Origin of the sequence: Pseudomonas sp. G2-4 (assembly GCF_030064125.1) — a bacterium.
GTDB lineage: Bacteria > Pseudomonadota > Gammaproteobacteria > Pseudomonadales > Pseudomonadaceae > Aquipseudomonas.
Map to the genome: position 1 here is coordinate 512940 of NZ_CP125957.1, position 115343 is coordinate 628282.

Here is a 115343-nt window from a genome sequence, read left to right on the forward strand (position 1 = left end):
GCGGGCAGCGAAGTGCAGTGCTTTTACCATCTGTACAAAATCGACGAGATCCACAACCCACGCTCGGGTGAGCAAGGTGAGCTGGACGCGGATAACTATGCACCGTTCACCACCATGACCGGTCGGCTCGATCCTACCGATGGGGTTCTGGAGCGTTGGGACTTCGAGCGGGTCAAGGCCTTGGGCGATACCTGGGCGGACGAACACGCTTCGCTCAGAAATCTGATTTACCAGCTCAACTCACTGCACATCGTGACGGCCATGATGGAACCGTTTGATCCGGACTTCGTCCTGTTTGTGCGTCCCGACAATTTCTACCATACAGCGCTTCCCGCTTACGTGTTTGCTCACTCCGATGCTCGCCGGTTGAATGCCTACATTCCGGATTGGCAATGGTGGGGTGGCTTGAACGACCGTTTTGCGATCTGCGGACGTGACGCCTACAGGGCCTACGGCAAGCGCATCGAACGCATTTTCGATTTTTGCGCGGCGACGGGCAGGAAGCTGCATTCCGAGCGACTGCTCAAATACGCCTTGCAGCAGGCGCGGGTCAGGGTTTGCACCCTGCCGACCACCGCGTCACGCGTACGGATCAATGGCACGTTCGCCGAAGAGTCGTTCTCGCCCAAACGCGGTATGGGTAAGCGCGAGAACCGTTATTTTCATCTGTTCGCGCGGTGGTGCACCTACATGGATAAACGACGTTCCAGCTGACGCTATTTGTGCAGCGTTCCGCGAACCATACGCATCAGGCCCATGGCCTTCTTATGCAAGGTGGTCAGACCCTGGCGACGGGGCGGGAGCCTCTCCAGGCCCTGTTTCACGAGCCAATCCTTCCAGCGGATGCGCTCGTCGCGAACCACCCAGCCTTCCTGGCTGGCGAAGCTTTCAGCCAGGTGCAGGCCTCGGGTACTGGCCGGAACCAGTTGATCGCGCTTGAGCGTATACAGCTCACCTACCGGTTTGCCGTCTTCAAGCGGCATCAGGTACAAATCCGGTCGTTTACGGTCCAGGCGCGCCACCAACTGATCACCCTCAAGTCGCTCATCGACATGAAACAGGCTCAGGGACTTGGCTTCCTTGGGCACATCCAGACGCAAATCATAAATCAGCTGCAACGATGCCGTTGGCAGATGCACGTAGGCCCGTGGCCGCTCGATCAACTGCAGGTTGGCGCTACGCACCGGGCGGGCCGAGCCGGACAACGGTGTCAGGCGAAACGGCAAGGCTTCTCGGTAGTGCAGGGCCGTGGCGTAGGGGGCGGGCAGCCAAGTGTCGTTGAAACGCCCGCCGAGCCAGCCTTCCGGGGTTTCCAGCAGGCACTCCTCGGCAATTTCATTGATGGCGGTGAGCAGCGGCAGGTTCAGTTCATGGGCCGGGACGTAACCGGAAATCAACTTGAGCACCACGTCGCCGCGATCCTGCCGCCGCTGGCGCACCAGCACCCAATAGTCGCGGTTCTGCCAATGCAGGGTCAGGCGCACCGAGACGCCCAGGTTCGCCAACTCCAGGGAAAAACGCTCGGCATCGTCCACCGCCACCGGACGGCGACGTTGCAAGGTCTGGGAAAAATTCAAAGGCATCCCGACACTTTGGTAAGTCAGGCCTTCGGGTGTCGCTTCGACGAGCAGGGGCAGGGTCTTGAAGTTGCTTGGGTTCTTTCTGATGAGCGTACGCGGCATGTCGGCTCCTTCCTTAATGCCGCGCTAGGCGGCGTCAGTTCTTACGTAGGACCTTGGCGACGGTCGAGACGTTATGGGCGAGGTGCAGCGGATTGATGGTGCCGACAATAGCACTGGCGACCCCAGGATGCTCAAACAACAGTTCGAAGCTGGCACGAACCGGGTCCACACCCGGGCTCAGGCACACGTGACCGCTGGCCAGGGCTTTCTTCACCAGGATTGCTTTGCCGTGCTCGGCTGCGTAGTCAATGACAGCCTTCTCGTTTCGTTCGTTCAGATTGTAGGTGACCATTGCGCAATCGCCTTGCTCCAGGGCTTTCAAGCCGCCCTCGACGGTCTTGCCGGAAAAACCGAAGCCGCCGATCTTGCCCTCGCGTTTGAGCGCCGCCAGGGTTGGATAGACCTCGCTGTCGTTGAGGATTGCCAGGTCATTGCCGTCGGAGTGCACCAGCACCAGATCGATGCAGTCCGTTTCCAGGCGCTTGAGGCTGCGCTCCACCGAGAGTCGGGTATGGGCGGCACTGAAGTCATGGCGCGACTGGCCGTCGCTGAATTCTTCCCCGACCTTGCTGACAATCACCCAGTCGTGTCGCTGACCGCGCAACAGCGGGCCCAGGCGTTCTTCGCTGCGGCCATAGGCGGGCGCGGTGTCGATCAGGTTGATGCCCAGGTCGCGTGCCAGCTTGAGCAGCCTGCGCGCGTCGTCGTCGTCGGGAATCTGGAAGCCGCTGGGGTACTTGACGCCTTGGTCGCGACCGAGCTTGACCGTGCCCAGGCCCAGGGGGGAAACCATCGGGCCGGTCTGGCCCAGTGGACGATAGAAATCGTGCAGGGTCGGTTGGCTCATGGCAGCAGTTGCTCCCAGGCAGGCACGCCCATGGGCGGTTTCGGCAACTCCGGCAGTGGGGCCGGGTGGCTTGGCTGGAGGCCATCGCGTTGCAGCGCGCTGATCACCCGATCGGCGAAGTCCGGGGCCAGGGCCAGTTTGGTTGGCCAACCCACCAGCAGGCGATCCTGCTCGGCAAGGAAAGCGTTGTCCGGGCGGGTCAGGCCCGATTGCAGCGGTTCGGCGCGATCAACCCGCAATGTGGCCCATTGCGCGGTGCTGAGATCGACCCATGGCAGCAACTGGCCGAGTTCTTTCTGGGCCGCGGCGATCTGCGCGGCGGGCTCGCGGGCCACGGCGTCGCCTTCAGCGAGATCGCCGCCCAGGTACCAGACCCATTGACCGTCGGCGGCCGGATGGGTGGTCACGGTGACCCGTGGTTTGGGGCCGCCGCCCAGGCAGTGGGCGTAGAGTGGTTTGAGGCTCGGGCCCTTGACCAACACCATGTGCAGCGGCCGGCGCTGCATGGCTGGTTGGTCCAGGCCCAGGGCCTTGAGCACGTCGGCGGTGCCGCCCCCGGCGCTGAGGACAATGCGCTGCGCGCGGATCTCGCGGCCATCCACCTTCAGGCCTACCAGCTCGTCACCTTCGCGCAGCGGTTCGATGTGTTGCCCGGCCAGCAAACTGTCGCCGGCCAGCTCCGCCAGGCGGGCGATCAGGCTGGGCACGTCCACCACCAGTTCGGCCAGGCGATAGACCTTGCCCTTGAAGCGCTTGTCTTGCAGGGCCGGCGGCAGTTGCTCACCCTTGACCTGATCGACCCGCCCACGCACGGCCTTGCTGGCGAAGAAACTGGTGAGGTTGCCGGCCAGGGTGCCGGGGGACCAGAGGTAGTGGGCCTCGGACAGCAGGCGCACGCCGGACAGGTCCAACTCACCCGCGCCGCTCAAGGCTTCGCGCCAGCGCCGCGGCATGTCGGCGATGGCTTCCGAGGCGCCGGTCAGGGCCCCGTGCAAGGCGTACTTGGCGCCGCCGTGAATGATGCCCTGGGATTTGACGCTCTGCCCGCCGCCGAGGCTGGCGCTTTCCACCAACACGGTCGAAAAGCCCTGGCGGCGCAGGCGCGCATTCAGCCAGAGGCCGGCGACTCCGGCGCCGACAATCAGAACGTCGGTGGAAATAACGGATGGCATGCAGCGACCTCAGAGTTCAAGACGAGGGCGCAGTATACAGGCTCGGTGCAGAGGGCATTTGTTGATGATCAACATCGGCAGCTTGCAAGGAAAGCTTTTGTGGCGAGGGAGCTTGCTCCCGCTGGGTTGCGCAGCAACCCCATTTTTATGGGCGCTTCGCACCCAAGCGGGAGCAAGCTCCCTCGCCACAGAAGTATTCCAGCTCAAAGGATCGGTGTGTTTTCAGTGCCCGGCGGTCTTGGAGAACAGCTGAATCACCACGACCCCCAACACAATCAACGCCATCCCGAGCATCGCCGGCACGTCCAGCTTCTGCCCGTAGATGAACAATGCCGCCACACTGACCATGACGATCCCCATCCCGGCCCAGACCGCATACGCCACGCCCACCGGGACGGTGCGAACGACCAGGGTGAGCATCCAGAATGCAATCCCGTAGCCGGCGATGACCAGCAACAAAGGCACGGGTGTGCTCAAGCCTTTGATCGCTTTCATCGAAACGGTGGCAATCACTTCGGCGCAGATGGCGATGGCCAGGTAGTAGTAAGCGTTCATGGGCGATTCCTCTTTGAAGGTTGCGTCTTTCGATGTCGCCATTTTAGAGAGGCGGCAGATGGGGTAAAGTCATTACCTATCTGTTTAGAGGATAGGTTGAGCCATGAATGTTCAGTGGAATCTGGAGCAACTGCGGGTCTTTGTCGGTGTCGCCGACAAGCGTTCGTTTTCCGCCGTGGCCCGGGACCAGCGCAAGGCGCAGTCGGCCATCAGCAACGCGATTGCCCTGTTGGAAGCCGACCTGGGCGTTTGCCTGTTCGAGCGCAGCAGCGGCCGTCAGCCAATGCTCACGCAAGCCGGTGAGGCATTGCTGGAGGAGGCGCGCGAAGTGCTGCGTCAGTGCGAACGCCTCAATGGCCGGGCTCAGGCCCTGATGCGAGGGCAGGAGGCGCGCCTGCGCCTGGCTCAGGACGAGGCCATGCCCTATCAACCGGTCATCAACAGCCTGGTGGCCCTGGCCGAGCAATTCCCCACCCTTGAAGTTCAACTGGCCAGCGCCGCCCAGGGCGATGTCGCGCGCAAACTGGTGGAGCGTCACGCCGATCTGGGCCTGTTGTTCTACCACGACCGGATCCCCGAGGCGTTGGAACGCCGGGTGCTGGGCAGCGTCGAGATGGTGACGGTGTGCGGCCGAGAGCATCCCCTGGCCAATCACGCGTACGTAACCTGCCTGGAGATGGCACGGCATCGTCAATTGCTGATGGCGACCCAGTCCAGCGTCTACCCCGGCAGCGAGCAGGCCAGCCCGCAAGTCTGGCGGGCCGACAGTTTCTACGTCTTGGCCGAATGGCTGAGGTGCGGCCTGGGCTGGGCCTGGCTGCCACGGCATGTGGTGCAATACCCGGCTTATCTGGATGATATGGTCGAACTCAACAGCGAATGGATTCCACCGGCGCTGGTGGTGGAATTGGTCTGGCGCCGTGACGAGCCCCTGGGGCCGGCCGCCCGTTGGCTGGCGGAACGTTTTGCCGTGCAGTTGCAGGCGATCGGCTGAAAAACCGATAAACTCCGCCGCCATGAACAGAACTCTCTATAGCGCGTTGTTTTATCTGGGGCTGCCACTGGTAGCGATTCGGTTGTGGCTGCGGGCACGCAAGGCACCGGCGTATGCCCGGCGCATCGGCGAGCGCTTTTCCTGGGGCCTGCCGGCCATGGTGCCGGGCGGCATCTGGGTCCATGCGGTGTCGGTGGGCGAAAGCATCGCCGCCGCACCGATGATTCGTGGCTTGTTGCAACGTTATCCACAGTTGCCGATCACGGTCACCTGCATGACGCCCACCGGGTCCGAGCGGATCCAGGCGCTGTTCGCCAACGAGCCGCGCATCCAGCATTGCTATTTGCCCTACGACTTGCCCTGCGCCGCCAAGCGTTTTCTCGACCGGGTTCGGCCGTCTCTGGCGGTGATCATGGAAACCGAGCTGTGGCCCAACCACATTCACCAATGTGCCAAGCGTGGCATTCCGGTGGCCCTGGCCAATGCGCGGTTGTCGGATCGCTCGGCGCGTGGCTATGGGCGTTTTCCCCAACTCACCCGGCCGATGCTCGCCGAAATGAGCCTGTTCGCCGTCCAGACTGAAGTCGAAGCCGAGCGATTCCGTCAGTTAGGCGCCCGGGCAGAAACCGTCGAGGTCACCGGCTCGATCAAGTTCGACCTGACTATCGACCCGCAACTGCTGGAAAGTGCCAGCGCCTTGCGCCGCCAGTGGCAAGCCATGGAGCGTCCGGTGTGGATCGCCGCCAGCACCCATGAAGGCGAGGACGAAGTGGTGCTGGCCGCCCACCGTCGGCTGCTCGACAGCTATCCCGATGCGTTGCTGATCCTGGTGCCGCGTCATCCCGAGCGTTTTGACGCCGTGCACCAGTTGTGCGAAAGCCAAGGCTTCGCCACGGTCCGGCGCTCCAGCGCACAGCCCGTCACCGCCCAGACCTCGGTGCTACTGGGCGACACCATGGGTGAGTTGCTGTTTCTCTACGCGTTGGCCGACAGTGCGTTCGTCGGTGGCAGCCTGGTACCGAACGGCGGGCACAACTTGCTGGAACCGGCGGCACTGGAGAAACCGGTACTCAGTGGTCCGCATGTGTTCAACTTCCTCGAAATCGCCGGACAACTGCGCGCGGCCGGGGCGTTGCAGGAAGTCGACGATGCCCAAAGCCTGGCCCTGGCGGTACAGCGCCTGTTCGAGCTGCCCCGTGATGCCCAGCGCATGGCTGAGGCCGGATTGAAGGTGATGCGCACCAATCAGGGCGCGTTGCAGCGGTTGCTGGAGGGGTTGGGGCGGTTGATCGATTGAGCTTTTGTGGCGAGGGAGCTTGCTCCCGCTCGGCTGCGAAGCAGCCGTAAAACCGGCACCACGGTTCTGGCTGGCAGAACGCGGTGACTGGTTTTGGGCCTGCTTCGCAGGCCAGCGGGAGCAAGCTCCCTCGCCACAAGGGTGTCGTCGTTACTGCGCCGGCCGCGAGCGCAACTGCTGCGCCGCTGCTTGCGCAAGGTCCGGTGGCAGGAAGTCCCGGTCCGGGTTGTAGTCGGGCTTGAGATAACGTGACAGATCCTGCAGATCCGCCGGGCTCAACGTACCGGCGGCCTGCTTCAGACGCAGGTTGTCGAGGATGTAGTCGTAGCGGGCGTTGTTGTAATTGCGCACAGAGGTGTACAGCTGACGCTGGGCATCGAGCACATCGACGATGTTGCGAGTGCCCACCTGGTAACCGATTTCGGTGGCCTCCACCGCGCTCTGGTTGGAGATGATCGACTGGCGCCGGGCCTGGACCTGCTCCACATCGGTGTTCACCGCGCGGTGCAGGTTGCGAGTGTTTTCCACCACCTGTCGGCGCAGGCCTTCGCGTTGCTGTTCGGTCTGGGTGAGCTGCGAGTAGGACTCGCGCACCTGGGAGCTGGTCAGCCCGCCGCTGTAGATCGGAATACTCAGTTGCAAACCGATGGTGCGTTGCTCGGCATCGCCGCCGTAGCGCTGTCCGGTCGGGTTCGGGTTGGTGAAGCCGAGGCCGTCGTTGTCGCCTTTTTTGTACTGGGCTATCGCATCGAGGGTCGGCGCATGACCGGCCTTGCGTTGGCGCAGGGTGTCTTCGGCGGCGTCGACGGCGTAGTTGCTGGCCAGCAGGTTCAGGTTCTGCTTGGCCGCCGTGTCGACCCAGGCCTTGGCGTCGTTCGGTGTCGGCGGCAGGATCGGCAGGGTATGGACGATACCCTGGAGCGAGTTGTACTGGCGGTTGGTCAGGGTGATCAAGGCTTCGAAGGCGTCGTCGACCTGGCGCTGGGCGAGGATCCGGTTGGCCCGCGCCGTATCGTAGCTGGCCTGGGATTGCAGCACGTCGGTCTTGTCCGACAGGCCCACGTCGAAGCGCTCGTTGGACTGGTCGAGCTGGCGCTTGAACGCCGCTTCCTCAGCCTTGGTCGAGGCCAGGTTGTCCTGGCTGCGCAGCACATTGAAATAGCTCTCGGCGCTTTGCAGGATCATGTTCTGTTCGGTGGCCGACAGTTGTAGCGAGGCTTGTTCGTTGACGGACTTTGCCGCCTGGAGTTGGAACCAGCGGTCGGCACGGAAAATCGGTTGGGACAGCGTGGCCTGGTAAACCGTGGCGCTGCGAGTGGCGGTCATCGCCGGCTGGTCGAGCTCGGTACGGGTATTGTTCAGGTCGGCACCGGCCGAGAGGTTTGGTAACAACCCGGCGCGCGCCTGGGGCACCACTTCCTTCTGTGCGCCATATTGGGCGCGGGCGGCGGCCAGGTCGGCGTTGTTGTCCACCGCCTCCTGGTACACGCTCACCAGATCGGTTTTGGTGGTCAAGGGCGCTTCGGCAGCCCAGGCCATTCCATTGGACGCACAAGACACGGCAAGGGCCAGTGAGAGTTTGCGCAGCATGAGGCGATCCCTACTTCTCGAATGTTTGCGCACAAGCGGCGCGGCGTAGCGAGTGTAGTTGCGCACACGCGCGGCAACAATCCTGTATATGCGCCATTCATCACGCCTTTTGCCCTGGCGATGGCGTTCTCTCGTGGTTGTGTCTAGACTGGCCGGGTTCTTGTCGGGGTGCCTTGCTATGAGGCTGAGATCGAATAATTTCGGATCCCGTTGAACCTGATCAGGTTAGCGCCTGCGTAGGGAACAAGATTTCTCGTCACCCGGCGAGTCCTCTTGTGCTTCGTCCGGGATGTTGTTCTACAGTCGAACACACTCGAGCAGCAAGCACAGCGTCCGCACTTTCGTGCAGGGATGCGTCCATTCGTTACAGGTTCGCTCCGACAAAAATCCACTGCCTGGATGTGTGTCTGGAGAGCCCGTGATGACGACAAAATCAAAAAACGCGACCAACCTCAGCGATTCGGCCAAGGTCGATGAGCAATCGGTCCAGCCCTTTACCCGCTCGCAAAAAATCTATGTCCAGGGCAGCCGCCCGGACATCCGCGTGCCCATGCGCGAAATCAGCCTCGACGTGACGCCCACCGACTTCGGCGGCGAAATCAACGCGCCAGTGGTGGTGTACGACACCTCGGGTCCCTACACCGACCCGAACGTGATCATCGACGTGCGCAAAGGCCTGGCCGATGTACGTTCTTCGTGGATCGAAGCCCGTGGCGACACTGAGCGCCTGGCGGGCCTGAGCTCCAACTTCGGCCAGGAGCGCCTGGCCGATCCCGAACTGACCAAGCTGCGCTTCGCCCATGTGAACAACCCGCGTCGTGCCAAGCCGGGCGCCAACGTCAGCCAGATGCACTACGCGCGCAAAGGCATCATCACCGCCGAGATGGAATACGTCGCCATCCGCGAAAACATGAAGCTGGAAGTGGCCCGCGCCGCCGGCCTGCTGGACCAGCAACACGCCGGCCACAGCTTCGGCGCCAGCGTGCCGAAGGTCATTACCCCGGAATTCGTGCGTGACGAAATCGCCCGTGGCCGCGCGATCATCCCGGCCAACATCAACCACACCGAATTGGAACCGATGATCATCGGCCGTAACTTCCTAGTGAAGATCAACGGCAACATTGGCAACAGTGCGCTGGGTTCGTCCATCGAAGAAGAAGTGGCGAAACTGACCTGGGGCATCCGCTGGGGTTCGGACACGGTCATGGACCTGTCCACCGGCAAGCACATCCATGAAACCCGCGAGTGGATCATCCGAAATTCGCCGGTGCCGATTGGTACCGTGCCGATCTACCAGGCCCTGGAGAAAGTCGGCGGCGCGGCCGAAGACCTGACCTGGGAGCTGTTCCGCGACACGTTGATCGAACAGGCCGAGCAGGGCGTCGACTACTTCACCATCCACGCCGGCGTGCTGCTGCGCTATGTGCCGCTGACCGCCAAGCGCGTCACCGGTATCGTCAGCCGGGGTGGTTCGATCATGGCCAAGTGGTGCCTGGCGCACCATAAAGAGAACTTCCTCTACACCCACTTCGAAGACATCTGCGAAATCATGAAGGCCTACGACGTCAGCTTCTCGCTGGGCGATGGCCTGCGTCCGGGCTCGATTGCCGACGCCAACGACGAAGCGCAGTTCGGTGAGCTGGAAACCCTCGGCGAGTTGACCAAGATCGCTTGGAAGCACGACGTGCAATGCATGATCGAAGGCCCGGGCCACGTGCCGATGCAGTTGATCAAAGAGAACATGGACAAGCAGCTCGAGTGCTGCGACGAGGCGCCGTTCTACACCCTCGGCCCACTGACCACCGACATCGCGCCGGGCTACGACCACATTACCTCCGGTATCGGTGCGGCGATGATCGGCTGGTTTGGTTGCGCCATGCTCTGCTACGTGACCCCGAAAGAGCATTTGGGATTGCCGAACAAGGATGACGTCAAGACCGGGATCATCACCTACAAGATCGCCGCGCACGCAGCCGACCTGGCCAAGGGTCACCCTGGCGCGCAGATCCGCGACAACGCCTTGAGCAAGGCACGCTTCGAGTTCCGCTGGGAAGACCAGTTCAACCTCGGTCTGGACCCGGACACCGCCCGCTCGTACCACGACGAAACCCTGCCGAAGGACTCGGCCAAGGTCGCGCATTTCTGCTCGATGTGCGGGCCGAAATTCTGCTCGATGAAAATCACCCAGGAAGTGCGCGAGTACGCGGCTAACCAGCGCATTGAAGCGGTGGACGTGGACGTCGCCCAGGGCTTGGCGGAGCAGGCTGAGCGGTTCAAGAAGGAAGGTAGTCAGCTGTACAAGAAAGTGTGATTCGAGCTGATGGGGGCGGTGTTTTCACCGCCCCCATCGCGAGCAAGCTCGCTCCCACAGGGGATCTGCTGTGAACACAAAATCCGTGTACGCCGGTGATCCTCTGTGGGAGCGAGCTTGCTCGCGATAGCGGCCAGAAAAACAACAAATATCCCTCTGAGATGACAACCCTTGAACATCCAACCCAGCACCTACTCCCCCGACACCGCCGTCCCCCTGGACAAACGCGTCTTCGGCGCCCGCGATCTGTTTTCCCTGTGGTTCTCCCTCGGCATTGGCCTGATGGTCTTGCAGGTCGGCGCCTTGCTGGCACCGGGCTTGGGCCTGAGCGGTTCGTTGCTGGCGATTTTCCTCGGCACGCTGGTGGGCGTCCTGCTGCTGGCGGCCGTCGGCGTGATCGGCAGCGACACCGGCCTGTCGGCCATGGCCGCCCTCAAGCTCAGCCTCGGCGGCAAGGGCGCGAGCGTGCCGGCGGTGTTGAACCTGCTGCAACTGATCGGCTGGGGCTCGTTCGAAATCATCGTCATGCGCGATGCGGCCAGCCTGCTCGGCGCCCGCGCTTTCAGTGAAGGCAGCCTGGGCTCGAATCCGCTGCTATGGACCCTGTTCTTCGGTGCCTTGGCGACCTTGCTCGCAGTGAGCGGGCCGTTGACGTTCGTGCGTAAAGTCCTGCGCAAGTGGGGCATCTGGCTGCTGCTGGCGGCGTGCATCTGGCTGACCTGGAACCTGTTCGCCAAGGCCGATCTGGCGGCGCTGTGGACTCAGGCGGGCGACGGCTCGATGCCGCTGGCGGTGGGGTTTGATATCGCGATCGCCATGCCGCTGTCCTGGCTGCCGCTGATCGCCGACTACTCACGCTTCGGCAAACGCGCCAAAAACGTCTTTGGTGGCACTGCCGTGGGTTTCTTCATTGGCAACTTCTGGTTGATGAGCCTGGGCGTGGCCTACACCCTGGCGTTCGCGCCGAGCGGTGAAGTCAATGCGTTGCTGCTGGCCCTGGCGGGCGCCGGGCTGGGAATCCCACTGCTGCTGATTCTGCTGGACGAGTCGGAAAATGCCTTTGCCGATATTCATTCGGCGGCGGTGTCCAGCGGCATGTTGTCGGGGTTGAAGGTCGAGCACCTGGCCTTGGCGATCGGCGTCATCTGCACGTTGATCGCCTGCTTCGCACCGTTGGCGCAGTACCAGAACTTCCTGTTGCTGATCGGCTCGGTGTTCGCGCCGCTGTTCGGCGTGGTGCTGGTGGACCACTTCATCCTGCGCAAACGCAGCAGCCAGGTGTTGTCGTCCGCGTTGCGCTGGCCGGCACTGCTGGCCTGGTTGGGCGGGGTGAGCACGTATCACCTGCTGGCCAATTTCTACCCGGACATTGGCGCAACCCTGCCGTCGCTGATCCTGGCAGGGTTGCTGCAACTGTTGCTGGGCCGAGCCTTCAGCTACGGCCGGGGAACAGCTCGGGCTTGAGAATGCCGTTGAGGCGTGGGTAAGTGATCTTCAGTTCGATGTGGCCCAAGGCGTACGGCGCGATGGTGCTCACTTCGTACTTGAGGATCACCCCGCCGTAGGTCAGCGCCACGTTCGGGGTTTTCTGGAACGACCACTGTTTCAGAAACTCGGGTTCCTGATCCAGTTTGGTGCTGATCAGCCAGCTGTTGTGGGCAACCTGCGCGGCTTTCCAGAAGGCCTCTTCCTGGCCTGGCAGCAGCATGTCCGACAGCGTCAGGACTTTGTGCTGCGGACGCGAATAGTTGATGAAACCGCGTCCCGGCGTGCCGTGGGCACCACCGGTGTCCAGGTAGCTGGACAATTCGATGATCACCAAGCCGTCATGCTGCTCACGTACCTTGGCTTGCAAGTAACTGCTGTTGCCCGGGGCGGCGCTGCGCAAAAACTGCTCGCGATAGGCCGCCAGCGTCGGCGCCGCTGGAGTCCCCGGGGTGGTGCGGGTCAGTTCCAGCAGGCGTTTTTCGACAATGCCGTCCAGGGTCGGCTCGGCGGGAAAACGCAGGGTATCGATGTTCACCAAGGGGCAGTTGGCGCTGGCGCAGCCGGGTTGCAATTGCTCCGAGGCATCGCGGGTGGTTTCCAGCGGTGTGCGGTAGTTGGGTTGGAACAGGCTTTGGCAAGCGCCCAGGGTCAGGGCAATGGCGGCCACGGAGGCAGTTTTGAAAAGCGACATGGGCGTCCTTCATGGAACAGGGAAAGGCGAAAAGTTACCCGCTTCGACTGCCAGCAGGACAATCAGTTCGCCACTAAGCTCATTAGAGTTCTTTCACCTTCTGCCGTCTATCTCGATGAGTGGAAAGGGGCTGCATCAAACGGGACGGGCGCGTTAGGATGGCGCGAAGCCGAGGTTGGAACCTCGTATTGATCGACTGCACACGAGGATTGCCATGACCGACTTCGCCAACGCCACACCGAGTACCGTGGACATCGTCAAGCGCGAGAGCTGCTTCCAGGGTTTCTACAAACTCGACCGCGTCCACTTGCGCCACGAATTGTTCGCCGGTGGCATGAGTCGTGAAATCAGTCGTGAACTGTTCGTGCGCCATGACGCGGTGTGCGTCCTGCCCTACGACCCGCAGCGCGATGAAGTGGTGCTGATCGAGCAGTTTCGCGTCGGCGCCATGGGCAAGGCCGCCAACCCTTGGCTGGTGGAATTGGTGGCCGGCCTGATTGACAAGGACGAGCAGCCGGAAGAAGTTGCTCATCGCGAAGCGCAGGAGGAAGCTGGGCTTGTCTTCGCCGCCCTTTGGCCGATGACCAAGTATTTTCCATCGCCGGGCGGCAGTGATGAATTCGTACATTTATACCTGGGGCGTTGCGACAGCACGGGGGCTGGAGGCCTGCATGGTCTTGTGGAGGAAGCGGAAGACATTCGAGTGAAAGTCTGGGCTTTCGAAGATGCCTTGCAAGCTGTGCGCGACGGACGTATCTGCAACGCGGCCAGCATTATTGCCTTGCAGTGGCTGGCCTTGAACCGCGATGAAGTGAGGGGGCTATGGTCCTGAACAAGCTGCGCGATCGCTATCGTGTCGATCTGGTGGGGTTGCAGGCTGCCTGCGAGGCCAACTATGCCCGCCTGATGCGCTTGTTACCGGACATGCGCAACGACCCGGCACCCCGGCGCATTGCCGTGACCCACGGCGACCAGATGCTCGGCGTGCTGGCCCTCGAAGTGCTGCAAACCTGCCCGTACACCACAACATTGCAAGTGCGCCAGGAACACAGCCTGCCCTGGTTGCCGGTGCCGCAGCTGGAGGTTCAGGTCTATCACGATGCGTGTATGGCCGAAGTTGTCAGCGCCGAACATGCACGACGCTTTCGCGGCATCTATCCTTATCCCAATGCGTCAATGCACCAGCCGGATGAAAAAGCCCAGTTGAATCTGTTTCTGGGTGAATGGCTGAGTCATTGCCTGGCGTTGGGTCACGAGTTCGAAGTCGTTCGGTAGTTGTCGTTCAAATACTGGACACTGGTTGTGAACCGGTTCCGGTTCGCGGGTTTCCCCTTTCGATCTTCCCCAGCATAATTGCGGCTTCATCCAATGGCGTGAGTGCGCCTGGGAGAGAGCGATTTGCCGAACGTATCTATCCTGACCACCGCTGATGCTGCGTTGCTGGTCCAACTGTCCGACAGTCACCTGTTTGCCGAGGCCGACGGTTCGTTGCTGGGCATGAATACCCGTGACAGCTTGCGGGCGGTTGTTGACCTGGTGCTCAAGCAGCAGCCGAACATCGACCTGATGCTTGCCACCGGGGATTTGTCCCAGGACGGAACGTTGGAGTCTTATCAGGCGTTTCGGCAGATGAGTGGGCGAATCGATGCGCCGACGCGTTGGATTCCGGGCAACCATGATGAGCCGCAGGTCATGCTTGAGGCGGCGGTCCAGAGCACGCTGCTCGAGCCGGTGGTGGACATTGGCAACTGGCGTATCACGCTTCTGGACTCTGCCGTGCCGGGCTCGGTGCCGGGGTTTTTGGCTGAGGAACAATTGATTCTGTTGGCCAATGCCTTGAGTGAGGCGCCGGAGCGTCATCATCTTGTTTGTCTGCATCATCATCCGGTGTCGATTGGGTGTGGGTGGATGGAGCCTATTGGGCTGCGTAATCCGGATGCGCTGTTTGCGGTGCTGGATCGGTTTCCCCAGGTGCGCGCTGTTCTGTGGGGGCATGTGCATCAGGAGGTTGATCGGGTCCGTGAGGGGGTTCGGTTGTTGGCTTCGCCTTCGACTTGTATTCAGTTCGAGCCTGGGAGTGAGGATTTTGCGGTGGGCTCACAGGCGCCGGGGTATCGGTGGTTGCGGCTTTGGCCGGATGGGCGGTTGGAGACTGGGGTTGAGCGGGTGGTTGGGTTTGCGTTTACCCCGGACTATGAGTCCGACGGTTACTGAGTCTATTGAGTACATATCCGTTGTTGCGGTAACGGCCGCTTATGGTTTCGCTTTTACAGCGACTCACTTTCGAAGAGCGCGAAAGTAAGCAAAGCGCTTTTGCCCCACCACTCGGCACCTCGCCTAGGCTCGGTGTGCCCTCACTCCGGCATTGCTCCGTGGGCCCGCTGCGAAGGGCCATCCATGGCCCAGCGCAGCTATCCCGGCATCCATGCCGGGATGCCCACTGCGCAATACCTGCGTTCGGCCAGCGTGGTTAATGGGGCGCCCGAGATCAACGTCCACCGCGAGGCGGCCTTATAGCCGACCTGGTTTGGGGTGAACGCATTCCTCCTGTGGGAGCGAGCCTGCTCGCGAAGGCGATGTCATTGTTGATGAAGATATTGAGTTTGCTGGCCTCTTTGCGAGCAAGCTCCTTCCTACCGGGAGCTTTATTGCCCTTCAAGCCCGCGCTGTTCAATCACCCCAAAAACATCCGCCACATCCTGGACCATGATCCGGGCGATGTTGGCGATGGTATTGATGTCGGTCTCGGCTGAATCGCGCAGTGTGGTGCAGGCCATGAGTGTCAGGTAGTCGAGGGTGGCGTGCAGGCGTTCACTGGCGCAGGCGTGGAGTTCGGTCAATGGGGCGGTTTTATCGATGAACAGGACGGGGTGGGTGGTGGCGATTGGGGTTAGCGGGGTGAAGCTGTTGGACGATTGATTCGACGTCATAAGGTTGAAGTCCTCGAAGAAAAAGAAATGCCGTGTATTCCTCGATAGGGCTGCGAAACCCTCCACTGACCAAAGTCAGAAGGTGAACCGAACTATAGAAGGGGATTTTTGACGCAGCAACCGACCTGTAGGACGCCCACAACCCCCGTGGCGAGGGAGCTTGCTCCCGCTCGGTGGCGCAGCCGCCGTAAACCCTGGGCATGGGGTCGGTCTGACGAAAAGAGGGGACTGCTTCGCAGCCCAGCGGGAGCAAGCTCCCTCGCCACGGAGAGCAGATTCCTACGAGATTTTCAGAAGGCCGGGGGGACCATCAAAATCTCCGACCCTCCCACAAATCCTAGTCGGCTGTCAGGCCGCCATCGCGAGCAAGCTCGCTCCCACAATTGGAGCGGAGTACGACAAAGAGACAGGTCGGCTATAAGGCCGCCTCGGGCATGCTTTTGATCTTGGGCGCCCCGTTAAACCACGCTGGCCGAACGCAGGCATTGCGCAGTGGGCACCTCGGCATGGATGCCGAGGTAGCCGCGCTGGGCCATGGATGGCCCTTCGCGGCGGCCCACGGAGCAATGCCGGAGTGAGGGCATGCCGAGCCTAGGCGAGGCACCGAGTGGTGGGGCAAAAGCGCTTTGGTTACTTTCGCGCTTTTCGAAAGTGACCCGCCGTCAGGGCGGAACCCTAAGCAGCCGTTACCGCAGCAACGGATATACACCCGGTATCCCTAGGTAAATTCCCACGAGATTCCCGAATGCACACAGTTAAGTGTTGTGATCGATATCCAACTTACTGAACGTCACTTTCCCACCTTCGCTGGTATAGCCACTGTTGTCCTGCACGTAGACCCCAGCCTTGAAATACAACGGTTTGACCTTCCATTTGGAGCTGACGGTGGTGTACCAGCTACGACCCGCCGCAGTAATGCCCAAGTCGCCGGTACGATCCAGGTGGAGCCGGTAACTGAAGGACTGAGAAAGCTTCACGCCGGTGGCGACGGTAACAACCCGACCCTCATCGTCATCGGGGCGCATGCGGACCTTGGCAACGATGTTGCCGGTCTTGCCGTCGTCCTTGTACTGGTACTCCAGTTTCACCATGGGTTTGCTGCTGTCCTTGGCATGAATCTGACCGATCACGATCTTGCCGCTACTGGGCACTTGGTTGACGACCAGGGTCGCGCTCAATTTATTGTCGGCATCGGGATACAGCCAATTACGCAACGTGCCGTCTTTGTAGGTCTCTCGCAATTCACTGCGCGGGTAGACCGCGTTTTCAGTCTTGGTGCCGGTGACAGGCGACCAGAAATACACCGTACTGCCTTCGGAGTTGAAGTACTTATCCCTGAACCCATCCACCAACCGAGGGGTTTCGATGGTTTTCGGTGGACTGCCCTCGGGGATGCTCAAGTTCCAGGTTGCAAGATCGACCATGCTCGGATCCTTTCTGTACATAAGAAATGATTTACGCCACAGCCGGAGGCTCTAAGACGCGCTTTGGCAGACGCCAGGCGAAAGCAGGATCGAACGTTTTCACGTGATTCCGGCGGAGGGTTGGCGTCAGCAGACCGTCAGAGTTGCGTTTGCCGCTTTGGTGCCCGAGATAAATGACCGTTAGTCGGGCAGTCCGAAAATTTTTTGAACGATGGCGATATGGCACCGCACGCATGTTCCGTTATTGATCGAGCGTGAGAGGCGGATATCGAAGGGTGCGGGCGGGTCAGGCAAGCAGCATTCCTTGCTGCTGTGGCGCCATGAGCCGATTAGAGGTTGTGGTCAATATCCAGCAAGCTGAACGTCACTTTCCCGCCTTCGCTGACGTAGCCGGTGTTGTCCTGCACATATACACCCGCCTTGAAATAGAGCGGCTTGTCGCTCCAGGTGGTGCTGATGGTGGTGCTCCACTGGTAACCGGCACCATTGATGGTCAGCGCACCGGCCGGGCTCAGGTGAATCAGGTACGAGAACGACTGATTCAGCTTTATACCCGTGGCGATGGTAATGACCTGGCCTGCTTCGTCGTCGGGGCGGATGCGCACCTTGGCGACGATGTTGCCTGTGGAGGTTTTGGTCTTGTACTGGTATTCCAGTTTTACCATGGGGCTGGTGCTGTCTTTTGCGTGGATCTGGCCGATCACGATCTTGCCGGTGCTCGGCACCTGGTTGACGGTCAGCGTCGCGCTCAGTTTGTTATCTGCCGCCGAGTACAGCCAGTTACGCTGGGCGCCGTTGCTATAGGTTTCCCGCAGTTCGCTGCGCGGGTAAATCGCATTGGCGGTCGTGGCGCCGGTGACCGGTGCCCAGAAGAACACTGTGCCGGTGTTGGCATGGAAATACTCGTCTTGGAACCCTTGCACCAGTTGGGAAGTTTCGATGGTCGTCGGTGGGCTGCCTTCGGGGATGCTCAAGTTCCAGGTTGCTAGATCAATCATGATCGAATCCTACGTAACGGGGTAAAAATGCTGAATGCCCAGCGAGAGCCTCTAGCTCAGGCTTTTTGGGCGTATCGATCACGCAGGGCGATGATTTTTTGATGACCGTCCGGCGGATGATTGACGTCAATTGTCTGTCGTAGGTGTCGTTGCAGGTTTTGTGCCCGAGGGGGGTGACCGTTAGTCGGCTATTCGGGCTTTGCCTGGATGATGGCGCGATGACACCTACTGCTTTGGTGAATCACGGTCTAGAGTGAGGGGACAGTATTTGTCCGCTTTGCTACGTAAAAAATGGACGTGGCGCCCGATAAGAGAAGCAGCATGGAATGCGCGCAACCACCGCTCGGCGAAGACAGCTCTGTCCTTTTGATTGTTGATGATTACCCCGAAAACCTGCTCAGCATGCGAGCGTTGTTGCAGCGTCAGGATTGGAAGGTGATGACCGCGTCCTCGGGTATCGAGGCCCTTAATCTGCTGCTTGAACACGATATCGACCTGGTGCTGCTGGATGTGCAGATGCCGAACATGGACGGCTTCGAAGTGGCGCGCCTGATGCGCGGCAGCCAGCGCACGCGGCTTACGCCGATCATTTTCCTGACCGCCAACGAACAATCCCAGGATGCGGTGATCAAGGGCTACGCCAGTGGCGCCGTGGATTACCTGTTCAAGCCTTTCGATCCGCAGATCCTCAAGCCCAAGGTCCAGGCGTTGCTGGAGCACCAACGCAATCGCCGGGCCTTACAGCGCCTTAGCCAGGATCTGGAAGCGGCCAGGGCGTTCAACGCCTCGGTGCTGGACAATGCCGCCGAAGGGATCCTCGTGGTGGATGAGAGCGGCTGTATCCGCTTCGCCAATCCGTCTACCTGCCGTCTGCTCAACGCTACCGCCGAGCGATTGCAGGGGATGCCATTCCTGGACTTCCTGCAGAAGCCCCACATCCCCGAATGGGGCGCCTCCGATATCCATAGCGCTTATCGCCGTGGCGAAACCTGGCGTCTGCACGATGCTGTCCTGCGCACCGCACCAGGGCAACAAGTGTCGGTGGCCTTGTCCTGTGCACCACTGCCCTCCGAGCAGAAGGCGATGGTGGTGACACTTCAGGACATGTCGGTCATTCGCCACTTGCACCAGCAGCTTGAGTTCCAGGCCGTCACTGACCCGCTGACCGGTTTGCTCAACCGCAGGGGGTTTTATCAGACGGCGGAAAACCTGTTGATGCGCAGTGAGCGCCTGGAAAGCAACTGGGTGCTGCTGTACCTGGATCTGGACGGCTTCAAGCGAGTCAATGATTCACTGGGCCATGACGCCGGTGACCGGGTGTTGCGCTGGGTGTCGGAACAATTGAAAGCGTGCCTGCGCCCGTTCGACATCCTGGCGCGGCTCGGCGGTGACGAGTTCACGGCCCTGCTGGACCTGGAGCTGCCGGAGCACGCGGCCAAGATCGCGGAAAAGCTCATCGAACGGGTCTCGATATGTCAGCAGATCGAAGGCATGGATGTCGCGCTGGGGGCCAGTATCGGCATCGCCACCTACCCGGATTGCGGTTCAAATCTCGATGGCTTGCTGCGTGCGTCCGACATCGCGATGTACGAAGCCAAGCGGGCTGGCCGCCAGCAATACCGTTTTTATGATCACGAAATGAACGGTCGAGCCCGTTCAAGGCTGATGCTCGAGGAAAGCGTACGCTCGGCCATCGAGAACCGTGACTTCAATATGGTCTATCAGCCTCAGGTGGCCATTGCCGACGGTCGCATCCGAGGGTTCGAGGCGTTGTTGCGCTGGCAGCACCCCAGCGTCGGCGATGTCCCACCGGGGCTGTTCCTGCCACTGCTGGAAGAGGCGCGGTTGATCAGTCGGCTGGGCAGTTGGATCTATCATCGCAGCGCGGCCCAGCGCAAAATCTGGGAGCGGATGTTCGCTGACGATCTGGTGTTGGGGGTGAGCCTGAGCAGCACCCAGTTTGGCATGCCGAACCTGGTGACCGAATTGCGCCAGGTCCTGGAGCGCCACGATTTGAAGCCTTGGCAACTGGAAGTGGAGGTGACCGAGGATGCGCTGGTGCGCAACCCCGACGAAACCCATAAGCAACTGCGGCTGCTGCGTCACCTCGGGGTCCGGGTGGCGCTGGATGACTTCGGTTCCGGGCCATGCTCGCTGACGCATCTGCGTGACCTTGAACTCGATACCCTCAAGCTCGACCGACACTTGATCGCCCGTTTGCCGGACTCGCCCCGGGACGCGGCGCTGGCCGCTTCGGTGATCGACCTGTGTATACAGTTGGGCTTGCGGGTGATCGCCGAGGGGGTCGAGACATCGGAGCAATACCTGTGGCTCAAGGCCCATGGCTGCGAGTATGTGCAAGGGTTCCTCGTGGCGCGACCGCTGATGGCCGAAGACACCGATGCCTTTGCCAAACCATTTGACTGGAGCGCGATGCAGGCCTGAATTCGATACACTGACGGCCTTTTGTGACTGTGTTGCCGCCGATGATTGCGCTCAAATACCTCCAGGCCTATCCCGCCGCCCTGCAAGCACAAGTGCAGCAATTGATTGCCCAGGACCGGCTGGGCGACTATCTGCACCAACGCTATCCCGACCGGCATGCGGTCCAGAGCGACAAGGCCCTGTACGCTTATGCATTGGACCTCAAGCAACAATACCTGCGTAACGCGCCGGCTATCGACAAAGTACTCTTCGACAACCGTCTCGACCTGACCCACCGCGCCCTGGGCTTGCACACCGCCGTCTCACGAGTGCAGGGCGGCAAGCTCAAGGCCAAGAAGGAAATCCGCATCGCAGCGTTGTTCAAGGACGCGGCGCCTGACTTCTTGAAAATGATCGTGGTGCATGAGTTGGCCCACTTCAAGGAGTCGGATCACAACAAGGCGTTCTACCAGCTCTGCGAGCACATGTTGCCGGGGTATCACCAGCTGGAATTCGACTTGCGGGTGTACCTGACCTGGCGTGATCTGCAACAACACAAGGAATGACCGGATGGACGTCAGTAAGACCAAGAGCAGCTTTTATCGTCGTTTGTACGTGGCTTACCTGATCGACAGCGGCCTGGCCAGCAACGTCCCCGCGCTCACCGAAGTCACCGGCATGCCGCGGCGCACCGCCCAGGACACCGTCGCGGCGCTGGCGGACCTGGATATTGTGTGTGAATTCGAGCAGGAAGAAGGCGCCCGCAACCATGCCGGGCGTTATCGGATTCGCGATTGGGGGGCGATTGATCGGCGGTGGATCGAGGCGAACCTGCAGCGGATCAAGGCGGTGCTTGAGTATCCCTGAATGTTCGCGGTGTCTGGACTGGCGCCTTCGCGAGCAGGCTCGCTCCCACATTTGGAATGCGTATCCCTGTGGGAGCGAGCTTGCTCGCGATGGCGCCCTCAGGGGCGATGCATCCCAATGTGTGGAATCCCATCCTCCAGATACTCCACCCCCACCACTTCAAACCCGTACCGCCCGTAATACCCCTGCAAATGCGACTGGGCCGATAATGAGATCGAGGTACCGGGCCAGTGCTTCTCGGCCTGCTTGAGTCCCTGTTCCATTAGTTTATGACCCAGCCCCTGGCCGCGCGCTTGCGGGGCGATGATTACGCGCCCGATCACCACGTCGCTGTTTTGCGAGTGTGGATCGAGCAGGCGAAGGTAGGCCACCAAATGATTGTCCTGCCACGCCATCAAATGGCAGGTGTCGCCCTCCAGATCCAGGCCGTCGACGTCCGGGTAGGCACAGTTCTGCTCGACGACGAATACTTCGGCACGCAACTTGAGGACGGCATATAGCTGTTCCTTGCTCAGGTCACTGTGGTGTTTGCAGACCCAATCGATATCCATTTTTTGAATTTCCTTAAGATCCTGATGCCGATATTAAGCGTGCTGTCTTCGGAAGTCTCTCGGCAGATTTACCAAAAATCTGTGATAAAGACCAAAATGCCATCATTCCTTTGTCACGGCGTGGTCTTCTTTGTGTAATCTTCGATCCAGCGCTGCGCAGCGGTTTCAATGAGCTAACGTTAGGACCGGATATCCGTGGATATCCGTGGAGTTTCGGCTAAAAACAAACCGGGCTTTGAACCCGTCAAGGATGTTTGGCATGCCGCGATTGCATCGAGCTCTTGCTTTGATCGGGTTGCTGTTGCTGAGCCACAACGCCTGCGCGCAGAAGTTGCGGCTGGTCGCCGATGGTTGGCCGCCCTTCACCGATTCGACATTGATCAATGGTGGTCTGGCGACCGATATCGTCAGCACAGCCCTGGCTCGGGCCGGTTATGCCACTGACTTCGAACAGGTGCCCTGGGCCCGGGCGATGCTGGGTATCGGTGAGGGCCGCTATGACGTGCTGATCAACGCCTGGTACAGCGAAGAGCGCACCCATGTCGGCCAGTTCTCGGCTGAGTACCTGCTCAACCGCGTGCGCTTCATCAAGCGCAAGGACGCCCCGATCGACTACGACAATCTGCAACAGCTGTATGCCTATCCCATCGCCGTGGTTCGCGGTTACGCCTACTCCAAGGAATTCGATGAAGATCAGCAGGTGCAGAAAGTCCCGGTGCATAACTTCGCGATGGCCGTGCGCATGCTGGCGGCCGACCGTGTGAAGTTGACCCTGGAAGACGAATACGTCGCCCGCTATTACCTGGCCCGCGAATCCGCCAAGGTGCGTAACGCTGTGGAATTCCTGCCCAAGCCCTTGAGTGAAAACAGCCTGCACATCCTGGTGAGCCTGAAGAATCCGGAGCATGAGCAAATCGTGGCGGGGTTTGATCGGGAGATTGCGGCGATGAAAGCGGATGGGAGTTATGCGCGGCTGTTGAAGCAGCATGGGATGTGAGCCTAGGGAATGAGGTGTCTGGACTGGCCTCATCGCGAGCAAGCTCGCTCCCACATTTGGAATGCGTAACCCTGTGGGAGCGAGCTTGCTCGCGATGAGGCCATTATGAACACCCCAGCCCTCAAGCCTCGCCCGTGTCCTTGATCAAATGCGCCGCCAAGGTCCGCAAGGGCCCCAACTGACGACAGATCAACCCCAATTGCGTCTGGACCAAGCGCTGCCCTTCGTCAATGTCATCGGGCATCTGCTCAAGCTCGTTGGCCAGGGCTTCTTCCTCGTCGCTCTGGATCACAATCGGCGTTTTACTCGCCAGGCCTTGGGCGATTTCGTCGATGCTAGTTGCCAGTTTTACCCCCGCCCCGTCGATCAGCTGCTGGCGCACATCCACCGGCAGTTCGGTACCCCGGTGGGCGCCCAGGCCTGACAGGTAACTGAGCAAGGTGTGGGACAGCACCAGGAAACGGAACCCCACATCGGCTTCCTTACGGAAATGCCCCGGCTCCATCAGCATGTTTGCCAGGGTGGTGGACAGGGCGGCGTCGGCGTTGTGGGCATTGCGGCGGGCCAGGCGATAGGCCAGGTCATCACGTTTGCCTGCGGCGTATTGCTGCATGATCTGGCGCAGGTAGATGCTGTTGCAGGTCAGTGTGTTGGCCAGCACCTTGTTCAGCCGCCGGCCCTGCCAGTCTGGCAGGAACAGGAACACCGCAAGCCCGGCGATCAGGCTGCCGAGCAGGGTATCGAACAGTCGCGGCAGCAGCAGCCCGTAGCCGTCGCCCACCTGGTTGAAGCAGAACAGCACCATGATGGTGATTGCCGCCGTCGCCAGGGTGTAGCGGGTCGTGCGGTTGGTAAAGAACACCACCCCGGCGGCAATGGCGAAGCACGATTGCACCAGCGGGTTGGGAAACAGATCGAACAGCGCCCAGGCCACGGTCAGGCCGATGGCTGTACCGATAATCCGCTGGCCAAGCTTGCGCCGGGTGGCACCGTAGTTGGGTTGGCAGACGAATAGCGTGGTGAGGATGATCCAATAGCCTTGGGATGGGTGGATCAGATGCACCATGGCGTAGCCCACGCTCAGGGCCAGGGGCAGGCGCAGGGCATGACGGAACAGCAGCGAGGTGGGCGTTAGTTGCGTGCGCAGGCGCAGCCAGACGTCTTTGAGACTCCGGGGTGAACGGTCCAACAGGCTGCTGTCGGTGGCGTCGGCCAGGGCGTCGGGGTTGCTCGCATCGCTGAGCAGGCGGTCCATGGTGCCAAGGTTCGCTGCCAGTGCCCGCAACGAACGCAGCAGGCCGCGCCAGGCCGGGTTGCTCTGGATGCGCAGGTGTTCCAGCGATGCATGCAGATCGTTGAGGGCTTCAGCGAAGGTGTGGTCGTAGACGAAGGGTTGGCGCAGCTGGATCGACTCGGCCAACGCCTGGCAGGCCTTGCCTTGCTGGCGCAGCAGGCGCTGGCAGCGGAACAGCACATCGCTGTGGAAGAAGGCCTCGGCCAACGCGTTGTAGGGGTAATGGGAGGAACTGGCGCGTTCGTGGATGTCCTGGGCCAGGAAGTACAGCTTCAGGTAGCGGCTGACTTTAGAACCCGGTCGGCCATTGCCCACGCGGTGCAGGATGACTTCCTTCGCACTGTTGAGGGCCGCAACCACCCGACCGTTCTGCTGGGCCAGTTCCAGGCGGCGGGCTTCGACATCCAGCTGGCGGATCGGCTCCAGGAGCAACGATTTGAGTTTCAGGTAACGTCCCAGCTCGCGAAACAGCCGCGCCAGGCTTTGCTGCACCGGTTGGTTGGAAAACAGCGCGTGCCACAGCACCGAGAGCAGGCCATACCACGCGGCGCCGGCCACCAGCAGCAGGGGCTCGTGCCAGAAATCGGTGACCGCGCCACCGCGTTGGTCCACGCCGATCACGGTATAGACCGACAGAATCAAGGTGGCCGAGGCAATCGCGCCATAGCGTTCACCCAGGGCGCCGAGCATCGTCAGGCCGAAGCTCGCCAGGGCCAGGGCGATAATGAACAGGACGGGGTAGGGGAACAGCAACTCCACCGACAGTGCCGCGACGGTGAAACACACCAGGGTCACGGCCAGCGCATTGAGGCGGCCCTGCCAACTGTCGTCGGTCTCGGCCAGGGCGCTGGCGATGATGCCGAGGAACAGGGGAATCAGCAGCGCCATCTCATCCAGATACCAGCACAGCCCCATGCTGCCGGTCAGGGCGATGAACACCCGCACGCTATAACTGAACTTATCCAACGCCCAAAGGCGACGCAGAGACTGGCTAAACGAGGTCGATGACATGAAGTGCACGGGCCTGACGGGCAATGACGCTAAATTGAGGCAGTAATGACGCCGACGCAATGGCGGTGATCACATCTGGCAGCAAAAAGTGTTCCGGGATGCACCTGACACCACTTTCCTGTGGCGAGGGAGCTTGCTCCCGCTGGGCTGCGAAGCAGCCCCCTTCCTTTATGCACTGAGTTTATTCAGACAGAGCGCGGTGCTTGTTTTGCGACTGCTGCGCAGTCGAGCGGGAGCAAGCTCCCTCGCCACAATGGCAGGCCCGACATAGGTTGGAATCAGACGTACTGCGCCGCCGCATATCCCGACGCCCAGGCCCACTGGAAGTTGAACCCACCCAGGTGACCGGTGACGTCCAGCACTTCGCCAATGAAATACAGCCCGGGGCTTTTCAGGGATTCCATGGTTTTGGACGAAACCTCCCGAGTGTCGACGCCGCCCAAGGTGACTTCGGCGGTGCGGTAGCCCTCGGTGCCCGCCGGGACGACATTCCAGCTCGCCAGTTTTTCGGCAATGTCCGCCAGTTCCGCGTGGGTGTATTGCTTCATGGGTTTGGAGACGAACCAGGTGTCGGCCAGCAAGTTGGCCATTTTCTTGGTGAACAGCTCGCCCAGCAGGGTTTTCAGTTCGCTGTTGGGGCGTTCGGCCTGTTGCTGTTGCAGCCATTGCGGCACGTCGTGGTCTGGCAGCAGGTTGATCTGCACCGTGTCTCCCGGCTCCCAGAACGAGGAAATCTGCAAGATCGCCGGGCCGCTCAGGCCGCGGTGGGTAAACAGGATGTTCTCGCGAAAACTCTGGTCGTTGCAGCTCACCAGGCAATCGACCGAGGTGCCCGAGAGTTCGGTGCACAGCGTCTTGAGCTGATCGGTAATGGTGAATGGCACCAGACCGGCGCGGGTCGGCAGCAATTCATGCCCAAACTGTTTCGCCACCTGATAGCCGAAACCGGTCGCTCCCAGGGTCGGGATCGACAGTCCGCCCGTGGCGATCACCAAGGATTGGCAGGCGATAGTCCCTAGGGTGGTTTGCAACAGGTAGCCGCTGGCGGCTTTTTCGATCTGCGTGATCGAGGTGTCCAGGTGCAGGTTGACGCCGGCCTGTTCGCATTCATCGAGTAGCAGGCCGAGGATGTCGCTGGACTTGTTATCGCAGAACAACTGTCCCAGCTTCTTCTCGTGATAGGGCACCCCGTGCTTGGCCACCAGGGCGATGAAATCCCACTGGGTGTAGCGGGCCAGGGCCGATTTGCAGAAGTGTGAGTTATGCGAGAGGAAATTGCTCGGCTCGGTGTACATGTTGGTGAAATTGCAGCGTCCACCCCCCGACATGAGGATTTTCTTGCCGGCCTTGTTGGCGTGGTCCAGCAACAGCACCTGCCGCCCGCGCGCGGCGGCGGTCAGCGCGCACATCAACCCTGCGGCGCCGGCGCCAATGATCACGACTTCGGTAGAGCGCAAAACGGTGTCCTCTCAGCTTTCCCACATAACTGAATGTGGGAGCGAGCTTGCTCGCGATGGCGGCGTGTCAAGCAGCATCAATGCCGCTGATCCTCCGCTATCGCGAGCAAGCTCGCTCCCACAGTTTGATCTCTGTTGGGTTGAAGATCGCTTTACAGGATCCGCACCCGCAACGACCGGCCCTTGATTTTGCCATCGTTCAGGCGTTGCAGCGCCTGTTTGGCGATGCCGCGTTCCACGGCCACGTAGGCCTGGAAATCGAAAATCGCGATCTTGCCGACCTGGGCACCGGGGATGCCGGCGTCGCCGGTCAGGGCGCCGAGGATGTCACCGGGGCGGACTTTGTCTTTGCGGCCGGCACCGATGCACAGGGTGCTCATGGCCGGCAGCAGCGGGGCGCCGCCCTGGGACTTGAGGTTATCCAGTTGATCCCAGCTCAGCGGTGACTTCTGCAGTTGCTCGATGGCCTGGGCGCGGTGGGCTTCGGACGGCGCCACCAGGCTGATGGCAATCCCTTTTTCCCCGGCGCGGCCAGTGCGACCCACACGGTGGATATGGATTTCCGAATCCCGGGCCAGCTCGACGTTGATCACCATGTCCAGGGCGTCGATGTCCAGGCCACGGGCCGCGACGTCGGTGGCCACCAGCACTGAAGTGCTGCGGTTGGCGAACATGGCCAGCACCTGGTCACGGTCACGCTGTTCCAGGTCGCCATGCAGGCCGACGGCGGAAATGCCTTTGGACGTCAGGTGATCGACGGTTTCCTGGACCTGCTGCTTGGTGAAGCAGAACGCCACGCAGGAGGCCGGACGGAAATGCGCCAGCACCTTGACCACCGCGTCCATGCGCTCCTCGGGGGAGATCTCGTAGAAACGCTGCTCGATCTGCGCATCGGAGTGAAACGCCTCGGCCTTCACTTGCTGCGGGTTACGCATGAACTTGGAGGACAGTTGCTTGATGCCCACCGGGTACGTGGCCGAGAACAGCAGCGTCTGACGGCGTTCCGGGGTCTGCTGGATGATGTCTTCGATGGCGTCGTAGAAGCCCATGTCGAGCATGCGGTCGGCTTCGTCGAGGATCAGCGTGTTGAGGCCGTCGAGCACCAGCGAGCCCTTGCGCAGGTGCTGCTGGATACGCCCGGGCGTGCCGACGATGATGTGGGCACCGTGTTCCAGGGAGGCGATCTGCGGGCCGAACGACACGCCACCGCACAGGGTCAGGACCTTGATGTTGTCTTCGGCGCGGGCCAGGCGACGGATTTCCTTGGCCACCTGGTCGGCCAGCTCGCGGGTCGGGCACATCACCAGCGCCTGGCAGCCGAAGAAGCGCGGGTTGATTGGGTTCAGCAGGCCGATGCCAAAAGCCGCGGTCTTGCCGCTGCCGGTCTTGGCCTGGGCGATCAGGTCCATGCCCTTGAGAATCACCGGCAAGCTCTGCGCCTGGATCGGCGTCATCTGGGCATAACCGAGTGATTCGAGGTTAGCCAGCATGGCGGCGGACAGCGGCAAAGTATTAAAAGCGGTGGCAATGGTGGTCACGGGACTGGCCTGCAAAACAAAATGTCGCGCAGTGTAGCAGCCTCGTGCCACTTTTTTCGAAAGTTCTGGACGAGCTGTGGTGTGATTCGCCAGCACGTAAAACTGGGAAACTCACGGGGCCCCTGCTTGGTCCGGGGGATGGTTAACCCCTGTGGCGAGGGAGCTTGCTCCCGCTGGGGTGCGAAGCGCCCCCAAACCGGCCAACACGGTGTGACTGAAAGATCGCGTCGCCTGGATTACGACTGCTGCGCAGCCGAGCGGGAGCAAGCTCCCTCGCCACGGGGATCCAAGGGGCTCTAATGCTCGATATGCTCATCCGGCCGCTTGGCGCGTCGCCCATCCTGCTTCGACAGCTGGGAAAAGATCGTTGCCGCCAGCATCGCCATGATCCCCACCGTCACGAACGTCAGCTGGAACGCCCCCAGCACCGTGTCCACCCCGTCGTTACCGACCTGGGCGGTAAAGCCGCCGAGCAAGGCACCGGCGCAGGCCACGCCGAGGCTCAGGGACAGCTGCGCCACCACCGACAACAGGCTGTTGCCGCTGCTGGCGCTGGCGTCGTCCAGGTCGATCAGGGTCACGGTATTCATCGCGGTGAATTGCAGCGAGTTGATCGCCCCGAGCACCGCCAGTTGCGCCAGCAATAGCCAGTACGGCGTCTGTTCGCTGACCAGGCCCATGCTCGCCAGCATCAGGCCCAGGGCCAGGGTGTTGCCGGTCAGGACGATGCGATAGCCCAGGCGTTCGATCAGCGGCCGGGCCACGGACTTGGCAACCATGGCCGCCGCCGCCAGGGGCAGCATGCTCATCCCGGCCTGGGACGGCGAGTAACCCAGCGCCACTTGCAGCAGCAACGGCACCAGGAACGGTAGGGCACCGCTGCCCAGGCGGGCAAACAGGTTGCCAAGGATGCCCACGGCGAAGGTCCGAGTCTTGAACAGTGATGGCGGGAACAGCGCGTTCTCGACGTGCCCGGCCCGCAGCCAATAGGCTGCCAGGCACGCCATGCCACCGAACAACAGCAACATCACTCGCAGGTGCGGCAGGTGCAGTTCACCCAGGCCTTCCATGGCGACGGTGATCAGCACCATCGCCGCGCCGAACAGCAGGAAACCCAGGCCATCGAAACGCGTGCGCTCGCTGCCGCGCAGGTCGGGGATGAACTTCCACACCGCATAACAACCGATCACGCCCACCGGAAGGTTGATGATGAAGATCCAGTGCCAGGTCAGGTACTCCACCATCCAACCCCCCATGGTCGGGCCGATCAGCGGGCCGAGCAGGCCGGGAATGGTGATGAAACCCATGATCCGCACCAGCTCCGAGCGCGGGTAGGCCCGCAACACCACCAGCCTGCCCACTGGCAACATCAGCGCGCCGCCCAAGCCCTGGACGACCCGGGCGCCAATCAGCATGCTCAAAGAGTTGGACAGGGCACACAGCAGCGAGCCGAAGCTGAACAGCAGGATCGCGCCGAAGAAAATCTTCTTGGTGCCAAAGCGGTCGGCGATCCAGCCCGAGGCCGGGATCAGCAGCGCCACGGTGAGCATGTAAGCGATGATCACGCCTTGCATGCGCAGCGGGTTTTCCGCCAGGTCACTGGCCATGGCGGGCAAGGCGGTGTTGAGGATGGTCCCGTCCAGGGACTGCATGAAGAAGGCGATCGCCACGACCCACGGAAGCCAGCGGGCGGTGACGGCGTCGAGCGGGGCGCGGTTGGGCATGGGACCTCTTGTATGGCGTGTTGATCAGGAACAGGTGCCGCTGTTGTGGCGAGGGAGCTTGCTCCCGCTGGGTTGCGAAGCAACCCTAAAACCAGGCACCGCGGTGTTTCAGGTGCGTTGGGTCAGCAGGGTTTTGCGACTGCTGCGCAGTCGAGCGGGAGCAAGCTCCCTCGCCACAGGGGTACAAGGTCGAACTCCGGTATTACAACGTCAAGGTCAACCGCTTGACCAGCGCCCCCGGCAACAGCATCGAGGCCGTGGCCCGCTGGCTGTAGGTGCTGGCCGAGAGCAGAAGTTCCCGCTCTCGGGTCAGGCTTTCGAGTTGTGAGCCGAGCAGGCTGTAGACACTGTCATCAAAGCGCATGGTGCTGACCGGCGCCACAATCTGGCCGTTCTCGACCCAGAACGTGGCAAAGCGAGTCATGCCGGTCAGGCGTGCGGCGGGCTGGTCCGAGTAGTTCAGGTACCAGAGATTGCTGATGTACAGCCCGGTGCCGAGGCGTTCGAGGACGTCTTTCTGCTCCAGCAGTCCTTCTTGCATGACCAGCGCCGTGGGGTATTCATAGCTGCTGGCGCCGTTGGCGGTGAGGCCATATTCAGCAGCGCTGCGGGAGTTGACCAGCCGCGCATTGGCCGTGCCCTTGGCAATCAGCGCCAGGTCATCGCGGGGATAACCTTCGTCGGAGAACGCCGGGCTCAAGGAGCCGCTGACCTGTTCGCGCAGCCACACGATGGGGCTGAAGCCGGCTTCGCTGGCGTAGAATTTCTGCAACGGACTCTGCTTGCTGGCAATCGCCCGGGCCGAGAATCCGCCCCAACTGAGCATGCCCATGATCTCCTCCAGCGCGGCCGGCGCCAAGTAGGCGCGGTATTCGCCGGGCGGCAGCGTTCGCAATGGCCGGCCCAGAAACGCCAGTTGCTGACGGGCCTGTTCGAAGCGCTGGGCAAACCCTTCGCTGCTCCATTCGTGCCCGGCGTAACTGGCTTTCACGGCTTGGCCGTTTTCATGGAACAGGCTGAAATCGAAGTTGAAGCTATTGGCCTGATGCCAGCCGAACGCCCCCGAAGAACTGGCAAAACCGCGGCTGATGGGCCCGGCGGCGTAGAATCCCACCAAGTCCAGGCCTTCGGCGGCGCGGGTGATTTCCGCCACGGCCTGCTCGGTGTCCGGCAGCGGGTGGTCTTGTACGTTGTGGCTCTGCCAGTGGTTGTGGTTGAGCAGCAGGTACGGATCGCGGGGCAGCAGCGGCAAGGTTTCGCGCAACTGTTGCAGGCCTTCGGCCAGGCGTTGCAGGTCCGTCTCGGTTTCGCCGGACAAGGTGATCTGCAAGTCGGCATGACGCCCGTCGTCGATCAGTTTGAAGCTGACGTTGGCTTGTTGCACCTGCCCGGCCTGGCGGACCTTGCCGTGATTGAAGCGCACGAAGGCCGAGGACTCGGCGGCGTAGCCGAGGGTGAACTGTTCAGGCTCATGCAGGGCATCGCGCAGCCAGTCGACCAGCGCCTTGAACGCCCCAGCCTGATTATTGACTGTACTCATCAGGCATCTCCCCCAAACACATCAACATTGCTGAACACGCAGGCCGGTGACGCATGGCCGACGCGGATGACCTGGTTTGGTTCGCCCTTGCCACAGTTCGGCGTGCCGAGGACCTGGAAGGTGCTGGTATCGCCCACGGCCCGCAGGCTCTTCCAGAAGTATGCGGAAATGCCCCGGTAGTTGGGGTTTTTCACCACGCCCTTGAGCTCACCGTTTTCGATCAACTGGCCCCATTCGCAGCCGAACTGGAATTTGTTGCGGGCATCATCAATGGACCAGGAACGGTTGGTGCGCATCAGCACGCCGCGCTCGGTGCCTTGGATCAGCTGTTCCAGGGACTGGTCGCCGGGTTCGATGTTCAGGTTCGCCATGCGGTCGATGGGCGGGCGGTTCCAGCCGCAGGCGCGGCTGTTGGCGACACCGTCCAGGCCGGCGCGGAATTGCGACAGCGCTCCGCCCAATGGACGCAGGAGCCGGCCTTCGCGAATCAGGAATTGTTTGCTGGCGGCGGTACCGTCGTCGTCATGGCTGTAGCTCGCCAGTTCCTCGGGAATATTCGGGTCGAACGTCACGTTCAAGAGACTGGAACCGTATTGCAGGTGTCCGAAGTCACTGGCCTTGACGAAGCTGGTGCCAGCGTAATTGCGCTCGTCCCCCAGGATGCGGTCCAGCTCTAGCGGATGGCCGATGGACTCGTGGATCTGCAGCATCATCTGGTCGGGCATCAGCAGCAGGTCACGGGGGCCTTGGGGAGTGTTCGGCGCCATCAGCAATTGCAGGGCCTGGTCGGCGATCTTCGGTGCGGCGCCGATCAGGCCGCAGCGGCTGATCACATCGAAGCCACCTTGCTGGCCGAAGTTTTCCCGGCCCAGGGTGCGGGTCTGGCTGTCGTGACCGTCGAAGGCGGTGACCTCCAGGGATGGATAGATAAAGCGCTGGGCCTGGCGCAGTTCGGCGCCGGCGCTGTTGAGGTAGATCTGCTCGACCTGGGTCAGGCCGATGCTGACTTGCCAGTTCACCAGTCGCTCGTCCTGGGGCACCGCAGCCGATTCGTCGCCGAGCAACTGGTAGCAATCGCTCAGGGATGGGAAGGTCTGGTCGAAATGGGGCGAGCAGTAATCAGCGCAGTCGCTGGACACCGGTTGCTCGCGCAAGTCGAGCAGGGCATGGGGCTTGAGCCGGCGGGCTTGTTGCTCGGCCCGCTCCAGCGCTGCTTGCAGGCCGGCCTGGGACAGATCGTTGGTGGCGGCATACGCCTCGACGCCATTGACCCGTGCGGTGAGCATCGCGCCTTCATCACGGCCCAGGCTGGGCGGTTCGGCGACATTCTTGCGCACCGACAAATGCTGGCCGGACTCGCGCACGTAACGCAGGGAAAAAAATTCAGCGCCCGTGCGCAAGGCAGCAAAACGCTGCTTGAGCTGGGTGTGGAAGTCGAACATGGAACCTCCTTGTCTGGAGCGAGGGTACGGCGCAGTGCGGTGCTTTGACGCGGCGGCTCTAGATTAGGCCTGGGCGGGGGAGGGATCAAGGTAGAAGGGAATTTGGGTGTCAGGTCGGACGCCATCGCGAGCAAGCTCGCTCCCACAGTTGACGGTTGTCAGGCACAAAATCTGTGTCTGCCGCAGATCCAATGTGGGAGCGAGCTTGCTCGCGATGGCGGTGTGGCGCCTTACTGGGCAGTAGGCCCCACTTCACGCATCGGCTTACCACGCACCGGCGCGTCGCCAGCGATGTAGTACGGCGCGGTGCTGCGTGGCAATGGCTTGCGACCACGGATCTTGTCGGCGATTTTCTCGGCGATCATGATCGTCGGCGCGTTCAGGTTGCCGGTGGTGATGATCGGCATGATCGAGGCATCCACCACGCGCAGTCCCTGCATGCCATGCACACGACCTTCACCATCCACCACCGCCATGTCGTCGGTGCCCATCTTGCACGAGCAGGAGGGGTGGAACGCGGTTTCGGCGTGTTCGCGGATGAACTGGTCGAGTTGCTCGTCGGTCTGCACCTCGATGCCCGGGCTGATCTCGCGACCACGGAACGGGTCGAGCGCCGGCTGTTGCATGATCTCGCGGGTCAGGCGGATGCCGTCGCGAAATTCTTGCCAGTCTTGCTCGGTGGCCATGTAGTTGAACAGGATGCTCGGGTACTGGCGTGGGTCCTTGGACTTGACCTGGACCCGGCCACGGCTTGGCGAACGCATGGAACCCATGTGCGCCTGGAAGCCATGTTCCTTCACCCCGTTGCTGCCGTTGTAGTTAATCGCCACCGGCAGGAAGTGATACTGGATGTTCGGCCAATCGAAATCCGGTCGGGTGCGGATGAAACCGCCGGCCTCGAACTGGTTGCTGGCGCCGATGCCGGTGCCGTTGAACAGCCACTCGGCACCAATGGCCGGCTGGTTGTACCAGAGCAGCGACGGGTACAGCGAAACCGGTTGGGTGCAGGCGTATTGCAGGTAAAGCTCAAGGTGATCCTGGAGGTTTTCGCCGACGCCCGGCAGGTCGTGGACCACCGGGATGTCGAGGCTTTCCAGCAATTTGGCCGGACCGACGCCGGAGCGTTGCAGGATCTGGGGCGAGGCGATGGCGCCGGAACACAGCAGCACTTCCTTGCGCGCCCGGGCCTCGACGCGCTCTTCGGCAGCCCCCACCAGGTAACGCACGCCGACGGCACGTTTGCCTTCGAACACGATCTTGTCGGTCAGGGCGTGGGTGACGATGGTCAGCGTCGAGCGCTTCTTGGCGATGTCCAGGTAACCGCGCGCGGTGCTGGCGCGACGGCCGTTGGGCGTGACGGTGCGGTCCATCGGGCCGAAACCTTCTTGCTGGTAGCCGTTGAGGTCGTCGGTACGCGGGTAACCGGCCTGTACGCCGGCTTCGACCATGGCGTGGAACAGTGGGTTGTTACCGGCCTTGGGCGTGGTCACGCTGACCGGGCCGTCACCGCCGTGATAGTCGTTCGGACCGATGTCGCGGGTTTCGGCTTTGCGGAAGTACGGCAGGCAGTCCGGATAGGCCCAGTCTTCCAGGCCAGGCAGTTTGGCCCAGTTGTCGTAATCCAGGGCGTTGCCGCGGATGTAGCACATGCCGTTGATCAGCGAAGAACCGCCCAGGCCCTTGCCTCGACCGCACTCCATCCGGCGACCGTTCATGTGCGGCTCCGGGTCGGTCTCGTAGGCCCAGTTGTAGCGCCGGCCCTGCAGCGGGAACGCCAGGGCGGCGGGCATTTGCGTGCGGAAGTCCAGGCGATAGTCCGGGCCGCCGGCCTCGAGCAGCAGGACGGTGACGCCCTCGTCTTCGGTCAGGCGGGTGGCCAGGGTGTTACCGGCCGAGCCGGCACCGATGATGATGTAATCGAATACGTGGGACATGAAATGCACCCTCTTTTTGAATTGGGTTCAGGTCGCGGTTGCCGAGTGCCTTGGTGGCGAGGGAGCTTGCTCCCGCTCGGCTGCGCAGCAGTCGCAAGATCTGCGACTGTGGTCTGTCTGAATGACTGTGGTGCCTGAAGTCGGGGCTGCTTCGCAGCCCAGCGGGAGCAAGCTCCCTCGCCACAACAGCGTTCACTCAAGGCCTCTTGTCAGATCAGAACACCGACGCGTAATCGCCCAACTCGACCTGTACCGACTTGATGCGCGTGAAGTTGTTCAGCGAACTGAGGCCGTTCTCACGGCCCACGCCCGATTGCTTGTAGCCACCGACCGGCATTTCAGCCGCCGATTCGCCCCAGGCGTTGATCCAGCAAATACCTGCTTCGAGCTGGTGGATCACCCGGTGAGCGCGGTTCAGGTCGCGGGTCACGACGCCAGCGGCCAGGCCGAAGTCGGTGTCGTTGGCGCGGCGGATCACTTCTTCTTCGGTTTCATAGCTGAGGATGCTCATCACCGGGCCGAAGATTTCTTCACGCACAATGGTCATCTCGTCGGTGCAGTCGGTGAACACGGTCGGGGCCACGAACGCACCCTTGGCCAATTCGCCGTCGGTCAAACGAGTGCCGCCGCACAGCAGGCGCGCGCCCTCAACCTTGCCTTTCTCGATGTAGCCCAACACGCTTTCCATGTGGGCGAAGCTCACCAGTGGGCCGAAGTTGGTGTTTTCGTCCTCTGGATTGCCGATGCGGATACGCGCCACACGCTCGGCGATCTTGGCTTCGAAGGCGGCCTTGAGGTGGCTCGGGACGAATACGCGGGTGCCGTTGGTGCAGACTTGGCCGGAGCTGTAGAAGTTGGCCATCATCGCGGTGTCGGCGGCGCGATCCAGGTCGGCGTCGTCGAAGATGATCAGCGGCGACTTGCCGCCCAGCTCCATGGTCACGTCCTTGAGCGAAGAACTCGAGGCGCTGGCCATGACTTTCTTGCCGGTGTCGGTGCCACCGGTGAAGGAAATTTTCTCGATGCGCGGATGCTCGGTCAGCCAGGTGCCGACTTCACGGCCGCTGCCGGTCAGGACGTTGAATACACCCGCTGGAACGCCGGCTTCGGTGTAGATTTCGGCCAGTTTCAGGGTGGTCAGCGAGGTGACTTCGCTCGGTTTGAAGATCATCGCGTTGCCGGCCGCCAGGGCCGGTGCCGATTTCCACAGGGCGATCTGGATCGGGTAGTTCCACGCGCCGATACCGGCCACCACGCCCAAGGGCTCGCGGCGGGTGTAGACAAACGAAGTGGTGCGCAGCGGAACCTGCTCGCCTTCGATGGCAGGCACCAGGCCGGCGTAGTACTCCAGCACGTCGGCGCCGGTGACGATGTCGACGTAGCGGGTTTCGGAGTAGGCCTTGCCGGTGTCCAGGGTTTCCAGGGCGGCCAGCTCATCGTTGCGCTCGCGCAGGATGTCCACGGCGCGGCGCAGGATGCGCGAACGCTGCATGGCGGTCATGGCGGCCCAGACTTTCTGGCCCTTTTCGGCGCTGACTACGGCGCGCTCGACGTCTTCTTTCGTCGCACGCTGTACTTGGGCAAGCACTTCACCGTTGGCAGGGTTGATGGCTTCGAAAGTGGCGTCGCCGCTGGCATCGCTGTACGCGCCATCGATGTAGAGTTTTTGCAGTTCGAAACGGGCCATAAAGTCCTCGCAAGTGCATAAGTGGTTGGCTGGCCACCGGGCGTGTCGTTTACAGCTGACTACGCAGTTCGGCGACGGTTCAGGAGCCGAGCGGTTCTGTGTGCTCTGGTGCCCCTGCTTTGGCCAATTGGAAATCCATGTATTCGTAAGCGATCCGGTGTGCCTGGGCGGTATCGAACGCGTCTCCCGACAGCGCCCCGCGCAGCCACAAACCGTCAATCAGGGCGGCCAGGCCCCGTGCCGCGCTGCGAGCCTCATCGAGGGGCAGCACGCGGCGGAACTGACTGCACAGGTTGGAATACAGACGGTGATCGTTGATCCGCTGCAACCTGTGCAATGACGGGTGATGCATGCTGGTGGCCCAGAAGGCCAGCCAGGTTTTCATTGCCGGGCCATTGACCTGGCTGGCGTCGAAGTTGCCTTCGATGATCACCTTCAAGTGAGCCCGCGGGCTCGAATCCTCAAGCGCGCGACGGCGCGCGGTGACGTTCTCGCTCAGGACAGTCATCAGATACTGGGCCGTGGCCGCGATCAGGCCATTCTTGTCCTGAAAGTAGTGACTGATGATGCCGTTGGAAACACCGGCCAAACGGGCGATCAGCGCAATGCTGGCGTCCCCCATCCCGACCTGATCGACCGCTTGCAGCGTGGCTTCGATCAATTGCTGGCGGCGGATGGGTTGCATACCGACCTTGGGCATCTAGCACATCTCCTTAGGCCATCCGGTGGGCGAGTGTCGCCTGCCGGATTGAAAGCCAGTCTATTTTGTTTTGATTGAACGTTCAATCAACAAAAACAAAGTTCTATGACAAGTCATCGCTGTTTGCCGGGATTTCCTTGTGTGAAAACCCGCAGCATCAGGGGCGAGGACTTTTTCGGGATGTCTTTATAACACTCGTCGGTTGGATGCCGAGCAAACGGTTGTGTGGCGAGGGAGCTTGCTCCCGCTGGGTTGCGAAGCGACCCCAATCAGGCACCGGAGGTTTTCAGCTGTACCGAGTCAACCGGTTTACGGCTGCTGCGCAGCCGAGCGGGAGCAAGCTCCCTCGCCACAGGGGGGCAGTGTCAGGGCGGAATGTCTGCACAAACAAAAACGCCGCGATCCTCTCGCGGCGTTTTTGTGGGGGTTGGGCTCAGCCCAGGTTCTTGCCGAGCAGGGCGTGGTACAGCTCGCTGTCACCCAGGATCCCGACGACTTTCTGGTTATCGTGCAGCACCAGTTTATTGCCGGTCTGGTAGCGGATCTGCAAGGCGTCGCGCATGCCGATATTGGAATCCACCAGGGTCGGCCGGCGACCCAGTTCTTCGACGGCTTGGCCCGGTGCCCAGTTTTGCAGGTCCAGCGCCGCGCCGTTCTGGCGGGCGCCCTTGATGGTGTTGCCCTCGGCCAGGTCGAGCCAGGAATCGCCGCCCGGGTCCAGGCACACCGATCCATTGATGCGCTTGCAGTTATCCAGGGTGCGCATCAGGCTGCGCCCGCAAAGTACGTTGAGCGGGTTGGTGTGGGCAACGAAGGTGCGCACGTAGTCGTCCGCCGGATTCAATACGATTTCTTCCGGCTTGCTGTATTGGATGATCCGGCCGTCTTTCATGATCGCGATGCGACTGCCCAGCTTCAGGGCTTCGTCGAGGTCGTGGCTGACGAACACGATGGTCTTGCTCAGCTTGCGTTGCAGCTCCAGCAGTTCATCCTGCAGGCCTTGGCGAATCAGCGGGTCGAGGGCCGAGAAGGGTTCGTCCATCAGCAGGATGTCGGCGTCCATTGCCAGGGCGCGGGCCAGGCCGACCCGTTGCTGCATGCCGCCGGACAACTCGTTGGGTTTCTTGTTGCGCCATTGGGTCAGGCCCACCAGCTCAAGCTTCTCATCCACCAGCTTGCGTCGGTCCTTCTCCGGGCGGCCCTGCATTTCCAGGCCGAAGCTGATGTTCTCGCGCACCGTCAGCCAAGGCATCAGGGCGAACTTCTGGAACACCATGGCGATGCGTTTGGTGCGCATCATCTTCAATTCGGCGGGGGTGCAGGAGGCGATGTCGATCTGCCGGCCTTCGTGTTCGACGAACAACTTGCCGCGACTCACGGTGTTCAAGCCGTTGATGCAGCGCAGGAGGCTGGATTTGCCGGAGCCGGACAGGCCCATCAACACGCAGATTTCGCCTTTTTCGACATCCAGGCTGGCTTTTTCAACGCCAACGATTTGCCCGGTTTTCTTCAGGATTTCGTTGCGGGTCATGCCCTGGTCGAGCAGTTTCAGGGCCTCGCGTGGATCCTTGGAGAAGATCACGTCGACTTCTTCGAAGCGGATTATGCTCATGCGTCACCCCCTACTTTAGCGTCGGGTTGCTTGCAGATTCGGTCGAGCATGATCGCCAGCAGTACGATCGCCAGGCCAGCTTCGAAGCCCAGGGCGATATCGGCGGTGTTCAGTGCGTTGACCACGGGTTTGCCCAGGCCGTCGGCGCCCACCAGTGCGGCGATCACCACCATCGACAACGACAGCATGATGCACTGGGTAACGCCGGCCGCGATGCTTGGCATCGCGTGGGGTAGTTCAATGCGCGACAGGAGCTGGCGACGGGAGCAGCCAAAGGCTTTGCCGGCGTCCATCAGTTCCTCCGGAACGTCGCGGATACCCAGGTAGGTCAAGCGAATGGGCGCGGCAATCGCGAACACCACCGTGGAGATCAGGCCTGGGACCACACCCAGACCGAAAAGGGTCAGGGTAGGAATGAGGTACACGAAGGTCGGTACGGTTTGCATCAGATCGAGCACCGGACGCATCAGTGTGTAGAACATCGGCTTGTGCGCGGCAATAATGCCCAGCGGCACGCCGATCAGTACGCAGACCAGGGTCGCGAACAGCACTTGGGCGAGGGTTTCCATGGTCTCCTGCCAGTAACCCAGGTTCAGGATCAGCAGGAAGGAGGCGATGACGAAGACGGTCAGGCCCCATTTGCGTTGGATAAAGTGAGCCAGCAGTGCGATGAGGCCGATCAAGGCCAGTGGGTTGAACCAGGTCAGCGCGAACGTCACGCCGTGAATCATCGTTTCCAGAAACAGCGCGATCGCGTCGAAGGTGTCGGCGCCATTTTGCGTCAACCATTCGACGAAGCTCGCGATGTACTGGCCTAAGGGTATTTTCTGATCAATCAGCATGGTAGTGAACGTCCGCATGCAAGGGATAAACAGCCCGGGCGAGTGAAAACCCGCCCGGCATAAAAGCGTTACTGCGCGAGCTTGGCTTTCACGGCCTCCAGGCCTGGTTTACCGTCAATGGTGGTCACGCCAGCGAGCCAGGTATCGAGTACCTGTGGGTTTTTCTTCAGCCAGGCCTTGGCGGCGGCTTCAGGTTTCATCTTGTCGTCGAGCACGTTGCCCATCAGCGTGCTTTCCATGTCGACGGTGAATTCAAGGTTTTTCAACAGTTGGCCGACGTTGCTGCATTCCTGGCTGTAGCCCTTGCGGGTGTTGGTCGCCACGGTGGCGGCACCGAAGTCCGGGCCGAAGAAATCGTCGCCGCCGGTCAGGTATTGAATCTGGAAGCGCGTGTTCATCGGGTGTGGTGCCCAGCCGAGGAACACCACATCGGTGCCGCGCTTGGAGGCGCGGTCGACCTGCGAAAGCATGCCCGCTTCACTCGACTCGACGACCTTGAAACCTGCGTCCTTCAGGCCAAAGGCGTTCTTTTCGATCATGCTCTGGATCAGGCGGTTGCCGTCGTTACCGGGCTCGATCCCGTAGATCTTGCCGTCCAGTTCTTTCTTGAATTTGGGGATGTCGGCGAAGTCATGCAGCCCCTTGTCGTACAGGGCCTGAGGCACGGCGAGGGTGTACTTGGCGCCCTTGAGGTTGGTGCGCACGGTTTCCACGGTGCCGGCTTCGCGGTAGGCCTTGATGTCGTTTTCCATGGTCGGCATCCAGTTGCCGAGGAATACGTCCATGTTCTTGCCGTCGGCCAGGGACTTGTACGTCACGGGCACGGAAATCATGGTGGTCTTGGTCTTGTAGCCCAGAGCGTCGAGAACCACGCTGGTGGTGGCGGTGGTCACGGTGATGTCGGTCCAGCCGACGTCGGAGAAGTTGACGGTGCTGCACTGTGCGGGTTCTGCAGCGTTGGCCAGCATCGGAAGACTCAGCATGGCGGCCAACAACAACGGCTTGGAACCTTTCATGGGTGGACTCCTGGTGTTTTCTCGGCGGTGTCCGATCAGGACAGCCGCGCGCTTCTTTTGGATGTTGCGGTTGGTGGCGCGTGGGCACTCTCTGACACGCGGCCTTGCAAACGAGCCGTAACCGATCATGTACCAGTGCAAATCTGACGCCTACAGGGTGGGTCGTATCCAGTACAGGGAGGGTCGCATCCAGTGTCGGTGACGTCGTTTATAGGTTTTTTCCGGCCTCGGCAGCCCTCTGATCTGCAAAAAAACGGCGTAAAACCGGGGTAAAAGCCTGGCGGCGTTGCTGGGCATGATTGCGTCGGTGTCAGACGTCGACCTCCAAAGCAAAAAACGGATGATGCGGGCATCCCGGCGTTGAGCGTAGCAGCTCCGTCACCGGGCGCTCTTGCGCCCGGATGTGCCCGTTCTGGAGGTTCTCTGCCATGGCAATCAGCGTATTCGACCTGTTCAAAATCGGTATTGGTCCGTCCAGCTCACACACCGTCGGCCCAATGCGCGCCGCAGCGTTATTCGCGCAAGTCTTGCGTGAGCGGGGTCTTTTGGAGCAAGTCGCGCGCCTGGAAGTTCAGCTCTACGGTTCACTGTCGGCCACCGGTATCGGCCATGGCAGCGACAACGCGGTGATCATGGGCCTGATGGGCGAATGGCCGGACGCAATCGATCCGTCGCAGATCGGCCCGCGCATCGAGTTGCTGCGTGAAACCCAGACCTTGTTGCTGGGCGGTCGGCTGCCGGTGCCTTTCATCTGGTCCCGGGACATGCGACTGATCGACGAGAACCTGCCGTTCCACCCCAACGCGATGACGCTGGTGGCCGAGGGCGACAACGGCGAGTTGCACCGTGATACCTATTATTCAGTGGGTGGTGGCTTTGTCGTCGATGAGGCCCAGGCGTCCAGCGGCGTGGTGGACCTGGACCGCACCGAACTGCCTTACGATTTTTCCAGCGCCGAAGAGCTGCTCAACCTGTGCCGCACCCATAACCTGCGGGTGGCCGAGTTGATGATGGCCAACGAAAAGGTCTGGCGTTCGGAAGAAGAGATCCGCAATGGCCTGATGAAACTCTGGCGGGCCATGCAGGACTGCGTCGAGCAGGGCCTCAAGCATGAAGGCATCCTGCCTGGCGGTTTGAATGTGCGCCGGCGTGCGGCCAAGTTGCACCGCAGCCTGCAAGAGCTGAACAAGCCCAATGTCATTGGCTCGACCCTGAGCGCCATGGAGTGGGTCAATCTTTTCGCCCTGGCGGTCAACGAAGAAAACGCCGCCGGCGGGCGCATGGTCACGGCGCCGACCAATGGCGCGGCGGGGATCATTCCGGCGGTGTTGCATTACTTCATGAAATTCAGCGAAGTGGTCACTGACGCCAACGTGGTGGATTACTTCCTCAGCGCGGCGGCGGTAGGGATCCTGTGCAAGAAAAACGCCTCGATCTCTGGCGCCGAAGTGGGTTGCCAGGGCGAAGTGGGTTCGGCCTGCGCCATGGCGGCGGCGGGACTGGCGGAAATTCTTGGCGCCACGCCGGAGCAACTGTGCAACGCGGCGGAAATCGGCCTGGAACACAACCTTGGCCTGACCTGCGACCCGGTGGGCGGCCTGGTGCAGGTGCCGTGCATCGAGCGCAATGCGATTGCCGCAGTGAAAGCCATCAATGCCGCGCAAATGGCGCTGCGCGGTGACGGCCAGCATTTCATCTCCCTGGACCGGGTGATCCGCACCATGCGCGATACCGGCGCCGACATGCATGACAAATACAAAGAAACCTCGCGCGGTGGCTTGGCGGTCAGTGCGGTGGAGTGCTGATCCACAAGCACTTGAAAAATCGCTCGCAAAATGCACACCCATCCTGAAAAACGCCACCTTTTAGCGCGTCGCAAACAGACAAGAGACAAACGGTCGGGCCAGCCGTTGTACGCCGCTCGACCGTTCGTCATCTGCACTTGTGTGATACCTGTTGCGCAAGCCCCGCAGCCCAGTTCCCACAAGTGCTACCGAACTGCTCACGGCTTGCTGTGACAGGTGCCAGCCGTCATTGATAGCGCTTATAAGCGGCCCTCAACGCGGGCCTTATATAGACCGGTCGCGATGTCGTTTTCAGGATTTATTGAACGCGCATCCAATTTAGGCATGGCAATTGCTCTATCGCTGTAAAGCCCGTCTCCTTCGTGGAGAACGATGGCAAAACCAATAAAAAGAGCCTCCGCCTGAGGCCATCACCCGCTTGTGTGAGGAGATACCGCGATGACGACGACCAACTCCGGGGCCCAACCCCAGAACCGTGCGCCTCAATCCATCGGCTTTTTGCTGCTGGACAATTTCACGCTGATTTCCCTGGCGTCCGCGGTAGAACCGCTACGCATGGCCAACCAGTTGTCGGGCCGCGAGCTATATCGCTGGACCACCCTCACTGTCGATGGCGGACAGGTCTGGGCCAGCGACGGTTTGCAGATCACCCCGGACGCCTCCATGCACAAGGCGCCGGCACTGGACACCGTCATCGTGTGTGGTGGTATCGGTATCCAGCGCACCGTGACCCGCGAACACGTGTCATGGCTGCAAGGCCAGGCCCGTCAATCCCGTCGACTGGGTGCGGTGTGCACCGGCAGTTGGGCCTTGGCCTGTGCCGGTCTGCTGGACGGTTTCGATTGCAGCGTGCACTGGGAATGCCTGGCCGCGATGCAGGAAGCTTTTCCACGGGTATCGATGAGCACCCGTCTGTTCACCCTCGACCGCAACCGCTTCACCAGCTCCGGTGGCACCGCGCCGTTGGATATGATGCTGCACCTGATCAGCCGCGATCACGGTCGTGAACTGTCGGCCGCGATCTCCGAAATGTTTGTCTATGAGCGTATCCGCAACGAGCAGGATCACCAGCGTGTGCCGCTCAAGCACATGCTCGGCACCAACCAGCCGAAGTTGCAGGAAATCGTCGCGCTGATGGAAGCCAACCTCGAAGAACCGATCGACCTGGACGAGTTGGCGGTGTACGTCGCCGTGTCCCGGCGTCAGCTGGAGCGCTTGTTCCAGAAGTACCTGCATTGCTCGCCGTCGCGCTATTACCTCAAGTTGCGGCTGATTCGTGCACGGCAACTGCTCAAGCAGACGCCGATGTCGATCATCGAAGTGGCGTCGGTATGCGGCTTCGTCTCCACGCCGCACTTCTCCAAGTGCTACCGCGAATACTTCGGCATTCCACCGCGCGACGAGCGCGTAGGCTCCAATACCACGCAACAGGTGGCAATGATGCCGTTGCCACAGGCCTTGGTGCTGTCGCCGCTGTCCGGCCCGCTGTCGGCGTTGAGCCAGGCGCGTAATGAGTCGACGTTTGCCAGCGTGAGGCTCTAGCAGCTTTTGTGGCGAGGGAGCTTGCTCCCGCTGGACTGCGAAGCAGTCCCAAAACCGGCCTATGCGGTGTATCAGTCAAATTGCATTCGCTGGTTTTACGACCGCTTCGCGGCCGAGCGGGAGCAAGCTCCCTCGCCACAGGGTCAGGCGCTGTGGTTCTGCTGGTATTGCGCCAATGCCGGCAACAATTGCTTATCGATCGCCTGGCGCACGGCCGGCAGAATGGTCGCACTGCTGGTGTACATGTCCTTGACCATCCGGCGCAGTTCATTGGCGCGGGCCTGGTCCAAGCCCCGCACGGCGCACTCGCAGGCCTGCTGGGCCGTGGAGCCGCTGGGTATCTGGAGTCCCAGGGCCTTGAGCTGGCCCAGCAGGTCTTCCTGGTCGATCAATTCGGCGTGCATCATGACGCTTTTCCTTGTTCAGGGATTGGGGTCGTGCCTCGATTCTGGTAGCCACCCGAAGCGGCGGCAAGGGCAAACTGTCGCAATGGCCCGGATACCTATGAACAGGTCGTTTTCGGCTAACTCCCGCCGCCCCGGACTGGGCACACTGACCTCAAGCTGAATCACGATGGTTTGGTCACCCTCGCGCAACAGCTCCTCCAGTAACGCTCCTGCCCCGGTCCTGTCACGGCTTGATCGGGGATTTTTTTGCCTGTGTGAAGCAGGGGGAGATGGGCTGCCGGACAGACCGCTATCGCGAGCAAGCTCGCTCCCACAGTGGTTGTATGTCGTTCACAAAACCTGTGGGCGAGCTTGCTCGCAATGAACGATGACGCGGTCTACCTCTGCAACACCAGAATCCGCGACAACAACTCATCCCGATCCACGTAACACCCCTGGAAATGCCGCGCCCCGGAAGCCGGGTCGAAGGCGTTGCGGGCATGGAGGGTACGGCGGTTGTCGAAGCACCAGAGCTGGCCGGGTTCGAGTCGCCGCGTCAGGCGAAACTGTGGCTCGCGTGTCAGGGCAATGAAACGTCGGTAGGCGTGGTAAAGCCTGGGCATTTGCTCGACTGTGGTGTCGAACGGCCCGCGCAGAAAGTTCGCCATGCGGATTTCCGCAACATGTCCCAGGGCATCCAACGCAATGATGGGCGCCAGGCAACGGTAGTCGCTGTGACGGTCCTTGTTGCGAAACTCCACCGGGATTTCGCACAGGGCGGCAAAGGCTTCGGGATCTTCCTGGCGCAGCGCCTCGGCGATGGCAAAGCCGTCGACAAAAATGCTCTCGCCACCGTCGGCGTCATTCACCAGGCAATGCAAGAACTGCAGCCCCGGTTGCAACTCCCGGGTTGGCAGGTCGCTGTGCAGTGGCAGGTTGAAAGCGGTGTAGGCGTTGCTGTCGGCGTCGGCTTTGGATTGCACGTTGAACAGCACGCCGAAGTTGCTCTCGCGAATGAACGAAATGCGCTGGGCAATCTGTTTCAACGACCCGGGTTCGGTGGGCACACCTTGCACTTGAGTCAGGCCGAGGTCGCGCACCGCCAGCAACCATTGCAGCAGTGCATCGGCGTCATCCATCAGTGCCTGGTAATCGAACACCGGCAGTTGCAGATCGTGTTGCCATAACTGGCTTTTGGGCTTGCTCGCCAGGCGTTCGGCCCTGGACTGCTCATCGTAGGCATGGGCCCGTAGCCAGCCCGGGTCGAAACGGCTCTGGTGACCGTCCTGCCAATCGACGCACAGGCAACCTTCGCTATCGAGGCGGGTCGCGCCGGGTGCGATGCCTTCAGGCACATCGACGATTTCCAGGACTTGTTCGCGGGTGACGGTGTAGACGCATTGGGGGCAAGGGCAGTTGTCTCGCAGCCACTGATGATGGAAGGGGCTGACCCGGCCGTCGGCCCAGGTGACCTGCACCCGGTCGGCCAAGGACGTTACGGCGCCCAGCGCGCAGACCAGAGGATAGCGACGGAAGTCGGCAAACGCGGCGGCAGTGTTCATGGCGATCTCCTGTTTGAGGCTTATCGGGCAGGTGGCAGTGCGATGACCCGACCGATGTAGGCCGGGGGCGGCAGGTCGGACTGTTCATCGAGCAGGGCGGTGAGTGTGCCCAGGGTCTGTTCCGTGAAGGGTGCCGAGCGCGGTCCAGCCAGGTCGACGTGCAGGAGCATCTGCTCATTGCCGGCCAGCTCTTTGTCGCCGCCGGCCAGGTGCAGGCTGTGGTAGAGGTGCAGGCGTTTGGCATCGTGGCCGATGATCTGTGTGCGCACTTCCACGTCAGCGTCGAGCTTCACTTCGTGCAGGTAATTGAGGTGCAGTTCGAGGGTGAACAGCGAGTGGCCGCTGGCCTCGCGGTTCTGGCTGTCCATGCCAAGCCGGTCCATCAGCGCGTCGGTGGCGTAGCTGAAGATCAGCAGGTAGAAGGCATCGCGCAGATGGCCGTTGTAATCGACCCATTCGGGGCGGATGCGGGTTTGGTAGGTGGTGAGGGTGGGCATGGTGGAGCTCCACAAATAGTCGCTGGTGTACCCATTTGTGGCGAGGGAGCTTGCTCCCGCTGGACTGCGAAGCAGTCCCAAAACCGGCATATGCGGTGTATCAGTCAAGTCGCATTCGCTGGTTTTACGACCGCTTCGCGGCCGAGCGGGAGCAAGCTCCCTCGCCACAAGGGGGAGTGCTTACTCGTTAAAGGCCATCCCATGTTTCGCCTTGGTGGTCTTCACCGCCTCCAGCACCGCCAGCAAGCAATCATCACGATAGCGCTCCAACGCCGAAATGCTGTGGCTGCCCAGTTGCTCGCTCGTCCCGTCCACCACATCGTCGATCAGTTTCTCGGTCAGCTCCGGCGCCGGCAGGTAGGTCCACGGCAGTTGCAGTGCCGGGCCGAACTGGGCCATGAAGTGGCGCATCCCGGCGTCGCCGCCGGCCAGGGTGTAGGTCAGAAACGTGCCCATGAATGACCAGCGCAACCCGGCACCGAAGCGGATGGCGTCGTCGATTTCCCCGGTGGTGGCCACGCCGTCGTTGACCAGGTGCAGTGCCTCGCGCCACAGCGCTTCGAGCAGCCGGTCGGCGATGAAACCGGGAACTTCCTTGCGCACATGCAGCGGCCGCATGCCGAGGGATTCATACACCTGCATGGCGGCCTGCACCGCTTCGGGCGCAGTGTTTTTGCCGCCCACCACTTCCACCAACGGCAACAGGTAAACCGGGTTGAACGGGTGCCCGACCACGCAACGCTCGGGGTGGGTGGAGCCTTCATAGAACTCGCTGGGTAGCAGCCCCGAAGTGCTGGAGCCGATCAGTGCGTTTGGCTTGGCGGCGGCGCTGATCTGAGCGTGCAGCTCGAGTTTCAATTCCAGGCGTTCGGGGGCGCTTTCCTGGATGAAGTCGGCATCGCGCACGCACTCTTCGATGGTCGCGACAAAGCGCAGCCGATCCTGCGAGGCCCCGGGCGCCAGGCCCTGTTTCTCAAGCGCACCCCAGGCATTGGCGACGCGCTTGCGCAACGCCGCTTCGGCCCCGGGCGCCGGGTCCCAGGCTACGACGTCCAGGCCATGGGCCAGGGCGCGGCTGACCCAGCCGCTGCCGATCACGCCGCTGCCCAGGGCGGCGAAGGTTTTGATGTTGGTGATAAAGCTCATGGTGATTTCCCTGAATAAAGTGAAGACCCCCTGTGGGAGCGAGCTTGCTCGCGATGGCGCCGGTATATCCGACGCATCTTCGGCGGCAGGAATATCGCTATCGCGAGCAAGCTCGCTCCCACAGGGGAGGGTGGCGATTCGGCTAGCTACGTTTGGTCAGGCCCATCTTCTTGCGGCCTTCTGCCGGTGTGAGCACCCGCGCTCCAAGACGGCTGAGGATTTCACCGGCGCGTTCCACCAGTTGGCCGTTGGTGGCGAGCACGCCTTTGTCCAGCCACAGGTTGTCCTCCAGCCCGACCCGCACGTTGCCACCAAGCAGCACGGCCTGGGCGGCCATGGGCATTTGCATGCGACCGATGCCGAAGCCAGCCCACACGGCGTCTGCCGGCAGGTTGTCGACCATGGCTTTCATCGTGGTGGTGTCGGCCGGCGCGCCCCATGGGATGCCCAGGCAGAGCTGGAACAGCGGGTTATCCAGCAGGCCTTCCTTGATCAGTTGCTTGGCGAACCACAGGTGGCCGGTGTCGAAGATTTCCAGCTCGGCCTTGACCCCCAGCTCGGTGATGCGCTTGGCGCCGGCCCGCAGTTGCGCGGGGGTGGAGACATAAATGGTGTCGCCATCACCGAAGTTCAGCGTGCCGCAATCCAGGGTGCAGATTTCCGGTAACAGCTCTTCAACGTGGGCGAGGCGGGTCAGCGGGCCTACCAGGTCGGTGTTGGGACCGAACTCCATCGGCCGTTCGCCAGCGCCGATCTCCAAGTCGCCGCCCATGCCGGCGGTGAGGTTGACGATAATGTCGACGTCCGCCTCACGGATGCGCTCCATCACTTCGCGGTACAGCGCCACGTCACGGCTGAACTTGCCGGTCTGGGGGTCGCGAACGTGGCAGTGAACCACCGTGGCTCCGGCCTTCGCGGCTTCGATGGCGGCGGCGGCGATCTGTTTCGGGGTGACCGGGACGTGAGGGCTCTTGGCGGTCGTGTCGCCAGCACCGGTGAGTGCGCAGGTGATGATGACGTCGTGGTTCATGGTGCGGATTCCTTCAGGCGTGGTAAGTCACTGCGCAGCCCTTTGGCGCTGCGCAGATGGATAACGGTGGGTCAGTTGCTGGTCAGTTTCAGGTTGTCGGCGGCCGGCTTGCCGTCGAAGGTGGTCACCCCTTCGAGCCAGCGCTGCTTGTCTTGCGGATGATCCTTGAGCCATTGCCGGGCCGATTCGAGCGGGTCCTTGTGGTCCAGCAGCGGCTGCATCATCCGGCTCTCGTCTTCGGCGGTGAATGTCAGGTTGCTCAACAGGCGCCCGACGTTCGGGCATTGCTGGGCATAGTCCGGCGCGGTGACGGTCCACACGGTGGCCATGCCTTCGTTCGGGCCGAGGGCGTCCTCGCTGCCGGTGAGGTAGGTCATTTGCACGTTGACGTTCATTGGGTGCGGCGCCCAGCCAAAGAACACCACGGCTTCCTTGCGCCGCACGGCGCGGTCCACGGCAGCGAGCATGCCGGCCTCGCTGGACTCGACCAGTTGGAATTTGCCCAGGCCGAACTGGTTCTTGGCGATCATCGCCTTGATCTGGGTATTGGCGCCCGAGCCAGGCTCAATGCCATAGATCTTGCCGCCCAGTTCTTTCTCGAATTTGGCGATGTCGGCGAACGTCTTCAGGCCCTTGTCGGCCAAGTAGGTTGGCACGGCCAGGGTGGCGCGCGCGTCCTTGAGGCTCGGCTCCGCCAACACTTTGACCTGCTTGGCCTCGACGAACGGGGTGATGGTCTGGGTCATCAGCGGGTTCCAGTAGCCCAGGAACAGGTCCAGGCGCTGGTCGCGAATGCCGGCGAAGATGATCTGCTGTGAGGCGCTGGTCTGCTTGGTCTTGTAGCCGAGACCATCAAGTATCACCTGGGTCAGGGCGCTGGTGGCGATGACGTCGGTCCAGTTGACCACGCCCAGGCGTACGTTCTGGCACGCGGCGGGTTCGGCTGCCATGGCGGCGCCATTCAGTAAAGTGGTACCGCTGAGTGCAAGAACGCAAGAGCTGATCAGTCGTTTCATGTCGGGTTCCTCGGCAGCTTATTGTTATGGGTTCCGGCGTCTGCGCGCCGGTGATGCCAAGTTACTCAGCCCCGGGTCGGGCAAAACGCACAGCGGCGACGTGCTCTTGCACTGCAGCGACCTGTGCCCTTGAACGGGTCTTGCAACTGGCGTATCAAGGTCAGCACGCTACCCGCCAACCGAGTGCGCTTCATGTCCCAGGATTTTTACTTCTTGTTGATGCCGGGTTTCTCGGCCATCGGTTTCATTTCGGCCATCGAGCCGTTGCGGGTCGCCAATCGTTTTCGCGGCGAGCTGTACCGCTGGCATGTGTTGAGTGCCGATGGCGGGGCGGTGCTGGCGAGCAACGGCATGTCGGTCAACGCCGATGCCGCGCTGGAGCCGCTGAAGAAGGGCGCGACCCTTTGGGTGGTGGCAGGGTTCGAACCGCTGAAGTTCGCCACCCCGGCATTGGAGCGCTGGCTGCACCGGCTGGACAACGAAGGCGTGAGCCTGGGCGGCATCGACACGGGCAGTGTGGTCCTGGCCGAAGCGGGTCTGCTGGAAGGGCATCGCGTGACCCTGCATTGGGAAGCGATCGAAGCGTTCAAGGAGTCTTATCCACAGCTCAGCGTGACCCAGGAACTGTTCGAAATCGACCGTCGCCGCATCACCTGCGCGGGCGGCACGGCTTCCATTGATCTGATGCTGGACCTGATCGGCCAGGCCCACGGTGCGGAGCTGGCGATCCAGGTCAGCGAGCAATTCGTGCTCGGCCGCATCCGCCCGCGCAAAGATCACCAGCGCATGGAAATCGCCAGTCGCTACGGCATTCGCAACAAGAAGCTGGTGCATGTCATCGGTGAGATGGAAACCCACAGCGAACCGCCCCTGAGCACCTTGGCCCTGGCCGAATCCATCAACGTCACCCGGCGCCAGCTCGAAAGGCTGTTCCGCCTGCACCTGAACGACACTCCGAGCAACTTCTACCTGCGCCTGCGCCTGGAAAAGGCCCGGCAACTGCTGCGCCAGACCGACATGAGCGTGTTGGAAGTGAGCATCGCCTGCGGTTTCGAATCACCGTCGTACTTCACCCGCAGCTACCGGGCACGGTTCGAACGCTGCCCGCGGGAGGATCGGCGGCGGCAGGGGGACGGGCGGGAGCTGGTTTGAGAGGCTTTTATACTCAATTATTCCCGCGACTATAAATTATACCTGTCGCCATAATTGGGTATAAAAGCTTGATGTCCGCCTACACCTGTGGCGAGGGAGCTTGCTCCCGCTGGGCTGCGCAGCAGCCGCTCAACAGCGAGGGCCGCTGCGCGCCCCAGCGGGAGCAAGCTCCCTCGCCACGGGGGGACGCATTCCACAGGGGGGACGCATTTATTTTTTCAGCAACGCCGAACACGCTGCCTTGTACGCCTCATGCTGATATTTGTTCAGCGTCGCTGGCAAGGCGAAGTCGTGCTTCTTGTACTGCGCGTTGAGGGTCTGCGGTGACAGCAGCGTCACTTCGCAGCCCTCCAGCAACTGGAAAACCCCCTCGATCTTGAACGTGGTCGGTCCGCCGGCGAACTCGCCTTTCTTGCTGCGTTTCTTGATGGCGATGCGTTCGATACCATGCTCAGCCACGAAGGCCCGCACCTGGGCGGCAAACGCCTTGACGTTGGCGGCTTCGTCATCGTCGTCCAGGGCGATTTTCTTGGTGTTCAGGGCGATGTGAGTCAACGCCTGCTGATCCAGCGAGGCAACGGCGATGATCGCTTCGCTGCCTTTGATTTCGATACCGCAGGTTTTCATGGGCGTCTCTTGGCGAAAGGGTGGCGTGCAGCTTACAGCTCTAACTGGTCAGCATGGATACCAAAGGCAGTGGCAATTTTCTCGCGGGTAGCCCGGCGAGGCTTGGCGACCGATTCTTGCTGGGCAAACGCCGGTTGGGAAATACCCAGGCGTTTGGCGACGTCATCCTGAGTCAGGTTCAGGTGTTCGCGCCAGGCGCGAATAGGCGTAGCGCCGTCAACGATACGGCTGACCACTTCATGGGGAATCAGATCGGGTTCCAGTTTTTGTGCAACGTATTGTGCGTACGGAATGACCACAAATGCCGGGTTTCCGTCTGCATCGTTGATGATCTGAATATCAGTAGGTACGTTCATCGCGGAAAGGATATAAGTCTTTTATAAGATTTGCGAATCCTGACTTATATTCCTTCCGGGGCCAACGCGTGAACGGTGTCTGGATATTGCTCCGTGGCTAACCCTTCACTCCTGCCCAATCGACTCCAAAAACTCCGACCGATCATCGCTCACCTGGGCCATGCAGTCGTTTTCGGCGATTTTGTAGGCTTCGCTGCCGGGTTTGGCCGGGAAGGCGGCGATGGCGCAGTCGGCGTCGCGCTGTTTTTGCCAGAGTTGTTGGGCGGCCTTGATCTTGCTGGTGATGTCGTTGAGTTGGGCCTTGTCGCTGGCGTAGCGGGTTTGCAGGCGCTCGAATAGGCTCTGCAGGTTTTCATTGAGCAGTTGTTCGGCGGCGGTTTTGCCGTAGGCCGAGCAGGCCAGAGTCTGGACGTCGTTTTCCACGGCGTCGCAGGGGTTGGGTTCGGTGTCTTCGGTTGCGTGTGCCACGGTGCTGATCAGTGCCAAAGCCAGGAAAATTGATTTCATTGCGTCGCCGCTCGAGTCCGGTGAAAGCCAGTGATGCGGCGGATTCTGGCGCAAGCGCCGGGTAAAGAACAGACGGCCAGGGTGGGCTCGTCATAGCCCTTTGTCGCGGATTGACGCTTTCGGCAATTCCCCTGTCGTTTTTGCACCCGGTCGCCACGGCCCTCAGGCATATGCTGGCCCCAAAGCGCCGGCACACGATTCGGCGCATGAATCGCTGATAAAAGGGGACTGCCTGATGAGCCCAGCCGAATTGCACGCCGACAGCATCGTTATCGACGGGCTGATCATTGCCAAGTGGAACCGCGACCTGTTCGAAGACATGCGCAAGGGCGGCCTGACCGCCGCCAACTGCACTGTGTCGGTGTGGGAAGGTTTCCAGGCCACCATCAACAATATCGCAGCCAGCCAGAAACTGATTCGCGAGAACAGCGACCTGGTGATCCCGGTGAAAACCACCGCCGACATCCGTCGCGCCAAGGAGCAAGGCAAAACCGGCATCATCTTCGGCTTCCAGAACGCCCACGCCTTCGAGGACCAGCTCGGCTACGTCGAGATCTTCAAGCAGCTCGGCGTCGGGGTGGTGCAGATGTGCTACAACACCCAGAACCTGGTGGGCACCGGCTGCTACGAGCGTGACGGTGGCCTGTCGGGCTTCGGTCGCGAAATCGTCGCCGAGATGAACCGGGTCGGTATCATGTGCGACCTGTCCCACGTCGGTTCCAAGACCTCCGAAGAAGTCATCCTCGAATCGAAGAAGCCGGTCTGCTATTCCCACTGCCTGCCGTCCGGCCTCAAAGAGCACCCGCGCAACAAGTCCGATGAAGAGCTGAAGTTCATTGCCGACCATGGCGGTTTTGTCGGCGTGACCATGTTCGCGCCGTTCCTGGCCAAGGGCATCGATTCGACCATCGACGACTACGCCGAAGCCATCGAATACACCATGAACATCGTTGGTGAAGACGCTATCGGTATCGGCACCGACTTCACCCAGGGTCACGGCCAGGATTTCTTCGAAATGCTGACCCACGACAAGGGCTACGCCCGTCGTCTGACCAGCTTCGGCAAGATCATCAACCCCCTGGGCATCCGTACCGTGGGCGAGTTCCCGAACCTCACCGAGACGCTGCTCAAGCGTGGCCATCCTGAGCGGGTGGTGCGCAAGATCATGGGCGAGAACTGGGTCAACGTCCTCAAAGACGTCTGGGGCGAATAACCGCCGCCGCACCGCTGAATCCTTTACCTGCGGCCTTTTGCGCCGCAGGCAATATCACGCATTTCCGGAGTCAAGTTTTCATGGCCAAAATCGCCCCCCAACTGCCTATCGAAGTCGACAGCGAAACCGGTATCTGGACCTCCGATGCCCTGCCGATGCTCTACGTGCCGCGTCACTTCTTCGTCAATAACCACATGGGCATCGAAGAAGTGCTGGGCGCCGACGCCTACGCCGAGATTCTCTACAAGGCCGGCTACAAATCCGCCTGGCACTGGTGTGAAAAAGAAGCCGAATGCCATGGCCTGGAAGGCGTCGCGGTGTTCGAGCACTACATGAAGCGCCTGTCGCAGCGCGGCTGGGGCCTGTTCAAGATCCAGGACATCGACCTCGACAAAGGCACCGCCAGCGTCAAGCTTGAGCACTCGGCGTTCGTCTACGTGTATGGCAAGGTCGGACGCAAGGTCGACTACATGTTCACCGGCTGGTTCGCCGGCGCCATGGACCAGATTCTTGCCGCTCGCGGCAGTTCGATCCGCACCGTGGCCGAACAGGTCTACGGCGGTTCCGAAGAAGGCCACGACGACGGCCTGTTCATCGTCAAGCCGTTGTAAGTCGAGGATCGCGCCATGGCTTTTGAAGCAATGTTCCAGCCGATCCAGATCGGCAAACTGACCATCCGTAACCGCGTGCTCAGCACCGCTCACGCTGAGGTCTACGCCACCGACGGCGGCATGACCACCGACCGGTACGTGAAGTATTACGAAGAGAAGGCCAAGGGCGGCATCGGCCTGGCGATCTGTGGGGGCTCGTCGGTGGTTGCCATCGACAGCCCGCAGGAATGGTGGAGCTCGGTGAACCTGTCCACTGACCGCATCATCCCGCACTTCCAGAACCTGGCCGACGCCATGCACAAGCATGGCGCCAAGATCATGATCCAGATTACCCACATGGGCCGTCGCTCGCGCTGGGATGGCTTCAACTGGCCGACCCTGATGTCGCCGTCCGGCGTGCGTGAGCCGGTGCACCGTGCCACCTGCAAGACCATCGAGCCGGAGGAAATCTGGCGGGTGATCGGCAACTACGCCAGCGCCGCCAAGCGCGCCAAGGCCGGTGGCCTGGACGGCGTCGAGCTGTCCGCCGTGCACCAGCACATGATCGACCAGTTCTGGAGCCCGCGGGTCAACAAGCGTACCGACGAGTGGGGCGGCAGTTTCGAGGGCCGGATGAAGTTCGGCCTGGAAGTGTTGAAGGCTGTGCGTGCCGAAGTGGGCGACGACTTCTGCGTGGGCATGCGCCTGTGCGGTGACGAGTTCCACCCGGACGGCTTGTCCCACGAGGACATGAAGCAGATCGCCAAGTACTACGACGACACCGGCATGCTGGATTTCATCGGCGTGGTGGGCTCGGGTTGCGACACCCACAACACCCTGGCCAACGTCATCCCGAACATGAGTTATCCACCGGAGCCGTTCCTGCACCTGGCCGCCGGTATCAAGGAAGTGGTCAAGGTCCCGGTGCTGCACGCGCAGAACATCAAGGACCCGAACCAGGCCACGCGGATCCTGGAGGGCGGTTACGTCGACATGGTCGGCATGACCCGCGCCCACATCGCCGACCCGCACTTGATCGCCAAGATCAAGATGGGCCAGATCGACCAGATCAAGCAGTGCGTCGGCGCCAACTACTGCATCGACCGCCAGTACCAGGGCCTGGACGTGCTGTGCATCCAGAACGCCGCGACGTCCCGTGAATACATGGGCGTGCCGCACATCATCGAGAAGTCCACCGGGCAGAAACGCAAGGTGGTGGTCGTCGGTGCCGGCCCGGCCGGGATGGAAGCGGCGCGCGTCGCCGCCGAACGTGGCCACGAGGTGACCCTGTTCGAGAAGAAAGAATTCATCGGCGGGCAGATCACCACGGCCTCGAAAGCCCCGCAACGGGACCAGATCGCCGGTATCACCCGCTGGTTCCAGCTGGAACTGGCGCGGCTGAAAGTCGACCTGCGCCTGGGCGTGGCGGCGGATGCGGCGACCATCATGGACTTGCGTCCGGATGTGGTGGTGCTGGCCGTCGGCGGGCATCCGTTCCTGGAGCAGAACGAGCACTGGGGCGCCGCCGAAGGGCTGGTGGTCAGCAGCTGGGACGTGCTCGACGGCAAGGTCGCGCCAGGCAAGAACGTGCTGGTCTACGACACCATTTGCGAGTTCACCGGTATGTCGGTGGCTGACTTCCTCGCTGACAAGGGCAGCCAGGTCGAGATCGTCACCGACGATATCAAGCCGGGCGTCGCCATCGGCGGGACTTCGTTCCCCACCTACTACCGCAGCATGTACCCCAAGGAAGTGATCATGACCGGGGACATGATGCTGGAGAAGGTCTACCGCGAAGGCGACAAGCTGGTGGCGGTGCTGGAGAACGAATACACCGGGGCCAAGGAAGAACGCGTGGTGGACCAGGTGGTGGTGGAAAACGGCGTGCGGCCAGATGAAGAAATCTACTACGCGCTCAAGGAAGGTTCGCGCAACAAGGGCCAGATCGACGTCGAAGCCCTGTTCGCGATCAAGCCTCAGCCGTGCCTGGAGCAGAGTGGCGATGGCTACCTGCTGTTCCGCATCGGTGACTGTGTGGCCCAGCGTAATACCCACGCCGCCATCTACGACGCCCTGCGGCTGTGCAAGGATTTCTAACGGATTACCACCATTACCTGTGGCGAGGGAGCTTGCTCCCGCTGGGCTGCGAAGCAGCCCCGAAACATCAGTCGAGGAGCATCAGGTTTACACCTGGAGCTGTTTTGGGAGCGCTTCGCGCTCCAGCGGGAGCAAGCTCCCTCGCCACAAGTAGGTGCGTCGCTCTCGTTGGCGCGCACATGACCCTGCGTCTTTGGGAGCAACACCTATGTTGAACACCCTTCTCCCCATCCTGCTGTTCGCCGCTTTGGGCCTCGCGGTCCTTGGCGCCTTGCGGCGGGTGAATATGTGGCGCCGGGGGCGGCCGTCCAAGGTCGACCTGATCGGCGGCCTCTTTGCCATGCCCAAGCGCTACATGGTGGACTTGCACCATGTGGTGGCGCGGGACAAATACATCGCCAACACCCACGTCGCCACGGCGGGTGGCTTTGTGCTGGCGGCGGTGCTGGCGATCCTGGTGCACGGCTTCGGCCTGCAGAATCGCATTCTGGGCTACGCGTTGCTGTTCGCCACGTTGCTGATGTTCAGCGGTGCGATTTTCATTGCCTTGCGCCGCCGCAATCCACCGTCACGGCTGTCCAAGGGCCCGTGGATGCGCCTGCCCAAGAGCCTGTTTGCGTTTTCCATCAGCTTCTTCCTGGTGACCTTGCCGGTGGCCGGGATCTTGCCAGCGGACTTTGGCGGTTGGGTGCTGGTGGCATTGCTGGGCCTGGGCGTGCTTTGGGGCGTGTCGGAGATGTTCTTCGGCATGACCTGGGGCGGGCCGATGAAGCACGCCTTCGCCGGCGCCCTGCACCTGGCTTGGCACCGTCGTGCCGAGCGCTTCGGCGGCGGTCGCTCCACCGGGCTCAAGCCGTTGGACCTGAACGACCCGGCGGCACCGCTGGGCGTTGAAAAACCCAAGGATTTCACCTGGAACCAGCTGCTTGGCTTCGACGCCTGCGTGCAGTGCGGCAAGTGCGAAGCGGCCTGCCCGGCCTTTGCCGCCGGCCAACCGCTGAACCCGAAAAAACTTATCCAGGACATGGTCGTCGGCCTGGCCGGCGGCACCGATGCGAAGTTCGCCGGTAGCCCATACCCCGGCAAACCCGTGGGCGAACACGGCGGCAATCCTCATCAGCCAATCGTCAATGGCCTGGTGGACGCCGAGACGCTGTGGTCCTGCACCACTTGCCGGGCCTGCGTCGAGGAGTGCCCGATGATGATCGAGCACGTCGATGCCATCGTCGACATGCGTCGTCACCTGACCCTGGAAAAAGGCGCCACGCCAAACAAAGGTGCCGAGGTCCTGGAAAACCTCATCGCCACCGACAACCCAGGCGGCTTTGCCCCGGGTGGGCGGATGAACTGGGCGGCGGATTTGAACCTGAACCTGCTCAGCGAGAAGAAATCCACCGACGTGCTGTTCTGGGTCGGCGACGGTGCCTTTGACATGCGCAACCAGCGCACCCTGCGCGCCTTCGTCAAAGTACTCAAGGCCGCGAAAGTTGACTTTGCCGTGCTCGGTCTCGAAGAGCGCGACAGCGGCGACGTGGCCCGGCGCCTGGGCGACGAAGCGACGTTCCAGCTGTTGGCCAAGCGCAATATCCAGACCCTGGCCAAATACAGTTTCAACCGCATCGTTACCTGCGACCCCCACAGCTTCCACGTGCTGAAAAACGAATACGGCGCCTTCGATGGTAACTACCTGGTGCAGCACCACAGCACCTACCTGGCGGAAGTCATCGACGCCGGCGCCCTGAACCTCGGCCAGCACAAGGGCGACAGCGTGACGTATCACGACCCGTGCTACCTGGGTCGTTACAACGGTGAATACGAGGCACCGCGCCAAGTGCTGCGTGCGCTGGGCATCGAGGTCAAGGAGATGCAGCGTTCCGGTTTCCGCTCCCGTTGCTGCGGCGGTGGTGGCGGCGCGCCGATCACCGACATCCCGGGCAAGCAGCGCATTCCCGACATGCGCATGGAAGACATTCGCGAAACCGGTGCCGAACTGGTGGCCGTGGGTTGTCCACAATGCACCGCGATGCTCGAGGGCGTGGTCGAGCCGCGGCCGATGATCAAGGACATCGCCGAACTGGTGGCCGACGCGCTGCTCGAAGACGCGGCGGCAAGTAAACCAGTGGCCCCGGCCAAACGTGAACCTGCGGAGGTGCACTAATGAGCGACATCATCCGCCGCGACCCTCGCGCCGAGTGGATCGCCCGTAACCGCCTGCACCCGCTGCACGCGGCCATGCAACCGGTCCAGCACAGCTGGATGGGGCCCAACGGCGTGATCCGCAAGAATGTCCACGGCGTCGGTTTCATCGGCCCCAACGGTATCAAGCGTATCGACCGCAGCGGTGCCCAGCAGGGTGGCGCGAGCAAGCGCACCGCCGCCGTTGAAGTGCAATTGCCGCTGCATCAGGTGCCGCAACCGGCGTTCTACATCAGTGTGGTGCCGGACATGGTCGGTGGCCGCTTAAGCAGCCACGACCGCGATCTACTGGGCCTGGCCCATCAGCTTGCAGGTACGGACGGCGCGGTGCTGGCGGTGGTATTCGGCGAGCACAAGGAAAACGCCTTCGCCACGGCCGGTGTCGACCGCTTGCTGGTATTGGAAGGTGAGGCCTTCAGCGGTTATGCACCGGAACAACGGGTCCAGGGCCTGCGGGCTGTGGATAACCAATTCAACCCCCGCCATTGGTTGCTGCCCGACAGCCGTACCGGTGGCGGTGAACTGGGCCGGCGTTTCGCGGCGGCCCTGGGCGAACGTCCAGCGACGCGAGTCTGGCAGGTCAAGGGCGAGGAATGCATTGGCCGCGCCGGTGCAGGGCTGCAAGACCTGGCAAGGCCTTTGGCACGCTTGATCCTGGCGGCGGCCGAATGCGCCGAGCCGGTCAGTGAAACCCGACACGAAGCCTTGCCGGTGGAGTTATCCACAAGCGTGGCGCGCAGCTTGTCGCGTATCGAAGACCTCGGCGCGGTGGCGGTGGACCCGGGGGCGATCCCGATGGCCGAAGCCGAATTCATTTTCTCCGGCGGCAACGGGGTCAAGGACTGGGCGCTGTTCCACCAGACCGCTGCGGCCCTGGGCGCCACCGAGGGCGCTTCGCGGGTGGCGGTGGACGATGGTTTCATGGCGCGCGACCGCCAGGTCGGCGCGTCCGGCACCTGGGTCACGGCGCGGGTCTACGTGGCCGTGGGGATTTCCGGGGCGATCCAGCACCTGCAAGGCATCGGTGCCTGCGACAAGGTGGTGGCGATCAACCTCGACCCGGGCTGCGACATGATCAAACGGGCAGACCTGTCGGTGATCGGTGACAGTGCGGCGATTCTCCAGGCCTTGATCGCGGCGGTAGAAGCCTACCGCAACGAAGCCAAGCGCGATGCGGCTTAAGCTAAGGATTCAAGCATGACGACTCAAGTGATCAGCCTGGTGTCCATCGGTGCCCACCCGACCTCGGGTCGGCCTCGGCGCGCCGAGCAGGACGCCCGCGCCGTGGAGCTGGGCCTGCAATTGGCCGGCACCGACCTGCAGGTGTTGCACGCAGGTGACGTGGCCGAACCGGCCCTGCGCGCTTATTTGGGCATGGGCCTGGATGAACTGCACGTGCTGGAAAACCCCATCGGCGCCGACGCTCTTCCGGCCTTGACCGATTACCTGCGCGACGTCGGCGCCCAAGTGGTGCTTACCGGCAGCCAGGCGGAAACCGGTGAAGGTTCGGGAATGCTCCCGTTCCTGCTGGCGGAAAACCTCGGCTGGCCGCTGGTGGTGGGGCTGGCTCAGGTCGAGTCCATCGACAACGGCGTGGCCTTGGTACTGCAAGCCTTGCCCCGCGGCCAACGGCGTCGCCTGAAAGTACGCCTGCCGTTTTTGGCCACTGTGGATAACGCCGCGCCCAAGCCACGGCAAAGCGCTTTCGGGCCGGCCCGGCGCGGGGCTTTGCACGCTGAAGAGGTGGAGGTCATCGACGACACCTTGCTGGCGGTGGCGACCCTGCAACCGGCCAAGCCACGGCCCAAACGCTTGAAAGTGATCAAGGCCAAGAGCGGTGCCGACCGCATGAAAGCCGCCACGGCCAAAGCCAGCGGCGGAGGCGGGCAGGTGCTCAAGGGCGTGAGCCCGGAGGCCGGGGCCGAGGCGATTCTCAAGTTGTTGATCGAGGAAGGGGTTGTTCGCTAAACCCAGGCACACCTAAATCCCCTGTGGGAGCGAGCTTGCTCGCGATAGCGGTGGATCAGTAGCGTCGATGTTGCTGACACGCCGCCATCGCGAGCAAGCTCGCTGCTACAGGGGGCTTGTGTTTACCCACAATCCCTGTGCGCGCCTCTGTGGATAACCTGTTTGGCCCCTGCCGCACACCAGGCTGTTCAGGCCTGCACTCAAAACCCCCGTCTGACCTGCTGCAACATCCGGCCATAAAGCCGCTGGCCTGGCGGGTTGCCGCGTCCCAAGCCTGTGGGTAAAAAAGGTCGTTTCATCGCCAATGGAGTCCCCTCAATGGAAGTAGCAATTCGTCCGGCCTTGCCCACGGATACACGCGAGATCGCTCGTTTGTTCCGGATCTCCTCAGAAGGCGCATCGGATTACATCTGGAGCCAGCTGGCGGAGCCAGGCCAGGATCTCCTAGACGTGGGCGCCGCGCGTTATGCCCGGGAAGATGTCGATTTTTCCTACCAGAACTGCCTTGTCGCCCAGGCCAACGGCCAGATCATTGGCATGATGCACGCTTATGTGACGCGTCATGATCCACAGGCGGCCCCTGTGACAGACCCGGTCCTGGCGCCATACGCTGACATGGAAATCCCCGACACCCTCTATATCTCGAGCCTGGCCCTCCATGAAGGTTGGCGTAACAAGGGGCTGGGCGTGCGCTTTCTCGAGCGGGCCCAGCAGCGTGCCGCTCAGTTGCAGCTCAAGGGCCTGAGCTTGATCGACTATGCCGCGAACACCGGCGCCCGGCGCTTTTACGAACGTCATGGCTTTGGCATCGTCAAGACCTGTCAGGTGGTCCCCCATCCGATGATTCGGGTGACGGGGGAGGCGTATCTCATGCATCGGCCTTGAACCGTCACGGCGGCTTCACCTGAAACCCTGTGGGAGCGAGCTTGCTCGCGATAGCGGTAGATCAGTGGCATCGATGTTGACTGACGCACCGCTATCGCGAGCAAGCTCGCTCCCACAGGGCATGTGTTTACCCACAATCCCTGTGCGCGCCTCTGTGGATAACCTGTTTGCCCCTCGCGGTACACCATGCCAATCGGGCTCTCCAAGGCAGCGCTCAAAAAACAACCAGGCTAACTTACGGTTTTTCCTGGGTTTTGTGTATGAGTAAGCTGAGGTGAATCACAATACTTGCCCCCAATCTCTGTTGGCGCTTCTGTGGATAAGATGTTCGCTATCCTCTACAAGCCATACGAAGCGGGGCTTCCATGGGTTTGATCAATAAATGATCAAATCGCCATTTTTTTCCAGTAAACCCCTTTGGAACCGTGATTTACAGAGCGTTGGAGCGGTTTTCCACAGATTCGTCAACTTTACCCCCAAACACTGTTGGCGCTTCTGTGGATAAGGTGTTCGCTCTCCTCCACACGCCAGGCTGGGCAAGGCTTTCGAGCCGTTGATCAATAATTGACCTATATGGCGCAGAAACCGTCATTGTTCATAAGTCACGGTTTTTCTTCGCTTTATCGTCAGAAAGATTCAGTGCGCAACGCACTTGTCCCCATTTGCTGTGGGTGGCCATGTGGATAACTTGTTGGCGAAAGGCTACAAGGCACGGCGGGTATAGTCGAAAACGCAATAGGTCAAATTTCATACAGTTCTAAGGAACTCCCTTGACGGGGGTCTGTCGCCTGTCTTCACTCAGGGCACAAGGACACACCGCGATTTTTATCCACATCAGGTTCAGGGAGAACGCATGATGGATAGCCAGCCCCCCCGCACATATTTGTTTTCCCCTGTGACGTGCATCCCGACGTGTCCTACCTCGTTGCCCAAACGCTCCCGCCGCCGCGCCGTCAACCAGCGTGCGCGGCTATAGCGCCCCAGTAGGTCCCCGCGTTTCCCGTAACACCGCTGACTGCCGCTCAAACCCCTACGGGAGAGTGGCCAGGCGTTCGTGCGCCTGATTTGCAGGCAACCGCAGAGTTGCCCCATTTGCCTTGAGAGGACTTGAACATGACACGGATCTCGACCCCCATCAGTGACATCCAGGAGCATTACGACGTGATTGTCATCGGTTCGGGCTACGGCGGAGGCATTGCTGCTTCGCGCCTGTCCCGGGCCGGACGCAAAGTGTGCCTGCTAGAACGTGGCCGAGAGATCCAGCCCGGCGAATACCCGAACACCATGCTCGCCGCCACCGAGGAACTGCAGGTGCACGACCCGGACGGCCACATCGGTTCGCGCACCGGGCTGTTCGACTTGCACGTCAACGCCCAGCAGAACGTGGTGGTCGGTTGCGGCCTGGGCGGCACGTCGTTGATCAATGCCAACGTTTCCCTGGAGCCGGAGCCCGGTGTGTTCGATGATCCGCGCTGGCCGCTGGCGGTGCGTGAACACCGCGACACGCTGCTCAAGGAGGGCTATGCGCGGGCCCGGGAGATGCTCAAGCCCAATCCCTACCCGGATTCGTCGCCAAAGCTGCCCAAACTCGATGCCAACCGCAAATCGGCGAGTTACCTCAAGCAGGACGCGCATTTCTACAAGCCGCCCATCAATGTGACCTTCGACAAACTGCCCAACAACCTCAACCATGTCGGCGTCGAGCAATTGCCGTGCAACGGTTGTGGCGATTGCGTCTCGGGGTGTAACAACAAGGCGAAGAACACCACGCTGATGAATTACCTGCCGGATGCCTGGAATCACGGTGCGGAGATTTTCTGCCAGGCCGAGGTCAGGCACCTGGAGCGCGACGGCAATGGCTGGATCGTGCACTTCCAGTACCTGGACAGCGGTCGCGAGATGTTCTCGGCACCGACCTTGTTCGTGCGCGCCGACATCGTGGTGGTGTCCGCCGGGACCCTGGGTTCCACCGAGATCCTGTTGCGTTCCCGGGACAAAGGCCTGTCGATGTCCGCCCAGTTGGGCGAGCACATGAGCGGCAACGGCGACATCCTCGGGTTCGGTCACAACTGCGACCAGACCATCAACGGCATTGGCTTTGGCGCCCATTCGGCCAAGGAGCTGGAGCCGGTTGGGCCGTGCATCACCTCGATCATCGACATGCGCACCGAGGGCGACTGGCGCAGCCGCATGGTTATCGAGGAGGGCTCGATCCCCGGCGCCCTCGGCCGGCCCATGGTGCCGAGCATGGCCGCGTTCGCCGAGATGATCGGGGTGCCCACCGACACGGGCTTCGGGGCCAGCCTGAAATACAAGGGCCGGGAAGCCGAGAGCTTCCTGCGCGGCCCGTATTACGGCGCGCTGCATAACATGCAGACCTACCTGATCATGAGTCACGACAACGGCAAAGGCCGCATGGTGCTCGACAACAAGGACCAGTTGCGCATCGATTGGCCCGGCGTTGGCGAACAGGAAAACGTCACCCTCGGCAATGAGCGCCTGCACCAGAGCACCAAGGCGCTAGGTGGGATCTGGGTCGAGAACCCGATCTGGACCAAGCTGCTCAAGCACAGCATTGTTTCGGTCCACCCCTTGGGCGGCTGCGTGATGGGTGAAGACGCGACGCAAGGCGTGGTCAACCACAAGGGCCAGGTGTTCAGTGGCGCCAACGGCACGGATGTCTACCCGGGTCTCTACGTGACCGACGGTGCGGTGATCCCGACGTCCCTGGCGGTCAACCCGCTGTTGACCATCTCGGCAGTGAGCGAGCGCAACATGGGCCTGCTGGCGGCGGACCGGGGTTGGATCATCGACTACACGCTGCCCTCGGCCCCCCGCAAACCGGTGGCGCCGCCGACCCTTGGCGTGCAGTTCACCGAAACCATGAAGGGCTTCTTTTCCACGGCCTTCACCCAGGCCCAGGGCACGGATCTGACGCTGTACGAAGCGGCGGCCAAGCGCGGCAAGGCCGATAATTCGTCCATCGAGTTCACCCTGACCATCACCGCCGCTGACCTCAATCGGTTGATCAAGGAACCGGAACACGCCGCGACCCTGGTGGGTACCCTGGACGCGCCGCTGCTCTCGCCCAAACCACTGGTTGCCAGCAATGGGGTGTTCAACCTGTTCGAGCAATACCAGGAGCAGGTCGGCGTGCGGCACATGAACTACGACATGAAGCTGAGCGCCGAAGACGGCAACGATTACTACTTCAGCGCCTTCAAGACCGTGCCCGAGGACGATGGCGTGCTGAACATCTGGCATGACACCAGCACGCTGTATGTCACGCTGTATCGCGGGCCGGACAAGACCGGCGAGGTGATCGGCTCGGGGGTGATGCACATCCTGCCGGCCGACTTCGCCAAGCAGATGACCACCATGAAAGTGCTCAACGCCCGCAACGAGCGTGAACGCGTGGAGGCGCTGGCGCGGTTCGGCAAGTTCTTCGCCGGCATCTTGTGGGAGAGCTATGGCGGGGTCTTCGCCGGCGATATCTACTTCAACCCGGACGCACCGCCCCGGCTCAAACGACCGCTGGATGCACCGGCGCCAACCGTGCATTTCTTCCCGACCGAAGACAACGTCGAGCTGCGCCTGACCCGTTACCAGGCCGGCAGCAAAGGCCCGGTGATGTTGGTGCATGGCTTGGGCGTGGGCTCGAACATCTTCTCCACTGACACCATCCACACCAACTTGCTGGAGTACCTGTGCAAGCACGAGTACGACGTCTGGTTGCTGGACTTGCGGGTGAGCATCCTGCTGCCGGCCAGCAAGAACGAATGGAATGGCGACCAGGTCGCCCAATACGATTTCAAAGCGGCCATCGAGCAGATCCAGCAGGCGACCCTGGCCCGCGACGTGCAGTGCGTGGTGCATTGCTACGGCGCGACGACTTTCTTCATGTCGATGCTGGCGGGGTTGCAAGGGGTGCGCTCGGTGGTCTGCTCGCAGATTGCCGCCGATGCGGTGGTGGCCACTGCGACGGGTTTGAAGGCCGGCCTGCACCTGCCGGGGATGCTCGATGCCATTGGCATCAAGTCGCTTACCGCCTACGCCGACACCAAGGAAACCTGGTTCAACAAACTCTACGACAAGGCCCTCAACGGCTATGCCCGGATCGAGGCCCAGGGCTACTGCACCAACCCGGTCTGCCACCGCATCACGTTCATGTATGCGTCGCTGTACCGCCACGACACCCTCAACGAAACCCTGCACGACAACCTGCACGAGTTGTTCGGCGAGTCGAACATGCACACCTTCGAGCACCTGGCGCTGATCGTGCGCAAGGGGCATCTGGTGGACTTCAAGGGCAACGACGTCTACATGCCGCATTTCGATCGGCTGAAGTTGCCGATCTGCTTCATCAGCGGCGCCGACAACCAGTGCTACCTGCCGCAGAGCACCCTCAAGACCTATGAACGACTGTGCGATATGCACGGCCCGCAATTGTTCAGCCGCCACGAAGTACCGGGTTACGGCCACATCGATTGCATGTTCGGCAAGGATGCGGTGGTGGATGTGTATCCGATCATTCTTGAACACCTGGAGAAGACGGCCCTCGGTTAGGAGGACAACTGACCCGTGGCGAGGGAGCTTGCTCCCGCTCGGCTGCGAAGCAGTCGTCGCTCCTGAGATCTGGGGGCCGCTGCGCGACCCAGCGGGAGCAAGCTCCCTCGCCACAAAAGCATTGCTCCGGTTCAAGAATAAGGAAATGGATGCCATGAACACTTACATCCGCTGGTTCCAACGCATCATCTGGGTGGGAATTGTCATGAACATGGTCTTCGCGATTCCAGCGCTGTTTGCGCCGGCGTTGCTGACGTCCATGCTCGGCCTGCCCCCCGTGTTGTCCGATCCCTGGCTGGAGAACAGCGGCATGTTGCTGGTGGGGATCAGCCTGTTCTACATGCCCTCGGGGTTCAATGCGCCGCGTTTCGTGGTGCACTCGTGGTTGTGCGTGCTGTCGCGGCTGGTGGCGGTGGTGTTCTGGATCTACTTGATCAACACCAATAACCAGGGCTCGCTATTCGTGCCGATGTTGTTGGGCGACTTGAGCATGTTCCTGATTCTGGGCGTGCTGCTGTACTTGGGCTGCCCGGTGGCCAATCGTCCGCTGGCCCTGCTCTGCGCCGGTTGGCAGGAGTGGCGCGCCGGCTGGGCGCGGCGCTGGCAAAGCCACGGCTTCAAGGTTGGTGCGCTGGTGGTTGTGCTGCTGCTGGGCTTCATCGGCTACCAGACCTGGTACCAGATGATCCGCGAAGTGCCACAGCCGGACTTTGCCTCCGATGAGGACCATTACAAATACGCCGCCATCGGCCTGGGCATCGAAGCGCGCATCCCGTATTACCTGTTCGCCGTGCTGCCGCAGATGTGCCCGGAAAAACTGCCCAAGCCGGGCGGCTACGAGGTGTTCGGGTTCCTCTATGAAAATGGCAACGACTTGCCCATCGGCATGGCCAAGCGGCAGCTCGGTTACCCCACCGTGGAGCCCAACTGCGCCCTGTGCCACACCGGCTCTTACCGGGCCAATGCCAGTGACGTCGCGGTTCCAGTCGCCACCGCGCCGGCCAATACCCTGCAACTGCAAGCCTTCCAGTGGTTCGCCTACGAATGCGCCAGTGACCCGAAATTCACCCCGGATGCGGTCATGGCGGCGATCAACGGCAAGTTCCAACTGGGCTTTTTCGAGAAGCTGTACAACCGCTACTTGATCATTCCGATGGCCAAGAGTGCGCTGCTCAAGCAGAAGCAGGCCTACGCCTGGCAGAAACTGCGTCCAGCCCAGGGGCCCGGGCGGACCGACACCTTCAACCCGACCAAAATGGTGGTGTTCGGTTTCCCGGATGACTCCACCATCGGCACCGTGGACTTGCCCCAGGTCTGGAACCAGAAACCTCGTGAGTCGATGTATCTGCATTGGGACGGCAATAACAACCAGATCCACGAGCGCAATTACGCCGCCGCCATGGCCGTGGGGGCGACGCCGCAATCGGTGCTGCCGCCGAGTTTCAACCGGGTGACCAATTGGTTGCTGGGCCACAAGGCACCGGCCTGGCCGTTCGCCCTGGATCAGGCGAAAGTCGCCCAGGGCAAACCGATCTGGGAGAAAAACTGCGCCAGTTGCCACGACTTCGGCCGCACCGACACGGGCCAGGTCACCACCAACATCGACCAGTTGGGCACCGATTCCCATCGTCTGAACTCCTTCACCACAGGACTGGTGACAGCGTTCCACGGCTTCAAGAAACCTCCGTTCGACTTCGGCGCCTACCGCAAGACCCAGAGCTACAGCAACACGCCCACCGACGGCGTCTGGCTGCGGGCGCCGTACCTGCACAACGGCTCGGTGCCGACCCTGTGGGATTTGCTGCAACCACCGGAGCAACGGCCGCAAGTGTTCTACACCGGTTCCGACATCTACGACCAGGAGAAGGTCGGCTTCATCACCCGCGGCGCGCAAATGAAGGCGTCGGCGGATTTCAAATACGACACCCGCCTGGAAGGCAACCACAACAGCGGTCACCTGTATGGCACGCAGCTGTCGGACGTCGATAAACGGGCCTTGATCGAATTCATGAAAACCCTGTAGCCCAGGGCACTGCGAAGGAGCGTTCACATGTCATTACTGCACCATTGGGAACATGAGTTCGACAAGGTCAAGGTCCGCCTGCACGGGTTGGTCACGCGGCTGGAAATGTCCTGGAAGAAACTCGTCAACGATCTGGAGCCCGAGGAGTTCCAGGCCATCGTCAAACTGCTGCAAAGGGGCCACGACCAGGCGCAGCACGTCATCAATCACGGCGACCTGCCGGATGACGAACCGGCCGTGCCCTGGGAACTGGCCCACGGCTTGTCGATCCTGAAGATCGGCAACGCCAAGCCCTTGCCGCAAAGCGAGGACCAATTGCCGACCCGGGTCCTCAAGGACGGCACCTTGCTCGGTTGTCGCAAATGGGAGTTGCTGGATTTGTTATGGAGCGAGGCGTTGCTCAAATGGATCGAGAACCTGCGCCACCACGCGCCGTTTGCCACTACTCCGGCGCTGGTGAAAATGGACAGCGACGTGGTGCTGGCCATCGCCGGCGACTGGGGCACCGGACCCTTCGACAGTCATGCACCCGCGGTGGCCGTGGCCGATCAGATGCAACTGGCCCAGGCCGATTTCACCATCCATTTGGGCGATGTGTATTACGCCGGCACCCACTCCCAGGAAGACGTCGACATGATCGGCTGGCCCCAGGGCAAGCACGGCTCATTCACCCTCAACTCCAACCACGAGATGTACAGCGGTGCCCACGGTTATTTCAAGGAACTGGCCAAGCGTTTCCCGGTGCAGCAGGGCACCAGTTACTTTGCCTTGTACAACGACGACTGGCTGGTGGTCGGCCTCGACAGCGCCTACGCCTCGGACGCCATGAACCTGTACATGGACGGCACCCTCAACGCGCAACAGATCGATTGGATGAAGAGTTTGCCCAAGCGCAAGAAGCTGATGGTGCTCAGTCATCACCAGGGTTTCGATATTTCCGGGCACAACAAGACGGCGCTCTACCAACCGGTCTGTGATGCCCTGGGGCGTGAGCCGGACTATTGGTATTGGGGCCATTTGCACAACGGTATCTGCTACGCCACCCAAGGTGGGTTGCACGCACGCTGCGCCGGGCACGGGGCGATTCCCTACGGCACCACCAGCGAACTGAACGGGCATGCCCGGGTGCTGTGGTCGGAAACTCAGTTGGCCGGGGACGAGGCGTATCCAGAGCGGGTGTTGAATGGGTATGTGAAGGTGCGGCTGGTGGGAGAGAACATCGAAGAGACGTTTTATGGGGAGGATGGGTCGGTGCGGTGGTCTTCAAAATAATCGGCTGAAGATTAAACCGCTTTCGCGAGCAGGCTCGCTCCCACATTGGAATGCAATCTCATGTGGGAGCGAGCCTGCTCGCGAAGCTTTTTGCTGTCAGCCCTGGACCGGAACACCCTTGAGGTACGGCGCAGGCTCGGCCCCCAGGTTGTTGAGCATGCGCTCGCTGTACCAGTCTACGAAGTTCACCACGCCGAACTCATAGGTCTTGGAGTACGGGCCCGGCTGGTAGGCGGTGGAGTTGATGCCGCGCTGGTTTTCTTCGGCCAGGCGACGGTCCTGGTCGTTGGTGGCGTCCCAGACCTGGCGCATGCGCGCCACGTCGTAGTCCACACCTTCGACCGCGTCCTTGTGCACGATCCACTTGGTGCTGACCATGGTTTCCTGGGCGCTGATCGGCCACACGGTGAACACGATGATGTGATCGCCCATGCAGTGGTTCCACGAGTGCGGCAGGTGCAGGATGCGCATCGAGCCCAGGTCCGGGTTCTTGATGCGGCCCATCAGCTTGGCGCAGCCTTGCTTGCCGTCCATGGTCATCGATACGGTGCCCTTGAGCAGCGGCATGCGCACGATGCGGTTACGCAGGCCGAAACTGGCGTGGGCGTAAGGGATCTTCTCGGCATCCCAGGCGGCGGCGGAGGCGGCCACATGGTCCTTGAACGCCTGGTCGGCGCGCGGGTCGGTGACGTCGTCCCATTCCAGCAGGGTCTTGAGCAATTCGGGGTGCGCGCCGCCGCAGTGGTAGCATTCGCGGTTGTTTTCCAGCACCAGCTTCCAGTTGGCCTTCTCCATCAAGGTGGTTTGCACCGCCACCTTGGTGTTTTCCATGTCGTAGGGTTCCATGTAATGGGTCAGGGTCGCCAGGAAGTCGTCGATGGCCGGCGGGTTCTCCGCCAGGCTGATGAAGATGTAGCCGCCGGCGGTCTTCACGTTCACGGGCTTCAAGCCGTACTGCTTCATGTCGAAGTCGGCGCCCATTTCGGTGCCGGCGAACAACAGGCGACCGTCCAGCTCGTAGGTCCACTGGTGGTAATGGCAAACCAGTTTGGCAACCTTGCCCTTCTCGCTGGTGCACAAGCGAGAACCGCGGTGGCGGCAGACGTTGTGGAAGGCATGCACTACACCGTCGGCGCCGCGAATCACGATGATCGGGTTCTTGCCGACTTGCAGGGTCAGGTAGTTGCCTTTGGTCGGGATTTCGCAGGTCATGCCGGCGATCAACCATTCCTTTTGGAAGATTTCCTGCATGTCGATATCGAACAGCCGCTCATCGGAGTAGAACGGCTGAGGCAACGAGAACGTGCGCTCACGCTCCTGTAGCATCTGTGCGGTGGCCTTGCGTGCGGGTTCCAGCGGATCGCCCAGGCTCAGGGTAGTGGTGACGTCCATCATTTTATCCTCAAGGCCCTCTACGTGGCCGCAAAAGTGGCTGATCGGTTGTGCTACGCAAGGCAAAAAATATTGTTTGTCTGTTGGGGCGAGTGTGGGGCCGCGCAGGGGCCGAACCTTATCCATGGGCGACATGGCCCAATCTGTTCCCGACGCGTAAGGCCCGGTAGTTAAGGGCTGGTCGCGATAAGTATGTGAATGTCGCAGATAGGTAAATGGCCGTTCAGGCGCCTGCGCACAATCGCCAACATGAAGGCCGGCAGTCGGCCGTGGAGATCAGCATGTCCAATAACTTCCTGAACCCGGTCACGACCCAGACCTGGGCCAATGGCCGACATATCGTGCGTTGCGTCAAAGTCATCCAGGAAACCTGGGATGTGCGCACGTTCTGCTTCATGGCCGACCAGCCGATCATGTTCTTTTTCAAGCCGGGGCAGTTTGTCACCCTGGAGCTGGAAATCGAAGGCCAACCGGTCATGCGTTCCTACACGATCTCCAGCTCGCCGTCAGTGCCCTACAGTTTTTCGGTGACCATCAAGCGCGTGCCGGGGGGCAAGGTTTCCAACTGGCTGCACGACACCCTGCACGAAGGCCAGGAGCTGGCGGTGCACGGGCCGGTGGGCTTGTTCAACGCCATCGACTTCACCAGCCCCAAGGTGCTCTACCTCAGCGGCGGCGTCGGGATTACCCCGGTGATGTCCATGGCGCGTTGGTACTACGACACCAACGCCAACGTCGACATGGTGTTCATCCACAGTGCCCGCTCGCCCAAGGACATCATTTACCACCGCGAGCTAGAGCACATGGCGTCGCGGATCGACAACTTCAACCTGCACCTGATTTGTGAAAAACACGGCCTGGGCGAGCCTTGGGCCGGTTATCGCGGCTACCTGAACCTCAAGATGCTGGAGCTGATGGCGCCGGACTTCCTGGAGCGCGAAGTATTTTGCTGCGGTCCGACGCCGTACATGAATGCGGTCAAGCGCCTGCTGGAAGCCAATGGCTTCGACATGAAGCGCTATCACGAGGAATCCTTCGGTGCCACGCCACCGGAAGCCCGCGCCGACGCCGTGGAGCAGGCCGAGCAGGCCGCCGACGCGCCGGAAGTCGATGCCGCGGACCTGCACCTGGTGGAGTTCACCTCCTCTGGCAAGAGCATTCGTGTGGGGCCGGGAGAAACCGTCCACGCCGCCGCCGCCAAGCTCGGCATGATGATCCCCAAGGCCTGCGGCATGGGCATCTGCGGCACCTGCAAGGTGTTGAAGCTGGGCGGGGAAGTGGAAATGGAGCACAACGGCGGGATCACCGAGGACGACGAGGCCGAAGGTTACATCCTGTCGTGCTGCAGCGTGCCGAAGGGGGATGTGCGGATCGAGTTTTGATCAGCGGCGGCCCCCTGTGGCGAGGGAGCTTGCTCCCGCTCGGCTGCGCAGCAGTCGTAAAACCGGCAAACGCGGTGCACCTGGCAAACCGCATTCTCAGGCCTTGGGGCTGCTGCGCAGCCCAGCGGGAGCAAGCTCCCTCGCCACAAAAGCTTAAAAGCCCAAAAGCCCAAAAGCCTGAAGATATCGGTCGTTGCTTCAGGCGCTCATCACTTCCCGAATATCCACCGCCAACTCCCGCACCCGCGCTTCTTCGGTATCCCACGAGCACATGAAGCGTGCGCCGCCCTTGCCGATGAAGGTGTAGAAGCGCCAGCCCCGGGCGGTGAGGGCGGCGATGGCCGGTTCCGAGAGTTGCAGGAATACGCCGTTGGCCTGGACCGGGAACATCAGTTCCACGCCGGGAATGTCGCTGACCAGTTGCGCGAGCAATTGGGCGCAGTGGTTGGCGTGGCGGGCGTGCTTGAGCCAGGCGTCGTTCTGCAACAGGCCGACCCACGGCGCAGAGAGAAAGCGCATTTTCGAGGCCAACTGCCCGGCCTGTTTGCAGCGGTAGTCGAAGTCCACGGCCAGGTCGTGATTGAAGAACAGGATCGCTTCACCCACCGCCATACCGTTTTTCGTCCCGCCGAAGCACAACACGTCCACGCCGACCTTCCAGGTAAGGTCTGCCGGTGAGCAGCCGAGGAAGGCGCAGGCGTTGGAAAACCGCGCGCCGTCCATGTGCAGGTTCAGCCCCAGCTCCTTGCAGGTAACGCTGATGGCGCGGATTTCGTCCGGCGTGTAGACACTGCCGACTTCCGTAGCCTGGGTGAGGGTCACGACCCGTGGCTTGGGATAATGGATATCCTGGCGCTTGAGGGCGACCTCGCGGATGGCGTCGGGGGTCAGCTTGCCGTTTTCAGTACGGGCCACCAACAGCTTGGAACCGTTGGAGAAGAACTCCGGCGCGCCGCACTCGTCGGTTTCGACGTGAGCGGTTTCCGAGCAGATCACGCTGTGGTAACTCTGGCACAGCGAAGACAGCGCCAGGGAGTTGGCCGCAGTGCCGTTGAACGCGAAGAACACTTCGCAGTCGGTTTCGAACAAGGCACGGAAATCATCCGCCGCGCGATGGGTCCACTCGTCGTCACCGTAGGCGCGCTGGTGGCCCTGGTTGGCCTCTTCCATGGCAGCCCAGGCTTCTGGGCAAATGCCGGAATAGTTGTCGCTGGCAAACTGTTGACTCTTGTCGGTCATGGGCCTTGCTCCTGAGATAGAGAGTCCTGGGTAAGAGATCCCTGGCGGAATTCCCGTTTGGGGAGTTCCCTGGTTCGGCGTGTTTGAGTTCACAGCGCCGTGGTCGATGTTGGTGCGCACTTTACCCAAGATTAGCGGGGGAACCCACCGGATGTTGCTGTCAGAAAATCACAAAGCCATCGGGCCGCTGTGCACATGAGCCGCCGTGACGGTGCACTGGACCTGCTCAAGTGGTTGGGTCTGGTGGCGATGGTGCTCGATCATCTGCGATATGTCGGGTTCTCCGTTGACTGGCTTTACGTGCCGGGACGCTTGGCGTTCCCGTGGTTTTGCCTGGCAATGGCGGCGAACCTGGCGCGCAGCGAGGCCAGCGCGAGCCGGTGGGGTTACCTGGGCTGGCTGCTGCTGTTCAGCGCGCTGAGCGAGATTCCCTACCGGATGTTCTTGCCCGACGCCGCCACCCTGAATGTACTGCCGACCCTGACCCTGGGGTTGCTGGTGGCGCGCAGCTGGCAGACGCCGACCCTGGAGGCGCGAGGCCTGGCGGCGGGGGCGTTGCTGTTGGCGGCGCTGTTCTCGGCGCAACTGATGTTTGGCTTCTTTGGCGTGCTGCTGCCGCTGGCGATGTTGCTGGTGTTTCGCCGGCCTTGGTACTTCGCGTTGTTGCCAGGGTTGGTGTGTGTGGCGGCCAATCAATGGCGGGTGTTGTATGGCGCGGCGTGGCTGGGGGATGCGGTGGCGTTGTGGGGGTTGTTGGCTTGCCTGATTGCGCCAGGGCTGGGGTTGTTGCTGTTGCGACAGGCTGGTCGTTTTCATCCCCCGGCGATGCGGCGTTGGGCTTATGGCCTTTATCCGGCGCATTTCCTGGTTTTGCTCGTGGTTCGCCAGGTCGCCGCGTAGCCCTTGTGGCGAGGGAGCTTGCTCCCGCTGGGCTACGAAGTAGCCCCCAGCCTGAGAACGTGATCTGTCAGGTCCACCGCGTTTGCCGGTTTTACGACTGCTTCGCAGTCGAGCGGGAGCAAGCTCCCTCGCCACAGGGTCGGTGTTCCATTCCATTTGAGCGCATGTCGTAAACGCACCTTTGTGTGGCGTCCATAGGCATTTGACCTGCCTGCGCCGGCCATACCATCGCATCCAAAGGGCACGACCGAATGGTCAGTGCCTCACCGAGACGAAAGGCGCACCGCCGCCGCTGGGAGAGACGCGATGTTCAGCAAGCAAGATCAGATTCAAGGTTACGATGATGCACTGCTGGCGGCGATGAACGCCGAAGAGCAACGCCAGGAAGATCACATCGAGCTGATCGCGTCAGAGAACTACACCAGCAAGCGCGTGATGCAGGCCCAGGGCAGTGGCCTGACCAACAAGTACGCCGAAGGCTATCCGGGCAAGCGCTACTACGGCGGCTGCGAGCACGTCGACAAAGTCGAAGCCCTGGCTATCGAACGCGCCAAGCAATTGTTCGGTGCCGATTACGCCAACGTCCAGCCGCACTCCGGGTCTTCGGCCAACAGCGCCGTGTACCTCGCCTTGCTGCAGGCCGGTGACACCATCCTGGGCATGAGCCTGGCCCACGGCGGTCACCTGACCCACGGCGCCAAAGTGTCGTCCTCGGGCAAACTCTACAACGCGGTGCAATACGGCATCGACACCACCACTGGCCTGATCGACTACGATGAAGTCGAGCGCCTGGCGGTCGAGCACAAGCCGAAAATGATCGTGGCTGGTTTCTCGGCTTACTCCAAGACCCTCGACTTCCCACGTTTCCGCCAGATCGCCGACAAAGTCGGTGCCCTGCTGTTCGTCGACATGGCCCACGTGGCCGGTCTGGTCGCCGCCGGCCTGTACCCGAACCCGCTGCCGTACGCCGACGTGGTCACCACCACCACCCACAAGACCCTGCGCGGTCCACGTGGCGGCCTGATCCTGGCCAAGGCCAACGAAGAGATCGAGAAAAAACTCAACGCCGCAGTATTCCCGGGCGCCCAGGGCGGCCCGCTGATGCACGTGATCGCCGGCAAGGCAGTGTGCTTCAAGGAAGCGGCGGAGCCTGGCTTCAAGGTTTACCAGCAGCAAGTGATCGATAACGCCCAGGCCATGGCTGGCGTGTTCATCAAGCGCGGCTACGATGTAGTGTCCGGTGGCACCGATAACCACCTGTTCCTGGTCAGCCTGATTCGTCAGGGCCTGACCGGCAAGGATGCCGATGCTGCCCTGGGCCGCGCCCACATCACCGTCAACAAGAACGCTGTGCCGAACGACCCGCAATCGCCGTTCGTGACTTCGGGCCTGCGCATCGGCACTCCGGCGGTGACTACTCGCGGTTTCAAGGTCTCCCAGTGCGTCACGCTGGCCGGCTGGATCTGCGACATCCTCGACAACCTCGGCGACGCCGATGTCGAGGCCAATGTTGCCCAGCAAGTAGCGGCCCTGTGCGCGGACTTCCCGGTTTATCGCTGAGTCGGTTTTGGAGTAATGACTATGCAACGCTATTCGGGCTTCGGCCTCTTCAAGCACTCTCTCAGCCATCACGAAAACTGGCAGCGGATGTGGCGTACGCCGACACCGAAAAAAGTCTACGACGTGGTCATCGTCGGCGGCGGCGGGCATGGTCTGGCGACCGCCTATTACCTGGCTAAAGAACACGGCATCACCAACGTGGCCGTGGTCGAGAAAGGCTGGCTGGGCGGCGGTAACACCGCGCGCAACACCACCATCGTGCGCTCCAACTACCTGTGGGACGAATCGGCCCATCTGTACGAACACGCGATGAAACTCTGGGAAGGCCTGTCCCAGGACCTGAACTACAACGTGATGTTCTCCCAGCGTGGCGTCTACAACCTGTGCCACACGCTGCAGGACATCCGTGATTCCGAGCGTCGTGTCAGCGCCAACCGCCTCAACGGCGTGGACGGCGAACTGCTCAACGCCAAGCAAGTGGCTGACGAGATTCCTTACCTGGACTGCTCGAAAAACACCCGCTACCCGGTGATGGGCGCCACCGTCCAGCGTCGCGGCGGCGTGGCCCGTCACGATGCCGTGGCCTGGGGCTTTGCCCGGGCCGCCGACGCCTTGGGCGTGGACCTGATCCAGCAGACCGAAGTGATCGGTTTCCGCAAGGAAAACGGCGTGTGCATCGGTGTGGAAACCAACAAGGGCTTCATCGGCGCCAAGCGCGTCGGTGTGGTGACCGCCGGTAACTCCGGGCACATGGCCAAGCTCGCCGGCTTCCGCCTGCCGATCGAATCCCACCCGCTGCAAGCGCTGGTGTCCGAGCCGATCAAGCCGATTATCGACAGCGTGATCATGTCCAACGCCGTGCACGGCTACATCAGCCAGTCCGACAAGGGCGACCTGGTGATCGGTGCCGGTATCGACGGCTACAACGGCTACGGCCAGCGCGGCTCGTACCCGGTGATCGAACACACCGTCCAGGCCATCGTCGAGATGTTCCCGGTGCTTTCGCGGGTGCGCATGAACCGCCAGTGGGGCGGCATCGTCGACACCACGCCGGACGCCTGCCCGATCATCTCCAAGACCCCGGTACCGAATATGTTCTTCAACTGCGGTTGGGGCACCGGCGGCTTCAAGGCCACTCCGGGCTCGGGCAACGTCTTCGCTGCAAGCCTGGCCAAGGGTGAAATGCACCCACTGGCCGCACCGTTTTCCATCGACCGTTTCCACAACGGCGCACTGATCGACGAACACGGCGCTGCTGCCGTCGCCCACTAACAGGAGAAATCCCTATGTTGCACATCTTCTGTCCTCACTGCGGCGAACTGCGCTCCGAAGAGGAATTCCATGCATCCGGCCAGGCGCATATCCCGCGTCCGCTGGATCCGAATACCTGCACCGACGCGGAGTGGGGCGATTACATGTTCTTCCGTGACAACCCACGCGGGTTGCACCATGAACTGTGGGACCACGTCGCCGGCTGCCGTCAGTATTTCAACGCGACCCGTGACACCGTGACCTACGAGATTCTCGAAACCTACAAGATCGGCCAAAAGCCGCAGTTCACCGACAAGGCTGACAGTCCGAAAGCGGCTGCACAGGCTCTGGGAGAGAAGGTATGAGCCAGATCAATCGCCTGTCCAACGGCGGACGGATCGACCGCAACAAAGTGCTGAGCTTTACTTTCAACGGCCAGACCTACAAAGGCTTTGAGGGCGATTCCCTGGCCGCTGCATTGCTGGCCAACGGCGTCGACATCATTGGTCGCAGCTTCAAGTATTCCCGTCCGCGCGGCATCTTCGCCGCCGGCGCCGAAGAGCCGAACGCGGTGCTGCAGATCGGTGCCACCGAAGCCACGCAGATCCCTAACGTGCGCGCCACGCAACAGGCGCTGTATCAAGGTTTGGTCGCCACCAGCACCAACGGCTGGCCGAACGTGAACAACGACATGATGGGCATTCTCGGCAAGGTCGGCGGCAAGCTGATGCCGCCGGGCTTCTACTACAAAACCTTCATGTACCCGCAATCGTTCTGGATGACGTACGAGAAGTACATCCGTAAGGCCGCCGGCCTGGGTCGCTCGCCGACCGAGAACGATCCGGACACCTACGACTATATGAACCGTCACTGCGACGTGCTGATCGTCGGTGCTGGCCCTGCTGGTTTGGCCGCCGCACTGGCCGCGGCCCGTAGCGGTGCGCGCGTCATCCTGGCCGACGAGCAGGAAGAGTTCGGCGGCAGCCTGCTTGATTCCCGCGAGAGCCTGGACGGCAAGCCGGCGACCGAATGGGTCGCGGCGGTGATCGCTGAACTGAAATCGATGCCCGAAGTGGTGCTGCTGCCTCGCGCCACGGTGAACGGTTACCACGACCATAACTTCCTGACCATTCATGAGCGCCTCACCGACCACCTCGGTGACCGTGCGCCGATTGGCCAGGTCCGCCAGCGCATCAACCGTGTCCGCGCCAAACGCGTGGTGCTGGCGACCGGTGCCTGCGAACGGCCACTGGTCTACGGCAACAACGACGTGCCGGGCAACATGCTGGCCGGCGCAGTGTCCACCTACGTGCGCCGCTACGGCGTGGCACCGGGCAAGAAGCTGGTGTTGAGCACCAACAACGACCACGCCTATCGCGTGGCCCTGGACTGGATCGACGCCAGCCTGCAAGTGGTGGCTATCGCCGACGCCCGCGCCAACCCTCGCGGTGCGCTGGTAGAAGAGGCGCGTGCCAAAGGCATCCGCATCCTCACCGGCAGCGCCGTGGTCGAGGCCCGTGGCAGCAAGCGTGTCACTGGCGCGCGCATCGCCGCTATTGATGTGAAAGCTCATAAAGTCACCAGCCCTGGCGAATGGCTGGACTGCGACCTGGTGGCCACTTCCGGCGGCTACAGCCCGGTGGTTCACCTGGCTTCGCACTTGGGCGGCAAACCGATCTGGCGTGAAGATATCCTCGGTTTCGTACCGGGCGAAGCACCGCAGAAGCGTGTGTGCGTGGGCGGCGTGAATGGCGTCTACAGCCTCGGCGATACCTTGGCCGATGGCTTCGAGGGCGGCGTGCGCGCAGCCAGCGAAGCCGGCTTCAAAGCGGTGGAGGGCGTGTTGCCTAAAGCCCTGAGCCGTCATGAAGAACCGACCTTGGCGCTGTTCCAGGTGCCACACGAAAAAACCACCGCACGGGCGCCGAAGCAATTCGTCGACCTGCAGAACGACGTCACCGCCGCCGCCATCGAACTCGCCACCCGCGAAGGCTTCGAGTCGGTGGAACACGTCAAGCGCTACACCGCACTGGGCTTCGGCACCGACCAGGGCAAGCTGGGCAACGTCAACGGCCTGGCCATCGCGGCCCGCTCGCTGAACGTGAGCATCCCGCAGATGGGCACCACCATGTTCCGTCCGAACTACACGCCGGTGACCTTCGGCGCAGTGGCCGGCCGGCACTGCGGGCACATCTTCGAACCGGTGCGCTTCACCGCGCTGCATGCCTGGCATGTGAAGAACGGTGCTGAATTCGAAGACGTCGGCCAATGGAAGCGCCCATGGTACTTCCCGAAAAACGGTGAAGACCTGCACGCTGCGGTCAAGCGCGAATGCAAGGCCGTGCGTGACAGCGTCGGCCTGCTGGACGCTTCGACCCTGGGCAAGATCGACATCCAGGGCCCGGATGCCCGCGAGTTCCTCAACCGCGTCTACACCAACGCTTGGACCAAGCTCGACGTGGGCAAGGCTCGCTACGGCCTGATGTGCAAGGAAGACGGCATGGTCTTCGACGACGGCGTAACGGCCTGTCTGGCGGACAACCACTTCCTGATGACCACCACCACGGGCGGAGCGGCACGTGTGCTGCAATGGCTGGAGATCTATCACCAGACCGAATGGCCGGACCTGAAGGTGTACTTCACCTCGGTCACCGACCACTGGGCGACCATGACCCTGTCGGGCCCCAACAGCCGCAAGCTGCTGAGCGAAGTCACCGACATCGACCTGGACAAGGACGCTTTCCCGTTCATGACCTGGAAGGAAGGCCAGGTGGGTGGCGTGCCAGCACGGGTGTTCCGGATCTCGTTCACCGGTGAACTGTCGTACGAAATCAACGTGCAGGCCGACTACGCCATGGGCGTGCTCGAGCAAATCGTCGAGGCCGGCAAGAAGTACAACCTGACCCCGTACGGCACCGAGACCATGCACGTACTGCGGGCCGAGAAGGGCTTCATCATCGTTGGCCAGGACACCGACAGCTCGATGACCCCGGACGACTTGAACATGGGCTGGTGCGTAGGCCGTACCAAACCGTTCTCGTGGATCGGCTGGCGTGGCATGAATCGCGAAGACTGTGTACGTGAGGACCGCAAGCAACTGGTGGGTCTCAAGCCGATCGACCCGAATGTCTGGCTGCCGGAAGGCGCGCAACTGGTGTTCAACACCAAGCAGGCGATCCCGATGACCATGGTTGGTCACGTGACCTCCAGCTATGCCCACAACTCCCTGGGTTATTCGTTTGCGATGGGCGTGGTCAAGGGTGGCCTCAAGCGGATGGGCGAGCGAGTGTTCGCGCCATTGGCCGACGGCAGCGTGATCGAGGCAGAGATTGTTTCTTCGGTGTTCTTCGATCCGAAGGGGGATCGGCAGAATATCTAATGACCTTCAGGTCTGTGGTGAGCAGTTGCTCCGCGGTGCCAGCATCGCGAGCAGGCTCGCTCCCACAGGAGATCGCATGACCCTTGTGGGAGCGAGCCTGCTCGCGATGGCGGCAGAACAGCCGCCACAAGGGCCGGAACCAGAATTCAAGACAGGTGCTATATGACCGCAGTCAACGTGTACCAACAACGCCCAACCACCGGGGCCAAGGCCGAGTCGTCGCTGCACCATGCCGACCTCGCCAGCCTGGTAGGCAAGGGCCGCAAGAACGCCGGTGTGACCGTGCGCGAGAAAAAACTCCTGGGCCACCTGACCATTCGTGGCGATGGCCACGACCCGGCGTTCGCCGCCGGCGTGCACAAGGCCCTGGGCCTGGAATTGCCGGGTGCACTGGCCGTCATCGTCAAGGGTGAAACCAGCCTGCAATGGCTCGGCCCGGACGAGTGGCTGCTGGTGGTGCCGAGCGGTGAAGAGTTCGCCGCCGAGAAAAAATTGCGCGAAGCCCTGGGCGACCTGCACATCCAGATCGTCAACGTCAGCGGCGGCCAGCAGCTCCTCGAGCTGTCCGGCCCGAACGTGCGCGACGTACTGATGAAATCCACCAGCTACGATGTACACCCTAGCAACTTCCCGGTGGGCAAGGCCGTGGGCACGGTGTTCGCCAAGTCGCAACTGGTGATCCGCCACACTGGCGAAGACACCTGGGAACTGGTGATCCGCCGCAGTTTCTCCGATTACTGGTGGCTGTGGTTGCAGGATGCGGCGGCTGAGTATGGGTTGAGCGTGCAGGCCTGATTGATGGCCTTGGACTGCTTTTGTGGCGAGGGAGCTTGCTCCCGCTGGGCTGCGAAGCGGCCCTCGCTTTTGGCGGTTGCTACGCAACCGAGCGGGAGCAAGCTCCCTCGCCACAGGGTTCGTTGTCGCCCGGTTAATTTTTGAACAGGAGTCACCGCAATGAGTCGCGCCCCAGACACATGGATCCTCACCGCCGACTGCCCCAGCGTGCTCGGCACGGTGGACGCGGTGACCCGCTTTCTGTTCGAGCAGGGCTGCTACGTCACTGAGCACCACTCCTTCGACGACCGGCTCTCGGGGCGCTTTTTCATTCGCGTGGAATTTCGCCAGCCGGATGGCTTTGACGAGCAAAACTTTCGCGCCGGCCTGGCCGAACGTGCCGAAGCCTTCGGCATGGTCTTCGAACTGACCGCACCCAACTACCGGCCCAAAGTCGTGATCATGGTGTCCAAGGCCGATCACTGCCTCAACGACTTGCTCTACCGCCAGCGCATCGGCCAGTTGTCCATGGACGTGGTGGCCGTGGTGTCCAACCACCCGGACCTCAAGCCGTTGGCCGACTGGCACCAGATTCCCTACTACCATTTCCCCCTGGACCCGAACGACAAGCCCTCCCAGGAGCGGCAGGTGTGGCAGGTGATCGAAGACACCGGCGCCGAGCTGGTGATTCTCGCCCGCTACATGCAAGTGCTGTCGCCGGAGTTGTGCCGCAAGCTCGATGGCAAGGCGATCAACATCCATCACTCGCTGCTGCCGGGCTTCAAGGGCGCCAAGCCGTATCACCAGGCCTACAACAAGGGCGTGAAACTGGTTGGCGCGACGGCGCACTACATCAACAACGACCTGGACGAAGGCCCGATCATCGCCCAGGGCGTGGAAGTGGTGGACCACAGCCACTATCCCGAAGACCTGATCGCCAAGGGGCGGGATATCGAAGGGCTGACTTTGGCCCGGGCGGTGGGGTATCACATCGAGCGAAGAGTGTTTCTCAACGCCAACCGCACTGTCGTTCTTTAGACCGACATCGCGAGCAGGCTCGCTCCCACAAAATACGGGAGCACACAAAGATCCAATGTGGGAGCGAGCCTGCTCGCGAAGAGGTCCTCCCAAACAACACAGAAACAAGACACAAGCACTACCCGAGCAATCAACGCGCTGCCTGCCTGGGCAACGCAGTTCCACAAAAACAACAGCGAGGTGAAAGCATGTCTGGTAATCGTGGTGTCGTGTATCTCGGCAACGGTAAGGTCGAAGTACAGAAAATCGACTATCCAAAAATGCAGGACCCGCGCGGCAGGAAGATTGAGCACGGTGTCATCCTGCGCGTGGTCTCCACCAACATCTGCGGCTCCGACCAGCACATGGTGCGCGGCCGTACCACGGCTCAGACCGGTCTGGTCCTGGGTCACGAAATCACCGGTGAAGTGATCGAAAAAGGCAGCGATGTCGAGAACCTGAAAATCGGTGATCTGGTGTCGGTGCCGTTCAACGTGGCTTGCGGGCGCTGCCGTTCCTGCAAAGAGCAACACACCGGCGTCTGCCTGACCGTCAACCCGGCCCGTGCCGGCGGTGCCTACGGTTACGTGGACATGGGCGACTGGACCGGCGGCCAAGCCGAATACGTGCTGGTGCCGTACGCTGACTTCAACCTGCTGAAACTGCCGGACCGCGACAAGGCCATGGAGAAAATCCGTGACCTGACCTGCCTGTCCGACATCCTGCCGACCGGCTACCACGGCGCCGTTACCGCCGGTGTTGGCCCTGGCAGCACCGTCTACATCGCCGGTGCCGGCCCGGTTGGCCTGGCGGCCGCCGCTTCCGCACGCCTGTTGGGCGCTGCGGTGGTGATCATCGGTGACGTCAACTCAGTCCGCTTGGCCCATGCCAAGGCCCAGGGCTTCGAAATCGTCGACCTGTCTACCGACACCCCGCTGCACGAGCAAATCGCTGCACTGCTGGGCGAACCAGAAGTGGATTGTGCCGTTGACTGTGTCGGCTTCGAAGCCCGTGGTCACGGCCATGACGGCGTCAAGCACGAGGCCCCGGCCACCGTGCTCAACTCGTTGATGGGCGTGGTCCGTGTCGCCGGCAAGATCGGCATCCCCGGCCTCTACGTCACCGAAGACCCGGGCGCAGTCGATGCCGCGGCAAAAATGGGCAGCCTGAGCATCCGCTTCGGCCTCGGCTGGGCCAAATCCCACAGCTTCCACACCGGCCAGACCCCGGTGATGAAGTACAACCGCCAGTTGATGCAGGCGATCATGTGGGACCGCATCAACATTGCCGAAATCGTTGGCGTGCAGGTGATCAGCCTGGATGATGCGCCGAAGGGGTATGGCGAATTCGATGCGGGTGTGCCGAAGAAGTTTGTGATTGATCCGCATAAGTTGTTTAGTGCGGCGTGAAGTTAACTGATGGAAAGGGGGCGGCAGATTTTGCCGCCTTTGTTTTTTGAAGCAATCACTCTCTAAGCTTTTCTAATGTCCGTATATTTTTTCGGGTGATAGTGGGAAAGTAAACGGCCAAGTTTACGGTTTTTGCCTATCATGTATTCCTTCACTGTCTCGTCAACAGCCCCATTGGGTAGATCATTTCTTGGCGTCTGGACTGGCCCATAACGTACACCGCCCGAGAATGCTTTTACGGGTTTTCCGGTCAGCTCCGAAAGCGTCAAGCCGAACGGTTTTTCGCCATCGGCTGAGTAGCAGGCTATTAATCGGATGCTGTCGTACTTATTAAGGTCAACCCTGTTTTTAAGCCTAAAATATAATTGGTTAGGGGTTATTTGTTTGCCATCTGCTTCAATGTACGGATATTTTCCGTCCACGGGCCGCCCGCCATGAGCGTCTATATTCAATCGGTTTGGGTTCTCGGTTTCATCGAATATAGCAACTCCGTCGGCGATCCTCCTGTAATTTTTGACGGGGCTTCTCTTGATCCCAGATAGGTTATCGATGTGGCGTACGAAAAAGCGGTATATTGCATCACCCCATAACCTGAATGGTATATGACCTGTCGGGTCATTTCTATTTATCGGGTTCCCCATACAGTACCCATATGTATTCAATCCACCCTCCCCAAAGGGACTCCAACTGTCCGGACTGTTAAAGCGCATTAATACTGGGTTGAACGCCCTATAGCCATTACCCAACAAGTAATGCCCAGTCACCGGGTCCGGCCGTTCGCCGTTGAAGCCGAGCGGGCTGAGTAGACCGTTTTCCGGGACACGGTGACCGTAAGGTGTGTAGGCGAGGGGGTGAGGGCCCGTTGCATTGAGCGCGTGTAATACCGAGCGTTGCAGATCGGTGGTTAATAACGTGATGTCTAGGGCGCCGTTGTGTCTTTGTTGTAGCGCCAGGAGCTGGTCATCCTGCTGGTAAATGGAGCACTGCGCCGAGCCTTGGATTTCGGTAAACAGGCGATCCTTCAAATAGAAGCGCTGGGATTTTGCCTGGGCTGTTGGTGTGCAATCGACCAGCCGATCCAAAGGGTCGTAGCTGTATTGGCAGAGCAGGTTTGCGCGTTCGACTGGCATAGGCGTTACTCCTTGGAAGATATGCACATTTAAAGAGTTACTGTGACGCAATTGGGTAGAGCCGCCTACTAGCAACTCTGATAGGTGGATAGCGGGAGGTGAGGCAGAACGGCGCTCAAGAGGGCCGGCTTTCACGAAGGGCATAACTGTTAGTGAAGCAAGTGAACATATTGAACGACATCAACACTGCGGAAATCGGCCGCGTACCGATCATCTGCTTGGACGACATGCCGAAAGGCTCTGGCGAGTTCGATGTGGCGAGCCGAAGAAGTTTGTGATTGATCCGCATGAATTGTTTTGTGCGGCGTAAGGTAGGGAGTAAGACGGAAAAAGGGCGACAGTGATATCGCCCTTAAGTTAATTGCAGTGTGTGATGTCCAGTACTGTCTACTGTTTAAGATTCTCGAATGCTGCGCATAGCTTCCTCGTAAGACGGTGGGAACTCGTAAGACGGTGGAACGCCACCGTAGCCGGCAGGCACAACGCCATATTGAGGTCTAAGTTCAATTAGACTTCGATAAGTGTCAGCCATAACCACATTTAGTCTACGAGCTCTCACTTCGCGGGCGTTTGTAACATACTCCATAGCCGATGAAGATTGTGAGGGTGCGCGAGAGAGTGCCGGTGATGGGGGGCCTGAAGCAAACGGAATGTCCGGTGTCTCATTTCTCTCGTAGGAATGCGAGCCGGGGCGAGTAGGGATTACATACCCCCAATCTCTAGTTCTCAGTGCTGGGGGTTCAGAAGTCCGGTTTGCTGCAGCAGTAGAGCTTTCCAAAGGACGTACTGTCCGCGGTTGATGTCCGGTTGTTGCCGACGGATTTCGAGACACCTCGGGTTGAGCTACCCGAGGGGATGGTCTCATGATCCCCAATCCCCTCAAGACAACTTTTAACGGTCCCCAAGTATGCCCCGTTGGGTCATTCCGATTTATCGGGTCCCCAACGCAATAGGCATATGAATTCAATCCACCTGTCCCAAACGGACTCAAACTGTCCGGACTGTTGAAACGCATCAACACTGGGCTGAATGCCCGATACCCATTGCCTAGCAAATAAGCCCCCGTCACCGGATCCTGCCGTTCGCCGTTGAAGCCCATCAGGTTAAGCAACCCGTTTTCCGGGCGCGGTGACCGTAAGGTGTGTAGGCGAGAGGATGAGGCCGTGTTGCGTAGAGTGCATGGAGTACCGAGCGTTGTTGATCTGTAGTGAGCAAAGTGGTTTCGACGGCGCCATCCTGGCGCTGTTGTTGCGCCAGGAGATGATCCTCCTGCTGGAAAATCGAACGCTGTATTGAACCTTGTATCTCGGAGGCAAGGCGGCTTTTCAGATAGAAGCGCTGAATGCTGGTTTCAGCAGGAGGCTTGCAATTGGCCAGGCGATCCAATGGATCGTAATGATAGCGGCAGAGCAGCGTTTCACGGTTCGCTGACATGGGCTAGATCCCTAAATGGACCGGACTCTATACCGGCGTAACTCTCGTGGCCTGCATTTTAATTATCTGCGAATGTCTGAAGGCTCTAAAGGATATCTGTTGATGTAATAGGTGCGTAATGCCTCCAAGTCAAAACGAATTGGTCCTCGGCGATACATGGGTAAGTAGGTTCTTATATTTGAATTGACTTTTCTACCGGCGTGCGCCAATGCCCGTCGCTCCCTATATTTTAATAGGTGTACTTCGTCGCTGAGTTTAAGTGGTAGTGGAGTGGAGTTTTCTAACTCTTTGTCTGGGATGTTAGTGCCGCTTTCGATCCAGTTCTGAATGTCTTTGCGATTTGTTCTGTGTGGCGTTTCGGATTTTGCGGCAATCCACCGTTGAGTGCTTCTTTCACTGTGGTTTGTTTGAGTTCTTGGGTTTTTTACGTAAGAAATGCGCTCAGGTAAATCCATGGAGTTTTGTTTTATCGGGATGTTCTGGCCAAGTTTTTCGGAGCTTCCTATTATATCCATTGGGCGAGGAGTCGATGGGGTCCTGAACCTGTATAGCTTCATGAGTGAGCGCCAAACATGGCCCGTCGGGTCGTTCCGATTCACCGGATCTGCTGCGCAGTACACATACGTATTCAACCCTCCCTCTCCAAAAGGACTCAAAGTGTCGGGGCTGTTGAACCGCATCAACACCGGGTTGAATGCCCGATAACCATTACCCAGCAAATAGTGACCCGTCACCGGGTCCGACCGTTCGCCATTGAAGCCGAGCAAGCTAAGCAAACCGTTTTCCGGCGGGCGGTGGCCGTAAGGCGTATAGACAAGAGCATAAGGCTGCGTTGCATTGAGCGCGTGCAATACCGAGCGTTGTTGATCGGTGGTAAGCAAAGTGGTTTCGACGGCGCCGTTCTGGCGCTGTTGTTGCGCTAGGAGTTGATCGGCCTGCTGGAAAATCGAGCGCGCTATAGAACCTTGTAGCTCGCAGGTCAGGCGCTTTTGCAGATAAAAGCGCTGGGTATTGGTCTGGGTCGACGGTGAGCAGTTGGCCAGACGATCCAATGGGTCGTAATGGTAGCGACAGAGCAGTGTTTCAAGGTTAGCAGACATGGGTTGGCTCCCTGGATGGACCGATTATTCCGGCGTAACTTTGGTGGCCTGCATTCCCTTGCTTCCCTGCTCGATTTCAAAGGAGACGGTTTGTCTCTCTTTCAAGGTTTTATAACCTTCGCCGGATATCGCCGAGTAGTGAACGAACAGTTCTTCGCCACCTTTGCCACAGGAAATGAAGCCATAGCCCTTTGCATCGTTGAACCATTTAACGGTTCCCTTGATTCGGTCGTTCATTTTTATTGTCCTGCTTGCCCGAATGGATAAAGGTTTGGTTGCCCATGACCTTGTTTTCGTTGACTCAACTGGAGCTTAGGGGCGGGGCAAATCGGTGCCTACTGTCAGAGTTGACAGTAGGCAATACCGAGAGGGAATAACCGATTGCAGGTGATATTCAGATGACTGTCATGAGGCGGTCATGCCATGGCTTGCGCCTGCAATCGTCTGCCGATCACGTCCAGTACATCGCAGCCATCGCGCAAGGGAATCGCCAGGAGCAGGGCGAAGTCGTGGAGGACGACGGCGTCGGAACTGATCTCCTCGCGGAAGGCGATGTTTTCCAGCAATTGGGTGACGGCGCGGATGCGGTAGGCGGCGGTTTCGTAAAGGACGTCGAGGGGGGCTTGGGTGTCGATGAGCAGGGTGGCGGGGGTGCAGTCGATGCCGGTGATGGGGATGTATCGGTTCATTGGGTAGATCTCCATGGGGTTCGATGATGCCGCCACTCACTCGTCGCCAAACGAATGGGTGGCAGCTGTACGCAGGTTGGCGAACCGGACACCATGGAAGCCGGCAGACCCGAAGGCCTCCCGCGCACAACTGCCATTGAGCAATTCTGCGAGTGCAAAAGCCCGTGCCAAAAAGCAGGGCTTCTGACCATAGTGTATCGAGTCGCCAAACCCGAGTCGCCATGTGGACGACGGGAAGAACTATAGGCATCGCCTATTGGGCTGAGCAAGGCTCGCTGTTGCGGGGGATTTCCCAAGTATTTGTGGGATTTTTGGTCGTGAGTATTCAAGCAGGAGCACCGCGTCCACTGTGGCGAGGGAGCTTGCTCCCGCTGGGCTGCGCAGCAGCCCCCAAACCAGACAACCCGGTGTGTCAGGAGGATTGAGTTCGCTGCTTTAGGGCTGCTGCGCAGCCCAGCGGGGATAAATCCCCTCGCCACAATGGGAGAGCAACCCCTGTGTTTCAGACACCAGCGGCGAGCGCTTCGCACTCGAGCGGGAGCAAGCTCCCTCGCCACGGGTTATTGATGTGCAGTTGCGGCTTCGACCCGGTCGCAGAATTCAGGGTAGAAACCCCGGGCGCTGGGGCCTTGGCAATAGTCTTGCGCCTGGGTCAGGGCATCGGCGCTGAAGTCCAGACTACGGGGCATGCTGGCAAAGGTGACGTAGCCACCCTGTTGCGTCTTGATGGCGTCGAAGCCCTGCATGTCGTAGACCAGCTCCACGTCATCATCAGCCAGCAATCGCGCCTTGACCGTCACTTGCGTGTATTGCTTGCCCCCCGGCGCGCCATTGAGCGCCGCCAGGCCGTGGCCGACCACGCGCAACATGTGCGGAACCCAGGGCTCGCAGTTCTCCGCGCAAGGACCTGGACGGTAGAGCACGGTCAGTGCCTGCTGATCGCGGCTCACCTCGGTCAGGGCCGGGTCGGAGCGTTTGATGCGATGCTCAATGGTCAGCCAGGTCTTCTGCGCTTCGCTGACATCATCGCCAAGCTCCGGATTCAGCGGTCCCCGCTGGCATTCGGTGACGCCAAAGACAATGAGCATGCCCGTCAGGATGACCGCGAGGGTCGCTCCGCCAATTTTTACATTCATAGGCAAACTCTGCTGGAGGATGCGGCACTGTACGGTAACCGTGCAGTCAATGGCAGGGCGTTCTAGAGGCGCAGCGCGGGGGCAATCAATGCATTGTGATCAAGCGTCAAAAGCTGACGCGAAAGTCGTCGGCACTGATCAACCTGCAGGTTTTGATGTCCGAGCTTTCGCAACGATTGTCCGCCCACGGCAGCAGGGTCGGCTCTTGGACTTGAAGGTATTCCAGGGTCAGGTTGATCGCACCGTACTTGCAAGTAATGGTTGCCCTCGTCGGGGCCTGGTTATCTGCGTCCGGTTCATGGATGGCGAACTCGGCACCGTTGAATTGCAACAACGCAGGGTTGGCCACTCCCACGACGCTGTGGCTTTCCCATTCGTGATCATCCTGTACTTCTATCGAACCAGTGTCCGTATAGATTTGCGTGACGGCAGGACAGGTTATTTCCCCGGCACGGGCATGGCCGATGATCAGCAAGAGCATTCCGGCGCCGCTGATAGTCAGTATGTTTCGCATTAGCCAGTCTCCGTTTTTTCGTGTCGGCGACATGTTTGCGGCTATGGGTGGCGAGGACTACTGTCAAGGCTGACAGTTGTTTATGTTGATTTGGAATTAGTTGGTTCAGGCCTGTTGTCGTTTGGCGATAAGAAACTCAAAACTTCCTGAAAAGCGGAAATGACTGAAGAATTGAAAGGTGTCAGGCAAAAGAAGCGGATTCAGATGCAAATCCCAGAGGAGGAACAATCCTCGCCCAACCCAGTCCAACGCTCGATTTTGCGCCGCCCCTCACGGGCGGTTTTTTGATGGTTCAGAGGATGTTCGGGATGAAGGTTTCACGCGGTTTTGCCCTGTCTTGCCTGTTGACGCTGGCCGCCAGCCCGGCCTTCGCGCAGTTCAGCCTCAGTGATGCGGCCAATGTGGTGTCGGCGATGCAGGGCAATCAGGCTGAACAGGGGGAGGGCGCCGTGGCTGCCGCCCCGAAAGCCGCCGGGCTGCTCAACACCCTGGGCTCGGAACTCAAGATCACGCCGGAACAGGCCATCGGCGGTGCCGGTGCGATGCTGGGGCTGGCGAAGAATCGGCTCAGTGAGCCGCAGTTTTCCGAGTTGAGTAAAAGTGTGCCGGGTCTTGATCAGATCGCTGGTAACAGTGCCATTGGCGGGCTTAATGGTTTGGGTGGCTTGCTTGGTGGTGGATCGGATAAAACTTCCTTGCTCGACGGCTTGCTGGGGAACGTCAAGGACACCAATGACTTGAATAACGCCTTCAGTGCGCTGGGTATGGACAGTGGGATGATTGGGCAGTTTGCTCCGCTGATTCTTGAGTATCTTGGGCAGCAGGGTGTGGGAAGTTCATTGTTGCAGAATTTGGGCGGTATCTGGGAAGGTGGCGCGGGTATTTGATCTGTCGCGCGCTCAGGCGATCCAACAGGACGCATCGATAGCAACAAAACATTTTGCCGCGGAGCGATTAGTATCGTTCGGACTACGTGCATCAGATTGATGCGCCCCGTATTGAAGCAGAAGTCGGTTTAACAGGACTTGGATGTCTCATTCTGGCGGGGGAACGTCTTGGAGTATTTGGGTAAAAGGTTACCGGCTGGTACTTCGCCAGTACGGGGATCAGGAAGTTAATCAAGCCTCCACGAAGGATAAGGCTTTTACTGTTGGTGCCCGTCCCATCAATAGCTCCCCCCACCGGTCCATGAAAAGCCTTAGTCGGAAGGCCCGTGAGGTTGGCAATATTCTGTCCCAAAGAGTTATCAGCTGAGTAACAAACTATTGTTCGAACTGATGTGTAGTCGTCAAAATTAACTCCGCTGAAGTAAAAAAGATCATTAAGGTCGTGGTGGCTTCTAAATTTGTCGGTTGATTGAATGCCGCTATTTTCTTTATTTCCATGGCCTATCATACTGAGTCGAAGACCTTCTTTGTAAGTGTCATCAAATACTGTAAGGTCGCTGATGAGGGTTCTGACATTCGATATGCTTTTCACCTTCGTCCCGTACACAGGAAGGTATCTAACCCCCTTGATTGCTACATATTCAGCAATTTTTGATAGCCAATTTATAGCTGTGCTAAGGAAAGAAGAAAGTGAATGCCCGTTGGGGTCAATATTATTCACTGGGTCGGCGTCGCAATACGCATACGCATTCAACCCACCCTCCCCAAACGGACTCCAACTGTCCGGACTGTTAAACCGCATCAACACCGGATTGAACGCTCGATACCCATTCCCCAACAAATAATGCCCCGTCACCGGATCCGGCCGCTCGCCATTAAACCCAAGCAAACTGAGCAAGCCGTTTTCCGCTGGGCGATGACCGTAAGGCGTATAGGCGAGGGGATGAGGTCGGGTTGCATCGAGCGCATTCAATACCGAACGCTGCTGATCAGTCGCCAGCAGCGTGGTGTCGACCCTAGCATCCTCGCGCCGTAGTTGCGCCAACAGTTGGTCTTCGTGTTGGAAGACGCTGTGTTGCACCGCCCCCTGCACCTCAGTAGCCAATCGGCTTTTGCAATAAAAGCGCTGGATGTGGGCCTCGGCGGAGGGCACACAATCGGTCAGGCGATCGAGCGGGTCGTAGCCATACCGGCACAATACGGTTTCGCGAGGGGCGGTAGGCATGCACCGGGCTCCATGCAAGGTCCAAAAATCCGGACCTCTAGCATCGGAGGTTTCTCCGCCGCTGCCTACTATCAGAACTGTTAGGAATCCATTGTTTCGCTGCGCAACGCCGCAATACGCCGATCCTTCTCAGTCCACAACTGATTGACCCAATCCTGCACATATTGGCGAAACACCGGGTCGTTCTCGTAATCCCCCTGCCACAGCGCCGGGTCCAGCTCGCGGGTCTGGATGTCGACGATGACCCGGGGCACTGCGCCGCTGATCAAATCCCAGAACCCGGGAATCCGCTCCTGCGGGTACACCACCGTGACGTCCAGTACGGCATCGAGTTGTTCACCCATCGCCGCCAGCACGAATGCCACGCCACCGGCCTTGGGTTTGAGCAGGTGGGTGAAGGGTGACTGCTGTTGTTGGCTTTTGGCGGCGGTGAAGCGCGTGCCTTCGAGGTAGTTGACCACGGTGACCGGTTGGCGCTTGAACAGCTCGCAGGCCTGGCGGGTGATTTCCAGGTCCTTGCCGGCCAGCTCCGGGTTCTTGGCCAGGAAGGCTTTGGTGTAGCGCTTCATGAACGGGTAATCCAGCGCCCACCAGGCCAGCCCCAGGAACGGCACCCAGATCAGTTCCTTCTTGAGGAAGAACTTGAAGAATGGCGTGCGCCGGTTGAGGGCCTGGACCAGGGCGGGGATGTCGACCCAGGATTGGTGATTGCTGATCACCAGGTAAGACGTATCGCCGCGCAGGTTGGCGCCGCCGCGGATGTCCCAGCGGGTGGGGATGGACAGGGCGAAGATCAGCTTGTCGATTTCGGCCCAGGTCTCGGCGATCCACATCACCGCCCACGAGGCATAGTCGCGAAAGCGCCCGGGGAGGATCAGTTTGAGCAGGGCGAACACCATCAGCGGCCCGAACAGCACCAGGGTGTTGAGCAACAACAGCAGCGTGACGAAACAGCCGGTGAGCAGGCGGCGCATACATGACTCTTGCAAACAGGTGGGCGGGCCATGATAAGCAAGCTTCGGGCGGCAGGCCAAATCGGTGTGGACGAATGTTTCACTTGGGCTTGGCTAAACTGGATGGGCTTTTGTGGCGAGGGAGCTTGCTCCCGCTGGGCTGCGAAGCGGCCCCAATGACGGCCAGATTGGTTCGATTTTGCGACTGCTGCGCAGTCGAGCGGGAGCAAGCTCCCTCGCCACGGGTACGCGTCCAACCGAACGAATTCACCGTCCAAGGTCTAAACCCCCACCCCACACAGGAAGCCCTATTGCATGAAATCCATTCTCGCCCTGCTTACCCTGGTGGCCCTTCCAGTGCTGGCCGCCGAGCCGACCCTGTACGGGCGCTACGAATACATCGCGCTGCCGGAAATCGGTGGTGAAGTGCTCAAGGCCAAGATGGACACTGGCGCCCTGACTGCGTCGCTGTCGGCCAAGGACATTGAGACCTTCACCCGTGATGGCGATGACTGGGTACGTTTCCGCCTGGCGACCAAAGGTGCGAGCAACAAGGTGTACGAACACAAGATCGCGCGCATCAGCAAGATCAAGACCCGTTCTGAAGAAGACGAGGACGACGACGAAAAAATCGCGCCGACCAAGCGTCCGGTGGTGGATCTTGAACTGTGCCTGGGTAACGTCAAGCGCACCGTGGAGGTCAACCTGACCGACCGCAGCAGTTTCAACTACCCGTTGTTGATTGGTGCCAAGGCCCTGCGTGAGTTTGGCGCAGCGGTGAACCCGGCGCGGCGATTTACGGCGGATAAGCCGGACTGTTGATGGTGTAGCCCACATGCCGAACATGGTCCCGAAAAATAGACGATGTTTTTCGGGGCTGGATGTTTTGTAGTGTTGCGTAGAAGTTTGATTTTATGCGACGACGGCTATTGGCGAATCTCGTTCAATAAGTCGATTCTGGTATGTTCTTTAATGTACTTCGCGCGATCAATAATTGCGCGATAAACATAATCTTGGGTAGTTGCTTTGATAGGCGTGTCAGGGTTAATGCTCTTGAATCTGGCTACCTTGGCAGAATTCACTAAATTTCTAAGGTGAGAGATGTATATGTCATGATGAGTCGTGTCGACCAGTCCACTTTTTCTATCTATAAATTTTTTGTTTACATCTGGCTTTTGTTTAAAGTCATATCCAAATTGTGCTTTTCTATATGCTGCTAAGCTTTTTTCTAAGTCGAGTATACGATTGGATTTGGTGTAGCTAGTTTGGTCTTTTAAAAGTGCTTCATTTTCTTTTATAAGCTTTGCTTGGGATCTTAATGATGCGCGGAATTTTCTCACGCGAGCGCTGGCTTGAGCTCTGCGATGAGCAGCAGTAGATGTCGATCGTTCTATCGGTAATCCAGTTGCTTTATTTACCAGGTTTTTTATGGGTAGTCCCATCTTTGGCGTAGGCACTGACAAAGTGCGAACCTGCCCCGTAGGATCTATCCAATTAATCGGATCCCCCGAACAATACCCATAAGCATTCAAACCTCCTTCACCAAACGGACTTAAACTGTCCGGACTGTTGAATCGCATCAGCACCGGATTGAACGCCCGATACCCATCCCCCAACAGATAATGTCTCGTCACAGGATCCGGCTGTTCACCATTGAACCCGAGCAAACTGAGCAAGCCGTTTTCCGCCGGGCGATGACCGTAAGGTGTATAGACGAGGGGATGAAGCCGGCTTGCATCGAGGGCGTTCAATACCGAGCGCTGTTGATCGGTAGCGAGTAGGGTGGTTTCGGCCTTTGCATCTTCGCGTCGTAGTTGCGCCAACAGCTGTTCGTCGTATTGGAAAACGCTGTGTTGCACCTCGTCCTGTATTTCGGTGGCCAATCGGCTCTTGCAGTAAAAGCGCTGAATGCTGGCCTCGGTGGACGGTGCACAATCGGCCAGGCGATCGAGCGGGTCGTAGCGGTAGCGGCACAATACGGTTTCACGAGGGGAGGCAGGCATCGACTGAGCTCCATCTGAAGTCCGAAAATAACTGGCCTTAGCATCAGCCGCTTTTCAGCGGTTGGCCACTATCAGAACTGTTAGGCACAACGACCAGCCACCGACAAACTCAACTGCCATTGACGTACCCCAAGCCTTGGGGCACCGTTCCGGCAACTTTATTGCCGGGCTCGCAAGCCATGCCTCATATCCTGATTGTCGAAGACGAAGCCGCCATCGCCGATACGCTGGTGTTTGCCCTGCAAGGGGAGGGGTTCGACACCACGTGGCTGAGCCTTGGCGCCGCCGCCCTCGATCACCAGAAAAACACCCCGGCTGACCTGATCATCCTCGATGTTGGCCTGCCGGATATCAGCGGATTCGAGACTTGTAAAAATCTCAGACGTTTCAGCGACGTTCCGGTCATCTTTCTTACAGCCCGGGATGGCGAGATCGATCGGGTCGTGGGCCTGGAAATCGGTGCCGACGATTACGTGGTCAAGCCCTTCAGCCCCCGCGAGGTGGCGGCCAGGGTCCGGGCGATCCTCAAGCGGGTGGCGCCAAGACCGACGGCGGACTCGAGCACGGCGTTGTTCCAGGTGGACAGCGACCGGGTGCAGATCCACTATCGCGGGAAGCCGCTGAACCTCACGCGCCACGAATTTCGTCTGCTGAACTGTCTGCTGGAGCAACCCGAACGGGTCTTCAGCCGCGAACAATTGCTCGACGCCCTGGGCGTGGCCAGTGATGCCGGCTATGAGCGCAGCATCGACAGCCACATCAAGAGCGTGCGCGCCAAGTTGCGCCTGGTGAGGGCCGAGGCCGAACCGATCCAGACCCACCGGGGCCTGGGCTACAGCTACAGCCCGGGACACAGCTGATGTCGCTGGGGATCCGGATTTTCCTGGTGTATGTGCTGTTTATCGGTTTGGCCGGGTATTTCGTGCTCAACACGGTGATGGAAGAAATCCGCCCCGGCGTGCGCCAGTCCACCGAAGAAACCCTGGTGGACACCGCCAACCTGATGGCCGAGATCCTGCGGGACGATTTCAAGGCCGGCACCCTCAACCAGAACCGTTGGCCGCAGTTGCTCAAGGCCTATGGCGAGCGCCAACCGGCGGCGACGATCTGGGGCTTGCCGAAAAACCAGGTCAGCCATCGCATCTACGTCACGGATGCCAAGGGCATCGTGGTGCTCGATTCCAGTGGCGTGGCGGTGGGCCAGGATTATTCGCGCTGGAACGACGTTTACCTGACCCTGCGGGGTCACTACGGCGCCCGTTCATCCCGCAGCGTTGCGGATGATCCGACGTCTTCGGTGATGCACGTCGGCGCGCCGATTCGCGACCATGGCCGGATCATCGGTGTCGTCACGGTCGCCAAGCCCAATAGCTCGTTGCAGCCTTATATCGACCGCACGGAGCGGCGTCTGCTGGCGTATGGCGCCGGGCTGATTGTCCTTGGCCTGCTGCTGGGGGCTTTGTTGTCATGGTGGCTCAGCGCTGCGCTGCGTCGTTTGACGACCTACGCCCAGGCGGTCAGCCAGGGCCGCCGGGTGGAAGTGCCGCATTATCGCGGCGGCGAGTTCGAGCAATTGGCGGGTGCGGTGGAGCACATGCGCACCCAGCTCGAAGGAAAGGCTTACGTTGAGCGCTACGTGCATACGTTGACTCACGAACTCAAGAGCCCGCTGGCGGCGATTCGCGGTGCCGCCGAGCTGCTGCAAAGTGATATGCCTGCGGCCCAGCACCAGCGCTTTGTCAGCAACATCGACAGTGAAAGCGTGCGCATGCAGCAGCTGATCGAACGGTTGCTCAACCTGGCCCAGGTCGAACAACGACAGGGGTTGGAGGACGTGGTTGCCGTGCCGCTGGCGGCGTTACTGGATGAATTGCTGGAGGCGCGTGGTGGCTGGATCGAGCGTCGCCAGTTAAAGGTCGAGCGACACATCGCCGCTGACCTGACGCTGACGGGCGAGGCATTTCTGTTGCGCCAGGCCCTGGGCAATCTGCTGGAGAATGCCTTGGATTTCACGCCGGTCAATGGACTGCTGCGCATCAGCGCCGAACGAATCGACAGCCTCGTCGAGATCCACTTGTTCAATCAGGCCGAAGCGATTCCCGACTATGCCCTGCCGCGCCTGAGCGAGCGCTTCTACTCCCTGCCACGCCCGGACAGCGGCCGCAAGAGCACCGGCCTGGGGCTCAATTTTGTGGAGGAAGTGGTGCAGTTGCACGGGGGCGAATTCAGGATTGGCAATGTCGAGGGGGGAGTGGAGGTGGTGCTGCGGTTGCCTTGAGAAAAATTTGATTAATTTTGTTATTGGTTAATTTACATAATCATTTTTTAGGTTTAGTTTTCGCTCAGCACTGACGAACAATAACTAGACCTGTCAGCACGCCCTGCCTTACGGCGAAATGACTTTCGGTCCGTTGGTCCTATTCGTGGCTACACAACCGGGAGCATGAGCATGATAAGCATCTGGCAAAAATTGCAGGCCAAGCTGCTGCGCGCCTTCGCCAAGCGAATGAAGGCGAAGTTCACCTATGACGCCGCGCTGTTTCCGTTGCGCACCGTGGCCGAGCAAACCATTGCCACCCCATGGGGGCCAGCGCGGGCGCTGTTCTACTGGCCCCATTCCCAGGCCTCGACGGCGCTGCCGGTGTATTTGAATTTCCACGGGGGTGGCTTTGTCGCCGGGACGCCCGAGCATGACGATAGCTATTGCCGTCGACTGGCCCACAACCTGAACTGCCTGGTGGTCAACCTGGACTATGCGCTGGCGCCAGAGCAGGTCTTTCCCGCCGGGCCACGGCAATGTTTTGCCGTGCTCGAGTGGTTGGCTGCCCAGGCCGAAGTGCTGGGCATCGATCCCCAGCGGATCGCCGTCGGTGGGCATAGCGCCGGCGGTAATCTGGCCGCGGTGGTGGCGGGTCTGGCGCGGGGTCATCGCACACTGAAAGTGGTGCATCAATTGATCGACTATGCGGCGCTGGACCTGGCCCAAGACCCGGCGCTGAAGACTTCCACCATTGCCCGTCCCTTGCTCGGCGTCGGCCTGATGCGCTTCTTCACCCGCTGCTACCTGAGCGATCCGGCACAGGCGCTCGACCCGTTGGCGTCGCCCTTGCTGGCGCCGGTCGATGCGCTGGTGGGGATGCCGGCGGCCACGGTGATCACTGCGCAGCACGATATCTTGCGCGGAGAGGGCGAGGCCTACGCCGAGAAGTTGCGTCAGGCCGGCGTGCCCGTGCGTCAGCGAATGTTTGAAGGGTGCGACCATATGTTCACCCACTTGGGACCAGACGAGTCGGCCGAAGAGGCCTGGCAATTGATGGAGGACTCCCTGCGCGAAGCTTTCCAGGGCGTAGACGAGGCAGAGGCCGGTGTTCGCGCTCAACACGGTGAAGGCAGTCTCCACACAATCTCCACAATCGCTCCATAAGCCCAGCACACAGCCACCCCAGACTCTCCCTCATTCGAACAGGGAGAGCCCCACATGAACCGCAGCCTCGCCATAAAACTGGGCATGATCGCCCTATTGATTCTCTTGCTGATGATCCCGTTGATGATGATCAACGGCCTCATCGACGAGCGCCAGGAGCTGCGCGACGGGGTGTTGCAGGACATTGCCCGCAGCTCCAGCCACAGCCAGCAACTCATCGGCCCGATGATCGTGGTGCCGTTTCGCAAGAACGTGAAGGTCTGGAATACCAATGAGAAGACTGGTGTGCGGTTCCTGGAAACCGTCGAGCAAAGTGGTGAGTTGTATTTCTTACCGGAGGAATTCGAGCTCGACGGCCAGGTCCGTACCGAAACCCGTGCCCGGGGGATCTACGAAGCGCGGTTGTTTCATGCCGACAGCCGGATCGATGGCCGCTTCAAGGTACCTGAGCACTACGGTGTCGCCCCCAAGGACTTTGCCGATTACCGCTTCGACGAACCGTACCTGAGCGTCGGCATCAGCGACATCCGCGGCATCGAGAATGCGCTGACCCTGACGCTCAACCAGCAGACCGTGGACTTCCTGCCTGGCTCACGGCTCGGTTGGCTGGGGCAGGGCGTGCATGTGCCGCTGCCGATGGTCACCGCCCAGGGCAGCCCCGAGCTGACCTTCGGTTTCGACCTGCGCCTGCAAGGCACGGGTGAGCTGCAGATTCTGCCGGTGGGCAAATCGACCAAAGTGCACCTGTCAGCCGACTGGCCGCACCCCAGCTTCATCGGTAACTTCCTGCCCATCAAGCGCGACATCAATGAACAGGGCTTCAGTGCTGACTGGCAGACGTCGTTCTTCTCCACCAACCTCTTGGAAACACTGCAAGCCTGCGAGCCCAGCGAGGGCTGTGAAGCGTTCCGCAGCCGTGCCTTCGGTGTGAGTTTCGTCGACCCGGTGGACCAGTACCTCAAGAGCGATCGGGCGATCAAATATGCGCTGCTGTTCATCGCCCTGACCTTCGCCGGTTTCTTCCTTTTCGAAGTGCTCAAGAGCCTGGCGGTGCACCCGGTCCAGTACGCTCTGGTGGGCGTGGCTCTGGCGTTCTTTTACCTGCTGCTGCTGTCGTTGTCGGAACACATTGGCTTCACCCTGGCGTACCTGGTGTCGGCCAGTGCCTGTGTCGTGCTGATTGGGTTCTATGTTTGCCACGTGCTGCGCAGCGTGGGCCACGGCCTCGGATTCTCGGCGGGACTGGCGGGCTTGTACGGTTTGCTCTACGGCTTGTTGAGTGCAGAGGACTACGCGTTGTTGATGGGCTCGCTGCTGCTGTTCGGCCTGCTGGGGGTGTTTATGGTGCTGACTCGCAAGCTGGACTGGTATGGGGTGGGGACGAAACCGGCCGCTGCAATGGCCTTCGATCTGGGAGAGGTGAAATGAGCCGGTCGTTGGGGCTGCGTGAGGATCAGCGGGTGGGGGCGATGCTGGTGGCGCTGATTGCCAGGTTGTTCCCGATGGACCGCAGTGGCCCTATCGCGAGCAAGCTCGCTCCCACAGGAGACCTCGATTATCCAGGTAACGGAATCAAATGTGGGAGCTCGCCCACAGGAGACTTCGTTTACCCAGGCAACGAAATCAAATGTGGGAGCGAGCTTGCTCGCGATGGGGCCGGTGCAGCCAGTGCAGCATTAAACCTTGGGCACCGTCGCTGCCATTGAAGGCCGCAAAGTGACCTCGGCAAACCACGCCGCCAGTTGCGGATTGGCCTTGCGCCATTCCAGGTCCGGATGGCGCAGGTCCAGGTAACCCAAGGCACAGGCCACGCTGATGGAGGCCACGTCGAAATGGCAGGCCAGTTCAGCAATCGCCTCGGCTTCAAGCATGCCCAGGGCGCGGCGAATCTTGTCCCGCTGCGCCTCGAGCCACTCGGCCCAATGTTTTTCCGCCGGGCGCAGGGCGGTTTCGTAACGGATCATCACCGCCGCATCCATGATCCCGTCGGCCAGGGAGGCCAGGGTCAGGCGCCGCCAGCGGGCCGCACCCTCGCGAGGGATCAGCGGGTTGCCGACGTGCTGGTGGTCGAGGTAATCGAGAATGACTCGGCTGTCGTGGATCACACTGCCGTTGGCCAGGCGCAGGGCCGGGATCTTGCTCAACGGGTTGTCATCAATGAGCGCCCGATCCGGTTTGACCGGCGTGAGTTGGCTGAGCTGCAACGCCACGCGATCCTGCTGACCGGTTTCGTGCAGCAGCACCAGGACCTTGCGAACGAAGGGCGAAGCAGGGTTGTGGAACAGCGTCATGCTGGGGCTGGACATGCAAAGTATCCTCGATTGGCGGCAGGGCTTAGCCTAGACAGTTCCGGTGCGGCTGGCGAGAGGTCGCGTCCGTTGAGCTTATCCGCGCTTGAGCAATCCCCAGGTTCCCAGCGCCGTAGGAACCCCCAGGCCGACCCAGGCCACTGCATCCCACGCCCCATCGCCCAGCAACGCCGAAAACAATCCTGCCGCGCTCAGTACGCCAATCACCACGGGAATACCAAACACCTTCCAGAAACTCGACTGCCGAGGCCTCACGAGGCGACCTCCTTGCCCACTGTTGCACGCTTGGCCGCTTTACGCCGCACCAGCCACAGGTAGACGCCGCTGCCGAGGACGATGATGGTCAGCACGTCGAGGGTGGCCCAGAAGATCTGCATCGGCCGGCCACCGTAGTCGCCGAAGTGCAGCGGCAGGGACAGGCTCATGACGTCCATGTACCACGGCCGTTCGGCCACGGCGGTGACCTCCAGGGTGCTGGCGTCGATCAATACCGGCGTCAGCAAATGGGAGGTGAGGTGGGTGCTGCCTTTCATGAACACGCTGTAGTGGTGTTGGCTGGAAAACAGTGTGCCGGGGAAGGCGATGAAACTGGGTTCCATGCCCGGTGCGACATCCTTGGCGATGTCGAGCAAGCGGGTGGCCGGTGCCAATTGCGTCAGCGGCGGGGCGTTGCGGTAGGGTTCGACCATGGCGCTGAGGCTGTCGTTGCGCCAGGCGGCGATGATCAGGTCGGCGCACGCGGCAATCACGCCGGTGACGCCCACGGTCAGTGCCCAGACCAGCGTCACCACGCCGATCAGGTTGTGCAGGTCGAGCCAGCGCAGGCGCGTGGATTTGTCCTGGCGCACCGTGGCGAATTTCAAGCGCCGCATGAACGGCAGGTACAGGACCACGCCGGAGACGATGGCAATCACGAACAGCAAGCCCATGAACGCGAGCAGCAACTTGCCTGGCAACCCGGCGAACATGTCCACGTGCAGGCGCAGCATGACCATCATGAAGCCGCCATTGGCCGAGGGCATTTCCAGGGCCTCGCCGGTACGTCCGTCGAGCATGAAGGTGTGGGAAGAATTGGGCTCGGTGCCCGGCGTTGGCGCCATGATGGTGATGACGCCGTTGGGCTCGTCATCGTCCCAGCCAAAATACTGGACCACTTCACCCGGACGATGGGCCTTGGCTTTTTCCACCAGCTGTTGCAGGTCGAGCGGCGGCGTGTCGGCCGGCATTTCCCGAAGCTCAGGGGCGTCGCCCAGCAGGTGTTCGATTTCATGATGGAAGATCAACGGCAGCCCGGTGATCGCCAGCATCAGCAGGAACACGGTGCAGATCAGGCTGGTCCAGGTGTGGACGAAGGACCAGCGGCGGATGGTTTTGCTTTTCATGAGCGATCCGAATGCAAGAGGGCCTCGATGCCCGAGCTCCGTCAGTCAAGCCGCGAAACCTGTGGGAGCGAGCTTGCTCGCGAAAGCGGTGTGCCAGACAACATCAATGTTGACTGTTACGCCGTCTTCGCGAGCAAGCTCGCTCCCACAGGGATTTCATTTGACTGACGGGTCCCAGGTGCAGGCGCCCTCAAAAAGGTTTTGCAAATGCTAACCGTTTACCATTTGTAATTCACGCTGGCGACGACGTTGCGCTGGTCGCCGTAGTAGCAATAGAAACCATCGCAAGTGGACAGGTAGTCCTTGTTGAAAATGTTCTTCGCATCCACCGCTACCGTGACGCCCTTGAGGGTCTTGTTCAAGCGACCGAGGTCGTAGTGGGCCGACGCGTCGTACACGGTGTAGGAGCCGACATGGCCCCAATCGGTGTTGGTGGTATTGCCGTAGGTGTCGCCGACATAACGCACGCCGGCGCCGACGCCGAAGCCATCCAGCGGGCCATTGTGCCAGGTGTAGTCCGCCCACGCCGTGGCCTGGTTGCGCGGCACCTGGGCCATGCGCTTGCCTTTTTCCGCCGCGGTGCCCTTGGTGATTTCGCTGTCGTTGTAGGTGTAGGAACCGATCAGCTTCAGGTTGTCGGTCACGTCGCCCGAGGCTTCCAGCTCCAGGCCGCGCACCCGAACTTCGCCCACTTGGCGAGTGATGTTGTTTTCGGAGACGGAGTTGTTCTGCTGCGTCAGGTCGAACACCGCCGCCGTCAGCAGGGTCGTGGTGCCCGGGGGTTGGTATTTGATGCCGGCCTCGTACTGTTCGCCTTCGGTCGGCTTGAACGCGTCAGTGCTGTTGACGGTTGAGCCTGCGGCCGCCTGGAACGACTGGGCGAAGGAAATGTAAGGCGTCACACCGTTGTCGAAGACGTAGCTCAGCGCCGCGTTGCCGCTGAATTTCTTGTCGCGCTGGGTGTTGGTTGCATCGTTCTGGTTGTGGAACACCGTGCCGGTGTGAATCCAATCTTCACGGCCACCGAGGGTCAGGCGCCAGTTGTCCAGGGCGATCTGGTCCTGGATGTAGAGACCCGTCTGATTGGTCTTCTGGTTGTAGTCGTACATGTCGAAGTACTGGACGTTGGAGAAGTCCTGGCCATAGCTCGGGTTGTTGACGTTGCTGGTCGGCACACCGCCAGAGCCCCACTTCCAGCGAGCATTGCTGTTGGAACGTTGGTGGTCCAGGCCCAGCAGCAATGTGTGGCTCAAGGCTCCGGTCTGGAAGTCGGCCTGGAAATTGTTGTCCACGGCAAATTGGCTGATGTCTTCGTCAACGATGCTGGCACTGCGTTTGACGGTGCCATCGGCGCTCACGGATTTGTCTGGACCGTCTGGCCAGAATGAGCCGCCGGCGGAGATGCCCTGGAATTCCAGATCACTCTTGGTATAGCGCAGGTTCTGGCGGAACTGCCAAGTGTCGTTCAGGCGATGTTCGAAGTTGTAGCCCAGCGCGTAATAGGTGCGGTCGTAAAATTCCCAATCCGGGTCGCCCAGGTTCTTGTGATGGGAAATCTTGCCCGCCGGTGAGGACAGCTTGGTGCCTTGCAACGGCAGGAATTGACCGGTGATACCGGTGTCGTCGCGGGTGTACTGGGACAGCAGCGTCAGGCGGGTGTCGTCGTTGATGTTCCAGGTCAGGCTCGGGGCGATGTTGTAGCGCTTGTCCGGGATGTGGTCGACCTGGGAATTGCTGTCGCGCACGGTGCCGCTGACCCGATAGAGGAACTGGCCTTCGTCATCGACCTTGCCGGTGCTGTCGAAGTTGATCTGCTTGTGCTCGTAGCTGCCGGCCTGCAGTTCGACTTCATGGCTGCTCTCGGCTTGCGGGCGACGGCTGACCATGTCCAGCATGCCGCCGGGGGGCGTCTGGCCGTAGACCGAAGAGGCCGGGCCGCGCAGCACGGCGATGCGCTCCAGGTTCCAGGGCTCGATTTTTGGCGTGATGTAGTTGCCCTTGGGCAGAGGCAGGCCATCAAGGAATTGGGTCGGTACGAAGCCGCGCACCAGCAGCCAGTCGTTGCGCGAGTCCGAGCCATAGCCGCTGCTCTGCACGCCGGCGGTGTAGCGCAGGGCGTCATTGAGGTTGAGGACGGAGCGGTCTTCCATCTGCTGGCGCGTGACCACGGAGACTGAGCGTGGCAGCTCGACAATTGGCGTATCGGTCTTAGTGCCGGCGGCAGTGCGAGTGGCGACATAACCTTCGGTCGGACCCCAGGCGGTTTCGCTGACGCCGGCACCGATCACGCTGGTTTCCGGCAGGGCCATGACACCGTCGGGCGCCGCCACCAAGCTGTAGGTGCCGGCGCTGCTTTGTTCCAGTTGCAGGCCGGTGCCGCGCAGGGCCTCACGCAATGCGCCCGTGGCGTCGAATTGGCCCTGGACCGGTGCCGAGGTTTTGCCCGAGGCCAGGGACGGGTTCAGGCTCAGGGCGAGACCGGCCTGGCTGGCGATCTGGTTCAGGGTGCTGGCCAATGGTGCGGCGGGCAAATTGTAGGCGCGCACGCTGGAAGCTTGTTCGGCAGCCAGCAATGGGCCGCTGACCAACGGGGTGGCAAAGGCAATGGCGACGGCCAACAGGCTGGGGCGCAACAGGGTGTCTAGCGGGCGGGACATACGGCGGCTCCTGAATGGAAATATTTCTCAATTGCCTGAGTGCCGGATGAAAATCGAAAAGTGATAGGGCTGGATGAAAATAATTTAGATTCAGTTTTGAGGTCAGTCCTGGGTTTTGTGTTGTGTGGGGTGGCCTCTTCGCGAGCAGGCTCGCTCCCACATTTGATCTTCGGTGAGCGCTGTCCACGCTGTGGGAGCGGGCCTGCCCGCGAAGGCGGCCTGCCTGACACAACCTCCCTCAGGGATTGGCCTCGGTCCTCGGCCCCACCACCACCCACCACCTTGTGTGATGCTCGACCTGCACCGGCAAGGTCGGCAGCAGCGCGGTCAGGGCCAGATCGGTGTCATGCAACGGGAAACTGCCGGTGATGCGCAAATCGGCCACTTGTGGCTCGACGCCCAGGTAGCCGCGACGATAGCGCCCCAACTCATGGACCAGATCTTCAAGACGCGCGTTATCCACCACCAGCATGCCGCGCGTCCAGGCATCGGCGCCGGGGCTCAGGGTCACCGTCGGCCCGAGACCGTCGCGGCGCATCAGCACCTGCTGGCCTTCGCGCAGAATCTGTTCTTCGTCGGCGGCCTGCGGCTGCGCCGCCACCGCGGATTTCAACACGCTCAGGCGCGTGCCTTCGTCTTCGCGCTTGACCAGAAATCGCGTGCCCAGGGCGCGCATGCGGCCTTCGCGGGTTTCGACGATAAACGGGCGCGGGTCGTTGTGGCCGGTTTCCACTAGGATCTCGCCTTCTTGCAGGACGATGCGCCGCTGCTTGTCATCGAAACGCACGTCCAGGGCACTGTGGGTGTTGAGGTTGATCAGCGTGCCATCGGCCAGGCGCAAGGTGCGTTGTTCGCCCGTGGCGGTGCGCTGGTCGGCCAGCCAGTAGTCCAGCGGCAGGTAACGATCCCCGGCAAACAATGCCAGGCCGATGACCGCGACAAGACTGGCCAGGCCGCTGCCCACCTTGCGAACCTGGCGTCGAATGCTGACCCGCGATTGCAGCAACGCAGCTCGCGCCGGCCCGCTGGCAACACTGAAACGCTGGTCGAGCATGCCCAATTGCCGCCAGGCCCGGGCATGCTCCTCATCGGCGGCATGCCACCGGGCGAAGGCTTCATGCTCCTGGGCGTTGCCTGAGTCCAGGGATAACTGCCAGGCGATGGCTGCATCCAGCGCGCTGGCCGAGACCGGTTTGGCATGGGCCGCGCTCATGTCGGCTCACCATAGAGGGCGATGTAGCACTGTCGAATGCCTTGGGCCAGATACTGTCGTACCCGGGGCACCGAAACCCCCAGGCGCGCGGCGATTTCAGCGTGGCTGAGACCGTCGAGGCGGTTATAGAGAAAGGCCGCGCGGGCCTTGCTCGAGAGTTTGCCGAGCAGACGATCAATGGCCTTGAGGTCTTCGAGGATCAGTTGCTGTTCTTCCACCGACGGTTGTTCGCTTTCGGGGATCAGCATCAGTTCGGTGAGGTAAGCCTGCTCCAAGGCTGCCCGCCGGAAGTAATCGAACAGCAGGCCCTTGGCGATCGCCACCAGAAACGCCCGGGGCTCGCGGGGCGCCATCAGTTCGTCACGGCCCAGCAGCCTCACGAAGGTGTCTTGGCTCAAGTCCTCGGCCCGCTGTGGGCAGGCCACATTGCGTCGCAACCAGGCCAATAGCCAACCGCGATGGTCACGGTATAACGCACCAACCAGATCACTGTGGGGGCTAGGGACTGACGACACGGAGCATCACCGACGTTTTAAGTAACGAGAATTGTTCGCGATTGTGGCAGAGGCGGAGGTGGGAAAGCAATTGGCGCCGGTCGGACGGTGTGGGTAAGGAGATTGAGGCCAGGCTCTGTGTGGGAGCGAGCTTGCTCGCGATAGCGGCAGGTCAGCCAACATCAATGTCGACTGGCGGTACGCCATCGCGAGCAAGCTCGCTCCCACAGGGTAATGTGTTCGTCGCCAAGGTGAGTCAAAGCGAAGGCGCCTGTTGCCGGCGCTTCCAGTGACCCAGCCGCTGTTGCAGGTCCAGCGGGCTGTGGATCTGCTGCTGGCGGGCGCGGCTGAACAGGATCAGCGCCAGTTCGGCGGTCGCCAGGGCGTCGGCGCTGGCGTTGTGACGGTCGAAGACTTGCAGCTTGCACCAGTCGATCCAGTCGTCCAGGCCCGCTTTGCGCAAATGGGCCCGGGGGCAGAGCATCGGGGCCAGGTCAGCCACGTCCAGGAACGTATGCTGCAAGCGATAACCCAGGTAATCCTTCAGTGCCCGCCCGAGCATATGGGAATCGAATGGCGCATGGAACGCCAGCAGCGGGCTGTCGCCGACGAATTCCATGAACGCCAGCAGTGCCTCGGCCGGATTGCTGCCGGCGGCAATGGCACTGGGCGCCAGGCCGTGGATCAACACACTGGGCCCCAGCTTCTGCTTGTCGCATTGCAAGGTGCGTTCGAACTGCTGGCTGAAATCGATGGCGCCGTCTTCTATGACCACCGCACCGATGGACAGCACCTGATCCTTGTTCAGGTTCAGGCCGGTGGTTTCCAGATCCAGCACCACCCAACGCTGTTCTCGCAAGCTGCGTTCATCCAGTGGCAAGGGTGCAGGTAGTTGTTCCAAGCGCTGCTGCAGGGCATCTGGCAGCATCGGCTGGGCCGGCCGCAGCCAGGAAAAAATGCTCACAACTGGTATCTCACCGTCAGGCTGCTTTGCAGGCGCTGGGCCTGGCGCAGGGATTCGCGCAGGATGCGTCGGTCCAGGTGATTGAGGCTGTCGGGGTCGACTCGATTGGAGTAGGGCAGGTTCTCGCGGGTTTGCAGTTGATGTTGTTGCATACGGGTCTGCTGGATGAAGTGGTAGGCCTCCTCATAAGCCGCGCCGTCCAGCGGTTCAATCACTTCCTTGACAACCAGCTGCCGCAAGCGCTCCAAGGTGTTGATGGCTTCGATGCCATTGGCCAGCGCCAGCAAACGGGCGCCGTCGACGAAGGGGGTCAGGCCTTGCACTTTCAGGTCGAGGGTCGCCTTTTCGCCATTTTTGCGGCTCAGTACGAAATCCCTGAAACGTCCCACTGGCGGGCGATGGCGCAGCGCGTTCTCGGCCATCATGCGCTGGAACAAACGGTTATCGGCGACTTGTTCGAGGACCTGTCGGCGCAACTGCTCGCAGCCTTGCTCATCACCCCAGACCACCCGCAAGTCGAAATAAATGCTCGACCCCAGCAGGTTTTCCGGCGTCGCTTCGCGGATGAATGCCGCAAAACGCCGGGCCCATTCGGCGCGGGACAGGCACAGCTCGGGGTTGCCGGCCATGATGTTGCCCTTGCACAAGGTGAAGCCGCACAGGGCCAGGCTCTGGTTGATCTGCTGGGCGATGGGCAGTAGCAACCCCCGGATCTGCGCCGCATGGGCGGCGTCCCGGGCTTCGAACAAAATGCCGTTGTCCTGGTCGGTGTGCAGAGTCTGCTCGCGCCGGCCTTCGCTGCCGAAACACAACCAACTGAAAGGCACCCCCGGATCGCCTTTTTCGGCCAGGGTCAGTTCAATCACCCGACTCACGGTATGGTCGTTGAGCAGGGTGATGATGTGGGTGATCTGGGTCGATGACGCACCGTGGGCCAGCATGCGTTCCACCAATTGGCCAATTTCGCCGCGCAGGGCCACCAGGCTCTCGACCTTCGGGGCGCTGCTAATGGTCCGGGCCAGGTGCACCAGGTCGACGCGTTGCAGGGAAAACAGGTCGCGCTCCGACACCACGCCGCACAGGCGCTGTTCCTTGACCAGGCAGACATGGGCGATGTGCCGTTCGGTCATGGCGATGGCCGCGTCGAAGGCGCTGTGGTCTGGCGAAAGGAAAAACGGTGCCTGGGTCATGTGCCCGGCGATGGCCTCGGAAAAGTCCCCGGACCCGTCGGCCACCACGTGCCGAAGGTCGCGCAGGGTGAAGATTCCGACCGGCGCCTTGTGTTCGTCAACCACCACAATGCTGCCGACCTGTTGCTCATGCATCAGTTTTACGGCTTCGCGCAGCGGCGTGTCGGGGCTGCAGCTCACCGGATGACGCATTGCCAGTTCACCCAGTCGCGTATTGAGGGAGTACTGGGTGCCCAGGGTTTGCGCAGATTTTTGCTGGACCTGCTGGTTGACCTGGTCAAGCAGGCTGCTGACCCCGCGCAAAGCGAAGTCGCGAAACGGACCGGACAGGGCGAACAGCTTGATAAAGGCCTGTTTGTTCAATTGCAGGCAGAACGTGTCTTCGCCGGCCAGGTGCTCGGTGCGGGTCGCTCGCTCGCCCAGCAGTGCGGCAAGGGGGAAACATTCGCCAGTGGTGATTTCGAACGTGGTCTCGGTACCACCCTTGGCCGAATGCGGACGCTCACCTACCACCCGACCCTGCTTGACGATGTAAAAGTGTTCCACCGGACCGTCGTCCGGCTTGATGATGGTTTCGCCAGGCGCGTAAAAACGCAGCAGGCATTGTTCCACCAGATAGGCCAGGTGAGCGTTTTCCATCTGGTTGAACGGGGGGAAGCGTTGCAGAAACTGCAACGTGCCCTGGATGTTTTGCAACACCGCGGTTTTCCCTGCCTGGATGAAGGCGTCCGTTCTTTTCATAACCATTACGCAGTCTTTTTTAAATTGTTGTGGTCGGATCTGTTCCCCATGGTCGGCCCCTGAGCACGGAGTGCCCATTGGACGTAAGTCTAGGTCGCCGAAAAAGGAACGGGACTACGGAAAAAGCTGACGTTTGACGTCCGAAAATTCTTCAATGGATGCACTTGGAAAAAAATCCGACGAAGTGCACATTGAAGCGCCGCGGAACGATGTCTGACCACTGTGCCAGGGGATCGATTTAAAGAACGTAGAGAACATCATGTCCGACCACGATATTTTGAGTGACGCCGAGCGCGAGGCGCTGAGTGCCGTCATGCTGGAGCCTGACCTGCCGCCGCAGCGAGTCTTGATCGTCGATGACGACAAGGATGCCCGCGAACTGTTGTCGGAGATTCTGGCGCTGGACGGGATTCACTGCATGACCGCCGCCAGTGGCGAAACGGCACTCAATATGCTGGAAACCAAGCCGTCGATCGGCCTGTTGATCACCGACCTGCGCATGGGCAACGTCGATGGCCTGGAACTGGTCCGTCTGGTGCGCGAGTCGCCGAGAGCGGCGCTGCCGATCATCATCGTCTCCGGCGACGCCGACGTGAAGGACGCCATTGAAGCCATGCACCTGAGCGTGGTGGATTTCCTGCTCAAGCCGATCGATACCGAAAAATTGCTCGGGTTGGTCAAGCATGAGTTGGGGATGGATCTGTAGCCTGTATCCCATTGTGCCGAAGCGCTCTTGTGGCGAGGGAGCTTGCTCCCGCTGGGCTGCGAAGCAGCCCTCTTTTTCCAGCATTCAAAACTTCATGGGCTGACTGACGACTGCTGCGCAGTCGAGCGGGAGCAAGCTCCCTCGCCACAAAAGCGGGGTCGTGTATTGCCAATGAAAAAGCCCTGATCTTTCGATCAGGGCTTTTTCATTGCATCACTACCGCTCAATCACAACCCATTGGCTGCCTTGAACTCGCGACGACGACGGTGCAGCACCGGCTCGGTGTAGCCGTTTGGCTGCTTGGTGCCTTCGATCACCAGCTCGACTGCCGCCTGGAAGGCGATGTTGCTGTCGAAGTCCGGCGCCAGCGGACGGTACAGCGGGTCGCTGGCGTTCTGGCGGTCCACCACCGGGGCCATGCGCTTGAGGCTTTCCATCACCTGGTCTTGCGTGACGATGCCGTGGCGCAGCCAGTTGGCGATGTGCTGGCTGGAAATACGCAGCGTTGCACGGTCTTCCATCAGGCCGATGTCGTTGATGTCCGGCACCTTCGAACAGCCGACGCCTTGGTCGATCCAGCGCACCACGTAGCCAAGGATGCCCTGGGCGTTGTTGTCCAGTTCGTTCTTGATCTGCTCCGGTGTCCAGTTCGGGTCGACAGCCAGCGGGATGGTCAGGATGTCATCCACCGAAGCGCGAGCGCGCTTGGCCAGTTCGGCCTGGCGGGCGAACACGTCGACCTTGTGATAGTGCAGCGCATGCAGGGCGGCAGCCGTCGGTGATGGAACCCAGGCGGTGTTGGCGCCGGCCAGCGGATGAGCGATCTTCTGCTCAAGCATCGCCGCCATCAGGTCCGGCATCGCCCACATGCCCTTGCCGATCTGGGCTCGACCTTGCAGGCCGGTGCTCAGGCCGATGTCGACGTTCCAGTTTTCGTACGCGGCGATCCACTTCTCGGCTTTCATGTCAGCCTTGCGCACCATCGGGCCGGCTTCCATGGAGGTGTGGATTTCATCGCCAGTGCGGTCGAGGAACCCGGTGTTGATGAACACCACGCGCTCGCTGGCGGCCTTGATGCAGGCCTTGAGGTTGACCGTGGTACGGCGCTCCTCGTCCATGATCCCGACCTTGAGGGTATTGCGCGGCAGGTTCAGTACGTCTTCGACGCGACCGAACAGCTCGTTGGTGAACGCGGCTTCTTCCGGGCCGTGCATCTTCGGCTTGACGATGTACACCGAGCCGGTGCGGCTGTTGCGCCGCGTGGTGTGGCCGTTAAGACTGTGGATCGCCGCCAGGCTGGTGATCAGGCCGTCGAGAATGCCTTCCGGCACTTCGTTGCCATGCTGGTCCAGGATGGCGTCGATGGTCATCAGGTGGCCGACGTTGCGCACGAACAGCAGCGAGCGGCCGTGCAGCGTCACGCTCGAACCGTCGACGGCGGTGTAGACGCGGTCAGGGTTCATGGTGCGGGTAAACGTCTGACCACCCTTGGCGACCTCTTCCGACAGGTCACCCTTCATCAGTCCGAGCCAGTTGCGGTAGATCACCACTTTGTCATCGGCATCGACGGCGGCGACCGAGTCTTCGCAGTCCATGATGGTGGTCAACGCGGCTTCCATCAGGATGTCTTTGACGCCCGCGACGTCGGTTTGGCCGACCGGAGTGCTGGCGTCGATCTGGATTTCGAAGTGCAAGCCGTTGTGCTTGAGCAGCACGGCGGCGGGTGCCGAGGCATCGCCCTGGAAACCGATCAGTTGGGCATCGTCACGCAGGCCGCTGTTGCTGCCGCCCTTGAGGGCGATCACCAGTTTGCCGTCGACGATCCTGTAGCCGGTGGAGTCGACATGGGAGCCGGCCGCCAGTGGGGCCGCTTCGTCGAGGAAGGCGCGGGCAAAGGCGATGACCTTGTCGCCGCGGACCTTGTTGTAGCCTTTGCCTTTTTCTGCGCCATCGGCTTCGCTGATGGCGTCGGTGCCGTACAGCGCGTCGTACAGCGAACCCCAGCGGGCGTTCGAGGCGTTGAGGGCGAAGCGGGCATTCATCACCGGCACCACCAGTTGCGGGCCGGCCATGCGGGCAATTTCGTCGTCGACGTTTTGGGTCGTGGCCTGGAAGTCCGCCGCTTCTGGCAGCAGGTATCCAATGTCTTGCAGGAAGGCTTTGTAAGCCACGGCGTCGTGGGCCTGGCCGGCACGGGCCTGGTGCCAGGCATCGATCTGCGCCTGGAAATCGTCGCGTTTGGCGAGTAGGGCTTTGTTCTTCGGTGCCAGGTCGTGGATGACCTTGTCGGCACCGGCCCAGAACGCGTCGGCGGTGAGGCCGGTTCCGGGAATGGCTTCGTTATTCACGAAGTCGAACAGGACTTTGGCGACCTGCAGGCCACCGACTTGAACGTGTTCAGTCATTGCTTGCCTCACTCTGCTCAGCTATTTCGCTTTTCAGCTCTTCGATTTTGACAATGAAGCCTCGGGACATTTAAACCACAAACCCCGGGACCAGTACATGCCATCGCTGGCGGCTGGGTTGGGACCTATCAAGGGCTTTTCGCCGTGCTGATGGGGCTTTCAGGGATGCGACTGCGCCTTAAGCGGACATCGGTCCAACGTTATGTAGTGCGCGCTGCGGCATACTACATGATCAATTGCGGTTGTGAAAATTAGACTAATTGCGTCGTTCTGCGACCGACTAAAGCAGTACGGTCACGTCGGAACACGGGATGTTCTCAAAATACAGAGGGATTGTTCCAGATAAATCTACAGTTCGTACACATGTCCCGTGGCGAGGGAGCTTGCTCCCGCTTCAGTGCGCAGCACTGATCCAACCATTTTGGGACCGCTACGCGGCCCAGCGGGAGCAAGCTCCCTCGCCACGAAAGCGCGACCGTGTTGATTTTCTGCCTTGCCTATACTGTCCCTTCCATCAACAAGAGGACTGCGCCATGGACCACTTGGTCATTACTGTTTTCGCCCCGGACAAGCCCGGGCAGGTCGAGCGCATCGCCGAATGCATCGCCGAGCACGGCGGCAACTGGCTGGAAAGCCGCATGTCACGCTTGGCCGGGCAATTCGCCGGGATCCTGCGTCTCAGCGCCCCGGCCGAATCCCATGAAGAACTGATCGAAGCCTTGCACGGACTGTCAGTGCATGGCATTCGCGTGCTGATCGCAGAAACTGCAATTGAAGAGTCTTGTAACTGGAAACCCATCGCCATGGAACTGGTGGGCAATGATCGCCCAGGCATCGTCCGTGACATCACCCGCTTGTTGAGCGAGCAGGGCGTGAACGTCGAGCGACTGGTGACCCACGTGCGTCCGGCGCCGATGAGCAGTGAGTTGCTGTTTCACGCCGAAGCGGTCCTGGGCGTGCCGTTGACCCTCTCGCTGGACACCTTGCAAGAACGCCTGGAAACCCTGGCCGATGAGTTGATGGTGGAGCTCAAGCTTAGCGATGAAGCCTGACGAGGTTATCCAAGGAAAAACTGCGCCTGCCTGTGGATAACCTGTAGAGACACAGCGCCAGCCCAGGCCCGCCGGGGCTCAGCGAGCAATGATCAAAAAAGCACCAATTTTCAAGGGCTTGTGCACAAACGGCGGGGATCAGGCTGTGGATAACCTTGGGAAGGATCGATACAGGCCGCGCTAGCCGTGGCCTGTAGAGAGTTGGGTGTTTTTTGATCAGGCGCGGCGACGCATACTGACCACGGCATCGATGCTGTACACCGCAAGCCCGGCCCAGATGAACAGGAACGCCAACAAGGTGCTGGACGATAGATGCTCACCGAACAGCAGCACGGCGAGCAGCAACACCAGCGTCGGTGCGATGTACTGGAGAAACCCCAGCGTGGTGTAGGGCAAATGCCGTGCCGCGGCGTTGAAACACACCAGTGGAACCAGCGTCACGGGGCCGGCCGCCACCAGCCACCAGGCTTCGGAGGTGGTCCAGAAAGCCGCTTGGGCACTGGTGGCGGTCGGGTTGAAGAGCAACCAGGCGATGGCGATCGGCACCAGCATCCAGGTTTCCACCACCAGCCCTGGCAGCGCCTTGACCGGTGCCTGCTTGCGGATCAACCCATAGAAGCCGAAGGTCAGCGCCAGTACCAGCGATACCCAGGGCAGGCTGCCCACTTGCCAGACCTGCTGCGCCACGCCGACCGCCGCCAGCCCCACCGCCAGCCATTGCATGCGCCGCAGCCGCTCACCCAGGAGCAACATGCCCAGCAATACGTTTACCAGCGGGTTGATGTAGTAACCCAGGCTGGCTTCGAGCATGCGCTCGTTGTTCACCGCCCAGACGTAGGTCAGCCAGTTGACCGCGATCAGCGTGCCACTCAGGGCCAGGATTGCCAGCCGATTTGGATTGTCCCGAAGTTCACGCCACCAGCCGGGGTGTTTCCAGACCATCAGCAACGCCGCGCCGAACAGGGCTGACCACAGCACCCGGTGGATGATGATTTCCACGGATGGCACGCTGGCGATGGCTTTGAAGTAGATCGGGAACAGGCCCCAGATGATGTAGGCGCTCAGGCCCAGGATGTACCCGCGACGCGGGTTGGCGGCTTGCATGCAGAATCCTTGCTTAGGCAGCTCACAAAGGCGTGATTGTAAGGAGATTTGTCAGGTTGTGCTGTGAAGCTTTGTGAGGAAGTCAGCTTCACCGCAGGCCCTGTGGGAGCGAGCCTGCTCGCTCCCACAGGGGACCCGTGGCGGTCATCAGAACAGCTTCAACGGCTCTTCATTGAGCGCCGCCAATTGCTCGCGCAACGCCAATACCTGGTCGCCCCAGTAACGTTCGCTGCCGAACCACGGGAAGCTGCGGGGGAAAGCCGGGTCGTCCCAGCGTCGCGCCAGCCAGGCGCTGTAGTGCATCAGGCGCAGGGCCCGCAACGGCTCGATCAGCGCCAGCTCACGCGGGTCGAAGTCGTGGAATTCACGATAACCGTCCATCAATTCCGACAATTGCCCCAGACATTCCTGGCGATCACCGGCAAGCATCATCCACAGATCCTGCACCGCCGGGCCCATGCGGCAGTCGTCCAGGTCGACGATGTGGAACACCTCGTCGCGGCACATCATGTTGCCGGGGTGGCAGTCGCCATGCATGCGGATGTTCTGGTGGGGCGTGGTGGCGTAGACCTCTTCGACACGCTTGAGCAGATCCCTGGCCACCGATTCGTAGGCCGGTAACAGGCTGCGGGGTACGAAACCACTCGCCAGCACGGTGGCCAGCGAATCATGGCCAAAGTTTTTCACGCCCAAGGCTTCCCGATGCTCGAACGGACGGGTCGCCCCGACGGCGTGCAGGCGCCCGAGCAGTTGCCCGAGGCGATAGAGCTGATCAAGGTTGCCCGGCTCCGGTGCCCGGCCGCCACGACGGGGAAACAGGGTGAAACGAAACCCGGCGTGCTCATGCAGGCTGGCGCCGTTGTGGATCAGTGGCGCCACCACCGGCACTTCGTATTCGGCCAGTTCGAAGGTGAAGCTGTGCTCTTCCAGGATCGCTTCGTTGGTCCAGCGCTGGGGACGATAGAACTTGGCAATCAGCGGCTCGCCGTCTTCGATGCCGACCTGGTAGACACGGTTTTCGTAGCTGTTGAGGGCCAGCACACGGGCGTCGCTGAGGAAGCCAATGCTTTCAACGGCATCGAGTACCAGGTCGGGCGTGAGGGTTTCAAACGGATGAGACATGCTGACTCCTGCGCAGCGGCAGGGCTGCCGCGTCCGGCCCAGCATGGTAGCGCAGACGGAGGCAGATAGGTGGTGGCTGTGCTGATGCTATCGCGAGCAAGCTCGCTCCCACAGGGATAGCGGAACCATTGTGGGAGCGAGCTTGCTCGCGATGA

97 protein-coding genes, 1 pseudogene and 1 riboswitch (1 of these 99 only partly in view) are annotated in these 115343 nt (G+C 60.9%); of the genes and pseudogenes, 43 read left to right on the top strand and 55 right to left on the bottom strand.

The window, feature by feature from the left end; translation table 11 throughout:
* Nucleotides 1-714, top strand: partial view of a hypothetical protein gene (locus tag QNH97_RS02270; RefSeq protein WP_283555412.1) — the 3' portion only. The gene continues 93 nt to the left of window position 1, outside the view; only the last 714 of its 807 coding nucleotides appear in the window; its start codon lies off the left edge, out of view; its stop codon occupies nucleotides 712-714.
* A 2-nt stretch (nucleotides 715-716) separates the two neighbouring features.
* On the opposite strand, the gene QNH97_RS02275 is transcribed toward QNH97_RS02270, so the two are convergent.
* The 4 genes from QNH97_RS02275 to QNH97_RS02290 all read right to left on the bottom strand — a co-directional run bounded on the left by QNH97_RS02275 (nucleotide 717) and on the right by QNH97_RS02290 (nucleotide 4256).
* Nucleotides 717-1682 carry a metal ABC transporter ATPase gene (locus tag QNH97_RS02275; RefSeq protein WP_283555413.1) on the bottom strand — a complete coding sequence of 322 codons (966 nt, stop codon included), beginning with the start codon at nucleotides 1680-1682 and terminating at the stop codon, nucleotides 717-719.
* A gap of 34 nt (nucleotides 1683-1716) precedes the next feature.
* Complete coding sequence (locus tag QNH97_RS02280) at nucleotides 1717-2529, bottom strand: aldo/keto reductase (RefSeq protein WP_283555414.1); 813 nt, start codon at nucleotides 2527-2529, stop codon at nucleotides 1717-1719.
* A complete protein-coding gene (locus QNH97_RS02285) occupies nucleotides 2526-3701 on the bottom strand; it encodes an NAD(P)/FAD-dependent oxidoreductase (RefSeq protein WP_283555415.1) in 1176 nt (391 codons plus the stop codon). The genes QNH97_RS02280 and QNH97_RS02285 overlap by 4 nt, the downstream gene beginning before the upstream one ends.
* Nucleotides 3702-3923: 222 nt before the next feature.
* On the bottom strand, nucleotides 3924-4256 hold the full coding sequence (locus tag QNH97_RS02290) for a DMT family transporter (RefSeq protein WP_283555416.1): 333 nt from the start codon (nucleotides 4254-4256) through the stop codon (nucleotides 3924-3926).
* A gap of 103 nt (nucleotides 4257-4359) precedes the next feature.
* Here QNH97_RS02290 and QNH97_RS02295 point away from each other — a divergent pair, with 103 nt between their 5' ends.
* Entirely contained in the window at nucleotides 4360-5250 is an 891-nt protein-coding gene (locus QNH97_RS02295) for a LysR family transcriptional regulator (protein WP_283555417.1), read from the top strand.
* Nucleotides 5251-5272: 22 nt separating this feature from the next.
* Nucleotides 5273-6547, top strand: coding sequence for a lipid IV(A) 3-deoxy-D-manno-octulosonic acid transferase (gene waaA, locus QNH97_RS02300; RefSeq protein ID WP_283555418.1), 1275 nt, complete (start codon nucleotides 5273-5275; stop codon nucleotides 6545-6547).
* Between the two features lie 150 nt (nucleotides 6548-6697).
* Here waaA and QNH97_RS02305 read toward each other — a convergent pair whose 3' ends face one another.
* Complete coding sequence (locus QNH97_RS02305; RefSeq protein ID WP_283555419.1) at nucleotides 6698-8137, bottom strand: TolC family outer membrane protein; 1440 nt, start codon at nucleotides 8135-8137, stop codon at nucleotides 6698-6700.
* Nucleotides 8138-8291: 154 nt separating this feature from the next.
* Nucleotides 8292-8397, top strand: a riboswitch (TPP riboswitch).
* Nucleotides 8398-8558: 161 nt separating this feature from the next.
* Between QNH97_RS02305 and thiC the strand changes: the two genes are divergently transcribed.
* Both thiC and cytX read left to right on the top strand, forming a co-directional pair.
* Nucleotides 8559-10448 carry a phosphomethylpyrimidine synthase ThiC gene (gene thiC, locus QNH97_RS02310; RefSeq protein ID WP_283555420.1) on the top strand — a complete coding sequence of 630 codons (1890 nt, stop codon included), beginning with the start codon at nucleotides 8559-8561 and terminating at the stop codon, nucleotides 10446-10448.
* Nucleotides 10449-10619: 171 nt separating this feature from the next.
* On the top strand, nucleotides 10620-11912 hold the full coding sequence (gene cytX, locus QNH97_RS02315; RefSeq protein ID WP_283555421.1) for a putative hydroxymethylpyrimidine transporter CytX: 1293 nt from the start codon (nucleotides 10620-10622) through the stop codon (nucleotides 11910-11912).
* Here the strand turns inward: cytX and QNH97_RS02320 are convergent.
* Nucleotides 11881-12627 carry a DUF3298 domain-containing protein gene (locus tag QNH97_RS02320; protein WP_283555422.1) on the bottom strand — a complete coding sequence of 249 codons (747 nt, stop codon included), beginning with the start codon at nucleotides 12625-12627 and terminating at the stop codon, nucleotides 11881-11883. The two genes, cytX and QNH97_RS02320, sit on opposite strands and share 32 nt — an antisense overlap.
* A gap of 214 nt (nucleotides 12628-12841) precedes the next feature.
* Here QNH97_RS02320 and QNH97_RS02325 point away from each other — a divergent pair, with 214 nt between their 5' ends.
* The 3 genes from QNH97_RS02325 to cpdA all read left to right on the top strand — a co-directional run bounded on the left by QNH97_RS02325 (nucleotide 12842) and on the right by cpdA (nucleotide 14841).
* The gene (locus tag QNH97_RS02325; protein ID WP_283555423.1) at nucleotides 12842-13459 is read left to right on the top strand and encodes an NUDIX domain-containing protein; all 618 of its coding nucleotides are present in this window, start codon (nucleotides 12842-12844) and stop codon (nucleotides 13457-13459) included.
* Nucleotides 13450-13902: a DUF1249 domain-containing protein gene (locus QNH97_RS02330; RefSeq protein WP_283555424.1), complete on the top strand. Its 453-nt coding sequence runs from the start codon at nucleotides 13450-13452 to the stop codon at nucleotides 13900-13902. Before QNH97_RS02325 ends, QNH97_RS02330 begins: the two co-directional genes overlap by 10 nt.
* A gap of 123 nt (nucleotides 13903-14025) precedes the next feature.
* Nucleotides 14026-14841 (top strand): 3',5'-cyclic-AMP phosphodiesterase, encoded by an 816-nt coding sequence (gene cpdA / locus QNH97_RS02335; protein ID WP_283555425.1) that lies wholly within the window; start codon nucleotides 14026-14028, stop codon nucleotides 14839-14841.
* A 431-nt stretch (nucleotides 14842-15272) separates the two neighbouring features.
* Here cpdA and QNH97_RS02340 read toward each other — a convergent pair whose 3' ends face one another.
* The 3 genes from QNH97_RS02340 to QNH97_RS02350 form a co-directional block, all read right to left on the bottom strand.
* On the bottom strand, nucleotides 15273-15557 hold the full coding sequence (locus QNH97_RS02340; protein ID WP_283555426.1) for a fructose-bisphosphate aldolase: 285 nt from the start codon (nucleotides 15555-15557) through the stop codon (nucleotides 15273-15275).
* A 755-nt stretch (nucleotides 15558-16312) separates the two neighbouring features.
* On the bottom strand, nucleotides 16313-16981 hold the full coding sequence (locus tag QNH97_RS02345) for a polysaccharide lyase family 7 protein (protein ID WP_283555427.1): 669 nt from the start codon (nucleotides 16979-16981) through the stop codon (nucleotides 16313-16315).
* Between the two features lie 329 nt (nucleotides 16982-17310).
* Nucleotides 17311-17979, bottom strand: a complete 669-nt coding sequence (locus QNH97_RS02350) for a polysaccharide lyase family 7 protein (RefSeq protein ID WP_283555428.1) — start codon at nucleotides 17977-17979, stop codon at nucleotides 17311-17313.
* 321 nt (nucleotides 17980-18300) lie between these two features.
* Here QNH97_RS02350 and QNH97_RS02355 point away from each other — a divergent pair, with 321 nt between their 5' ends.
* From QNH97_RS02355 to QNH97_RS02365, 3 genes are read left to right on the top strand one after another with little or no spacing between them, the layout of a single operon-like run.
* Complete coding sequence (locus QNH97_RS02355) at nucleotides 18301-20424, top strand: putative bifunctional diguanylate cyclase/phosphodiesterase (RefSeq protein WP_283555429.1); 2124 nt, start codon at nucleotides 18301-18303, stop codon at nucleotides 20422-20424.
* Nucleotides 20425-20465: 41 nt separating this feature from the next.
* A complete protein-coding gene (locus QNH97_RS02360; protein WP_283555430.1) occupies nucleotides 20466-20969 on the top strand; it encodes a M48 metallopeptidase family protein in 504 nt (167 codons plus the stop codon).
* 4 nt (nucleotides 20970-20973) lie between these two features.
* Complete coding sequence (locus tag QNH97_RS02365; protein ID WP_283555431.1) at nucleotides 20974-21270, top strand: winged helix-turn-helix domain-containing protein; 297 nt, start codon at nucleotides 20974-20976, stop codon at nucleotides 21268-21270.
* A 98-nt stretch (nucleotides 21271-21368) separates the two neighbouring features.
* On the opposite strand, the gene QNH97_RS02370 is transcribed toward QNH97_RS02365, so the two are convergent.
* Nucleotides 21369-21821, bottom strand: coding sequence for a GNAT family N-acetyltransferase (locus tag QNH97_RS02370; protein WP_283555432.1), 453 nt, complete (start codon nucleotides 21819-21821; stop codon nucleotides 21369-21371).
* Between the two features lie 259 nt (nucleotides 21822-22080).
* Here QNH97_RS02370 and QNH97_RS02375 point away from each other — a divergent pair, with 259 nt between their 5' ends.
* Nucleotides 22081-22818: a substrate-binding periplasmic protein gene (locus QNH97_RS02375; protein WP_283555433.1), complete on the top strand. Its 738-nt coding sequence runs from the start codon at nucleotides 22081-22083 to the stop codon at nucleotides 22816-22818.
* 121 nt (nucleotides 22819-22939) lie between these two features.
* Here the strand turns inward: QNH97_RS02375 and yccS are convergent, their stop codons facing one another.
* The 12 genes from yccS to QNH97_RS02435 all read right to left on the bottom strand — a co-directional run bounded on the left by yccS (nucleotide 22940) and on the right by QNH97_RS02435 (nucleotide 40615).
* The gene (yccS, locus tag QNH97_RS02380) at nucleotides 22940-25123 is read right to left on the bottom strand and encodes a YccS family putative transporter (RefSeq protein ID WP_283555434.1); all 2184 of its coding nucleotides are present in this window, start codon (nucleotides 25121-25123) and stop codon (nucleotides 22940-22942) included.
* 278 nt (nucleotides 25124-25401) lie between these two features.
* Nucleotides 25402-26580, bottom strand: a complete 1179-nt coding sequence (locus QNH97_RS02385; protein ID WP_283555435.1) for a BaiN/RdsA family NAD(P)/FAD-dependent oxidoreductase — start codon at nucleotides 26578-26580, stop codon at nucleotides 25402-25404.
* A 152-nt stretch (nucleotides 26581-26732) separates the two neighbouring features.
* Nucleotides 26733-28070 carry an ATP-dependent RNA helicase DbpA gene (gene dbpA / locus QNH97_RS02390; protein ID WP_283557418.1) on the bottom strand — a complete coding sequence of 446 codons (1338 nt, stop codon included), beginning with the start codon at nucleotides 28068-28070 and terminating at the stop codon, nucleotides 26733-26735.
* A 344-nt stretch (nucleotides 28071-28414) separates the two neighbouring features.
* Nucleotides 28415-29842 (bottom strand): multidrug transporter subunit MdtD, encoded by a 1428-nt coding sequence (gene mdtD, locus QNH97_RS02395; protein WP_283555436.1) that lies wholly within the window; start codon nucleotides 29840-29842, stop codon nucleotides 28415-28417.
* Nucleotides 29843-30044: 202 nt separating this feature from the next.
* A complete protein-coding gene (locus QNH97_RS02400) occupies nucleotides 30045-31382 on the bottom strand; it encodes a TldD/PmbA family protein (protein ID WP_283555437.1) in 1338 nt (445 codons plus the stop codon).
* Nucleotides 31382-32824, bottom strand: coding sequence for a TldD/PmbA family protein (locus QNH97_RS02405; protein ID WP_283555438.1), 1443 nt, complete (start codon nucleotides 32822-32824; stop codon nucleotides 31382-31384). Before QNH97_RS02405 ends, QNH97_RS02400 begins: the two co-directional genes overlap by 1 nt.
* A gap of 230 nt (nucleotides 32825-33054) precedes the next feature.
* The gene (gene betA, locus QNH97_RS02410) at nucleotides 33055-34758 is read right to left on the bottom strand and encodes a choline dehydrogenase (protein ID WP_283555439.1); all 1704 of its coding nucleotides are present in this window, start codon (nucleotides 34756-34758) and stop codon (nucleotides 33055-33057) included.
* 214 nt (nucleotides 34759-34972) lie between these two features.
* Entirely contained in the window at nucleotides 34973-36445 is a 1473-nt protein-coding gene (gene betB, locus QNH97_RS02415; protein ID WP_283555440.1) for a betaine-aldehyde dehydrogenase, read from the bottom strand.
* Nucleotides 36446-36524: 79 nt separating this feature from the next.
* Nucleotides 36525-37145, bottom strand: coding sequence for a transcriptional regulator BetI (betI, locus tag QNH97_RS02420; RefSeq protein ID WP_123416122.1), 621 nt, complete (start codon nucleotides 37143-37145; stop codon nucleotides 36525-36527).
* Nucleotides 37146-37578: 433 nt separating this feature from the next.
* Entirely contained in the window at nucleotides 37579-38757 is a 1179-nt protein-coding gene (gene choV, locus QNH97_RS02425) for a choline ABC transporter ATP-binding protein (RefSeq protein ID WP_283555441.1), read from the bottom strand.
* Nucleotides 38754-39599: a choline ABC transporter permease subunit gene (gene choW, locus QNH97_RS02430; protein ID WP_283555442.1), complete on the bottom strand. Its 846-nt coding sequence runs from the start codon at nucleotides 39597-39599 to the stop codon at nucleotides 38754-38756. The genes choV and choW overlap by 4 nt, the downstream gene beginning before the upstream one ends.
* 68 nt (nucleotides 39600-39667) lie before the next feature.
* On the bottom strand, nucleotides 39668-40615 hold the full coding sequence (locus QNH97_RS02435) for a choline ABC transporter substrate-binding protein (RefSeq protein WP_283555443.1): 948 nt from the start codon (nucleotides 40613-40615) through the stop codon (nucleotides 39668-39670).
* A 428-nt stretch (nucleotides 40616-41043) separates the two neighbouring features.
* On the opposite strand from QNH97_RS02435, the gene QNH97_RS02440 reads away from it, so the two are divergent.
* Together QNH97_RS02440 and gbdR are read left to right on the top strand one after the other, a co-directional pair.
* Complete coding sequence (locus tag QNH97_RS02440; RefSeq protein ID WP_283555444.1) at nucleotides 41044-42420, top strand: L-serine ammonia-lyase; 1377 nt, start codon at nucleotides 41044-41046, stop codon at nucleotides 42418-42420.
* Between the two features lie 438 nt (nucleotides 42421-42858).
* Nucleotides 42859-43962 (top strand): choline metabolism transcriptional regulator GbdR, encoded by a 1104-nt coding sequence (gene gbdR, locus QNH97_RS02445; RefSeq protein ID WP_283555445.1) that lies wholly within the window; start codon nucleotides 42859-42861, stop codon nucleotides 43960-43962.
* 143 nt (nucleotides 43963-44105) lie between these two features.
* On the opposite strand, the gene QNH97_RS02450 is transcribed toward gbdR, so the two are convergent.
* From QNH97_RS02450 to QNH97_RS02475, 6 genes are all read right to left on the bottom strand, one after another.
* The gene (locus QNH97_RS02450) at nucleotides 44106-44369 is read right to left on the bottom strand and encodes a hypothetical protein (protein ID WP_283555446.1); all 264 of its coding nucleotides are present in this window, start codon (nucleotides 44367-44369) and stop codon (nucleotides 44106-44108) included.
* Between the two features lie 377 nt (nucleotides 44370-44746).
* Nucleotides 44747-45910, bottom strand: coding sequence for a gamma-butyrobetaine dioxygenase (locus QNH97_RS02455; RefSeq protein WP_283555447.1), 1164 nt, complete (start codon nucleotides 45908-45910; stop codon nucleotides 44747-44749).
* A 20-nt stretch (nucleotides 45911-45930) separates the two neighbouring features.
* Nucleotides 45931-46407, bottom strand: coding sequence for a thioesterase family protein (locus tag QNH97_RS02460; protein ID WP_283555448.1), 477 nt, complete (start codon nucleotides 46405-46407; stop codon nucleotides 45931-45933).
* Nucleotides 46408-46587: 180 nt separating this feature from the next.
* Nucleotides 46588-47553, bottom strand: coding sequence for an L-carnitine dehydrogenase (locus QNH97_RS02465; RefSeq protein ID WP_283555449.1), 966 nt, complete (start codon nucleotides 47551-47553; stop codon nucleotides 46588-46590).
* A gap of 142 nt (nucleotides 47554-47695) precedes the next feature.
* Nucleotides 47696-48583, bottom strand: a complete 888-nt coding sequence (gene cdhC, locus QNH97_RS02470; RefSeq protein ID WP_283555450.1) for a 3-dehydrocarnitine:acetyl-CoA trimethylamine transferase CdhC — start codon at nucleotides 48581-48583, stop codon at nucleotides 47696-47698.
* Nucleotides 48584-48654: 71 nt separating this feature from the next.
* Nucleotides 48655-49599, bottom strand: coding sequence for a choline ABC transporter substrate-binding protein (locus QNH97_RS02475; protein WP_283555451.1), 945 nt, complete (start codon nucleotides 49597-49599; stop codon nucleotides 48655-48657).
* A 192-nt stretch (nucleotides 49600-49791) separates the two neighbouring features.
* On the opposite strand from QNH97_RS02475, the gene QNH97_RS02480 reads away from it, so the two are divergent.
* On the top strand, nucleotides 49792-50751 hold the full coding sequence (locus QNH97_RS02480) for a GlxA family transcriptional regulator (RefSeq protein ID WP_283555452.1): 960 nt from the start codon (nucleotides 49792-49794) through the stop codon (nucleotides 50749-50751).
* A gap of 210 nt (nucleotides 50752-50961) precedes the next feature.
* Here QNH97_RS02480 and QNH97_RS02485 read toward each other — a convergent pair whose 3' ends face one another.
* From QNH97_RS02485 to QNH97_RS02495, 3 genes are all read right to left on the bottom strand, one after another.
* Entirely contained in the window at nucleotides 50962-51378 is a 417-nt protein-coding gene (locus tag QNH97_RS02485) for a DUF3010 family protein (protein WP_283555453.1), read from the bottom strand.
* Between the two features lie 32 nt (nucleotides 51379-51410).
* Nucleotides 51411-51734: a helix-turn-helix domain-containing protein gene (locus tag QNH97_RS02490; protein WP_283555454.1), complete on the bottom strand. Its 324-nt coding sequence runs from the start codon at nucleotides 51732-51734 to the stop codon at nucleotides 51411-51413.
* A 105-nt stretch (nucleotides 51735-51839) separates the two neighbouring features.
* Nucleotides 51840-52241, bottom strand: coding sequence for a lysozyme inhibitor LprI family protein (locus QNH97_RS02495; protein WP_283555455.1), 402 nt, complete (start codon nucleotides 52239-52241; stop codon nucleotides 51840-51842).
* 235 nt (nucleotides 52242-52476) lie between these two features.
* Between QNH97_RS02495 and QNH97_RS02500 the strand changes: the two genes are divergently transcribed.
* From QNH97_RS02500 to QNH97_RS02545, 10 genes are all read left to right on the top strand, one after another.
* Nucleotides 52477-53454 (top strand): dipeptidase, encoded by a 978-nt coding sequence (locus QNH97_RS02500; protein WP_014340593.1) that lies wholly within the window; start codon nucleotides 52477-52479, stop codon nucleotides 53452-53454.
* Between the two features lie 80 nt (nucleotides 53455-53534).
* The gene (locus tag QNH97_RS02505; protein ID WP_025215877.1) at nucleotides 53535-54065 is read left to right on the top strand and encodes a DUF5943 domain-containing protein; all 531 of its coding nucleotides are present in this window, start codon (nucleotides 53535-53537) and stop codon (nucleotides 54063-54065) included.
* Between the two features lie 15 nt (nucleotides 54066-54080).
* Nucleotides 54081-56141 (top strand): dimethylglycine demethylation protein DgcA, encoded by a 2061-nt coding sequence (dgcA, locus tag QNH97_RS02510; protein ID WP_283555456.1) that lies wholly within the window; start codon nucleotides 54081-54083, stop codon nucleotides 56139-56141.
* Nucleotides 56142-56349: 208 nt separating this feature from the next.
* Nucleotides 56350-58299 carry a dimethylglycine demethylation protein DgcB gene (gene dgcB, locus QNH97_RS02515; RefSeq protein WP_283555457.1) on the top strand — a complete coding sequence of 650 codons (1950 nt, stop codon included), beginning with the start codon at nucleotides 56350-56352 and terminating at the stop codon, nucleotides 58297-58299.
* Nucleotides 58299-59519: an electron transfer flavoprotein subunit alpha gene (gene etfA, locus QNH97_RS02520; protein WP_283555458.1), complete on the top strand. Its 1221-nt coding sequence runs from the start codon at nucleotides 58299-58301 to the stop codon at nucleotides 59517-59519. The genes dgcB and etfA overlap by 1 nt, the downstream gene beginning before the upstream one ends.
* A 15-nt stretch (nucleotides 59520-59534) precedes the next feature.
* Complete coding sequence (etfB, locus tag QNH97_RS02525) at nucleotides 59535-60305, top strand: electron transfer flavoprotein subunit beta (protein ID WP_283555459.1); 771 nt, start codon at nucleotides 59535-59537, stop codon at nucleotides 60303-60305.
* Between the two features lie 318 nt (nucleotides 60306-60623).
* Nucleotides 60624-61190, top strand: a complete 567-nt coding sequence (locus QNH97_RS02530) for a GNAT family N-acetyltransferase (RefSeq protein ID WP_283555460.1) — start codon at nucleotides 60624-60626, stop codon at nucleotides 61188-61190.
* A 1113-nt stretch (nucleotides 61191-62303) separates the two neighbouring features.
* The gene (locus tag QNH97_RS02535) at nucleotides 62304-65756 is read left to right on the top strand and encodes a GMC oxidoreductase (RefSeq protein WP_283555461.1); all 3453 of its coding nucleotides are present in this window, start codon (nucleotides 62304-62306) and stop codon (nucleotides 65754-65756) included.
* Nucleotides 65757-65910: 154 nt separating this feature from the next.
* Complete coding sequence (locus tag QNH97_RS02540; protein ID WP_283555462.1) at nucleotides 65911-67779, top strand: c-type cytochrome; 1869 nt, start codon at nucleotides 65911-65913, stop codon at nucleotides 67777-67779.
* Between the two features lie 27 nt (nucleotides 67780-67806).
* Entirely contained in the window at nucleotides 67807-69051 is a 1245-nt protein-coding gene (locus tag QNH97_RS02545) for a metallophosphoesterase family protein (protein WP_283555463.1), read from the top strand.
* A gap of 96 nt (nucleotides 69052-69147) precedes the next feature.
* On the opposite strand, the gene gbca is transcribed toward QNH97_RS02545, so the two are convergent.
* Nucleotides 69148-70443, bottom strand: coding sequence for a glycine betaine monooxygenase oxygenase subunit (gene gbca, locus QNH97_RS02550; RefSeq protein WP_283555464.1), 1296 nt, complete (start codon nucleotides 70441-70443; stop codon nucleotides 69148-69150).
* Nucleotides 70444-70724: 281 nt separating this feature from the next.
* Here gbca and gbcB point away from each other — a divergent pair, with 281 nt between their 5' ends.
* On the top strand, nucleotides 70725-71825 hold the full coding sequence (gbcB, locus tag QNH97_RS02555) for a glycine betaine monooxygenase reductase subunit (protein ID WP_283555465.1): 1101 nt from the start codon (nucleotides 70725-70727) through the stop codon (nucleotides 71823-71825).
* 198 nt (nucleotides 71826-72023) lie between these two features.
* On the opposite strand, the gene QNH97_RS02560 is transcribed toward gbcB, so the two are convergent.
* Nucleotides 72024-73064 carry a threonine aldolase family protein gene (locus QNH97_RS02560; RefSeq protein WP_283555466.1) on the bottom strand — a complete coding sequence of 347 codons (1041 nt, stop codon included), beginning with the start codon at nucleotides 73062-73064 and terminating at the stop codon, nucleotides 72024-72026.
* A 195-nt stretch (nucleotides 73065-73259) separates the two neighbouring features.
* On the opposite strand from QNH97_RS02560, the gene QNH97_RS02565 reads away from it, so the two are divergent.
* The 8 genes from QNH97_RS02565 to fdhA all read left to right on the top strand — a co-directional run bounded on the left by QNH97_RS02565 (nucleotide 73260) and on the right by fdhA (nucleotide 83354).
* On the top strand, nucleotides 73260-73964 hold the full coding sequence (locus QNH97_RS02565; RefSeq protein ID WP_283555467.1) for a TraX family protein: 705 nt from the start codon (nucleotides 73260-73262) through the stop codon (nucleotides 73962-73964).
* A 306-nt stretch (nucleotides 73965-74270) separates the two neighbouring features.
* Nucleotides 74271-75524 carry a serine hydroxymethyltransferase gene (glyA, locus tag QNH97_RS02570; RefSeq protein ID WP_025215864.1) on the top strand — a complete coding sequence of 418 codons (1254 nt, stop codon included), beginning with the start codon at nucleotides 74271-74273 and terminating at the stop codon, nucleotides 75522-75524.
* Between the two features lie 21 nt (nucleotides 75525-75545).
* Nucleotides 75546-76796: a sarcosine oxidase subunit beta gene (locus tag QNH97_RS02575; RefSeq protein WP_003177603.1), complete on the top strand. Its 1251-nt coding sequence runs from the start codon at nucleotides 75546-75548 to the stop codon at nucleotides 76794-76796.
* Between the two features lie 14 nt (nucleotides 76797-76810).
* Nucleotides 76811-77140, top strand: a complete 330-nt coding sequence (locus tag QNH97_RS02580) for a sarcosine oxidase subunit delta (protein ID WP_283555468.1) — start codon at nucleotides 76811-76813, stop codon at nucleotides 77138-77140.
* The gene (locus QNH97_RS02585) at nucleotides 77137-80154 is read left to right on the top strand and encodes a sarcosine oxidase subunit alpha (protein WP_283555469.1); all 3018 of its coding nucleotides are present in this window, start codon (nucleotides 77137-77139) and stop codon (nucleotides 80152-80154) included. Before QNH97_RS02580 ends, QNH97_RS02585 begins: the two co-directional genes overlap by 4 nt.
* Before the next feature lie 162 nt (nucleotides 80155-80316).
* A complete protein-coding gene (locus tag QNH97_RS02590; RefSeq protein WP_265031646.1) occupies nucleotides 80317-80949 on the top strand; it encodes a sarcosine oxidase subunit gamma in 633 nt (210 codons plus the stop codon).
* A 159-nt stretch (nucleotides 80950-81108) separates the two neighbouring features.
* The gene (purU, locus tag QNH97_RS02595) at nucleotides 81109-81966 is read left to right on the top strand and encodes a formyltetrahydrofolate deformylase (RefSeq protein ID WP_283555470.1); all 858 of its coding nucleotides are present in this window, start codon (nucleotides 81109-81111) and stop codon (nucleotides 81964-81966) included.
* A 188-nt stretch (nucleotides 81967-82154) separates the two neighbouring features.
* A complete protein-coding gene (fdhA, locus tag QNH97_RS02600; RefSeq protein WP_123343755.1) occupies nucleotides 82155-83354 on the top strand; it encodes a formaldehyde dehydrogenase, glutathione-independent in 1200 nt (399 codons plus the stop codon).
* 62 nt (nucleotides 83355-83416) lie between these two features.
* Here fdhA and QNH97_RS02605 read toward each other — a convergent pair whose 3' ends face one another.
* Nucleotides 83417-84484 (bottom strand): RHS repeat-associated core domain-containing protein, encoded by a 1068-nt coding sequence (locus tag QNH97_RS02605; protein ID WP_283555471.1) that lies wholly within the window; start codon nucleotides 84482-84484, stop codon nucleotides 83417-83419.
* Between the two features lie 209 nt (nucleotides 84485-84693).
* Here QNH97_RS02605 and QNH97_RS29405 point away from each other — a divergent pair.
* Nucleotides 84694-84794, top strand: a pseudogene (locus QNH97_RS29405) (hypothetical protein); the annotation flags it as partial.
* A gap of 84 nt (nucleotides 84795-84878) precedes the next feature.
* Here the strand turns inward: QNH97_RS29405 and QNH97_RS29410 are convergent.
* The 7 genes from QNH97_RS29410 to QNH97_RS02635 all read right to left on the bottom strand — a co-directional run bounded on the left by QNH97_RS29410 (nucleotide 84879) and on the right by QNH97_RS02635 (nucleotide 89357).
* Nucleotides 84879-85583, bottom strand: a complete 705-nt coding sequence (locus tag QNH97_RS29410; RefSeq protein ID WP_502944526.1) for an RHS repeat-associated core domain-containing protein — start codon at nucleotides 85581-85583, stop codon at nucleotides 84879-84881.
* Nucleotides 85583-85918: a hypothetical protein gene (locus QNH97_RS29415; protein ID WP_502944480.1), complete on the bottom strand. Its 336-nt coding sequence runs from the start codon at nucleotides 85916-85918 to the stop codon at nucleotides 85583-85585. The genes QNH97_RS29410 and QNH97_RS29415 overlap by 1 nt, the downstream gene beginning before the upstream one ends.
* 62 nt (nucleotides 85919-85980) lie before the next feature.
* Nucleotides 85981-87018, bottom strand: a complete 1038-nt coding sequence (locus tag QNH97_RS02615; protein ID WP_283555472.1) for an RHS repeat-associated core domain-containing protein — start codon at nucleotides 87016-87018, stop codon at nucleotides 85981-85983.
* Nucleotides 87019-87042: 24 nt separating this feature from the next.
* On the bottom strand, nucleotides 87043-87255 hold the full coding sequence (locus QNH97_RS02620; RefSeq protein WP_063324053.1) for a cold-shock protein: 213 nt from the start codon (nucleotides 87253-87255) through the stop codon (nucleotides 87043-87045).
* A 179-nt stretch (nucleotides 87256-87434) separates the two neighbouring features.
* Nucleotides 87435-87707 (bottom strand): hypothetical protein, encoded by a 273-nt coding sequence (locus tag QNH97_RS02625; RefSeq protein WP_003177613.1) that lies wholly within the window; start codon nucleotides 87705-87707, stop codon nucleotides 87435-87437.
* 560 nt (nucleotides 87708-88267) lie between these two features.
* On the bottom strand, nucleotides 88268-88843 hold the full coding sequence (locus tag QNH97_RS02630) for a hypothetical protein (RefSeq protein ID WP_283555473.1): 576 nt from the start codon (nucleotides 88841-88843) through the stop codon (nucleotides 88268-88270).
* A gap of 106 nt (nucleotides 88844-88949) precedes the next feature.
* Entirely contained in the window at nucleotides 88950-89357 is a 408-nt protein-coding gene (locus QNH97_RS02635) for a DUF3757 domain-containing protein (protein WP_283555474.1), read from the bottom strand.
* Nucleotides 89358-89665: 308 nt separating this feature from the next.
* Between QNH97_RS02635 and QNH97_RS02640 the strand changes: the two genes are divergently transcribed.
* Entirely contained in the window at nucleotides 89666-90244 is a 579-nt protein-coding gene (locus QNH97_RS02640) for a DUF2780 domain-containing protein (protein WP_283555475.1), read from the top strand.
* Nucleotides 90245-90335: 91 nt separating this feature from the next.
* Here the strand turns inward: QNH97_RS02640 and QNH97_RS02645 are convergent, their stop codons facing one another.
* Both QNH97_RS02645 and yihG read right to left on the bottom strand, forming a co-directional pair.
* Nucleotides 90336-91469 carry an RHS repeat-associated core domain-containing protein gene (locus QNH97_RS02645; RefSeq protein ID WP_283555476.1) on the bottom strand — a complete coding sequence of 378 codons (1134 nt, stop codon included), beginning with the start codon at nucleotides 91467-91469 and terminating at the stop codon, nucleotides 90336-90338.
* Nucleotides 91470-91549: 80 nt separating this feature from the next.
* Nucleotides 91550-92443 (bottom strand): 1-acylglycerol-3-phosphate O-acyltransferase, YihG family, encoded by an 894-nt coding sequence (yihG, locus tag QNH97_RS02650; RefSeq protein WP_283555477.1) that lies wholly within the window; start codon nucleotides 92441-92443, stop codon nucleotides 91550-91552.
* A 294-nt stretch (nucleotides 92444-92737) separates the two neighbouring features.
* On the opposite strand from yihG, the gene rloA2 reads away from it, so the two are divergent.
* A complete protein-coding gene (rloA2, locus tag QNH97_RS02655) occupies nucleotides 92738-93244 on the top strand; it encodes a retropepsin-like aspartic peptidase RloA2 (RefSeq protein ID WP_283555478.1) in 507 nt (168 codons plus the stop codon).
* Between the two features lie 104 nt (nucleotides 93245-93348).
* Here rloA2 and QNH97_RS02660 read toward each other — a convergent pair whose 3' ends face one another.
* Nucleotides 93349-94425 (bottom strand): RHS repeat-associated core domain-containing protein, encoded by a 1077-nt coding sequence (locus tag QNH97_RS02660; RefSeq protein ID WP_283555479.1) that lies wholly within the window; start codon nucleotides 94423-94425, stop codon nucleotides 93349-93351.
* Nucleotides 94426-94604: 179 nt separating this feature from the next.
* Between QNH97_RS02660 and creB the strand changes: the two genes are divergently transcribed.
* From creB to creD, 4 genes are all read left to right on the top strand, one after another.
* Nucleotides 94605-95285, top strand: a complete 681-nt coding sequence (creB, locus tag QNH97_RS02665) for a two-component system response regulator CreB (protein ID WP_283555480.1) — start codon at nucleotides 94605-94607, stop codon at nucleotides 95283-95285.
* Complete coding sequence (gene creC, locus QNH97_RS02670) at nucleotides 95285-96703, top strand: two-component system sensor histidine kinase CreC (protein ID WP_283555481.1); 1419 nt, start codon at nucleotides 95285-95287, stop codon at nucleotides 96701-96703. Before creB ends, creC begins: the two co-directional genes overlap by 1 nt.
* A gap of 171 nt (nucleotides 96704-96874) precedes the next feature.
* A complete protein-coding gene (locus tag QNH97_RS02675) occupies nucleotides 96875-97849 on the top strand; it encodes an alpha/beta hydrolase (protein WP_283555482.1) in 975 nt (324 codons plus the stop codon).
* A gap of 54 nt (nucleotides 97850-97903) precedes the next feature.
* A complete protein-coding gene (gene creD / locus QNH97_RS02680) occupies nucleotides 97904-99277 on the top strand; it encodes a cell envelope integrity protein CreD (protein ID WP_283555483.1) in 1374 nt (457 codons plus the stop codon).
* Between the two features lie 248 nt (nucleotides 99278-99525).
* Here creD and QNH97_RS02685 read toward each other — a convergent pair whose 3' ends face one another.
* From QNH97_RS02685 to QNH97_RS02720, 8 genes are all read right to left on the bottom strand, one after another.
* Nucleotides 99526-100155, bottom strand: a complete 630-nt coding sequence (locus QNH97_RS02685) for a glutathione S-transferase (RefSeq protein WP_283555484.1) — start codon at nucleotides 100153-100155, stop codon at nucleotides 99526-99528.
* Nucleotides 100156-100233: 78 nt separating this feature from the next.
* Nucleotides 100234-100413, bottom strand: coding sequence for a hypothetical protein (locus QNH97_RS02690; RefSeq protein WP_283555485.1), 180 nt, complete (start codon nucleotides 100411-100413; stop codon nucleotides 100234-100236).
* A complete protein-coding gene (locus QNH97_RS02695) occupies nucleotides 100410-101540 on the bottom strand; it encodes a PepSY-associated TM helix domain-containing protein (protein WP_283555486.1) in 1131 nt (376 codons plus the stop codon). The genes QNH97_RS02690 and QNH97_RS02695 overlap by 4 nt, the downstream gene beginning before the upstream one ends.
* 218 nt (nucleotides 101541-101758) lie before the next feature.
* A complete protein-coding gene (locus tag QNH97_RS02700) occupies nucleotides 101759-104197 on the bottom strand; it encodes a TonB-dependent siderophore receptor (protein ID WP_283555487.1) in 2439 nt (812 codons plus the stop codon).
* Nucleotides 104198-104435: 238 nt separating this feature from the next.
* Nucleotides 104436-105410, bottom strand: a complete 975-nt coding sequence (locus tag QNH97_RS02705) for a FecR domain-containing protein (protein WP_283555488.1) — start codon at nucleotides 105408-105410, stop codon at nucleotides 104436-104438.
* On the bottom strand, nucleotides 105407-105925 hold the full coding sequence (locus QNH97_RS02710) for an RNA polymerase sigma factor (protein ID WP_283555489.1): 519 nt from the start codon (nucleotides 105923-105925) through the stop codon (nucleotides 105407-105409). Before QNH97_RS02710 ends, QNH97_RS02705 begins: the two co-directional genes overlap by 4 nt.
* Nucleotides 105926-106160: 235 nt before the next feature.
* A complete protein-coding gene (locus QNH97_RS02715) occupies nucleotides 106161-106868 on the bottom strand; it encodes a 3'-5' exonuclease (protein WP_283555490.1) in 708 nt (235 codons plus the stop codon).
* Nucleotides 106865-108805 (bottom strand): putative nucleotidyltransferase substrate binding domain-containing protein, encoded by a 1941-nt coding sequence (locus tag QNH97_RS02720; protein ID WP_283555491.1) that lies wholly within the window; start codon nucleotides 108803-108805, stop codon nucleotides 106865-106867. The genes QNH97_RS02715 and QNH97_RS02720 overlap by 4 nt, the downstream gene beginning before the upstream one ends.
* A 253-nt stretch (nucleotides 108806-109058) precedes the next feature.
* On the opposite strand from QNH97_RS02720, the gene QNH97_RS02725 reads away from it, so the two are divergent.
* On the top strand, nucleotides 109059-109505 hold the full coding sequence (locus tag QNH97_RS02725; protein ID WP_283555492.1) for a response regulator: 447 nt from the start codon (nucleotides 109059-109061) through the stop codon (nucleotides 109503-109505).
* A gap of 227 nt (nucleotides 109506-109732) precedes the next feature.
* On the opposite strand, the gene QNH97_RS02730 is transcribed toward QNH97_RS02725, so the two are convergent.
* A complete protein-coding gene (locus QNH97_RS02730) occupies nucleotides 109733-111910 on the bottom strand; it encodes a malate synthase G (protein ID WP_283555493.1) in 2178 nt (725 codons plus the stop codon).
* A 533-nt stretch (nucleotides 111911-112443) separates the two neighbouring features.
* Here QNH97_RS02730 and QNH97_RS02735 point away from each other — a divergent pair.
* Nucleotides 112444-112962, top strand: coding sequence for a glycine cleavage system transcriptional repressor (locus tag QNH97_RS02735; protein ID WP_283555494.1), 519 nt, complete (start codon nucleotides 112444-112446; stop codon nucleotides 112960-112962).
* Nucleotides 112963-113178: 216 nt separating this feature from the next.
* On the opposite strand, the gene rarD is transcribed toward QNH97_RS02735, so the two are convergent.
* Nucleotides 113179-114066, bottom strand: a complete 888-nt coding sequence (rarD, locus tag QNH97_RS02740) for an EamA family transporter RarD (protein ID WP_283555495.1) — start codon at nucleotides 114064-114066, stop codon at nucleotides 113179-113181.
* A gap of 147 nt (nucleotides 114067-114213) precedes the next feature.
* Complete coding sequence (locus tag QNH97_RS02745) at nucleotides 114214-115188, bottom strand: serine/threonine protein kinase (protein WP_283555496.1); 975 nt, start codon at nucleotides 115186-115188, stop codon at nucleotides 114214-114216.
* Nucleotides 115189-115343: the final 155 nt, after the last annotated feature.

Bases quoted from the DNA above. Each gene is read 5' to 3' on its own strand.
- QNH97_RS02275 (WP_283555413.1), bottom strand. From the start codon at position 1,682: ATGCCGCGTACGCTCATCAGAAAGAACCCAAGCAACTTCAAGACCCTG.
- QNH97_RS02280 (WP_283555414.1), bottom strand. From the start codon at position 2,529: ATGAGCCAACCGACCCTGCACGATTTCTATCGTCCACTGGGCCAGACC.
- QNH97_RS02285 (WP_283555415.1), bottom strand. From the start codon at position 3,701: ATGCCATCCGTTATTTCCACCGACGTTCTGATTGTCGGCGCCGGAGTC.
- QNH97_RS02290 (WP_283555416.1), bottom strand. From the start codon at position 4,256: ATGAACGCTTACTACTACCTGGCCATCGCCATCTGCGCCGAAGTGATT.
- QNH97_RS02295 (WP_283555417.1), top strand. From the start codon at position 4,360: ATGAATGTTCAGTGGAATCTGGAGCAACTGCGGGTCTTTGTCGGTGTC.
- waaA (WP_283555418.1), top strand. From the start codon at position 5,273: ATGAACAGAACTCTCTATAGCGCGTTGTTTTATCTGGGGCTGCCACTG.
- QNH97_RS02305 (WP_283555419.1), bottom strand. From the start codon at position 8,137: ATGCTGCGCAAACTCTCACTGGCCCTTGCCGTGTCTTGTGCGTCCAAT.
- thiC (WP_283555420.1), top strand. From the start codon at position 8,559: ATGACGACAAAATCAAAAAACGCGACCAACCTCAGCGATTCGGCCAAG.
- QNH97_RS02320 (WP_283555422.1), bottom strand. From the start codon at position 12,627: ATGTCGCTTTTCAAAACTGCCTCCGTGGCCGCCATTGCCCTGACCCTG.
- QNH97_RS02325 (WP_283555423.1), top strand. From the start codon at position 12,842: ATGACCGACTTCGCCAACGCCACACCGAGTACCGTGGACATCGTCAAG.
- QNH97_RS02330 (WP_283555424.1), top strand. From the start codon at position 13,450: ATGGTCCTGAACAAGCTGCGCGATCGCTATCGTGTCGATCTGGTGGGG.
- QNH97_RS02340 (WP_283555426.1), bottom strand. From the start codon at position 15,557: ATGACGTCGAATCAATCGTCCAACAGCTTCACCCCGCTAACCCCAATC.
- QNH97_RS02345 (WP_283555427.1), bottom strand. From the start codon at position 16,981: ATGGTCGATCTTGCAACCTGGAACTTGAGCATCCCCGAGGGCAGTCCA.
- QNH97_RS02350 (WP_283555428.1), bottom strand. From the start codon at position 17,979: ATGATTGATCTAGCAACCTGGAACTTGAGCATCCCCGAAGGCAGCCCA.
- QNH97_RS02355 (WP_283555429.1), top strand. From the start codon at position 18,301: ATGGAATGCGCGCAACCACCGCTCGGCGAAGACAGCTCTGTCCTTTTG.
- QNH97_RS02360 (WP_283555430.1), top strand. From the start codon at position 20,466: ATGATTGCGCTCAAATACCTCCAGGCCTATCCCGCCGCCCTGCAAGCA.
- QNH97_RS02365 (WP_283555431.1), top strand. From the start codon at position 20,974: ATGGACGTCAGTAAGACCAAGAGCAGCTTTTATCGTCGTTTGTACGTG.
- QNH97_RS02370 (WP_283555432.1), bottom strand. From the start codon at position 21,821: ATGGATATCGATTGGGTCTGCAAACACCACAGTGACCTGAGCAAGGAA.
- QNH97_RS02375 (WP_283555433.1), top strand. From the start codon at position 22,081: ATGCCGCGATTGCATCGAGCTCTTGCTTTGATCGGGTTGCTGTTGCTG.
- yccS (WP_283555434.1), bottom strand. From the start codon at position 25,123: ATGTCATCGACCTCGTTTAGCCAGTCTCTGCGTCGCCTTTGGGCGTTG.
- dbpA (WP_283557418.1), bottom strand. From the start codon at position 28,070: ATGCTGGCTAACCTCGAATCACTCGGTTATGCCCAGATGACGCCGATC.
- mdtD (WP_283555436.1), bottom strand. From the start codon at position 29,842: ATGCCCAACCGCGCCCCGCTCGACGCCGTCACCGCCCGCTGGCTTCCG.
- QNH97_RS02400 (WP_283555437.1), bottom strand. From the start codon at position 31,382: ATGAGTACAGTCAATAATCAGGCTGGGGCGTTCAAGGCGCTGGTCGAC.
- QNH97_RS02405 (WP_283555438.1), bottom strand. From the start codon at position 32,824: ATGTTCGACTTCCACACCCAGCTCAAGCAGCGTTTTGCTGCCTTGCGC.
- betA (WP_283555439.1), bottom strand. From the start codon at position 34,758: ATGTCCCACGTATTCGATTACATCATCATCGGTGCCGGCTCGGCCGGT.
- betB (WP_283555440.1), bottom strand. From the start codon at position 36,445: ATGGCCCGTTTCGAACTGCAAAAACTCTACATCGATGGCGCGTACAGC.
- betI (WP_123416122.1), bottom strand. From the start codon at position 37,145: ATGCCCAAGGTCGGTATGCAACCCATCCGCCGCCAGCAATTGATCGAA.
- choV (WP_283555441.1), bottom strand. From the start codon at position 38,757: ATGAGCATAATCCGCTTCGAAGAAGTCGACGTGATCTTCTCCAAGGAT.
- choW (WP_283555442.1), bottom strand. From the start codon at position 39,599: ATGCTGATTGATCAGAAAATACCCTTAGGCCAGTACATCGCGAGCTTC.
- QNH97_RS02435 (WP_283555443.1), bottom strand. From the start codon at position 40,615: ATGAAAGGTTCCAAGCCGTTGTTGTTGGCCGCCATGCTGAGTCTTCCG.
- QNH97_RS02440 (WP_283555444.1), top strand. From the start codon at position 41,044: ATGGCAATCAGCGTATTCGACCTGTTCAAAATCGGTATTGGTCCGTCC.
- gbdR (WP_283555445.1), top strand. From the start codon at position 42,859: ATGACGACGACCAACTCCGGGGCCCAACCCCAGAACCGTGCGCCTCAA.
- QNH97_RS02450 (WP_283555446.1), bottom strand. From the start codon at position 44,369: ATGATGCACGCCGAATTGATCGACCAGGAAGACCTGCTGGGCCAGCTC.
- QNH97_RS02455 (WP_283555447.1), bottom strand. From the start codon at position 45,910: ATGAACACTGCCGCCGCGTTTGCCGACTTCCGTCGCTATCCTCTGGTC.
- QNH97_RS02460 (WP_283555448.1), bottom strand. From the start codon at position 46,407: ATGCCCACCCTCACCACCTACCAAACCCGCATCCGCCCCGAATGGGTC.
- QNH97_RS02465 (WP_283555449.1), bottom strand. From the start codon at position 47,553: ATGAGCTTTATCACCAACATCAAAACCTTCGCCGCCCTGGGCAGCGGC.
- cdhC (WP_283555450.1), bottom strand. From the start codon at position 48,583: ATGAACCACGACGTCATCATCACCTGCGCACTCACCGGTGCTGGCGAC.
- QNH97_RS02475 (WP_283555451.1), bottom strand. From the start codon at position 49,599: ATGAAACGACTGATCAGCTCTTGCGTTCTTGCACTCAGCGGTACCACT.
- QNH97_RS02480 (WP_283555452.1), top strand. From the start codon at position 49,792: ATGTCCCAGGATTTTTACTTCTTGTTGATGCCGGGTTTCTCGGCCATC.
- QNH97_RS02485 (WP_283555453.1), bottom strand. From the start codon at position 51,378: ATGAAAACCTGCGGTATCGAAATCAAAGGCAGCGAAGCGATCATCGCC.
- QNH97_RS02490 (WP_283555454.1), bottom strand. From the start codon at position 51,734: ATGAACGTACCTACTGATATTCAGATCATCAACGATGCAGACGGAAAC.
- QNH97_RS02495 (WP_283555455.1), bottom strand. From the start codon at position 52,241: ATGAAATCAATTTTCCTGGCTTTGGCACTGATCAGCACCGTGGCACAC.
- QNH97_RS02500 (WP_014340593.1), top strand. From the start codon at position 52,477: ATGAGCCCAGCCGAATTGCACGCCGACAGCATCGTTATCGACGGGCTG.
- QNH97_RS02505 (WP_025215877.1), top strand. From the start codon at position 53,535: ATGGCCAAAATCGCCCCCCAACTGCCTATCGAAGTCGACAGCGAAACC.
- dgcA (WP_283555456.1), top strand. From the start codon at position 54,081: ATGGCTTTTGAAGCAATGTTCCAGCCGATCCAGATCGGCAAACTGACC.
- dgcB (WP_283555457.1), top strand. From the start codon at position 56,350: ATGTTGAACACCCTTCTCCCCATCCTGCTGTTCGCCGCTTTGGGCCTC.
- etfA (WP_283555458.1), top strand. From the start codon at position 58,299: ATGAGCGACATCATCCGCCGCGACCCTCGCGCCGAGTGGATCGCCCGT.
- etfB (WP_283555459.1), top strand. From the start codon at position 59,535: ATGACGACTCAAGTGATCAGCCTGGTGTCCATCGGTGCCCACCCGACC.
- QNH97_RS02530 (WP_283555460.1), top strand. From the start codon at position 60,624: ATGGAAGTAGCAATTCGTCCGGCCTTGCCCACGGATACACGCGAGATC.
- QNH97_RS02535 (WP_283555461.1), top strand. From the start codon at position 62,304: ATGACACGGATCTCGACCCCCATCAGTGACATCCAGGAGCATTACGAC.
- QNH97_RS02540 (WP_283555462.1), top strand. From the start codon at position 65,911: ATGAACACTTACATCCGCTGGTTCCAACGCATCATCTGGGTGGGAATT.
- QNH97_RS02545 (WP_283555463.1), top strand. From the start codon at position 67,807: ATGTCATTACTGCACCATTGGGAACATGAGTTCGACAAGGTCAAGGTC.
- gbca (WP_283555464.1), bottom strand. From the start codon at position 70,443: ATGGACGTCACCACTACCCTGAGCCTGGGCGATCCGCTGGAACCCGCA.
- gbcB (WP_283555465.1), top strand. From the start codon at position 70,725: ATGTCCAATAACTTCCTGAACCCGGTCACGACCCAGACCTGGGCCAAT.
- QNH97_RS02560 (WP_283555466.1), bottom strand. From the start codon at position 73,064: ATGACCGACAAGAGTCAACAGTTTGCCAGCGACAACTATTCCGGCATT.
- QNH97_RS02565 (WP_283555467.1), top strand. From the start codon at position 73,260: ATGAGCCGCCGTGACGGTGCACTGGACCTGCTCAAGTGGTTGGGTCTG.
- glyA (WP_025215864.1), top strand. From the start codon at position 74,271: ATGTTCAGCAAGCAAGATCAGATTCAAGGTTACGATGATGCACTGCTG.
- QNH97_RS02575 (WP_003177603.1), top strand. From the start codon at position 75,546: ATGCAACGCTATTCGGGCTTCGGCCTCTTCAAGCACTCTCTCAGCCAT.
- QNH97_RS02580 (WP_283555468.1), top strand. From the start codon at position 76,811: ATGTTGCACATCTTCTGTCCTCACTGCGGCGAACTGCGCTCCGAAGAG.
- QNH97_RS02585 (WP_283555469.1), top strand. From the start codon at position 77,137: ATGAGCCAGATCAATCGCCTGTCCAACGGCGGACGGATCGACCGCAAC.
- QNH97_RS02590 (WP_265031646.1), top strand. From the start codon at position 80,317: ATGACCGCAGTCAACGTGTACCAACAACGCCCAACCACCGGGGCCAAG.
- purU (WP_283555470.1), top strand. From the start codon at position 81,109: ATGAGTCGCGCCCCAGACACATGGATCCTCACCGCCGACTGCCCCAGC.
- fdhA (WP_123343755.1), top strand. From the start codon at position 82,155: ATGTCTGGTAATCGTGGTGTCGTGTATCTCGGCAACGGTAAGGTCGAA.
- QNH97_RS02605 (WP_283555471.1), bottom strand. From the start codon at position 84,484: ATGCCAGTCGAACGCGCAAACCTGCTCTGCCAATACAGCTACGACCCT.
- QNH97_RS29410 (WP_502944526.1), bottom strand. From the start codon at position 85,583: ATGGGCTTCAACGGCGAACGGCAGGATCCGGTGACGGGGGCTTATTTG.
- QNH97_RS29415 (WP_502944480.1), bottom strand. From the start codon at position 85,918: ATGTCAGCGAACCGTGAAACGCTGCTCTGCCGCTATCATTACGATCCA.
- QNH97_RS02615 (WP_283555472.1), bottom strand. From the start codon at position 87,018: ATGTCTGCTAACCTTGAAACACTGCTCTGTCGCTACCATTACGACCCA.
- QNH97_RS02620 (WP_063324053.1), bottom strand. From the start codon at position 87,255: ATGAACGACCGAATCAAGGGAACCGTTAAATGGTTCAACGATGCAAAG.
- QNH97_RS02625 (WP_003177613.1), bottom strand. From the start codon at position 87,707: ATGAACCGATACATCCCCATCACCGGCATCGACTGCACCCCCGCCACC.
- QNH97_RS02630 (WP_283555473.1), bottom strand. From the start codon at position 88,843: ATGAATGTAAAAATTGGCGGAGCGACCCTCGCGGTCATCCTGACGGGC.
- QNH97_RS02635 (WP_283555474.1), bottom strand. From the start codon at position 89,357: ATGCGAAACATACTGACTATCAGCGGCGCCGGAATGCTCTTGCTGATC.
- QNH97_RS02640 (WP_283555475.1), top strand. From the start codon at position 89,666: ATGAAGGTTTCACGCGGTTTTGCCCTGTCTTGCCTGTTGACGCTGGCC.
- QNH97_RS02645 (WP_283555476.1), bottom strand. From the start codon at position 91,469: ATGCCTACCGCCCCTCGCGAAACCGTATTGTGCCGGTATGGCTACGAC.
- yihG (WP_283555477.1), bottom strand. From the start codon at position 92,443: ATGCGCCGCCTGCTCACCGGCTGTTTCGTCACGCTGCTGTTGTTGCTC.
- rloA2 (WP_283555478.1), top strand. From the start codon at position 92,738: ATGAAATCCATTCTCGCCCTGCTTACCCTGGTGGCCCTTCCAGTGCTG.
- QNH97_RS02660 (WP_283555479.1), bottom strand. From the start codon at position 94,425: ATGCCTGCCTCCCCTCGTGAAACCGTATTGTGCCGCTACCGCTACGAC.
- creB (WP_283555480.1), top strand. From the start codon at position 94,605: ATGCCTCATATCCTGATTGTCGAAGACGAAGCCGCCATCGCCGATACG.
- creC (WP_283555481.1), top strand. From the start codon at position 95,285: ATGTCGCTGGGGATCCGGATTTTCCTGGTGTATGTGCTGTTTATCGGT.
- QNH97_RS02675 (WP_283555482.1), top strand. From the start codon at position 96,875: ATGATAAGCATCTGGCAAAAATTGCAGGCCAAGCTGCTGCGCGCCTTC.
- creD (WP_283555483.1), top strand. From the start codon at position 97,904: ATGAACCGCAGCCTCGCCATAAAACTGGGCATGATCGCCCTATTGATT.
- QNH97_RS02685 (WP_283555484.1), bottom strand. From the start codon at position 100,155: ATGTCCAGCCCCAGCATGACGCTGTTCCACAACCCTGCTTCGCCCTTC.
- QNH97_RS02695 (WP_283555486.1), bottom strand. From the start codon at position 101,540: ATGAAAAGCAAAACCATCCGCCGCTGGTCCTTCGTCCACACCTGGACC.
- QNH97_RS02700 (WP_283555487.1), bottom strand. From the start codon at position 104,197: ATGTCCCGCCCGCTAGACACCCTGTTGCGCCCCAGCCTGTTGGCCGTC.
- QNH97_RS02705 (WP_283555488.1), bottom strand. From the start codon at position 105,410: ATGAGCGCGGCCCATGCCAAACCGGTCTCGGCCAGCGCGCTGGATGCA.
- QNH97_RS02720 (WP_283555491.1), bottom strand. From the start codon at position 108,805: ATGGTTATGAAAAGAACGGACGCCTTCATCCAGGCAGGGAAAACCGCG.
- QNH97_RS02725 (WP_283555492.1), top strand. From the start codon at position 109,059: ATGTCCGACCACGATATTTTGAGTGACGCCGAGCGCGAGGCGCTGAGT.
- QNH97_RS02730 (WP_283555493.1), bottom strand. From the start codon at position 111,910: ATGACTGAACACGTTCAAGTCGGTGGCCTGCAGGTCGCCAAAGTCCTG.
- QNH97_RS02735 (WP_283555494.1), top strand. From the start codon at position 112,444: ATGGACCACTTGGTCATTACTGTTTTCGCCCCGGACAAGCCCGGGCAG.
- rarD (WP_283555495.1), bottom strand. From the start codon at position 114,066: ATGCAAGCCGCCAACCCGCGTCGCGGGTACATCCTGGGCCTGAGCGCC.
- QNH97_RS02745 (WP_283555496.1), bottom strand. From the start codon at position 115,188: ATGTCTCATCCGTTTGAAACCCTCACGCCCGACCTGGTACTCGATGCC.